Raw genomic sequence first — 115,343 nt, forward strand, 5'->3', positions numbered from 1 at the left:
CATCACGGTGCCGCTCGGGATTACCAATGTCGTCCTGTTTCCGATCGTCTGGGCACTTCTCATCGGGGCGGTGATCAGCATCATCCACCGCAACATGCCCGGCCAGCGCGCCTCCTCCGTGCAGGCGCAGTTTACCGCCTCGGCCCTCATCCAGGTGGCAATTGCCTTCTTCGTGGTAAAGCTCGGCTTCATCATCGGCGAATCTCTGCCCAAGATCGCGGCTGCAGGCTGGGCACTCGCCTTTCAGGAGCTTGGCCATTTCGTCGGCACCATGGTGTTTGCCCTGCCGCTGGCGCTGCTGCTCGGCATCAAGCGCGAGGCGGTGGGTGCAACCTTCTCCATCGGGCGAGAATTCTCCGTCGCCATCATCTCCGAACGTTATGGCATGAACTCGGCGGAAGGGCGGGGCGTGCTTGCCGAATATGTCATCGGCACCGTCCTCGGCGCCCTTTTCATCGCCTTCCTGGCGGGAACCATGGCGGGCCTCGGCATCTTCCATCCCTGGTCCCTCGCCATGGGCGCGGGCGTCGGCTCCGGCAGCATGATGTCAGCAGCCGTTGCGGCCATCACGGCGCAGCATCCGGAGGATGCCAAGGAAATCGCGGCCTTCGCGGCTGCGGCAAACCTGCTGACCACGACGGTCGGCACCTATTTCACGCTGTTCCTGTCGCTGCCGCTCGCCAACTGGCTCTATTACCGGCTCGAACCGATCCTGGCGCCCAAGCGTTCCCTTTACGGCAACACTCAAGGGACGACGACGGAGATGAACGAGGCATTGTCCTCGGTCGCCAAGGCTGAAGACACGCCGATCTGGCTGATGATCCTCACACTGGTCGTTTCGGGCGGTGTTGCCCTGATCGGCAACTGGATCGCAACCGGCACCTCACCGGCCATCGCGCTGCCGGCCATGCTCATCATGGGCGCCATCGCCGTCGGCGGCTATCTGGTCCACCACGTGCTTGCATTCCTGAAGATTCCGCTGGTCTGCTGGGTATCGCTGCTCGCCGTCTTTGCGACAGCGCCGTTCTCGCCGCTTGCGGTCTATGTCAGCCCACTGGCCGCCAAGATGGCCCTGCTGCCGCTGGTGACGCCGGTTCTTGCCTTCGCGGGCCTGTCGCTGGCAAAGGATCTGCCGATCCTGAAGCAACTGGGCTGGCGCATCATCGTCGTTTCGCTGGTGGCGAATGCGGGAACATTCATCTTCGGCACCATTATCGCCGAATTCTTCCATTGATGGCATGGGCGAGGGGCCTGCATGTCAGACGCGCTGCAACCCGGCAGCTTCGATGACCGTCCGACCACGGGCTTCCGCTGACGGCACGACCAGACAGATGCAGACTCACCCCGAGGCCATCAGTCAAGGTCGCGTTCCCTCCACATGTTTGCGGCTCTCAAACCCTCAGTGCCGCCAGCGCAATGCCCCGGACGCTTGCGCTGGCCGCAAATCTGACTGCAACACAGGATCAACGGCCAGACGTTTGCCCGATAATGGTCAGATTTCACCCGCCCTGGGCGAGGCGGGGGCGAGATCAAGCAGCAGTTGAGCCGGCACAGGTCGGCGTTCCAGGCCTGTCATCATGGCGCCACAGGCATCGCACCGCTCCGGGAAGTGTGACATTCCAACTTTGCAGCAACAGGACATTCAACCTTGAACCCACCGTACCACTCGCAAGTCGCACTTCATCCTTGAACCCACCCCGCTACACAGGCATCCAAATGCAGCATAACCCAGCTTATGGAACACCGCCCTTAGCGCGGCGGCCCCGCATGCCGCATGGTCGTCAACTCCGAACCACGCCCTTCTTCAGGACGATATTGCCGTAAAGACGTGTCTCGCCGGTCTGGACGATTGCGAAGCAGTCGCGGGCGCGGGCGTAAAAGGCGTGGCGCTCCAGCGTGCCGCAGGCACCGCGTTCGCCAACCAGTGCCCGCAGTTCGGCGACGGCCGGCGGAACTTCGTCAGGGTTGCCGACCACTTCCATCGTCAGCACCGGAACATCGACGAAATCGTCGAGCGGCAAAACGGAGAGGACGGCCCGTGTCGCATCCGTCACACTGATGCCGTCGAGGCGCACCAGCCGGCGGGCATTGGTCGTGCCCGGAAAATTGGCGTCCACGATGGCGATCTCGTCGCCGTGCCCCATGGCGCGCAGCACATGCAAGAGGTCCGGGGACAGAAGCGGATCGATATTGATGAGCATGACAGATAATCCTCCCTGATGGCCATTCGGCCAAAGCGCGCGCACCCTACAGCATCGCGGCGAAAACCGGAACGGGCCGCCGATAAAAGACGACGCGCTTCTTCAAGAGGTTATGCCGGCTTTGCAGGGCTGCCGCGGCCTCGGAGCCGCCCACCGAAGGACATGGCGGCCATGCGGTGCGGGATGCCTCAAGCCGTTCCGAGCGAACGGATCTTGCCGATGAGGTCGAGAGCCAGGCGCAGCGAGGCGCCTGACGCCAGCGCCATCGAGGGTAGCAGCAGCCATTCCAGCGTCCAGGCGGCACCGGAACGCTCCTGCTCGTGCACCAGCGCGTGATGCAGCCCGGAGACCTGCACGGCGTTGAAACGCGCCAGCGCAACAAGCGCTTCGGCAGCCACCGGGTTCTGCTTGTGGGCCATAGCGGAGGAACCGCCGCCGCCCGACAGGCCGATCTCGCCGCCCATCTGCGCCAGAAGCGCCACATCCTGGCCGAACTTGCCGAGACTGCCGCAAATGCGCGAGAAGAGGCCGGCAATCTCCACCAGCCTGTCACGCTGGCTGTGCCACTGGGCGACATCGGCAAGACCAAGTTCGGCGGCGAGCAGCCCCCTCACCTCCGCCGCCTTGTCCTGCAGCCTGTCCAGCGTTCCGGCCGCGCCACCGAACTGCAGCGGCAGGCCCGCATTGGCGAGCGACCGCACCTGCGCCGCATGATGTTCCAGCGGCTCGACCCAGGCACGGATACGATCCGATACCGTAATCGGGATTGCCGCCTGCATGCGGGTATGCCCCATCAGCCTGCGGCCGCCATGGGCGTCGTCCAGTGCCCGAAAGCCTGCGACCAACGCGTCGAGCCTTGCCATGTGCAGGGAGAGAGCGGAGGAGAGCCGCAGCATCAGGCTCGTGTCGATCACGTCCTGGCTGGTGGCGCCCACATGCACATGGGCGGCATCCTCGCCGCCCACGGCATTGCGCAATTGTCTGACCAGTTCCGCCACGACCACCCCGTCGCGGGAAACCCCTTCGCGCAAGCCGTCCATGTCCGGCCAGAAGCGGGCGATATGGTCCGCGATGCGCCGGCCCGCATCCAGCGGAATGAGACCCGCCTGCCCTTCAGCCAGCGCCAGCGCGCGTTCGAAGGCCAGCATGGCCTTGATGTCGGCCGCGGCGCTGAAGAAGGCACCGGTTTCCTCGTCACCGAGCAGACCGGACAGGAAGGGATGATCGAATGCGGAAATGGCCAAGACTGCCTCAGATATCGAAGAAGACGGTTTCGTTTTCGCCCTGAAGATAGATGTCGAAGGTTACCGTATCGCCTTCGCGCTTGCCGATCAGGGTCGGCACGCGCACGCGGTGTTCGATGCGATTCAGCACCGGATCTTCCGCATTGGCGGCTTCCTCGTCGGAGAAATACATGCGCGTCTGCAGACCAATATTGATGCCGCGCGCCACGATCCACAGCGTCACATGCGGCGCCATCAGCCGGCCCGCATGCGGCACGCGGCCCGGCTTGATCGTTTCGAACACGAATTCGCCGGTCGCCATGTCGGCCGGGCAGCGGCCCCAGCCGAAGAAGTTCGGATCGGCCTTGCCGCGCGTTTCCGACGGGCTGTTGTAGAAGCCGTCGGCATCCGCCTGCCAGATCTCGATCAGCGCATCCCGGAGCGGGGTTCCTGAACCGTCGATCACCCGGCCGCGGATGGTGATGCGCTCGCCGCGCGTCTTGTCATTGTAGAGAGGTCCGGAGCCGAGATCGGTCTCGTAGACGCCGTGAATGCCGGTGAAGTTCGGCGTGCAGCCGATATGGACATAGGGACCGGCCGTCTGCGACGGCGATTCCTTGAGATAGTTGAGCGGCTGAACCATGGTCAGTTGCCCTCCTTGCGGTTCTCGAAGAAGGTGGAGCGACGGCCGCGCAGAACGATGTCGAACTTGTAGGCGCGCAGGTCCATCGGAATGGTGTTGCTCATGTCGAGCGGCGCGACGAGTCGCTTGATCGCCTCTTCATCCGGGATCGTCTTGACGATGGGACAAATCCAGATCAGCGGGTCGCCCTCGAAATACATCTGGGTGATCAGGCGCTGGGCAAAGCCGTGGCCGAAGATCGAGAAGTGGATATGCGCCGGGCGCCAGTCATTGACACCGTTGGGCCAGGGATAGGGACCGGGCTTGATGGTGCGGAACCAGTAATAGCCGTTCTCGTCCGTTATGCAGCGGCCGAAGCCGCCGAAATTCGGATCGAGCGGCGCAAGATAGGTTTCCTTCTTGTGGCGATAACGTCCGCCGGCATTGGCCTGCCAGAACTCGACGAGCGCGCCATCGACGCCAACGCCGCGCTCATCCAGAACACGGCCGTGCACGAGAATGCGCTGGCCGATCGCCATCTCGCCCGGCTTGGCGTAATTGACGATCAGGTCGTTGTCGAACTCGTTGATCATGTTGTGGCCGAAAACCGGGCCGGTGATTTCGCTCTTGGTTCCTTCCAGCGAGATCAGCGCGCGCTGGGGCGAGCGCAGCACCGACGTCTTGTAACCGGGCGTATAGGCTGGCGGATGCATGGCCCGGTCGCGGGCAAAGAAACCGCCTGTTTCAGGCAAGGCATTCTTCATTTCGTGTCCTCCTCAGTGTCCTGAGATGCTTCCATCTCGGCATAGACTGATTTTGCGATCTTGAACGCATGGTTGGCTGCCGGAACGCCGGCATAGATGGCGACGTGAAGAAGCGCTTCGCAGATGTCTTCTTTCGTCGCGCCCGTATTCGCCGTGGCACGAATATGCATCGCCACCTCCTCGTCCTGGCCGAGGGCGGCAAGAAGCGCGATGGTCACGATCGACCGCTCGCGTTTCGAAAAATGGGGGCGGGACCATACGGTGCCCCAGGCCCCTTCGGTGATCATCTCCTGGAACGGGCGATCGAAGGGCGTCTCGTTGGCGACCGCGCGGTTCACATGGGCATCGCCCAGCACCGAGCGGCGGGTCGTCATGCCCTGACGGTAGCGTTCCGAGGCAACGGACTGGTCGGCCATGTTAGTCTCCAGGCAGGTCTGCAATAAAGGTGCGAAGATGCGTCAGGAATTGGGCGGGCGTCTCCACGCAGGGGATATGCGCCGCCCCTTCGATCACTGCGAAACGGGCACCCGGCACGAGGTCGGCAAGCGACCTGACGAGATCCGGCGGTGTCGAACCGTCCTGATCGCCCACCAGGCACAGCGCCGGAACGGCGAGGCTTCCGGCAACATCGGTGAAATCCGCATCGCGGATAGCCGCACAGGTGCCGGCATAGCCAAGCATCGGCTGGCGCACCAGCATGGTGCAATAGCCCTGGTAATCGGCATTGTCGGCGGACCGATAGGCAGGGGTGAACCAGCGCGACATGATTGGCTCGAGAACACTCTCGATGCCGCCCTCCATCACCGCATCGATCCGGGCCTTCCAGAATTCGGGCGTGCCGATCTTGTGGGCGGTATCGGCAAACAGGATGGCGCGGACGAGGTCCGGCCGGCTGCGGTAGAGGTCGAGCGCAACCAGGCCGCCGACGGAAAGTCCGCAGACGATCACATTGGTCAGTCCGTAATGATCGAGAAGACCTGCGAGATCCTGCGAAAAATCCTGGATGCGGTAAGGCGGCGTGCCGAGATCGGAAAGCCCGTGGCCGCGCTTGTCGAAGGTGAGAATGGTGAAGTCATCGCTGAGCGCCGCCACCGCGGCATCCCAGATGCGCCGGTCTGTACCGAGCGAATTGATGAAGCAAAGCGCCGGCTTGCCGCTGCCATGACCATGAACGTCATGGCTCAGCACCACCTGGCCGATCCGTAGAAATCGCATGATGTTATCCTCCGCCACGTTTATTGCATCTTCAAAATGGTTAGGTAAAATGACATTTAAGCGCTGTATTATTAACTGAAGAGTTATGAGTTGATTGGATCCCGCGTCAAATACCGCCACCTGCACACCTTCGTGGAGGTGGCACGCCAGAAGAGCGTGGTGAAGGCGGCAGACGTTCTGCACATCAGCCAGCCGGCCGTGACGAAGACCATCCGTGAGCTGGAGGAGGCGCTTGGCGTCGCCCTTTTCGAGCGCGACGGGCGCGGCATCCGCCTGACGCGACCGGGAGAGGTCTTTCTGCGCCATGCCGGCGCATCCCTGACCGCCTTGCGGCAGGGCATCGATTCGGTGTCGCAGGAACTTCTCGACAATGTGCCGCCGGTCCGGGTCGGTGCACTTCCCACGGTCTCCACCCGCATCATGCCGCGGGCAATGTCGCTGTTTCTCGATGAGCAGACGCGCAGCCGCATCAAGATCGTCACCGGCGAGAATGCGGTCCTGCTGGAACAGTTGCGGCTTGGCGAACTCGATCTCGTGGTCGGGCGACTGGCCGCGCCGGAGAAGATGACCGGCTTTTCCTTCGAGCATCTTTATTCGGAGCAGGTGCTGTTCATCGTGCGCGCCGGCCATCCCCTCCTGTCGGGCGGATCGGTCTACGACGGGCTTGGGCGCTATCCGGTGCTGATGCCGACGCGCGGCTCGATCATCCGGCCGGTGGTGGAGCAGTTCCTGATCGCCAACGGCGTCGCCAGCCTGCCGACGCAGGTGGAAACCGTATCGGATGCCTTCGGCCGCGCCTTCGTGCGCATGAGCGATGCAATCTGGATCATTTCCAGCGGGGTCGTCGCCGGCGACATCGTCGACGGCATGCTTGCCGCGCTGCCAATCGATACCAGCGAAACGAAGGGGCCGGTTGGCCTGACGCTGCGCACGGACGTCCCCCCTTCCCTGCCGCTTTCGATCCTGATGCAGACCATAAGGCAGGCGGCAGCCGAGGTCATCTCCGTCGGCTGACCGGTCAGCGGCGGCGGCGGCGCCCGATCTGCTCCAGCACAAACAGCGCGAGGCCGAGCAGACCGAGACCGACGCCGACGCTGGCAGTTCCCGTCCAGCCGCCCCAGTGATAGGTCATCGTGCCGAGCGTCGAGCCGAGCGCGCCGCCGATGAAGGCGGACGTCATGTAGATTGCGTTGAGACGGCCGCGCTTTTCGGGCGCAATGGCGAAGATGATGCGCTGGCTGACGATCTGGTTCGCCTGGACCGCAGCATCGATCAACACGGCGGACACCGCCAGCAGCACCAGTGCGCCGGCCATCACCGCATAGCCGCTGACCGCGAAGAAGACGGCAAGCCCCACCATGGCGATGGCCGAGAGCAGCAGGCCGAGGCCGCGATCGGCAAGGCGGCCGACAATCGGGGCGGCAAGCGCGCCGCCGGCTCCGGCAAGCGCAAACAGGCCGATCTGATGCTGGCTGAGGCCGAAACGCTCCGACAGTGCGAAGGGAATGGCGGTCCAGAACAGGTTGAAGGCACAGAAAATGATCGCCTGATAGGCGGAGCGCCAGCGCAGCACCGGCGTTTCGCGCAGCAGCGTGCCCATGGAGGCGATCACCTGATGGTAGCGCATGCGGCTTTCCGGCGCCTGCTTCGGCATCATCCGGAAAAGAGAAAGGCCGATCACAGCCATCAACGCGGCGGAGAAGAAGAAGATCGCCCGCCAGCCGAAGCTGCCTGCCACGAACAGGGATACGGGCCGCGCCAGCATGATGCCGGTCAGCACTGCCGCCATGACATTGCCGACGACGCGGCCGCGCCTTTCCACCGGCACCCGATGCGCGATGAAGGGGATCAGCACCTGCGCGCCGGTGGAACAGACGCCGATCAGGAAGGAGAACAGGAAGAAGAGGACGACGGAGGTGGAAAGCCCCATGCCGATCAGTCCGATCAGGGTCATGGCCAGCGTCACCAGCACCAGGCGGCGGTTTTCCACCAGATCCGCCAGAGAGACGAGGAAGAACAGGCCGATGCCATAGCCGATCTGGGTGGTGGAAGTCAGCGCCCCTGCGAGATCCGGATCGATGCCGAGTTCGGCGGCAATTTCGTTTACCAGCGGCTGCGCGTAATAGATGTTGGCGACCAGCGAGCCCGACGCCAGTCCGATCGTGGCGATAAGGGCGGTGGAGGGTCCGTCGGTGGGACCGGCAGCCCCTGCGCGATGCGGATCGGTCATGATGTCTCCTGAGCGGATACGAAGGGCGAGCGGCGAGCGGTTGCCGGCGGGAAGGCGCCACCTGCTATGCCCCGCGATGCCGTGCCTGTCGACGCATTTTCGATGGTGCGACAGCGCCAACATGCCGCCGTCCGGTTGCCGGACATGCTATCGGGGCGAGACTTTCCTCCCGCCCCGGCTGTTTCATCGCAGTGGATCAGGCGGCGGGAAGCGTCGCCATGTCGATCACGAAGCGATAGCGCACGTCGCTCCTGATCACGCGCTCATAGGCCTCGTTGATATCCTTGATGTCGATCAGTTCGATGTCCGCGGTGATGTTGTGCCTGCCGCAGAAATCCAGCATTTCCTGGGTTTCCTTGATCGAGCCGATCATCGAGCCGGACAGGCTGCGACGGCCGGGGATCAACGAGAAGGCATGCACCGGAACCGGATTTTCCGGAGCGCCGACCAACACCATGGAGCCATCGACCTTCAGCAGGTTCAGATAGGCGTTCCAGTCGATCCCCGCGCTGACCGTGCAGATGATCAGGTCGAACGTACCGGCCAGAGCCTTGAAGGTTTCGGCATCAGAGGTCGCGTAATAGTCCTTGGCGCCGAACTTCAGGCCGTCATCCTTCTTGGAGAGCGACTGGCTGAGCACGGTGATGTCGGCACCCATCGCCGCACCGATCTTGACGCCCATATGACCGAGGCCGCCCATGCCGACGATCGCCACCTTCTTGCCGGGACCGGCCTTCCAGTGGGCGAGCGGCGAATAGAGCGTGATGCCGGCACAAAGCAGCGGGGCGGCCTTGTCGAGCGGCAGGTTGTCCGGAATGGACAGCACATAGCCTTCCTTGACGACGATCGAATCCGAATAGCCGCCATAGGTCGGCGTCTCGCCATCGGCTTCCACGTCGTTATAGGTCTGGACGAGACCCGGCATGTACTGTTCGTTATCGAGATCGCGCGTCTGGCAGTGGATGCAGGAATCAACGAAGCAGCCGACACCGACATGGTCACCGACCTTGAACTTCGTCACCTTGGCGCCGACTGCGGTGACCACGCCCGCAATCTCGTGGCCGGGAACCATCGGAAATCGGGAATTGCCCCATTCGTTGCGGGCCTGGTGGATGTCCGAATGGCAGACGCCGGAATATTTGATGGCGATGACAACATCGTCCTCGCGCGGCTCCCGACGTTCGAACGTGAACGGTTCGAGGGGCTTGGACGCATCCGTTGCCGCATAGCCTCGTGCAATAGCCATGGTCATGACCTTCTGATCTGAGTGAAAATGGGGTGCTGCTTCGCGAACGGAAGCAGCACGAACCATAACGCAGGACAGGCCAAGACGGTTTGTTTGATCCGCCGGATTTCTTGCACGATTCTCCGGCGGAGCGGTCACACAGCCGTCAAAAGGGCAGACCCACGTAGTTTTCAGCCATCGCGGTCGAGGCCGCCGCGGAATGGGTGAGGTAATCGAGTTCCGCCTCCTGGATCTTCTGGCCGAAATCGCCGGTATCGGGGAAGCGGTGCATCAGCGTGGTCATCGACCAGGAGAAACGCACCGACTTCCACACCCGCTTCAGCGCCCGTTCCGAATAGGCATCGACGCCCGCCCTGGAGTTCTCGCCGTAATATTCGCGCAGGCCCTCGAACAGGTAATGCACATCGCTGGCCGCGAGATTGAGACCCTTGGCGCCGGTCGGCGGCACGATGTGGGCGGCATCGCCGACGAGGAACATCCGTCCGAAGCGCATGGGCTCGGCGACGAAGGAGCGCAGCGGCGCAATCGATTTCTCGAAGGAAGGACCGACCACCATCGCCTCCGCGTGATGCGCCGGCAGGCGGCGGCGCAATTCGTCGAAGAAGCGCTCGTCCGACCAGTCCTCCACCTTGTCATCGAGCGGGCACTGCACATAGTAGCGGCTGCGCGTCTCGGACCGCATGGAGCAAAGCGCAAAGCCGCGCGGGTGGTTGGCGTAGATCAGTTCGTGGCTGACCGGCGGAATGTCTGCCAGCACGCCGAGCCAGCCGAAGGGATAGATCTTCTCGAAGGTCTTGATGGCGCCTTCCGGCACGGACTTGCGGCTGACACCATGGAAGCCGTCGCAACCGGCGATGAAATCGCAATCGATGCGATGGGTTACGCCGTCCTTCTCATAGGTCACATGGGGCGTTTCCCCGTCGAAGCCGTGCGGCTGCACATTGGCCGCATCATAGATCGTCACCGCACCGGAAGCCTCGCGCGCGTCCATCAGGTCGCGGGTGACTTCCGTCTGGCCGTAGACCATGACCCGCTTCCCCGTCAGACCGAACAGATCGATGCGGTGGTCGCGCCCATCGAAGGCCAGCGAATAGCCATCGTGCGGCAGGCCCTCGGCATGCATGCGCGTGCCCGCGCCGGCCTCGTCCAGCAGGCCGACGGAACCCCATTCCAAAACGCCGGCGCGAACGCGGCCAAGAATGTAATCCTTCGACACACGGTCGAGAATGATGTTGTCGATACCGGCCCGCGTCAGAAGCTGGCCGAGCAGAAGCCCGGCGGGACCGGAGCCGATGATGGTGACCTGGGTGCGCATGTTCGTCCTCCCGAATTCGCATTTGTCAGGCGGACACTGCGTCAGAGCCCCCTCGGGAACAATGGACATTTCCGCCAGCTTCTGGAACATTCCGACCATGGATATTGGGAGATGACATGGCGGCAGGCATACCGACCTACAGTCTTTACGGCGAGGAAGGCAGCGCGCAGCGGGAATTCTGGGTGCATTGCGAAACAATTGCGGCCCGCAGCAGCGGTTATCGCTGGGAAATCGGCCTGCACCGGCACGATACCTTTCTGCAGTTTTTGTACATTCGAACCGGCTCCGGCGATGCACTGCTGCCGGCGGGAACCGTCGTGCTGCAGCCGCCCTGTGTCATTGCCGTGCCGCCCGGCCCCGTGCACGGCTTCCGCTTCTCGCCGGATATCGACGGGCTGGTGGTGACGCTGGTACCGGATCGGCTGGGGCCGGCGGCAGATCCGGCCGGTCCGCTTGCCGTGCTCGCCGAACCGGTTGTGCTGGCGCTGGAGGCCGGCACGGCAGATACGCACTATCTTGAAACCACCTTCTTCCGCATTGCTGCCGAATATGGCGACGAACGGCCGGCACGCGAGGAAATGCTGGAGGCGCATGTGGCGACCGTCATCCTGATGCTCGGCCGCCTGCTGGCGCCCGCCATTCCCGACACCTTGCCGGATGTGAATGCCGCCCGCGTACGCGCACTGCACGACCTGATCCTCAAGCATCACCGTGCGCAACTGACGGTCGAAGGCTATGCCCGCCTGATGGGACTTTCCCCCACGCATCTCAGCCGCACGGTGCGTCAGGTGACCGGCCGCACCGTCCACGACCTGATCATGGAGCGCTCCATGGAGGAGGCGCGCCGTGCCCTGCTGTTCACCGGCTACAGCGTGCAGGACATTGCCGAGAACCTCGGCTATTCAGATCCCGCCTATTTTTCCCGCTGCTTTCGTCGTCAGGTCGGCATGACACCGCGCGCCTGGCGCGAGGAAGAACGAGCCCGCATGCGGAACAAACTGCCGGATGCCTCTGTTTGACGAGGGACCGATACAGGCGATCGCCTGTCTCGGAACTGGGACTTGGAAACAGAAAACGGAAGCAGCCCCTCCCCTCGGACGGGCCTGCTTCCGGCATCCCGAACAGCGGAGAGGGCAATGAGCGAACATCTGCAGGAAGCGGCGAGCCACGGCAAGCTGGAAGTCGGCAACGGCCATTCGGACGTGGGCTACAAGCTGGTCGCCATCCGCGAACATGATGATGCTGTACGCGTCCGCATCAGCGTCATGGCGCCGCGCGACTGGCTGCTGAAACAGGGATTTCATCACGAGGGAACGCTTGTCCGCCAGGGCGGCGAACGCCTCCCCGTCACCTTCGACGGGCAACTGGACGTGACCGACAACATATCTGTGACGCTCGGCGCCAGCGACATCATCTGCCCGTCGATCGAAACCGCACGCGAAAAATTTCCGGAACTGGGAAAGATGGCGGGATAAGTCCGCCGGAATGCAAGACTCCCCCCGGTGAGGATGGCATCGCCGCCTGTACGAACACGCGCAAGGCGCAGGCATCAGCCTGCGCCTTGCGCGTGTTGCTCCGGCAGGTGCCTGGCTCCTGGGCCTGACCTCAGGCGGGATGCGACCCGCCGCCCTTGCGCTCGGGTTCATGCGTGTGGTGGCGGTCGTGCTCTCCGCCGCCGCCGGATACCTTCGAGGTGGTGCGGGTATCCGGATCGCTGCCCGGCTTGCGCGGATCGAGCGGCGCCTTGGCATTCTGCTGCGAAGAACCGGGGCCGCCCTGGCGAATGGTGCCGGGGGATTTGCTGGATGTGCTCATGATCGCCTCCTCAGCGGTCCTGCTGATAGCCCTGGTTGGTGGTGTTGACCTTGATATTGCCCTGGCGGCCCTGCCGGTCGAAATTCCTGTCGGATGCGTCCGGGCCGCGGCCCTCCGGGCTTTTGGCAACCGTATCCGGTTCGCCCGGGCCCTTGTGGCTGAGATTGTCGTCCGGAACGGGGGGAAGTCTGCTGGTCATCGCGTGTCTCCTCGAAATTCTGTTGTCGACATGTTCTTCGAACCGATGCCGGGGGGTGATGTTCCCGCGGGATGCCCTAGATTGACGAGGCAGCCGCAATCTCTCGAGGAGGAACCATGACCGATGCCGCCCGTCCGAACCCCGCGGTGACCGAGGAGCGCCGCTGGTGGCATGCCTCCACCGTCTACCAGATCTATCCCCGCAGTTTTGCCGATTCGAACGGCGATGGCATCGGCGACATTCCCGGCCTGATCGGGCGCCTCGACTATCTGGAAAACCTCGGGATCGATGTGATCTGGCTGTCACCGATCTACACATCGCCGATGGACGACAATGGCTACGACATCGCCGATTATCAGGACATCGCGCCGGAATTCGGCACGCTTGCCGATTTCGACCGGCTGGTGACGGAGGCCAAGGCGCGCGGTATCGGTATCCTGCTGGACCTCGTGGTGAACCACACCTCGGATGAGCATGCCTGGTTCGTCGAAGCCTGCAAGGGGCGCGACAACCCGTTCCGCGATTTCTATGTCTGGCGCGATCCGGCTTCGGATGGCGGCGTTCCAAACGAGCTTGCCTCCCATTTCGGCGGTTCGGCGTGGGAATTCCACGCGCCCACCGGGCAGTATTACCTGCACCTCTTCTCCCGCCGCCAGCCGGATCTCAACTGGGAAAATCCGAAGGTCCGCGCCGAGGTCTATCGGATGATGAACTGGTGGCTGGATCGCGGCATCGCCGGCTTCCGCATGGATGTGATCGACCTGATCGGCAAGCAGGTCGATGCGAAGATCACCAGCGACGGCCCGCACCTGCACGACTATCTTCAGGACATGCATCGCGAGACGCTGGCGCATCGCGACGTGCTGACGGTCGGCGAGACCTGGAGCGTGACGCCGTCTTCGGCCCTGCTCTATTCCGGCCGCGAGCGGGGCGAACTTTCCATGGTCTTCCAGTTCGAGCATGTGACCCAGCGCTGGGACGAGACCTATGGCAAGTGGCGCTCGAAACCCTTCGATCTGGTGGCGCTGAAGGCAGTGTTCTCCAAGTGGCAGCAGGCGCTGTCGGAGGATGGCTGGAACTCGCTGTTCTGGGGCAACCACGATCTGCCGCGCGCCGTTTCGCGCTACGGCGATGACAAGGCCTTTCCGGTGCAATCGGCCAAGACGCTGGCCACCGTTCTGCACCTGATGAAGGGTACGCCCTACGTCTATCAGGGCGAGGAAATCGGCATGACCAACGCACCGTTCCGGTCGATCGACCAGTACCGGGACATCGAGACGCTGAACATGTATCGCCTGCAGCGGAAGGCAGGGCTATCGCCGGAGGCCTTCATCCTCGGTGCCAACGAGAACAGCCGCGACAATGCCCGCACGCCCATGCAGTGGAGCGAGGAGCCCCACGGCGGCTTTAGCGAGGGTACACCGTGGATCGAGATGAACCCGAACTACGTCACGATCAATGCCGAGGCGGCTGTCGCCGATGAAAGCTCGGTGTTCCACCATTACCGCAGGCTCATCACCCTGCGCAAAACACATGACGTGATCGTCTACGGCCACTACCAGTCCTGGCTCGACCAGCATCCGCAGGCCTTCGTCTACACCCGCAGCCTTGGCGACGAGCGCCTGACGGTGATTGCCAATATCGCGTCGGAAGCATTGTCACTCGATCTGCCGGACGAACTGCGCACGACGGGCGAGCCGCTGATCTGGACACATGCACCGGTCGCAACCATCGGCGAGAGCCTGCAACTGGCCGCCTGGGAGTCCCTTGCCTTGCTGAGCCGCGGCTGATCTCCACACCTGGGCGCTGCTGGCGCAAGTTCAGCGACGTGCAGAAAGCCAGGCACGCCAGCCGCCATGGGCGCTGATGTCCTCGGCGCCGTCTGCATCCGCGGCGGCGGCCTCGATCAGGAACCCCTTGGCTTCGGTCCCATCGGCGAGCGAGATCGTGCCGAGCGACAGGGGAGCGGCAAGGCCCGCCGCAAGGGATCCGAAGGCAGACCGCTCCAGCGACCAGACTTCCGCCTCGACGGCCACCCCTTCGCCGCGGCCGACGCGCAACAGGCCGGGGCGCACCGGCAATGGCGAGGACAGCGCAAACAGACGGTAGTCGGGAAGCGTCCTCGTGGCGCGCAGGAAGCTCGCCCCCACCGCCTTCAGTTCGCCATTGGCCGACAGGCCGGAGAGATGCGAGCCGAACACCGCGAGTTCCACCCGGTCGCCGGTGGCGCGAAGCGGCGCCGCCGACCGCATGCCGGCCGTCGCCATCCGCCCCATCGCTGCCAGCAGCCCGTCGCTTCCGGATGGGCCGATCAGGCAGAGACTGGAGGGCAGGCCGTCGTTACGGCGCCCGACCGGCACGCTGACGGCGGCCAGATCCAGCAGGTTGACGAAACTGCTGTAGGTGCCCATGTGCGAATTGTAGCGCACAGGCTCGCGCGCCAGATCCGACATGGTGTAGAAGCGCGGAACGGTCGGCACCGCCAGACAGTCGAGACCCGCCATGAGTTCCTCCACCCGCCGCTTCAGTTCGGCCAGCCGGTAGAAGGAATCGAAGGCCTCCACGGCGCCAAGTTGTCGCGCCTCGCTGATGATGCCGAGCGTGACGGGCAGAATGGCCGAGGGCCGCTCTTCGATCAGCGTGCGAAAGCGCAGGTAGCGTTCCGCAAGCCAAGGTCCCTCGTAGAGAAGGCGTCCCGCCTCGACGAAAGTCATGAAATCCAGTTCGACGATCTCCGCCCCGAGATCCGCCAGCCGCTCCAGGTCCGCCTCGTAGGCCGCCTGGGCCGCATTGTCGCCGAAGAACTGCCGATGGTCGGGATAGGGAACGCCAACCTTCGGACGCGGCGGCACCGCGCCCAGCGAAAGTTCCGGCATGCGCCGCGAATAGGCATCCTCCGGGTCAAAGCCGGCGCAGACCTGCATCACCTTGAAGGCGAGATCCACCTCCCGCGCGAAGACGGCAACCGTTTCCAGCGAGCGGCAGGCGGTGACCACGCCGGTGGTGGGCAGCAGACCGAAGGACGGCTTCAGACCGACAATGCCGTTCATGGCGGCAGGAATGCGACCGGCGCCGGCCGTATCCGTGCCGAGCGCGAAATCGACGAAGCCGCGTGCGACGGCAACCGCCGAGCCGGAACTGGAGCCGCCGGGAATGAGATCGGCCCTCAGCGCATTCTGCGGAATGCCAAAGGGGGATCGCACGCCGACAAGCCCGGTGGCGAACTGGTCCATGTTCGTCTTGCCGACCAGGATTGCGCCCGCCGCCTCCAGCCTCTCGACCACGGTGGCCGAGCGTTCCGGCGTATAGGAGAAGGCAGCACAGCCCGCAGTCGTCGGCATGCCGGCCACGTCGATATTGTCCTTGACGGCAAACAGCATGCCGTAGAGCGGTTTTCCCTCAAGATCGCCGCCTTCCAGGCATTCCGCCTCGGCCAGCGCCGCCTCCCGCTTCTTGAGCGAAATGAAGACGGAACGATCCCGAAGGGTTTCCAGCTCACCGTGAATGCGGCCAACATCTTGGACAAGCGGGAAGAACGAAGACCGTACGGCTGAACGCATGGAAGGTTCCATTGACTGCTGGCGGGCTGATTTGCGTGGAGTCTAGCGGATTCCTAAAACAGTTGCAGTGATTTTAGCGAGAAGGAATGGATTTTTGCGAAAACGATACTTTCGCCGCCATCCGTACATGTTTCCTGCATCTGATCGTGAGGCCGGAGGCCGCTCGATCTTTGGATTGCGGCCGTCCGGATTACAGATGCTCGGGGAGGAAGGTCAGCCCGCGTGCTGCCCCAGTGCCTCGCAAAACAGCGCCGCATCCACATTGCCGCCGGTGCAGACGGCAATCACTGCATCGCCTTCAATGTCCGGCGCGCGGAACAGCGCCGCCGCAAGCGCCACGGCGCCGCCCGGCTCCACCACGATCTTCAGGCAGCTGAAGGCAAGTGCCACGGCGCGCATTGCCTCCTCGTCGCTCACCACCAGGCCCGGACCGCACAGCCGGCTGTTGATCGGAAAGGTGATCCGTCCGGGCTCGGGCGTGATGATGGCATCGCAGAGACTGCCGCCAAGACGGGCATTGCGCTCGAACCGGCCGCTCTTCAGCGATCGTGCCGTGTCATCGAAGCCCTCGGGTTCGGCGGGCCGCACCCGCAGGTTCGGTGCCCGCGCTTCCAGCGCCAGCGCAACGCCGGCCGTCAAGCCGCCGCCCCCGCAGCAGACCAGCACGTCGGCCTTCCCGACGCCCTCCTCCTGCGCCTGCTCGGCGATTTCGAGCCCGACGGTGCCCTGCCCGGCAATGACCTGTGGATCATCGAAGGGCCGGATCAGGGTCAGCCCGCGTTCGGCGGCTATGCTCGCACCGAGTGCATCACGGTCCTCCGTCTCGCGGTCGTAGAGCACGACCTCCGCGCCATAGGCGCGGGTATTGTCGATCTTCACCTGCGGCGCGTCCGACGGCATGACGATGACCGCGGAAATGCCGTGCAACCGCGCGGCAAGCGCCACACCCTGCGCATGGTTGCCGGAGGAAAAGGCAATGACGCCGTTCTGGCGCAACTGCGGCTCCAGCGCCGAGATGGCCGACCAGGCCCCGCGAAACTTGAAGGAGCCGGTGCGCTGCAGGCATTCCGGCTTCACATAGACGCGCCGTCCGGCGATCTCGTCAAGGAAGGGGGAGTTGAGAAGCGGCGTGCGCAGCGCGCGGTTGCCGATGCGCTGTTGCGCGGCCTCGATCATCTGAATGCTGGTCATGCTCGTGTGTCTGCCCTTGCCGATAGTCAACCGGGCGGGACGATACGTCGAGGCAAAGGCATCGGCAAACGAATTCGCTGCGATTATCGAGGCGCAGGGGCGGCCAGAACAACGGGAGCCGGGCGTTGGGGCGGCCGCGCCGGCCGCCCTCTGTCTTCAGCGGACCATGCGGGCGGCAGGCTGCTGCAGGGGCGCATCGCCCCAGGTGCGAAGCAGTTCCTCCAGCGCGCGCCTGTCCGCCGCCTCAAGCCGCGGCAAGCCCGGCTCCCGGACAGGCCCGACGGCAAGCCCGGCCAGCGCCACGGCTTCCTTGACCACCGTCACATTGGCCCCGTTGCGATAGCGGGTCCGCAGGCGCTCGAACGGCTCGATCCTTGCAACGACTGCGCGTGCCGTCTCGAAATCTCCCTGCTGCAGGGCGGCCAGAACCGCGAGCGAGAAGTGCGGCGCCACATTCACAAGCCCCGAGGTGAAACCGGTTGCCCCGACCGCGGCGAAGGCTGGCGCCCAGCTTTCCGCCAGACCGCAGACGAAGACGGCCCCGCCGGTATCGGCCGCACCGATCGCGCGCGACAAGAGCATCAGGTCCGTCGTCGCGAACTTGATCCCGGCGATGTTGGCATGCGCGGCCAGCCGCACCAGGTCATCGACCGAAAAGCCATCGGCCCGCACATAGGCGACGAGCGGCAGTGGCGAAAGATCTGCCAGGTGGCGGAAATAGTCGATCTGCGCCTGCGGTGCGGCAAAGGGATCGACCGGCTGATGCGACATCACCGCCGATGCGCCGAGCACCTGCGCCTGCCTGGCCATTCCGGCGGCCTCTCGCAGCGAGCGACCGATTGCGGCCGTCACCGGAGCCCTGCCATCAACGCCGCGGATCGCCGCCTCGTGAACACGGGTGATTTCGGCAGGCGTGAGCGCATAGAATTCGCCGGTATTGCCGGCGGCCACGATGTTGTGGATGCCGGCTTGCGCCACGCGGGCATAGACGGCAGCCGTCACCTGCGGCTCCACCTCCCCCTCTGCATCATAGGCGGTAACGGGAACGCCCGAGATGCCCCGGATTGCCGATTTCAGTGCGGTCATGCTCATTGAAATTCCTTTCGCGGCTCTGCGGCGTCAAACGGGAAAGCGGGGGACCGGCACGCCCGGCACCTCGACCTCGAAGGCGATGACCGTCCCTTCCTCATCGACCGTACCCTCCTTGCGTCGCAGGCTGGTGATGAAGAGGGTCTTCAGATCATCGCCGCCGAAGCAGGGCATTGTGGGGCCGTTGACCGGCAACTGATAGACCTCGACGATCTCGCCGTCGGGCGAGATCCGGTTCAGCTTGCCGTCCAGCACGCCGGCGCTCCAGTAGAAGCCCGCCATGTCGGTTGCCGCACCATCCGGCCGTCCCTCGGCGTTGGTGAAATCCTTGAGGCGGCGGGCCGGGCCGAGGGCGCCGGTCTGCGGATCGAAATCGAAGCTCTGCAGGAATTGCTGGCTGCTGTCCGAGTGAAACAGGGTCCGGCCATCGGCGCTCCAGGCAAGCCCGTTGGAGGTCTTCAGGCCATCCAGCACCTGGGAAAACGTACCGTCGGGAGCGACCCGGTACAGGCGGCCGTTTCGCGTCTGCGGAATGGCTTCGTCCCGCGTTCCTACCCAGAAGTGGCCGTCCGGACCCACCTTGCCATCATTCAGCCGGCTGTCGGCCCTGCCGCTGTCCGGATCGCAAAACAGTTCCAGATGGCCGGTCTGCGGGTCCATCAGGTGCACGCCCGTCTGCAGGGCGACGGCGATCCGGCCGCTTTCGCACAAGGCAAGGCAACCGGTCAGTGCCGGCATAGGGAAACGGGAGACCTCGCCGTCGGCATGCAGGCGCAGCACCGCAGGCGCCAGAATGTCGACGAGCCAGAGATCGCCGGTCCGGTCATCCCAGGTCGGGGATTCTCCCACATGCAGCGGCTGGTCGAGAACGCGGCGCGCCGCAGGATGAATGATGTCTGCTTGTGGCATGGTTTCCTCCCATTCGCGGCGCGCCCCGTGCGCCGTCGCCCCGGCAGGCGCCCTCCCCGGCCGCCACCCGTTCGTCTGCACCCGGTCAGACACCCTGAAACATGCGCGCCCGGGCGTTGAGAATATGCGTCTTCATTGCCGCGTGCGCGTCGCTCTCGCGCCGGTCGAAGATGGCCTCGACAATGGCGGCATGTTCGTCCTGCACGGCGCGCACATGCGCGGGGGTGCGCTTCAGGCTGAGGCTGCGCGTCACCGACATGCCGATGGCGATATGCGGCTTGAACCATTCGCGCACCAGCGTATGAAACTGGTTGCCGGTGGCAAGCGCAACGGCATCATGAAAGGCCTGATCCTCGTCGGCGCCCAGATCGTTGCGCTGCAGACATCGCTCCAGGGCCTCGAAGGTGTCCTCGATGCGGATCTTGTCCTGCGGCTGCCAGTTCCGCGCCGCAAGGGCGGCGGCTTCGGCTTCCAGCCCGGCGCGAAACTCGAAAAATCGCTGGACATCGGCCAGGGAACCGACCGGAACCTGGGTCAGAACGGAAGAATCCGGGCGCTGGCGCACATAGGAACCGGAACCCTTGCGGGACACGATCAGTTCGTCATTGCGCAGCCGCTCCAGCGCCTCGCGCACGACGGGGCGGGATGCGCCCAGCATCGCGGCGAGACTGGTTTCCGAAGGCAACCGTTCATTGACGGGAAACCGCCCGTCCGCGATCATCGCCACGATCTTCTCGTAGAGAATGTCGCTGTAGCGCGTCTGGTTGCGCGCCGGGGCGATCACGTCCGCCTTGTTCATTACCGACCCTTTTCCTTGCGCCAGGCCGCGTATTCGGCTTCCGCCTCCGCATTCGGCGGATAGATCCCGAAGATGCTGCGACCGGCCCTGACCTGCTCTTCGACGAAGTCCTCGAAGACGGTCTGTTCGAATGCTTCCTGCGCGACTTCCTGCGCAATGGCGGAGGGAATGACAACCACTCCCTCGTCATCGCCGACGATCACATCGCCGGGATAGACGGCCACGTCACCGCAGCCGATCGGCTGGTTGATGTCGAGCGCATGGTGGCGGATCAGGTTGGTGGGCGCCGATGGAGCCGCGTGATAGGCGGGAAACGGCAGCTTCGCAATATCCGGCGTGTCGCGGAAGCCGCCATCCGTCACGACGCCCGCCACGCCCCGCTTCCACAGCCGCGTTACCAGAATGCCGCCGGCGGAGGCTGCGGATGCGTCCTTGCGGCTGTCCATCACCAGAACGGCCCCTTCCGGGCATTCCTCGATGGCCCGGCGCTGCGGGTGGGAACGGTCGTTGAAAGCACCCACATGGTCGAGATCCTCGCGCGCCGGGATGTAGCGCAGCGTGAACGCCTCGCCCACCATGCGCGGCGCCTCCGGGTTGATCTTGTGAATGCCGCGGATGAACACGTTGCGCAGGCCGCGCTTCAACAGGACGGTGGTCAATGTCGCCGTCGAAACAGCCTTCAGCTGGTCCCGGGCGCTGGCAGATAGTGGCATGTTTTCCTCCCGACAGCCCCTCACGGCGAGGCCTCTACGGGCAAAAGGCATATTCAAGCTGTAAAAATCTGTCAATACTTGTCACGATCTGAAAAGCTGTCTATGGTCCTCGCGCCGGCCTTGGAGGGGCCGCGCCGGATGATGGCTTGGGAGAGCCACAAAAAAGATCCGGCATGTCGAGGGATCGCGGGAGGAGAAGGCGATGCACGAAAAGGGTTCCCATTCATCTGGCGTCACACGCCGCACCGTTCTTGCCGGCATGGGGGCTGCGGCAGCCCTTTCGATTGCCCCACGGGCCGGCCGCGCCGCGGCCGGCAAGGAGGCCCCGCAACTGGCAGCGCTGGTAAAAGACGGCAAGCTGCCGCCGCTGGCCGAGCGCCTGCCGCCCAATCCGATGGTCGTCAAGCCGTTCGAGAAGGTGGGCGCCTATGGCGGCAGCCTCAGACGCGGCCTGCGCGGCTCGTCCGACCACAACGGCATCCTGCGCATGGTCGGCAACCAGGGACTGGTGCGCTGGAACATGGAATTTACCGAGGTTCTGCCGAATCTCGCGGAAAGGTGGGAGGTCAACGACAATGCAACGGTCTTCACCTTCCATCTGCTGAAGGGGGTGAAGTGGTCGGATGGCCATCCCTTCACGGCCGATGACGTGGTCTTTGCCATCGAGGACTGCGTGAAGAACAAGGAACTCTACAGCGCGACGCCGGCCCAGCTGTCGGTCGCCGGCAAGGCAGTCGTGGTGGAAAAGGTCGATGATCATACCGTCACCTTCACCTTCGCCGCGCCGAATGCGCTTTATCTGGAAAATCTGGCAACTCCGCTCGGCCAGCATCCGACGCTGTTTGCCAAGCATTACTGCAGCAGGTTCCTGCCGAAATACAATGCCGGCCTCGATGCGGAGGTGAAGGCCGCCGGCGTGTCCAGCTGGACGGAGCTTTTCCGTGCCAAATGCGGGGATATCGAAATTCCGTCGCGCTGGTCGAACCCGGACAAGCCGGTGCTCGACCCCTGGGTGGTCAAGGAACCCTATTCCGGCGGCGCAACGCGAGTGGTGATGGAGCGCAATCCCTATTTCTGGCAGGTCGACACCGAGGGCAACCAGCTGCCTTACATCGACGAACTGAATTTCGGCATCTCGCAGGATGTCGAATCGCTGATGCTCAACGTCATCTCCGGCAAGATCGATATCCAGGAACGTCATATCAGCGTTTTGGCCAACAAGCCGACCCTGTCGCAGAACATGCAGAAAGGCGATTACCGGCTGCTGTCGCTGGTGCCGTCCGCCGCACAGCAGTGCCAGATCTACCTGAACATCACGCACAAGGACCCGGCGATGCGCAAAATGTTCGCCGACAAGTCCTTCCGCGAGGCCCTGTCGCTCGGCATCAACCGCCAGGAAATCATCGACATCGTCTATTTCGGCCAGAGCGAACCCTATCAGGCCGGACCGCGGCCGAGCCATCCCTGGTATCATGAAAAGCTGGCCCGGCAGTTCACCACGTTCGATCCAGACAAGGCGAATGCCCTGCTGGACAAGGCGGGCTACGACAAGAAGGGGGCGAACGGCATGCGCCAGCGCCCGGACGGCCAGCCCGTCTTCTTCGCCATCGACGTCATCCCGACGCTCTACCCCGATCTTGTCGACACGCTGGAACTGGTCAAATCGCACTGGGCAGGCATCGGCATCGACGTGAAGGTCAATACGATCGAACGCGCCCTCTATTATACGCGCGGCGATGACAATGCCCATGATGCAGCCGTCTGGCCGGGTCCGGGCGGGCTCGACCCCATGCTCGACCCGCGCGACTTCTTCGCCTTCCATCCGCAGGGCACCCGCTACGCCATTCCCTGGACGCTCTGGTACACCTCGAACGGCACCAAGGGCGAAGAGCCGCCGGAAAGCCAGAAGAAGCGCTTCAAGCTGTTCGACGAGGCGCGCTCCACAGCCGATCTCGATAAGCGCGGCGCCATTATGAAGCAACTTTTCGACATCACGGCGGAAGAATTCGAAACCATCGGCGTCTGCCTTGCGGTCGGCGGCTTCGGCATCATTCGCAACAATCTGCGCAACGTACCGGAAAAGCAGCCGGACAGCTGGTCCTGGCCGAATCCGGGTCCTGCGCTTCCGCAGCAGTTCACCTTCACGAGCTGAGCCCGACACGCCGGCGCCGTCCGCAGGCGGGCGGCGCCTCCATTCAACACCGCATCACCGGCAGCCGGGCCAGCCCGCGCAGCCGGTGTGGCTGGACGGATGTCTGCGAGTGCATGCCATGTTGAAGTTCATCACCAAGCGGCTGTTGTGGATGATCCCATCCCTGTTCGCCGTCAGTTTCCTGGCCTTCGTGCTGATCCAGTTGCCGCCGGGCGATTACGTCACCACCTATATCGCAACGCTGGCCGCCTCCAACGAGATCATCGACCAGAACACCGCCGCCAGCCTGCGCGAGCGCTTCGGCCTCGGTGACCCGATGCTCGTGCAATATGCCAAGTGGATGTGGGGCATCATTACCCGCGGCGATTTCGGCATTTCCTTCGAATGGCAGCAACCGGTTTCCGGCCTGATCTGGGAGCGCATGGCGCTGACGCTGGTGCTGGCGATTGCAAGCCTTCTCGCCACCTGGGCAATCGCACTGCCGATCGGCGTCTATTCGGCGGTGCGCAAATATTCAATCGGCGACTATGCCTTTACCGCCTTCAGCTTTTTCGGGCTGTCCGTCCCGTCCTTCCTGCTGGCGCTGGTGCTGATGTACATCGCCGCGGTGGAATTCGGGCAGGATGTCGGCGGGCTGTTTTCGCATGAGTTCGAGAATGCGCCCTGGAGCCTCGCCAAGATGGTGGACCTGCTGGCGCATCTGTGGCTGCCGGTGATCATCCTTGCCGTCTCCTCCACCGCCAGCCTGATCCGCGTCATGCGCGCCAACATGCTGGACGAACTGCCGAAACCCTATGTGACGACGGCGCGCGCCAAGGGCCTCTCGGAGTTCCGGCTTCTGACCAAATACCCGATGCGCATCGCGCTCAACCCGTTCATCTCCACCATCGCCTGGCTGTTGCCGAACCTGATCTCCGGCTCGGTGGTGGTCGCCATCGTGCTCAACCTGCCCACTGCAGCGCCGCTGCTGCTCCAGTCGCTGATGGCACAGGACATGTATCTCGCCGGCGCCTTCGTGCTGCTAATCTGCGCCCTCACCCTGATCGGCTCGCTGATCAGCGACATCCTGCTTGCGCTGGTCGATCCGCGCATCCGGCTCGAATAGGAGACGCGCCCATGGCCGATATTGCCATCACCAACATCCAGCCGGATCGCGCCGCCGTTGCCTCACAGTGGCAGCTGATCTGGTGGGCCTTCAAGCGACACCGGCTCGCCATGGTGGCGCTGTGGGTGACCGTCGCCATGTATCTCGTGGCACTCGTGCCCGGTTTCTTCGCCATCAACGATCCGAACCAGCAAAACGCCCGGGCGACCTTCCATCCGCCGCAGCCGATCCACCTCATCGATACCAGCAACGGTCTTTCGATCGGCCCCTATTTCCATCCGCTGAAGCTGACGCGGGATCCGCAGACGCTCGCCGCCATCTTCACCGAGGACAAGAGCCGCAAGATCGACATCGCCCTCTTCGGCCGCGGTTATGAATATTCGGTCCTGGGCCTGTTCAACTCCAGCGTCCACCTCTTTGCCTCGTCGGACCCGCGCCAGCCGATCTTCCTGTTTGGTGCCGACCGGTTGGGACGCGATGTCTACAGCCGGGTCATCCAGGGCGCGCAGATCTCGCTGTCGATCGGCCTTGTCGGCGTGTTCATCTCGCTGATGCTCGGCATCATTCTCGGCGGAATTTCCGGCTATTATGGCGGGCGCCTGGATTTCATCATGCAGCGCATCATCGACTTCGTCCTGTCGCTGCCGACGATCCCGATCTGGCTTGCCATGGCGGCGGCGCTTCCGCAGGGCTGGCCGGCGACGCTGCAATACATGATGATCACCATCATTCTGTCGCTTACGGGCTGGGCGCAGCTGGCCCGCGTCGTACGCGGCCGCTTCCTGTCACTCAGGACCGAGGAGTTCGTCGCGGCCGCCCGCCTCGACGGCGTCTCGGAAGGACGCATCATCTTCCGCCACATGCTGCCGAGCTTTTCGAGCCACATCATCGCCTCGGTGACGCTTGCGGTTCCGGCGATGATCCTGGCGGAAACCTCGCTCTCCTTCCTCGGTCTTGGCCTTCAGCCACCGACGATTTCCTGGGGCGTACTGCTGCGCGAGGCGCAAAACATCCGCTCGATTGCCACGGCCCCCTGGCTGTTCATGCCTGGGCTTGCGGTCGTCGTCGCCGTCATGGCGCTCAATCTGCTCGGCGACGGTCTGCGCGATGCAGCCGATCCCTACAACAAGTGAGGGCCGGATGATGTCCGATATACTCCCGATGCCGGCCCGCAAGCCCCTGCTCGAAGTGCGCAATCTCGTCACTGAATTTCCGCTCAGAACCGGTGTCTTCCGCGCCGTCAACGACCTTTCCTTCTCGATTGAAACCGGCAAGACCCTTTGCGTGGTGGGTGAAAGCGGCTCGGGCAAGTCGGTCACCGCGCGCTCGATCCTGCAGATCGTCGATGCGCCCGGCCGTATCGCATCCGGATCGATCATGCTCAACACGGCGGATGGCCTGTCCGTCGACCTTGCAAAGCTCCATCCCCGCAGCAGGGCGATCCGCGCCGTGCGCGGACGCGATATCGCCATGATCTTCCAGGAGCCGATGTCGTCGCTGTCTCCCGTGCACACGGTCGGTGACCAGATTACCGAGGCCCTTCGCCTGCACATGAGGATGACCAAGGCCGAGGCACGCGCCGAGGCGATCAGTCTGCTGCGGCAGGTGGAGATCCCGGATCCCGAACGGGCAATCGACCGCTACGCCTTCCAGTATTCCGGCGGGATGCGCCAGCGCGCCATGATCGCCATGGCGCTCGCCTGCAAGCCGAAGCTTCTCATCGCCGACGAACCGACGACGGCGCTCGACGTCACCACCCAGGCGGAAATCCTCGACCTCATCGCAAGACTGCAGAAGCAGACCGGCATGGCCGTGCTGTTCATCACCCATGACATGGGAGTGGTCGCGCAGATCGCCGACGATGTGCTGGTAATGCATCATGGCGTGGCCAGGGAATACGGCCCGGTCGAGCAGATTTTCCACGCCCCGCAGGACGACTACACGAAGATGCTGATCGGCTCCGTGCTGAAGCTGGAGCAGAAGGCGGAGATCCGGCTTGCGCGTGCGCCGCTGGACCGAACGGCGCAGCCGATCCTTGAGGTACGCAACCTCTCGCAGCATTTCGGCAGCCTGAAGGCGCTGGACGATGTCTCGATCTCGCTCCTGCCCGGCGAGACACTGGGCATTGTCGGCGAAAGCGGCTCCGGCAAGACCACCATGGGCCGCGCCATCATGCGGCTCTATGATCCAACGGCCGGCGAGATGCTGTATCGCAAGGCGGATGGCGGCATAGTCGATCTGGCAAAAATCGAGGGTGCGGCCCTGAAGGAAGCACGCCGGGAACTGCGCATGGTGTTCCAGGATCCGTTCGGCTCGCTCAACCCGCGCATGACGGTTGCCCAGGTCATCGGCGAACCGCTGCTGGTGAACGGCATTGCCAGGGGCAAGGAACTGGACGAGCGGGTCAGCCATCTGATGGAACAGGTGGGGCTCGATCCGGGCGGGCGCGAACGGTATCCGCACGCCTTTTCGGGCGGTCAGCGCCAGCGCATCGGCATTGCCCGCGCCATCACGCTGAACCCGCGCATCATCGTTGCCGATGAGGCGACCTCGGCGCTCGACGTATCGGTGCGCTTTCAGGTGCTCGACCTCCTGATGAAGCTGCAGGACGAGCTGGGCCTCGCCTACATCTTCATCAGCCACGATATCGGCGTCATCCGCTACATGTGCGACCGCGTCGGCGTCATGTATCGCGGCAAGATCGTTGAGGTGGGCGATGCGGACAAGGTCTGCAATGCGCCCGACCATCCCTACACCCAGGCGCTGCTCTCCGCCATTCCGAGGCCTGATCCACGTGATCGGGATCGCTCCCGCCGTTTCCGCTACACCGAACCCACCCCCGTCAGAAATGGAAGTTCTGCCCGATGAAGATTACCGCGATCCGCACCTTCCTCATGCATGCCGGCCAGCCCGATCCGTCCAAATGGGCATCCGATGGCCATACCGCCCACATCACCCAGCACAAGCTGGAGGGCACGCGCAACTGGCTGTTCCTCAAGATCGAGACGGATGAGGGCATTACGGGCATCGGCGAATGCTCCGGCTGGCCGCGCGTCATCGAAACCGCCATCAAGGACCTGGCGCCGCTGCTGATCGGCGAGGATCCGGCCCATATCGAGAAGCTCTGGCAGAAGATGGCGATCGCCATGATGGGCCATGGCATGCTCGGCACGGTCGGTGCCGGCGCCATGACCGGTATCGACATGGCGCTGTGGGACATCAAGGGCAAGGCGCTCGGCGTGCCGGTCTGGATGCTGCTCGGCGGCAAGGTGCGCGACCGCATTCCGATCTACTCCCATGCCAACACACCGGAGCGGGCGCTGGCCGTCAAGGCGCGCGGGATCAAGGCCATCAAATGCGGCGGCGTATCCAATCCGGTCAAGAAGGTCGCTGCGCTACGCGAGGCGGTGGGTGACGAGATCGATATAGCGATCGACCTGCACGGCCCGCCGTGGATGACACCCGCCGACGCCTGCCGTCTGGTGCGAGCGCTTGAACCTTACGAACTGCTGTGGGTGGAAGACCCGATCGCACCGGACAATGTGGAGGGCTACCGCCGCATCCGCGATGCAGCCCACATTCCGCTGGCTTCCGGCGAACGCACCGCGACGATCTTTGGCGAGCGCCAACTCATCGAACAGGAACTGGTGGATGTCATCCAGCCGGATACGGGGCGCGCCGGCGGCATTACGCAGATGAAGAAGATCGCCGCCATGGCAGAGGCGCATCACATCCAGATGGCCCCGCATTCCGGTTCGCTCGGTCCCGTCGCGGAATATGCCGCCCTGCACGTGCTGGCCTCCATCCCCAACGCGCTCATCCTGGAACGGATCGACGACGACTGGGAGGGGCGCCCGCATACCATCGTGCCGCACCCCATGCAGAAGGACGGCTTCCTGACCGTTCCGGATGCACCGGGTCTCGGCTGCGACATCGATGAGGATTTCGTCGCCCGTTTCCCGAGCGAGGGCAATCTCTCGGTGCCCGTGCAGGAAAACGCCAACTCCTACAATCCCGGCACCTATGGGGAGCGTCTCTACGTGCAGACTCGCCTCCAGCGCCGCACCTATTTCAGTGCATGAGGCTGAGAGATGAAGATTGACCGCATGCGGGTCTACGTCACGCGCGACAAGGATCGTCCGCGCGTGATCGTCGCCCTCGACACCGATGACGGCCTGACCGGCTGGGGCGAATGTTACAATCACGGCCCCGACCTGTCGCTGCCGCCACTTCTCGACTACCTCTATGGCTTCGTTGCCGGTCAGGACCCGACCCGGGTGGAGTATCTGGTCAACCTGCTTGTCCAGCAATGCCGCTTTCCGCCGGGTGCGCTGGGACTTGCGGCGATCTCGGCCATCGATCATTGCCTCTGGGATCTGGCGGCGAAGGCGGTCAACGTTCCGGTCTACAAGTTGCTCGGCGGCGCGGTGCGAGACAGGGTTCGCGTCTATGCCGGCGTCTACACGGCACCGGATGCGCCGGCCGCGAGGGACGAGTTCGACCGTCTGAACGAAACCTGGGGCTTTACCGCCTTCAAGCTCAGCCCCTGGCGCATCGATATCCACGCCAACCGCTGGGGCGAGGTCATCCGGTCATCGGCCGACTATTTCCGCTCGCTGCGCGAAACCGTTCGTCCGGATTATGAGATCGCCTTCGATGCGCATGCCAAGATCTTCGAGCCCGCTGCCGCGCGCCAGCTCGGCAATGCGCTGGCGCCCTATGACCCGCTGTTCTTCGAGGAGCCGCTACGGCCGGAAAACATCGAGGCCTGGGGCGAACTGAAGCAGGGGCTGAACTGCACGCTGGCCACCGGCGAATCCCTCTACAGCCGTTTCGAATTCCTTCGCCTGCTGCAGGTGAAGGGAGCGGACTGGATACAGCCGGATATCTGCGTCGTGGGTGGCATCACCGAAATGCGCAGGATCGCGGTGCTGGCGGAAGCGCATTTCGTCAGCATGGCACCTCACAATCCGATGGGACCACTTGCAACGGCGGTCAATGTTCACTTCGCCGCGGCAACGCAGAACTTCCGCATTCTGGAATATCGCCTGCCGAAGGGGCAGTGCTATGTCTATGGCGGGACGGATATCGAGACGCGCGAGGACGAGACGCGATATGTCGTCGATCCCTATCTGCCCAGGGAGGGCTATCTGGAACTGAGGCCGGACCGCGCCGGATGGGGCGTGGAAATGGACGAGGCAGCGATGCGGGAGGATGGCTACATCCACTGGCAGCGGCGCGTTCCCAAACGACCCGACGGCTCCTATGCCTTTGCCTGAGACGGGGCTGAAAGGCGATATCCGGATCGGCAAGGGGGCGCTTTGCGCCGTCTTTCGGCCCGAAGCAGGCGGCCGGATGAGCCGTCTGCTGCATGTCGACTGCGGCGATCTTCTCATACCGATGGATGAGGCGGATTTTCGGCCACTCGACTGGCCAAAGGCTGGCGCCTATCCGCTGTTTCCCTTCCACAATCGGGTCATCGGCGGCATCCTGCACCATGCCGGCCGCCGGCATCGGCTGGCACCGCATCCGCGGTTTGCACCCGATACCATCCACGGACCGGCGCATCGACGACCCTGGCAGCTGATGCAGGCGGATTCAGACACCCTCTCCCTCGGCCTCGACTATCACGCCGACGAGGACTGGCCCTTCACCTTCAGGGCGGAACAGGATTTCGCAATCGAGACGGATTGCCTGTCGATCACCCTGCGCCTGATCAACAAGGATGAACGCCCCATGCCGGGCGGGCTTGGCTGGCACCCCTTCTTCCGGGCCGATCTTTCGAGGCAGGTCACCACCGATGCCCGCATGGAGTTCCCGCTCAACGCCATCGACCTCCCGACCGGCGAGCCCGCAACGGAGCGTTGCGCAGGCGCGCTGCCGGCACGCGCCGGCTATACGCAGCACCTCGCCTGCTGGCGGAAGGCCGACATCATGACCGATGGAGGCGCGTGGATCAGGCTTGCGCCAACGGCAGGCCTCGCGCATCTGGCCGTGCATCGGACGGCAAGCTACGTCTGTCTCGAGCCTGTCTCGCACCGGGCCGGTGCGCTGCACCAGCCGGGGGCCCTGCCCGCGCAGGGAGGTCTTGTGGATCTTCCGCCGGGAGCCACCCTGGAAGGGCGCTTCGACCTGCGGATCACCGGCCGATCCTGACATGGCAGCCGCCTCGCACGGCAAGCCGCCGCATCCGCCGTCGTCACTGCCTTGCCCGCAGCATCTCGATGACTGCGGAGAAGTCGCGCCCGCCCTGCCCCAGCTTCTCGAACAGGCCGTAGATCTGCGCGGCTTCGGCGCCGAGCGGGGTGGAGGCACCGGCGGCAAGGGCTGCCTCCTGCGCCAGCTTCAGGTCCTTCAGCATCAGGCTTGCGGCAAAACCCGGCACGTAATCGCGGTTGGAGGGCGAGGTCGGCACCGGGCCCGGTACCGGGCAGTAGGTGGTGAGCGACCAGCACTGGCCGGACGAGGTGGAGGCGACATCGAACAGCGCCTGATGCGAAAGGCCGAGCTTTTCACCCAGCGCAAAGGCCTCGCAGACACCGATCATCGAGATGCCGAGGATCATGTTGTTGCAGATCTTCGCCGCCTGGCCGGCGCCGGCGGTACCGCAATGGACGATCTTTTTACCCATGGCCTCAAGAAGCGGTTGGCCGCGACCAAAAGCCTCGTCGCTGCCACCGACCATGAAGGTGAGCGTGCCGGCACTTGCTCCGCCCGTTCCGCCGGACACCGGTGCATCGAGAGCGGCAAGCCCCACGCCCGCCGCGATCTCGTGCGCCTTGCGGGCGCTGGCCACGTCGATGGTCGAGCAATCAATCAGCAGGCAGCCGGGTTTTGCCTGAGGCGCAATCTCGGACCAGACGGAGATGACATGCGCGCCCGCCGGCAGCATGGTGATGATGACGTCTGCCGTCGCAATCGCCGCCTTGAGGCTGCCGGCAAAGGATAGTCCAGCCGCCTCGGCGGCCTGCTTTGCGGCAGGAGACAGATCGAAACCGGTAACGGCGTGACCCGCCTTGGCGAGGTTGCCGGCCATCGGCAGGCCCATGTTGCCGAGACCGATGAATGCGACGGTTGCCATGGACTGTTCCTCCCTTTCTTGTTTTATCGGTTGTCCGCCAGGATCATCTGGGCTGCTTTTTCGGCAATCATGATCGTCGGCGAATTGGTGTTACCGGATGTGATGGTCGGCATGATCGAGGCGTCGGCAATCCGCAGCCGGTTGAGGCCCCGCATCTTCAGCCGCGGATCGACCACACTGTCGGGATCGGCCCCCATGCGGCAGGTGCCGACCGGGTGGAAGATCGTCGTGCCGATATTGCCGGCGGCCTCCATCAATTGCTCCTCGCTCTCGTAAGCGGGGCCAGGCTTGTATTCCTCCGGTCGGAACTTCGCGAAAGAGGGCTGCTGCGCGATGGTGCGGGCGAGCCGGATCGCTTTGACCGCCACCTGCCGGTCGCTTTCGGCGGAGAGATAATGCGGGGCGATCGCCGGCTGGTGGGCGAAATCCGGCGAGCGGGCATGCACCGAACCGCGGCTCTCCGGCCTCAGATTACACACACTGGCGGTGACCGCCGGGAAGCGGTGCACGGGATCGCCGAACTTGTCGAGCGAGACGGGCTGGACGTGGAATTGCAGGTCCGGCGTTTCCTTTTCCGGTCCGGAGCGGGTGAAGATGCCGAGCTGGCTCGGCGCCATCGACATCGGCCCCGAACGGCGCAGCAGATATTCGAGCCCGATCGCCGCCTTGCCGAAGAGGGCGGAGGCCTTCTCGTTCAGCGTCGGGACACCGGTCACCTTGAAGACGACACGAAGCTGCAGATGGTCCTGCAGATTGTTGCCGACGGCAGGCACCTCCCGGACGACGTCAATGCCGGCCTTCCTCAATGTCACCGGATCGCCGACGCCGGAAAGCTCAAGGATATGAGGCGAACCGATGGCACCGGCCGAGAGCACCGTTTCCCGGCGCGCCAAAAACCGCTTGGTCACGCCATCATGGCGGACCTCGACGCCGGTGACGGCATCGCCCTCAATGATCAACCGCTCGGCATGGGCCTTGGTGAGGACGGTCAGATTACCCTGCGCCAGCACCGGCTTCAGGAAGGCCTTCGAGGTGTTCCAGCGGATGCCGGAGCGCTGGTTGACATCGAAATACCCACTGCCTTCATTCGTGCCGCGGTTGAAATCCGCCGTTTCCGGAATACCGGCTTCCTTGGCTGCCTGTTGGAAAGCTTCCAGCACCGCCCAGCGCACGCGGGCGCGCTCCACGCGCCATTCGCCGCCTGCGCCATGCATCTCGTCGGCGCCCTTGTAGAAATCCTCCGAGCGGCGGAAGATCGGCAGGACGTCGTCCCAGCCCCAGCCCTCGCAGCCCATCTGGCGCCACTGGTCGTAATCGCGCGCCTGGCCGCGCATGTAGATCATGCCGTTGATCGACGAGCAGCCGCCCAAAACCTTGCCGCGCGGATAGTTGAGCGAGCGGCCGTTCAGCCCCTCTTCCTTCTCCGTGGTGAAACACCAGTCCGTGCGCGGATTGTTGATGCAGTAGAGATAACCGACGGGGATGTGAATCCAGTGGTAATTGTCGTTGCCGCCGGCTTCCAGAAGCAGGACGCGGGTGTTGCGGTCTGCCGCCAGCCGGTTGGCGAGCACGCAGCCCGCCGAGCCGGCGCCGATGACGATGTAGTCGTAAGTCTGCATGGCCCCCACTCCACAGGGAACCGTTTCGACGGGCGCTTTTTGCCCGCAAAGCGGCAGTCATTTCCAAGGTTTTCAAAGGTCCGGGACAGGCGGCCCCGAACAAGAGGGATTCCGGTCAGTGACGGTGATCGAGCCCGAGCCGTCGGCCAAGCCGCGAGGCATAAAATTCACCAACGATGCCACGGCGGAACACGAGCACGCAGACCATGAACACGACGCCGGTGATGATGGTGACCGGGAAACCGGTCGTGGCGAGATAGTTGCCAAGCGCGACGATGAAACCTGCCCCGACAATCGGCCCGAACATGGTGCCGATACCGCCAAGAAGCGTCATCAGGATCACCTCGCCGGACATCTGCCAGGCGACATCCGTCAGTGTCGCGAACTGGAAGACCAGCGCCTTCATGGCGCCTGCAAGCCCGGCGATCGCGGCGGAGAAGACGAAGGCACCCAGCTTGTAGCGCTGCACGGAATATCCGAGCGAGATGGCACGTGCCTCGTTTTCACGGATCGATTTCAGGATCATGCCGAAGGGCGAATTGACGAAGCGCCAGATCAGGAACAGGCCGAGCAAAAACGTGCCGGCCACCGTGTAATACATGGCGAGCGGCTGGTTGAGATCGATCAGCCCGAGAAGATGGCCACGCGGCACGGACTGGATTCCGTCCTCGCCCTTGGTGAATTCCGCCTGCAGACAGAAAAAGAAGAACATCTGCGACAGCGCCAGCGTGATCATGGCGAAATAGATGCCCTGCCGGCGGATGGCGAGCGCGCCCATGACGAAACCGAGGGCGGCGGCACCGGCGACACCCGTCAGGATGCCGAGTTCCGGCGGAAAACCCCATTCCTTCACCACATGGGCGGTGAAATAGGCGGCTCCACCGAAGAAGGCGGCGTGCCCGAAGGAGAGAAGCCCCGTATAGCCCAGCAGCACGTTGAAGGCACAGGCAAACAGCGCAAAACACAGGACCTTCATCAGGAAGATCGGGTAGACGAAGAAAGGGACCGCGAGCAGCACGCCGAGCGCGACAACGCCGAGGACGAGCTTGAAGCCGGAGGCGGAGGCCGGATCGGCCTTGTCGGTTCCGGCAAGCACTGCGGGTGCGGTGGAAGAACTGCGGGCCATGGTCAAGCCTCCCGTCCGAAGAGGCCAGCCGGCCGGATGAGCAGAACGATCGCCATGATGACAAAGATCACGATATTGGATGCCTCCGGGTAAAAGACCTTGGTGAGCCCTTCGGCGATGCCGAGCATATAGCCCGTGACAATCGAGCCCATGATGGAGCCCATGCCGCCGACGACGACCACGGCAAAAACGACGATGATGATGTTGGAGCCCATCAGCGGCGAGACCTGATAGACGGGTGCGGCGAGCACCCCGGCAAAGGCAGCAAGCGCGACGCCGAGGCCATAAGTGAAGGTGAGCAGCACCGGCACGTTGACGCCGAAAGCCTGGACGAGCGTCGCATTCTCCGTCGCTGCCCGAAGGTAAGCGCCGAGTTTGGTCTTTTCGATCAGGAACCAGGTGGCGATGCAGACGACGAGCGACACGATCACGACCCAGCCACGATAGATCGGCAGGAACATGAAACCGAGGTTCGTCCCACCGGCAAGCGCCGAGGGCGTCGCATAGGGCTGGCCGGAAGCGCCGTAGACATAACGGAAGGCGCCTTCGAGCGTCAACGCCAGGCCGAAGGTGAAGAGCAGGCCGTAAAGCGGATCAAGATCATAAAGCCTGCGCAAAAACAGGCGCTCGACCACGGCCCCCAGCAAACCAACAATAACCGGTGCGAGGATCAACGCTACCCAGTAACCGATGCCGGCGAAGGTGAGCAGAAGATAAGCGGTGAAGGCCCCCAGCATATATTGCGCTCCATGCGCAAAATTGATCATGCGCAGGAGGCCGAAGATGATCGCAAGGCCGAGCGACAAAAGCGCGTAGAAGGAGCCGTTGATCAGGCCGATCAGCAACTGGCCGAGCAATGCCTGCAGGGGAATGCCGAAAATCATCGTCATGGCATCACACTCCCAGAACCTTGTGCAACATGTCCATGCGCTCCGGCAGTTCCCCGACCGGGAATTCGGAAACCATCTGGCCATGATCCATCAGATAAAACCGGTCGGCGACACGGGCGGCAAAGCGGAAATTCTGTTCGACCAGCACCACGGTCATGCCGCGCTCCTTGAGTTTCTTCAGCACCTCGCCAATGCGCTGCACGATGACCGGGGCGAGCCCTTCTGTCGGTTCGTCGAGCAAGAGAACCTTGACGCCGGTGCGCAGGATGCGGGCGATCGCCAGCATCTGCTGTTCGCCGCCCGAAAGCCTCGTACCGGGGCTGTTGCGCCGTTCGTAGAGGTTCGGGAAGAGTTCGAAGATTTCTTCAACTTTCATGCCTTCGCCGACCGAGGGTGGCAGCATGAGGTTTTCGAGGACGTTGAGCGAGGCGAAGATGCCACGTTCTTCCGGTACATAACCAAGCCCATGATGCGCCGTGCGGTGCAGCGGCACCTGCATCAGGTCGCGGCCGGCGAGCCGGATCTCGCCCTGGCGTTTGCGCAGGATGCCGACAATGCTGCGCAGCGTCGTCGTCTTGCCCATGCCGTTGCGGCCGAGAATGGTGACCATCTCGCCCTCGCCCACCTGCATGTCGACACCGTGCAGGATGTGGCTTTCGCCATACCAGGCGTTCAGGCCGCGAATTTCGAGAAGTGCGGTCATCTCACGCCTCCTCCGTGCCCATGTAGGCGGTGCGCACGCGTGGATCGCGGCTCACCGTCTCGTAATTTCCTTCGGCGAGAATCTCGCCCCGCTGCAGCACCGTCACATGATGGCAGAGATCGGCCACCACGGAGAGATTGTGCTCCACCATCAGCACCGCACGGGTTTTTGCGACCTCCCGGATGAGGTTGGCGATCGTGCCGATATCCTCCTGGCCCATGCCGGCCATCGGTTCATCGAGCAGAAGCACCTTCGGATCGAGCGCGAGCGTCGTGGCGATTTCCAGCACGCGCTTCCTGCCATAAGAAAGATCGGCGGCCAGTTGATCGCGTTCGCGCGTCAGGCCGACAGAGCAGAGGAGATCCTCCGCCTTGCCATTCAGACTGTCGAGCGCCGAGAGCGGCCGCCAGAACTGATGCGCCAGATTGTGGTTGCGCTGCAGCGCGACGCGCACATTGTCCAGCACCGATAGATGTGGGAAGACGGCGGAGATCTGGAAGGACCGCACCAGCCCCATCCGTGCCACCTTATCGGGGGCAGTCCGGGTTATGTCCTGGCCCATCAGGGTGATCTTGCCGGCGGTCGGCTGCAGGAACTTGGTCAAGAGATTGAAGACCGTCGTCTTGCCTGCCCCGTTCGGACCGATCAGCGCATGCACTTCGGCATGGCGGACGTCGAGATCGACATCCCTGACCGCGGTGAAAGCTCCGAAATCCCGGCGCAGACCGCGGGCGGACAAGACCACCCGCGGCTCCGGCCGCTGTTCAGCGAATGCGTTCGTCATCAGCGCTTTCCGGCTTACTTCACGAGATCGCAGCCGCTCTTGGCCGGATCGATATAGGCTTCCTTGCCGGGGATGGTGGCGAGCACGTTGTAATAATCCCACGGCGCCTTGCTGTCGGCGGGCTTCTTGACTTCCAGCAGGTACATGTCGTGAATCATGCGGCCGTTCTTGCCCACCGTTCCGCCGCGACCGAAAACGTCATCGACCGGCAGTTCATGCAGCACCTTGGCGACCGCTTCCGTCTCGTCGGTGCCTGCCTTTTCCACCGCCTTCAAATACTGCAGGACGGCGGAATAAGTGCCGGCATGGATCATGTTCGGCATCTTGCCGGTGCGTTTCATGAAGCGCTCGCCGAACTTGCGGCTTTCCTCATCGCGGTTCCAGTAGAAACCTTCCGTCAGCGTCAGGCCCTGTGCCGCCTGCAGGCCGAGACCATGGACCTCGGCGAGCGTGAAGAGAAGCGCCGCGAGGCGCTGGCCGCCCTGGGTGATGCCGAATTCGGCAGCCTGCTTGATGGCGTTCTGCGTATCGGCGCCGGCATTCGCAAGACCAACGACCTTGGCGCCGGACGACTGCGCCTGCAGCAGGAAGGACGAATAATCGGTGCTGGCAAGCGGGTGGCGGACGGAGCCGACGACCTTGCCGCCGTTCGCCTTGACGAAATCGCTCGTCTGCTGCTCCAGCGAATAGCCGAAGGCATAGTCGGCCGTCAGGAAGAACCAGCTGTCGCCGCCCTGCTTGACGAGCGCGCCGCCGGTGCCGACGGCCAGCGCATGCGTGTCATAGGCCCAGTGGAAACCATAGGGGCTGCACTGCTTGCCGGTGAGTTCCGTCGTTGCGGCCCCGGTGACGATGTCGATCTTCTTCTTTTCCTTGGCAATCGCCTGTACGGCGAGCGCCACCGACGAGGTGGTCAGCTCCATGATCGCATCGACCTGGTTGGTATCGAACCACTGGCGCGCGATGTTGGAGGCAATGTCGGGCTTGTTCTGGTGGTCGGCATCGACGATCTCGACCGGCACGCCCAGCACCTTGCCACCGAAATCCTCGACCGCCATCTTGGCGGCCTCAACGGACGATTTACCACCGAAATCCGCATAGACGCCCGACTGGTCGTTCAGGATGCCGATCTTGACCTTTCCATCGGATGGGGCGGCCACGGCAGAGGCCGCGCCGGCCACGACAAACGCGGCGGACGCCAGAAGCATTTTGCGCATAATCGATCTCCTCCCAGAGATGCTCAAACAGACAATGACTGTTCAGAATTGACGAGTGTTCTCCTCAAAACACCGCCGACAACTGATCATCCGGCATCCATGGAATTGACGCAACCCAGATCCCGGACTAATTGCAAACAGGTTCTGTTCATTTTTGAACAGATGGAGGAGGTCAATGCGAACGCCGTTCACCTGGGACGACCTGCAGTTCTTCCTGGCGGTTGCCCGCTCCGGCCAGTTGTCCACGGCAGCCCGCCAGTTGCGCACCAGCCATGCCACCGTTTCCCGGCGCATCGACCGGCTGGAGTTTTCGCTGAAGGTAAAACTCTTCGAGCGCAATCCGCGTGGTTACGTGCTGACCCCTGTCGGGCACCGGTTTGTCGAGACGGCGGAAAAGGTGGAGCAGGAAGCGGAACGGCTGCAGGAGGAAATTTCCGGCAGCGCGACGCTGCAGCGCGGCGTGGTGCGCCTTTCGGCACCTGAAGGCTTTTCCAACTTCTTTCTGGCGCCGCGACTGCAGGACCTGACGACACGTTACCCGAACATCTCGCTCGAACTCGTCACCATCCAGCAGATCATGTCGCTGTCGCGCAAGGAGGCGGATCTGGCTGTCGTGCTCGATCCGCCCAAAGCCGGTCCCTATTACTTCGAGCCGTTGACCGGATACCAGCTGCGGATTTTCGGCAGCGAGGACTATCTGGCAAAGCATGGCGAGCCGGCGGCGCCGGAGGACCTGCTGTCGCATGCCTTCATCGGCTACATTCAGGACATGATCTTTGCGCCGGGACTCGATTATCTCGGCGACATACACCCCCGCATCCGGCCGGGTTTCCAGAGTTCCAGCATCTTTTCGCAGCTGACCGCCACCCGCAACGGGCTGGGCCTGTGCGTGCTGCCGATGTTCATCACGCAGCAATATCCGGAGCTGCGCCCGGTGCTGCGGGAGGTGGTGCTGCAGCGCCAGTACTGGCTGGTCTGCCACCATGATCTCCTGCAGGTGGCACGGGTGCGTTCGGTGATGGAATTTCTGCGCAAGAGCATCGCCAGCAATGCCGAGGCCTTCTCCCCGTCCCTGCCGGTTCGTCCCGGGCACGCGGCGACGGGTTCCGCAATCGCCGCGGCGGCGCCATTCTTGTGAGCCGAACGCCACGATGATAGGGCTGAAAGACATGCCGCCGGCCGCAACAGGCGTGCGCATCACAGGAGGTCCTTGTTGAAAGCCAGCGCCCCCATTGGCTTGGGTTCCATTGAGACGGTGCCCCTGCATGAAATTGTCTATCAACGGCTGAACCGTGCGCTGATGTCCGGCCAGATCAAGCCCGGACAGAAGCTGACTTCGCGCAAGCTCGCCGTCGAGCTTGGAACGAGCGACATGCCGGTTCGGGCTGCCCTTGCCAAGCTTCAGGCGCTGAAGGCCCTCGAACAGCTGCAGAACGGCTCGCACGTGCTGCCGCCGATGACGCGCACCCGTTTCGGCGACCTGACGAAAAGCCGGCTGATCTGCGAGCCGGCTGCCACCCGGCAGGCGGCCGGGCTGATGTCGAAGACGCAGCTGAATGCCACGCGCAAGGCATGCCACGCGCTGACGCAGGCCGCGCGCGACCAGGATATCGACGCCTACCTGCTGCACAATTACGAATTCAAGTTCAGCATCTACCGCGCCAGCGGCATCGAATCCCTGCTGTTCCTCATCGAAACGCTATGGCTGCAGATCGGCCCCTTCCTGAGGCAGTTCTCGGGACAGTTCGGCGGAGATCTCGCAGGCATTCTGGATATCGACTATCACGAGGAAGTCGTGGCCGCACTGGAGCGGCAGGAGGGCGATGCCGCCGCCGCACTCATCGGTCGCGACATCGCGGAAGGTGCCGATTATCTTCTGGCACATGCCCGCTTCGCCTGAGGGCGCCGCTTCGCAAGCGAATTCGCGGGCCAGCATCCGGCGTCAGCTGAAATGCGGCGAGACGGACGGGACAGGGCAAGGCATCAGGCGGAGGAACGCAGCCGGCTTTCCACCAGAAGGCCGCCTTCATCGAGAATCGGATGCGCAACGGAAACGACGTGTGCATTGATCCGCTTCAGATCCCGCAGCAGGTCGAGATGCAGGGAACTCGTCTGCAGGCTTTCGAGAAGCCCCTCCTGCAAGCGACGCAGATGCCGTTCGGCGGAGTCCTTTTCCATCCGCCGCACCTCGACCTTGACCTCCATCATCTGCCGGGCAAGACCGCTGTCGCGCGTCACGAAAATGGTCTGGGCAACGCGCAGATTGTCCAGGGTGAGATCCATGAGGCGCCTCAGTTCCGCATGGCCTTCCTCCGAAAAGGTCAGGCCGAGCGATATCTTCTTGATCAGCTGAGGCACCAACCCCTTCTCGATGATGTCGCCGATATGCTCGAGATTGATGGCGTAATCGATGATGTGGATCGAGCGGCGGCTTTCTTCTTCAGCAAGACCGATGCGGGCGAGCTGCGACAGATAGACCTTCACCTCCTGCTGCAGCATATCCACCCGCCGTTCAAGCTGGCCGATTTCGGCAAGCGGCCCCATGTCGTTGCTGCGCAGCGCGTGCGAGGTCCTTGCCAGCATCCGCTCGATCAGGTCTCCCACGCCAAGCACCTCGCGGGTGGCATTGGTCAGCGCCATCACGGGCGTCGACAGTTCTTCCCGATCGAGATATTTCGGCGCGAAATCCGGCTTCACCTCCTGCGGGATCAGTTGCGCCATCCACGACGACAGGAGCGAGGACAGCGGCCAGGCCACGGCCGCCAGCGCAAGATTGAAGGCCAGATGCGCATCGACCGCAAACATGCTGGCGGGCGTCGGGATCCGCTCCAGCCACGCCCCGGCATAGCCTGCAAAAGGCAGCACGGCGAGGCAGCCAAGGCCCCGGACGATGAGGTTGCCGAGCGTCACGCGCCGCGCCGAGGCATCGCCGCCAAGCGAGGCGATGAAGGGCGGAACGGCGCCGCCCAGATTGGCGCCGAGCACCAGAACCAGCATCAGATCGGCTGGAATGGCACCCGTCGCGCCAATCGACAGGATCAGCACAACGGCCGCCAGACTGGAGGAGGATATAAAGGCAATCGCGGCCGTCAGCACCAGCGCCACCGGCCAGGCATTGTCCAGCAGGCCGATGAAGGCCAGCAAAGCGGTCGACTGGCGCAGCGGTTCCGTGGCGGCGCTCATCAGGTGCAGGGACAGAAGCATGATGCCGATGCCCAGCAAGGCGGCTCCGAGCCCCTGCCGACTGGTAGAACTGGACCGGTAAAAGCCGATGCCGGCCAGGATCAGCACCGGCGACAGCCAGCTGATGCCGAAGCCGACGATCCAGGCCGTGACGGCCGTTCCCACATTGGCGCCGAGCAGCACGACCTGCGCCATGCGCGGCTTGATGAAGTCGCGCTCGACGAAGGAGGCGGCCATCAGGGCGGTGGCCGTCGAACTCTGCAGCGCAAGGGTTGCCAGAAAACCGGACAGGAACGAACGCGGGCCGGTGCGCGTCCCGGTGGAGAGACCGCTGCGCAGCCGTGCCCCGAAGGCGCGCGAGACGCCGTCCTTGACCTGGGACAGACCAAAGATGAGCAAGGCCACGGCGCCGAACAGGTTTATCATCACCACGGTGGAATTCATCAGCCCGGCCATCTCCATCATGCGCGGTTCTGGCGTGTTGAATTGCCTGCAGTTCCGCCGGTTCCAGCCTCCGGCGGGACGTCTGGTTCCACGCCTGCCGCAGCAGACCCGCAGGAGCCGACGGACGTCTTCAGCGCATCATCACGTCACTCGAAAGTTCAGCTTATACCAGGCGCGCCAGATTGCACAGCTGTTCAACGACCTGCAGTCACTGACGCACGGCACCTGCTGGCCGGCAACTCTCATCGCCAACCGTACCGGCAGGCACCATGTCCGCGCCACGGCGCCTGCCGGCAACCGTTCAACGCTGCGGCAGGCGAAGCGTTGCCTGAAAGCTGGACTTATCGTCAGCGGGAAGGCAGGCCAGATCGAGGCGCCCGCCCATCTGGCTCATCAGGCGATCGACGATCGCCAGCCCCAGACCGGAGCCGGGCGTGGCGGGCGAGCCACGGCGAAAGCGCTGGCGAAACACATTCACGTCCGCCTCCGGCAGCGCGGCACTGGCATTTTCGACAATCACCAGCCCGTCCGCCAGCAGCGAGGCCCGGATCGGATGCCCCGGCAGGCCATGCCGTGCGGCGTTCTCCAACAGGTTTTTCAGCGCGATGGCGAAGGCATCGGGATCGACCCGGCGCAGAAGAGCCTGTCCTGGCGGTTCCCTGCGCACCTCCACCGCAGCCGACGGGTGAGCGCGCTGGAAGTCCCCGAGGACAAGATCGAAGATCGGCACCAGATCCACCGCCTCGCTCGACAGGCCGATGCCGGCCTCGGCACGGGCCAATTGCAGCAGCTTTTCCAGCATGGTGGAAAGCCGGCGCAGCCCCTTCAGCACCTGTTCCGCGCGTGGCCGGGCGGCACTTGCCTGCAGTTCGCGCACAAGAAGCTCCGCCTGCGCCAGCGCGCCCGCCACCGGCGTTCGCAATTCATGGGCACTGTTGGCAGCCAGATCCCGCTCCGCCTGCAGGGCCGTTTCCAGGCGCTCCATCAGCTTGTTGATGGAGCGCGATATGGGAGCCAGCTCCTTCGGCAGATCGGGCAGTTCGATCGGCGCCAGATTCGCACCGTCCCGTGCGGAGACCGCGTCGAGCAGGCGCTCGACCGGGGCCACGGCGCGGCGGATGATCCACCAGATCGCCAGCATGCCAAGCGGCAGGATCACCATGATCGGAACGACGAGGGCAAAGGCCCCCTCCCGCGACGCCTCCCGGCGATGATCGAGCGAATCCGTCACCTGCACAAAGAGGTTGCCGCTGACGGTCTCGGCCGTGAAGACCCTGTGCCTTGCATCGCTCCAGAAACCGGGCCGCAGCGGTGCGGCATAGGGGGCGGAGGGCGCATTGGCCGAGTGCAGCAGTACCCGGCCGGATGCATCCCGCAACTGGTAGGTCAGATAGTCATCGCGGACATCGTGCCGGGTATCGTTGACGCGATACGGCTCCTGCCGCGCCTCGCGCCGGTAAAGATCGTCGACGAGCAGCGGAACCAGACGCTCGGTGGTTTCCTGCAGGGCGCTGTCGAAGACCTCATCGAATTCCTCGCGCATCACATGCGCGCCGAGCAGCACCGCCAGCACCCAGAACAGGCACAGCAGACCGGACAGGGACAGGATCAGGCGCCGGGCAAGACTGTAGGGGCGGTCAGACATGCGGCGAGATCCGGTAGCCGAGGCCGCGAACGGTCTCGATGACATCCCTGCCGAGCTTGCGCCGCAGACGGCTGACATAGACCTCGACCGTGTTGCTCTCCACCTCCGCGCCGAATTCGTACAGCGCATCCTCGAACTGCGCCTTGGAGACGATGGCCTGGCGACGGCTCAGAAGCCGGTCGAGCAGCGCCCATTCACGCGCCGACAGGCCGATATCCCGGCCGTCCTCCCCGACGATCCGCCGTTCCGACGGATAGACGCGAATGCCGCCGAGGCTGACCTCCGGCAGGACACTGGCGCCATATCGCCTGGTAACGGCATGGATGCGTGCCTGCAACTCTCCCAGATCGACGGGTTTCACCAGATAATCATCCGCACCGGCATTCAGGCCGGCGATACGCTCGGAAACCTGATCATGCGCCGTCATGATGATGACGGGCGTAGCGTCACGCCGCGCGCGCAGCCCCTTCAGGATGTCGAGACCGTGGCCGTCGGGCAGTCGCAGATCGAGAAGCACCAGATCGAATCGCGCCGCGGCGAGACTGTTCTCAGCGTCCTCTGAGGTCCGGGCCCAGTCCACGGCATTGCCCAGGCGCGCCACATGCGTGCGAACGGCATCGCCCAGAAGCTCGTCATCCTCGACCAGAAGCACACGCACGCTCTTTCTCCCCACTCTTCGCCGGCGCTCCCCTCATGCAGGCCGAAAGCTGACATCCTGCTGAACGACGCCGCCAAGGGTCTCATTTCATGCGTTCAGGCAGCTGTCAGCTTCGACTTTCATGGTTTCACCGTCAACAACCCACCCGAGGAAGATCGCCATGCGTATTCTGATCGCCGCTCTTTGCACCGTCATCTCCGTCTATGGCACGGCATTTGCGGCAGACAAATGCTCCGTCCCGACATCGGACTGGCAACCGCGTGAAGCCCTGAAGACGAAGCTGGAAGGCGAAGGCTGGAAGGTGCGTTCCATCAAGGCGGAGGACGGCTGCTACGAGGCCTATGCCTTCGATGCCGGGGGAAGGAAAGTGGAAGCCTATTTCAACCCGAGGACCTTCGAGCGGATCGATGCCAGAAGCGGAGAATGACGGTGCAGAAAACTGTCAAGGTCTGGAGCCCGGCCATCCGGGTCTTTCACTGGAGCCTCGCGACCTGCATCGCTGTCGCGTGGCTCACCTCTGAAGGCTTGCGCAACCTGCATGAATTCTTCGGTTATGCGGCGGCCTGCCTGATTGCGTTTCGCCTCGCGCTCGGCCTTGCCGGCGGTCGTTACGCCCGCTTTGCCCAGTTCGTCCGCTCGCCCGGCCATGTGCTGGCCTATCTGCGCGACGTGCGACAACACCGCGAGGCGCGTTATCTGGGCCACAACCCGCTCGGCGCCGTGATGGTGATGTTCCTGCTGGCGCTGATAGGCGCTATCGCCCTGACCGGCTGGATGCAGACGACTGATGCCTTCTGGGGCGTGGAATGGGTGGAGGAAACCCATGAGGCGGCGGTGAACATGCTGCTAGTCGCCGTGGTCCTGCACCTGCTGGGCGTCATCCACGCCGGCCACCGGCATGGCGAAAATCTGGTGCGGGCCATGATCACCGGGCGCAAGCGCGCGCCGGCCGGCTCCGACAAGGCATGACTGCGCAGACCGAAGGCGCGATGCCGTTCCCCCATCCGGCGTCGCGCCGGCCTTGTCTCCCACCGCCACAGCCCCCTTTCAGGCTCCTGTCAGGAAAGACGGCAAGATGGGAGAAGATGATCCTTCCGAAGCCAATGGCGTGCGATGACCTCCAGTACCCTGCCCCTTCCGGCACCTCCAGCACAGTTCTGCTTCTCGCCACGTCGGCTTCTGGCCCGTGTCCTGCTGGCGCTGCTGATTGCCGCTGCACTTCTCGGTGCCTATTTCGGCTTTCTCCAGATCACCGGCAATTTTGCGCCGGTGATCGCCGGCGAAGTCTATCGCTCGGCCCAGCCGACGCCTGCCGATATCCGCCGTTACGCAGAACGGTACGCGATCCGCTCGATCATCAATCTGCGCGGCAAGAATGATGGCAAGGCCTGGTATGACGGGGAGGTGGAAATGGCGCGTGCGCTCGGCATCCAGCATTTCGATCTGGGCATGAGCGCTCGCAGGCCCGTCAGCTGGGCGCAGATGGAGCAGCTGATCCAGCTGATGCGCGACGCGCCGAAGCCGCTGCTGATCCACTGCAATGCCGGCGCGGATCGATCAGGCCTCGCCTCTGCACTCTATCTTGCCGCGATTGCCGGGGAGCCACCGGAGAGTGCGGCCCGGCAACTGTCCTTCTACTTCGGTCATATCCCGGTACCCGTACGCCCTGAATATGCGATGGACCGCAGCCTTGCCGCGGCAAGGGACTGGCTGCCGCAGACCGCAACCACCATCGCCCGCTAACCCCGCCCGGCGCAGCGGAGAGGCCGGCAGCTCGGCGGCAACCTCCGCCTGCTCGTCACCCGGCCTTCGCCACCACCACGCGAAACCCGTTGCCGCGCCAGAAACCATCGGGCTCCAGGCTGCCGCGATAGGTGGTGCAGGCCTTCTGCCAGCCGCTGCTGAAGCAGCCGCCGCGCAGCACCCGGCGGATCGCGGGGCCGGCATCTTCCGCCTCGCGGCCATCCTCGGCGTAAGGGTAGCGGAAATGCGGGGTCGCCATGTCGTCACCCCACAGTGTCGTGCACCATTCCCACACCTGCCCCGCCATGTCGAAACAGCCATAGGGGGAGCGCCCCCTGGCAAACAGGCCCACGGTACAGGTGGTGTTGAAGCCCGCCTCCTCGGAATTGGCTGAATCCTCCTGCCAGTGCTGGCCCCAGGGATAGGTGATGGCCTCGCCCCGATCCGGCTGGTCGCCGCGCGCGGCGCGCTCCCATTCCGGCTCGGTCGGCAGGCGCACGATCTCGTTCGCGCCGATGCGGCCCTCGGCTTGCCAGCGTGCCGTCAGCCAGTCGCAATAGGCCATGGCATCGCGCCAGGTCAGATCGGTCGCCGGCGCGCTCAGCCGTTCGGCATCAAACCCGTCGGGGCTGCGCCAGAGCCTGCCCGTCTCGCGGACGAAGGCGCCATAGCTGCGATTGGTCACCGGATAAAGGCCGATGCGGAAGGCCGGCAAGGTCAGCGCATGCGGCGGGGCGGAATTGGGATGGGTGTTCGCACCGAAGGTGAAGGTGCCGGCCGGCACCTCCGCCAGCGCCTCCAGATCGCGCGGATCGCCCCAGGCAGACAGCCTGCGCCCGGCCCGTTCGCGCTCCACGGCGGTCAGCGCGCCTGTCGTGACGATCATCAGCAGCCGGTCCTTGACGGCGTCCCTCAGCACGGGCGCCATCTCGAATTCGGAGGCGAGCAGCGCGCCGCGCAGCGCCGCCTCTCCTTCGCCCGTGATCAGCTGTTCAACCAGCGATGCCGCCTTTCCGGACCCGGCAAGACGCGCGGCGATGCTGCGCAGCACGGGTGCATAGAGCGACGGCTGGCGGCGGAAGGGTTCGACGGCCGCGTCTGCCGGCTCGCCGGAAAGGTGACGCGCGGCGAGCAACTGGCGCACGCGCTGTACCGGCAGAAGATCGGCTTCCTGCAGCTTGCCGCTCAGGGCATCCGCCGCCAGTCCGCAGATGAGACGCGCCGTCTGCGGCTCGCCGGCAATGCGGTCGAGCCAGGCATCGGTGATGTCCTCGGCCGTTTCGGAGGCCGTGGCGGCCGAAAGCGCCATGGCAAACTGGGCTGGATTGGCCGCAGCCGCGCCAAGGCCGATGCGGCTTTCCCGCACGTCGAGGCCGGCAAGCCTCTTCGCCGCCGCGATGCGTTGTGTGGCCAGAAGCGGAAGCAGCGCATGACGGACGAAGGGCGCGGGCGGCACGAGCGCGGCGGTGGCCGCCGTCTCGGCAAGCGCCAGGAGACGCACGCCACGGAACTGCGCCTTAAAGCGGGCGGCATCCTCCAGCAGCTGGCGGGCGCCGGCGCCGACGATCTCCAGCCCGTCGAGCACGATCAGCAGGCTGTCCTCGCCGCTCACCCAGTCCTCGGCAGACAGCAGCGCCTCGATGCCCGGCATGCGCGCTTCCAGCAGGGCGTAGAAGCGCCTGGAGGGCTTCAGCGTCACGCAGAGCGGCAGCACACGGGCCCTGCCGGCAGGCTCTCCCGCCGGCAACCAGGCTTCGTCCCGGACAAGCCCGAATTCGTTGCGCACCACCGGCTTCGGCGCAAGCCCGCCCTCGGCAAGGCCGAGCGCCAGATGCCGGGCAAAGGTGGTTTTCCCGCTGCCGATCTCGCCCACCAGCAGCAGGGCGTCATGATCGCGCGCCATCTCCAGCGCCGAGAAATAGACCGGCGGCTCGGGCTCGGCCTGCTCCTTCAGCTTGCGCAGGCCCTTGGCGGCCTTGTCCTCCTCGGTGAAATTCACCAGCAGCGGAATATAGCCTTCGGCAAGCGTTGCCACGCTGCCATCCGGCCGCGCCATCAGGGGGGACGGACCAAGGGTCAGGGCATGGTCGAGAAGCACCTGCCGCAGACGGTCGACGCGCGCGATCATCGTGTGTCTCTCCCTCAGAACAGTTTTGCAACGTCCGGATTGTGGAAACGCTGGATCTCGATCGCATAGCCGGCCGGGTCCTCGAAGAAGAAATGCTCGCAGAAGCGGCCGCGCAGCATGTCCGAGAGGCCGGGAACGCCCGCCGCCTTCAGCTTGGCATGCCAGCCCTCGACATCCTGCGCGACGATGGTCAGCAGAACGGCACTCTTCTCCTGATGCTTCAGGTGGCCGCGATTGCCATCGACGATGCCGAAATAGCATTGGCCGGCAATACGATAGATGCGCGCCATGCCCTGATCCAGGACCTGTTCGAAGCCGAGCACATCCTCATAGAAGGGCGCGACGGCCAGGATGTCGTCATAGTAGAAGAAGGTGATCGAATAGTCTTTCTGCATGGTGCGGTCCTTATCAGGCAATGGTCAGCGTGCCCTTGGCGTCGATTGCAAGCCCCCCGATGCCGGGGCGTGCGGCAAACACGTCGACGGGGTGGACGAGATAGAGCCAGGGCGGGTTGTCGTGCAGGCGCGTGAGGCAGCGCGCATAGGCGGCCTCGCGCGCCTCGTCCTCCACCGCCGCATTGGCGGCGGCAATCAGCGCTTCGGTTTCGGCATCGTCATAGCCCTGCCACCACACGGCGCGCGTGCGGCTGGAGATCTTGTCGTCAAGAATGCGGAAGGTGCTGTGCGGCGAGGAATCGAAGATCGCCATGTCGCCCATCTCCTTGCGGCCGATCTGGCGGGCATATTCGGGGCGGTCGTGCTCCGTCTCGATCTCGACCGTCAGACCGACGGCGGTCAGCGCATCCGCCACGTAACGGCTCACCTCCGGCGCGCGTTCCGGCATGAAGGTCGGCGTGCGCAGACGGATCGGGCCGGCGCTCGCAACGCCATCGATGAGGCGGCGCGCCTTGTCCGGATCATAGGGGATCGGCGCAAGGCCGGCCCGCCGGGCGCCCAGATGATGCGGGCTGACGATGGTGGAGGACGCAACGGCAAGCCCGTGAAAGATCTCGTCCGCCAGCCGCACCGTATCGACGGCATGGTTGACGGCAAGCCGTGCCGCCGGATCGCGGAACAGACCTTCGCTGCAGTTCAGGTAATACATCACCGACAGCGTGTTGACCGCCCTGCCCCACTGGAAGCGTTCGGAAAAATCGAGCCGCTGCTCGACGCGCTCGAGGTTCAGCGCGGCATCGACCTCCCCCGTCTTGAGCAGCGCAAGCCGTGCCTCGGCGCTCCTGCAGGCCCTGGCCACGATGCGGGCCGGGCCGGAACCGGCCGCAACCTTCTCCAGCACGGCGCTTTCGCCGGCGGAAAATTCCGCGACCCGGTAGCGCCCGGTGCCCAGGATCGCCCGGCCCGCGCCATCGAGGCGGCAGATGTAGAATTCGGAAAAGATGTCGAGAATATCGGCGAAGGGGCGCGGATTGCGGACCTCGACCACGCCGGGCGAGACGGCGCGGATCGTCGCCTCGGCCAGATAGCGCGCATAGGACCATTTCATGCCGAACGTATCGACCGCCTGCAGGATGCCGTCGATGAAGGCGAGCACGTCGTCGGCCGTGCAGGGCTTGCCGTCATGGAAGGTCGCGCCCTCGCGCAGCGTGAACTGCCACAGGCGCCCCCCCTCGGCATGCGACCAGCCGGAGAACAGCCCCGGGCGGGCAAAGCCATCCTGCCATTTCAGCAGCGGTTCGAAGACGAGGTTCTTCAGCGTCAGCACGCTGGTATCGTCGGTCACCCGCGTCGGCGGCAGGAAATCGACTTTCTCGAGCGCAAGGGTGAGGTCCGTCACGGGGGAAAAGTCCTAGTCGATGGCGTTGCGGCGGCGCGGGTTCATCCAGTCCGCCAGCGAATCGCCGATCAGGTTGAAGGCAAGCACGGCGAGCAGGATCGCCATGCCGGGGGCGAGCGCCACCCAGGCGGCGCTGCGCACATATTGCAGGTTGGCCGAGACATCCGCCCCCCATTCGGCCATGGGCGGCTGGGCGCCGAGACCGAGAAAGCCGAGGCTTGCCGTCTGCAGGATGGCGCTGCCGAGCGCAAGGGTGGATTGCACCAGAAGCGGCCCGAGGCCGTTGACGAGAATGTAGCGAAGCAGGATGCGCCGGCGCGACAGGCCGAGCGAGATCGCCGCCTCGACATAGGGCTTCACCGAAATGGTCAGCGCCTGGCTGCGCGCCACCCGGGCAAATTGCGGGGCAAGCGTGATGGCGACGGCCAGCATGGCGTTCTGCAGGCTGGGGCCGAAGGCGGCCGACAGCGCAATCGCCAGCACCAGCGCCGGGAAGGCCAGGATGGCATCCACCACGCGCATGATCACGCTGTCGAGCCAGCCGCCGGCAAAGCCCGCCAGCACGCCGAAGAACACGCCGACGGCAAAGGCGATCGCCACCACGCCGACGCCGATCGAAAGCGTCGCCTGCCCGCCATACATGATGCGGGTCAGCACATCGCGGCCAAAGGCATCGGTGCCCAGCCAGTGGCTTGTGCTCGGCGCTGCCAGCTTGTGCAGGATGTCGAGCCTGGTCGGCGAGTAGCTCGTCAGCCAAGGACCGACGGTGATGAGGCCGACCAGGAACAGCAGGATCACGAGGCCGACGACGGCGAGCGTATTGCGCTTGAGGAAGATCAGGAGTTCGTGCATGGCCTCACCCCATCTTCCGGCGCACGCGCGGATCCAGCACGCCATAGAGCAGGTCGACGACGATCGAGGTCAGCACGAAGAGAAGGGCAAAGACCAGCGTCGTGCCCTGGATGACCGGATAGTCACGGTTCTTGATCGCCTCGAACATGTAGCGGCCGATGCCCGGCCAGGCGAAGATGGTTTCGGTCAGGATCGCACCACCCAGCATTTCCGCGAATTTCAACCCGATGATGGTGACCGCCGGCAGCAGCGAATTGCGCAGGCCATGCTCCAGCACGACCTGTCGGTTGTGGAGGCCCTTGGCGCGGGCGGTGCGGATGAAATCCTCGCCCATCACGTCGAGCATGGTGTTGCGCACGAAGCGGCCAAGCGTCGCGGCGAGAAAGGCCGCCAGCACGGCGGTCGGCAGCACGAGATGGGCAAGGGCGCTCGCTACGCCCGCGAAATTGCCGGTGATCAGTGCATCGAGGACGGCAAAGCCGGTCACGGTCTCCACCGGCACATAGGGGCTGAGGCGGCCGGAGACCGGCAGCCAGCCGAGCCAGGTGCCGAAGGTGAGCTGCAGGATCAGTGCCAGCAGGAAGGCCGGCATCGAAACGCCGATCAGCGAGACGATGCGGGTGACATGGTCGAACAGGGAATTGGCGCGGGTGGCAGACAGCACGCCGAGCGGGATGCCGAACACCACCGCCACGATAACGGCGAGCACCGAAAGCTCGATAGTGGCCGGCAGCCGGGTGAGGATCTCATGCGCCACCGGCTGGCCCGTCTTCAGCGACACGCCGAAATCGCCGGTGAAGAGGCCGGCGACATATTGCCAGAACTGCAGGACGACCGGCTGGTCGAGGTTCATCTGGGCGCGCAGCGCCGCGATCTGCTCCGCCGTGGCGCCGGGTCCGAGCAGCGTGGTGGCGGGATCACCGGGAATGATCCTGACCAGCGAAAAGACGATGACCAGCACGATGCACATGACGGGGATCAGCGCGATCAGACGGCGTATGATGAAACTCGCCATGGCTCCTGTTCACTCCCTGGGGCCAGCCCGAACGACCACCCCTGCCGCCGGAGATGCGGGGGCGCGTCACCCTCGCCTGTCCGCCCGGCCCCTTCAGAACCGGCGGCCGCAGTCGGCCGCCGATCGCTCCGATCCGTTACTTCTTGTAGACCGACCAGTATTCGTTAAGCGGCGGCGCGCTGTTGATGACCAGGCCCTCCACATTGGCGCGGGCATAGACGATCAGCTTCGGGCTGAACAGATAGGCCCCGGGCACGCGCCTGGCGATCTCCTCCTGGATCTGGAAATAGAGCGCCTTGCGGGCTTCCATGTCCGGCGTCTGCTGCGCCTTGAGGATCAGGGCATCCAGATCCTTATCGGCCGGCATGCGGAAGGTCATCGCCGTGTTGGCGAGCGAGGAGAGATAGCCGATGGTGATGTGCGCGTCGGGATCGTTGTACCAGGGCTGACGGCCATCCAGCGCCACATCGAACTGGCCGGAAGTCTGCAGCGTGCGCAGCGCCGGAAATTCCGTCTGCTCGATGGTGGCGTTGATGCCGATATCAGCCAGGTTCGCCTGCACGAAGGTGGCGACAGCACCCCACAGCGGGCCCTGGAAGCTGTAGAGCTTGAGGTTGATGCTGGCGGGGTCGACACCGGCTTCGGCAAGCAGCTTCTTCGCCAGTGCCGGATCATATTTCGGCGCCAGTTCCTTCATCTTCGGGTTGAAAGCCCAGCTGTTGGAGGTGAGCGGACCATAGACGCGCTCGGCCGTGCCGCCGAACACGCCCTGCAGCAGGCCGTCATAATCGATGGCATGGGCAATCGCCTCGCGGGCCTTCACATTGGCGAAGGGGCCATCGGTCTTGCTGTTGTTGAATTCCAGCTGGCGGATGATCTGACTGGAAGTCTCGATGACCTTCACGTCCCTGTTGGCCTTCAGCGCACCGATATCCTCTGCGGCAATAGCCGACAGCTGGCCCTGCTGCTGCACGATGTCGACGCCGCCGTTTTCCAGTTCCAGCCGGCGGGTGGAGGCGTCCGGTATGACGCGGTAGATGATCTGCTTCAGCTTCGGCGCGCCGCGGAAGTAATCCGGATTGGCCTCCAGCACCACATTGGTATCGGCCTGGGCGCTCTTGAAGGCGAAGGGGCCGGTGCCCACCGGATGCGAGGCGAACTTGTCGCCGTACTTCGCGACCGCCGCCGGGCTGACGACAGCCGATTGCGGCTGGGCGAGGATCGACAGGAAGGCCGGATAGGCGGCCGAGAGCGTGATCTTCAGCTCGGTCGGCGAAACGACGGTGATCTCCTTGATGAGATCGAAGGTGGCCTTCACGTAAGGATTGGCGGCCTTGGTGCGCTCCAGCGAGAATTTCACGGCAGCCGCATCAAACGGCGTGCCATCCTGGAACTTGACGCCCTCGCGCAGCTTGAAGTCAAAGACCTTGCCGTCCTCGGACACGGTCCAGCTCTTGGCGAGGCGTCCTTCGAGTTGGCTGAAGTCAGGCGCCGTCCAGGCGACCAGCGTGTCGAACACGTTGAGGATGATTTCGCTGCCGATCGGCTCAGCCTTGTTGGTGCCGGGCTCAAGGGCCACCGGGTCGGACGGAACCGCCACAACCAGCGTCTTCAGTTTGTCGACTTCCTGCGCATGCGCTGCCGTCCACATCAGCGGCATGGCCACCGTGGCCGCCGCAACTGCCTTCCAGATCGTCATGATTGACCCCTTCACCTTGTCTTTCAGCCGCATCCACCATGGGATCGCGGCCACTCCCTCTGTGATATACTACGAAATATATCATTCCGGCGGCCACTGTAAAGCCCGATGGCGCGCCTTTGATCACGCCGGTGACATGCCTAGAATTTATGCCTTTCTTCCATAGGGATGCGCACCGACAGCCACCGGTCGGGATGGATCATGCACCCATTGCGACCAGGAACCGGGATACATCGCCGCCTCTATGCCGATGGAGGCGAGCGCCAGCACCGAATGGGCGGCAGACATGCCGGCGCCGCAATAGACGCCGACCGGCCGTGACCCGTCCGCGCCGAGCGCCGCATAAAGTTCGACAAGCGTCGCGGCATCGGTGAAATTGCCGTAATCGGTCACATTGTCGGGTGCGGGCGCACTCAGCGCGCCCGGAATATGGCCGCGCGGCGCAGCGCCCGGCGCAACCGGCCCACCGATGTAATTCGGGCGGATGCGCGCATCGAGCAGCACACCCTCCCTGACCATCGCCAAGGCACCCTCGGCATCGAGTTCCGGCATGTGGCCAGGCGAGAGCCTGATCGCGCTCGGCACCGGCGGCGTGAGGACCGCATGCTGGTCGCGCACAACCGGAAGGCCGGCGGCGAGCCAGGCGGGAAGCCCGCCATCCAGCACCCGCACATCCGGCAGGCCCGCCCATTTCAGCACCCACCAGGCGCGCGCCGCCGTCATGCTGCGATCACCGTCATAGATCACGATGGTGCTTTCAGGCCGCAGCCCCCAGGCGCGCGCCTTCTCCTGCAACACGGCAATATCCGGCAACGGCCGCTGCCCGCCCTCCGGCGAGGCCGGCGCCTGAAAGTCGGCATAGGCCTCAGTCCGGATAGCGCCCTCGATCCGCTCGCCGGAAAAGGCCGGGCGGCCGGTATAGGGATTGATGGAATCGACCGCGAGCAGCGTCACATCCGCCCCCACCTGCCGCAAGGCCTGCAACTGCTGCGGCGTCAACAGCACGCGCGCCCGCACCGCCTCCGCCGTCTCATCCGCCCGCACCGCATCGCTGACCACACCCGTCATCACACACACCCTGTCTGCCATGGAAGAGACTAGCGTCTATGAGGCATGGGCGCTTGGCAAGCAGAAATATATTACGTGGTATCTCAGGAAAATTCTGCCTTGACGGGTGGGGATGGGAGGATGGTTTGGCGCAGGACGTGGCGTCAGGACCGCATCAGGCGGGCATGCGGTGACTGGGGCGCCGGCATAGAGCCAAGCGCGATCCGGGACGCTGCGATGTGGGACACGAAGCACGGGCCGACCCGTCATCCATGTTAAGTCGAGGGGGTCATAGGGAACGATAACCGTTTATAAGCACCCCTCACAACGTCAACCCCGGCCGAGCATTGCTGATCAGCGCGGCCAGCAGGCCGGTGCGGGTGTTCTCGTTGTGCTCCACCATGGCTTGGCGCGCCTTTTCGCTGTCGCGGGCGCGCAGGTGGGCGAGGATACGGTGGTGGTCGTCGGTGGTTTCAGGATTGATGTCGCGCATGCGGGTGCCCATGTAGAAAAGTCGTGCGCACTCCTCCAGATGGCTCATCACCAGCGCGTGCAGGCGCGGATTGCGGGAGCCCTGGGCGATCATTGAGTGGAACTGTTCGTTGCGGGCCACGAAGGTGCGGGTGCTCACCTCCTCGCCCATCACGTAGCTGGAATCAGCCAGCTCATCCAGCTGGTCGAGCTCGGCCACCGTGAGGTTTTCCGCCGCGAGCGCCGCCGCCGTGCCTTCCAGAACGCCGCGCACGGCAAACAGGTCGTTCATGTCCTTGATGGTGACTGGGGTGACCCGGTAGCCGCGGCGCGGATAGGCTTCCATGAAGCCTTCGACGCAGAGCCGGCCCAGCGCCTCGCGCACCGGCGTCTTGCTCATCTGCAGCCGCTCGGCCAGTTCCGGCTCCGACACCTCGGCGCCGGGCGCCAGATCGCCGGTGATGATTCGCTCGCGCAGGATGGCATAAGCCTGCTCCGTCAGCGATCTGCCGCGCTTCTCGGTCACTGCCTCTGCTCGATCCATGTCCGTCACATGCGTCTCCTGCGCCTGGCTGAAGCCTTTGGCCCGGCGCTTCTTGTTGCGGTTCGTCGCCTGAATTGTCAAAGGCTTTCCATGCCGGCGCGGCAGCCTGCGCTTGCGGGAGGGACTTTGACACGGCTCCACCGTCTGATATACCACGTGGTATATCTAATCCAGTCCAGGAAGGCGGCAGGGCCGCCGAGGTGCCGATTGTCGCAGATCCTTGTCATCAACCCCAACAGTTCCGTTTCCGTCACCCGCTCGATGGAAGCCTGCCTCCAGCCGGTCATCGCCGCAACCCGGCATGAAATCTTCTGCACGGAACTGAAGAAATCGCCACCCGGCATCGAGACCGATGAACATGTGGCGGAGGTCATCCCGCATGTGCTGGATGCGGTACGGACCTCCGATGCGGACGCCTTCGTGCTGGCCTGCTTTTCCGATCCCGGCATTGCCGAGGTGCGGGCGGCCACCCGCCGGCCTGTCGCCGGCATTGCCGAATCGGCCTACCTGGCGGCCCTCGGGCTCGGCCGCCGCTTCGGCATCATCTCGCTCGGCCCCTCCTCCATCGCCCGCCATCTGCGCTATCTGAAAGCGCTCGATCTCGATCACCGCCTCGCCGGCGACCGTTCCATCGACATGACCGTTGTGCAGCTGATGACAACCGACGTGGTGGAAACGGTGGCCCGCACCGGTCGCCTGCTGCGCGACGAGGACAAGGCGGATGTCGTCATCCTCGGCTGCGCCGGCCTCGGTTCCTATCGCGCTGCCCTGCAGGAGGCGCTCGGCCTGCCGGTGGTCGATCCGGTCCAGGCGGGCGTTGCGCTCGCCGCCACCCATCTCGATCTGTCCTACGGGAGATGACAGCATGACCTTCGATCTGATTGTTCGCGGCACCGCCGTCCTGCCGGACGGACCGCTGGAAAAGGCCTGGATCGCCGTGTCGGACGGTCGCATTGCCGCGATCGGCACGGGCGAGGCGCCTCCGGCGCATACGCTGCACGATGCGGGCGACGGCCTGATCCTGCCCGGCATCATCGACGGCCAGACGCATGCCTGCAGCTATGGCGGCCTGCCCGGCATCCGTTCCACCACCCGTTCGGCGGTGGCGGGCGGTATCACCACCATCGTCGACATGCCCTATGACAATCCCGCCCCTCTCAACACGGCGGAACGGCTCGCCGAGAAGGTGGAGGCGATCCACGGCCATGCGCATGCGCATGTGGCGCTCTACGGCACCATTCTGCCCGGCCAGGCGCCGGACGATGTGCAGCCGCTGATCGATGGCGGCGTGGTGGCCTTCAAGATCTCCACCTTCGAAAGCAGCCCGACGCGCTTTCCGCGCATCGCCTCCGACCAGATCCTCGGCCTCTTCTCGGCGCTGGCCGACAGCGTGCTGCCGCTTGGCGTGCACAACGAGGACCAGGAGATCGTGCGTGCCTATATCGCCGCCGCCAGGGCGACCGGCCAGAACGGCATCGAGGCGCATTCGGCAAGCCGTCCGCCGGCGGCGGAACTGGCCGCCACCGCCCAGTTCCTGGAGCTTGGCGCCAGCGCCGGCGCGCATGCGCATATCGTGCATCTGACGACAGCGCGCGGCTTCCAGCTGGTCGACAACTATCTGGCCGATGGCTTCCGCGCCACCGGCGAGCTTTGCGTCCACTATCTCTGGTTCGACCCGGAGCAGGACGGAAAGGCGCTTGGCGCGCGCATGAAGGTCAACCCGCCGATCCGGCCGGGACAGATCGATGCGCTGTGGGAGGAAATCCTCGCCGGCCGCGTCGCCTTCGTCAGCTCGGACCATTCCAGCTGGCCGATCGACAACAAGCTGACCGATTCCATCTTCGATGCGGGCGCGGGCGTGCCGGGGCTGGAAACGCTGCTGCCGGCCTTCTTCACCGCCGCCGAGGCGCGCGGCCTCGATGCCCCGGCGCTCACCGTCGAACAGCTGTGCGAGCGCCCGGCAAAATTCTTCGGCCTGTGGCCGCAGAAGGGCGCAATCCGCGTCGGCGCCGATGCGGATCTCACCGTCATTGCCCGCACGCCGAAGGTCTGGGATTCGGCGCGCGCCCATGACGAGCTGCGCTGGAGCCCGTTCGACGGGCGCACCTTCTCGATCACCGTTGCCCGCACCTATCTCGAAGGACGGCTTGCCTTCGACGGGCAGGATGTCGTCAATAACCCCGGCGACGGCCGCTATGTGCGCCGCGGGCAATCCCACTGGTTCGAATAGGAGAAGGTCATGGTGCAGATCACCGCAGAGACCAAGGGCGTCTTCGTCATCGCCGTCACGCCGTTCACGGAAACGGGCGCACTCGATCACGACAGCATCGACCGCATGGTCGATTTCTACATGGACAAGGGCGCCGATGGCCTGACCATTCTCGGCATGATGGGCGAGGCACCGAAGCTGACCCAGGCCGAATCGATCGAGGTGACGCGCCGCACGCTCGCGCGCGCCGGGGCCAAACCGGTCGTCGTCGGCGTCTCCGCCCCGGGCCTTGCCGCGATCGGCGAACTGACGAAGGCAGTGATGGATCTCGGCGCCGCGGGCGTCATGGTGGCGCCCCCCTCGTCGCTGCGCACCGACGATCAGATCATCGGCTATTATCGCAACGTTGTGGAGACGGTCGGCACGGATGTGCCGGTGGTGCTGCAGGATTTTCCGCTCGTCACCAATGTGCAGATTTCGACGAAAGCGCTCGGCGCCATCTTCGAGGAGCATGCCTCCATCGTCATGCTGAAGCATGAGGACTGGCCGGGCCTGCAGAAGATCAGCGAGCTGCGGCAGGCGGAAGCCAAGGGACGCCGCCGCGTCTCCATCCTCTGCGGCAATGCCGGCGCCTTCCTGACGGAAGAAATGCAGCGCGGCGCCGATGGCGCGATGACCGGTTTTGCCTATCCGGAAATGATGACAGATGTCGTGCGCCTCAGCGTCGCCGGCGAGATCGACCGGGCGCAGGATGTGTTCGATGCCTATCTGCCGCTGGTGCGCTACGAGCAGCAGCCGGGCGTTGGCCTTGCGGTGCGCAAATACGTGCTTGCCAGGCGCGGCGCGATTGCGAACGCAGCCCAGCGCCGTCCGGGCGCGGCGCTCAATGCGGCCGCCATTGCCGAAGTAGAGCGCCTGATCGCCCGCCAGACCCGCCGCCTGGAGGCGCTCGCCTGATGGATCTCGGCATTTCCGGAAAGACCGCGCTGGTTCTCGGCGCAAGCCGCGGCCTGGGTGCTGCCATTGCCGCAGCGCTCGCCGCCGAAGGCGTCATCGTCTATGCCGCGGCCCGCACGGTATCCTCCATCCCCGCCTCGGAGAACATCCGGCCGGTCGCGGTGGATCTCGCCGATCCCGCCTCGGTGGACGCCCTGATCGAGACGGTCCGGGCGATGGGCGGCGTCGATATCCTCGTCAACAACAGCGGCGGCCCGAAGGCGGGTCCGGCGCTCGGCCAGAGCAGGGCGGCCTGGAGCGGCGCCTTCGAGATGATGGCAAGCGCGCTGTTTGCCATCACCGATGCGCTGCTGCCGGCCATGATCGAGCGGCAATGGGGCCGCATCATCACCATCGGCTCCTCCGGCATCGAACAGCCGATCGCCAATCTGGCGCTGTCGAACGGCGTGCGCGCGGCCATCGCCGGCTGGTCGAAGACGCTGGCCGGCGAGGTGGCCCGCCACGGCATCACCGTCAACATGATCCTGCCCGGCCGCATCGATACCGACCGGGTGCGTGAACTCGACACCATCAAGGCCGGCAATACGGGTGCCAGCGTGGACGCCGTGCAGGCTGCCTCGCGCGCCGAAATCCCCGCCGGCCGCTATGGCCGCCCGGAGGAATTTGCCGCGGCAGCGGCATTCCTTGCCAGCGCCCAGGCAAGCTATATCACCGGCTCCAGCCTTCGTGTGGACGGCGGAATGATCAGGGGGCTTTGAACCATGACCGATTTCGATGCGGTGATCGATCGCCGGGGCACCGGCAGTTCCAAGTGGAGCCGCTATGGCGACGACGTGCTGCCCATGTGGGTGGCCGATATGGATTTTCCGGCAGCCCCGGAAATCGTCGCGGCGCTGCAGGCCCGGCTCGCCCATCCCGTTCTGGGCTACGGCGTGGCGCGCGATGAACTGCGCGCCGTCATCGTCGCCGACATGGCGGAAAAATACGGCTGGTCGATCACGCCGGAGGATATCGTCTTCCTGCCGGGCGTCGAGCCGGGCTTCAACATGGCGCTGAAGGCGATGACGGAGCCGGGCGACGCCGTTCTGGTGCAGACGCCGATCTACCGGCCGATCCTGAATGCCCCCGGCCACTGGGGGCTGATCCGGCGCGAGGCGGAACTGACACCGTCGGTCAGCGGCTGGGCCATGGACGAAGCGGGTTTTGCCGCGGACATGGCGACCTCGAAGGCGCTGCTGTTCTGCAATCCGCACAACCCGACCGGCAAGGTGTTTGCCCGCGCCGAACTGGAAACCATCGCGGCGCTGGCCGCCTGGCACGACACGATCATCATCTCCGACGAGATCCACTGCGATCTCCTGTTCGACGGGCGCCGTCACGTGCCGATTGCCACCGTTTCTCAAGAGGCGCGGCAGCGCACCATCACCTTGATGGCGGCCAGCAAGACCTACAATGTCGCCGGTCTTAAGACCGCCTTCGCGATCATCGAGAACCGGGCGATCCGCGAAACGTTCTCCGCCTCGCGCCTCGGCATGGTCGACAGCGTCAACATTCTGGGGCTTGAGGCAAGCCTTGCCGCCTTCTCGAAGGCCGGCGCCTGGAAGGCACAGCTTCTTTCCTATCTCGAAGCCAACCGCGACTTTCTGATGGCGGAACTGGCCCGCCGCTTTCCGCAGATCCGTTGCCTGGCCCCGGAAGGCACCTTCCTCGCCTGGCTGGATTGCAGTGCGCTGAACCTTGAGGGCGATGCGCAGAGCTTCTTCCTGGAGCGCGGCAAGGTGGCCTTCAGCGCCGGTCACGAATTCGGTGCGGCCTACGGCTCCTTCATCCGGCTGAACTTCGGTTGCCCGCGTGCGCTCCTCGAAGAGGGACTGGCGCGGATGGAACGGGCGCTCGCAACCCGGTGACCCCTGTTTCGCGCGGTGGGAGGTCTCACCGCGCGAAACAGCATTTTCCGGCAAGACCCGGCACATTATATTGGCTAGTCGCAGTGCTTTGCGACGGGAAGTGCCATGGGAAGCAATGAAAGCTCGGATTTCATCCGCGAGGCGGACAACCGGCAGGTCTTTGCCGCGCAGTTGCAGCGTGGCCGTTTTTCAGCAGCCCGTATCTCCGTTGGCGTGCCGGCCGAGGAGAGGCTGACCGATCCGCATGCGCTGGAAGATGCCTTTCCTGATTGCCTACCAGAACCGCGACTATGATGGCGATCTGTGGGTGGATGGCACGCATGTGCCGACGCAGACGATGCCGGGCGGCAGTTTCACCTTCTATGACTACCGGCGTCAGTGGCAGGCCAATCTCCGGTCGGAGTTCGACTGCCTGAACTTCCATATACCAAGGTCGCTGATCAACGGGCTGCTGGAAGAGGATGACGGAACCGCGGTGGAGACTTTGGTGCTGGCTCCCGGGCAGAACGTCTTTGACCTGACGCTGACCTCCCTCAGCCAGGCCATGCTCGCTGCTGTCGGTCAGGGGCAGGGCGTCAGCCCCTTGCTGCTCGACCAGATCGCGCTTGCCTTCTGCACGCATCTCGCCTCGACCTATGGAAACCGCGTGCAACGCGCTTTCGCCGCAAGCCGCCTTGCCCCATGGCAGGAGCGACTGGCGCTGGAGTTCCTCGCCGCCAGCGACGATGACGGCCTGTCCATCAAGGCGGCGGCGGAACAGTGCCGCCTGTCGCAGACCTATTTCGTGCGGGCCTTCCGCCGCTCCTTCGACATGACGCCACATCAGTGGCTGATGCGGCGACGGCTGGAAGCTGCACAGGATCTCCTGAAGACCACGATGCTGCCGGTCTCCGAGATTGCCAGGCTGAGCGGCTTCTCGGATGCGGCCTATTTCTCCCGCCTGTTCCAGGCGCGCGTCGGGTTCTCGCCGCGGGAGTTCCGGCGCCGTCTTCGCGAATGAACCGTCGAGGGGGCTGCGTTGCAGCGCTTCCGTCAGAGGGCGCCCGTCCGGGCGTGACGGCGGCGCCAGTGGCTCGGGGTTTCTCCGGTCAGGCGGCGGAACAGCCGGGAAAAATGCGCCTGATCCGCCATGCCGCAGCAAAGCGCGATCTGCGCCAGCGGCTCGTCGCTCTCGCGCATCATCTGCTTGGCCCGTGCAATACGCCGGTAAAGCACATAGGCGTAAGGTGCCTGCCCGAAACTGTCGCGAAAGGCGCGACTGAAATGGCTGACGCTGAGGCGGGCAATCCCTGCCAGTTCCTCCGTGCGGATCATCTGGTGCAGGTTCTCCTCCACGAAACGGGCGATGCGCCGCACCTGCCAGGGCGCGAGCCCCTGCCCGCCCTGCCCCTGCGGGGCGCGGTCTTCCGTGGCGCCCTGCTTGTGGCTCGACAGAAGGCGCTGGGCCTGGTCGAGGCATTCCCGCGTGCGGTCGATGTCATCGTTGATGGACAGACCGGCTTCATCGAGCAGCGTCAGAAGCTCCGTGGCAAACTCGCGAGCCTCCAGGCCTCGTCCGGGAAGGGCGTAATGGGCAGGACCGGGTATCTCTGACACAGGCAATCCCTCGGTTTGACGGAAAGGAATTGCCAGATGTTAAGAAGCGCGACCGGGCGCGGCCAGTTAAGGCCCGTAAAGTTTCGTAAAGCCTGGTGAATGCCGGAAGCCATTGAGGCGCCGAAGCGACCGGATCGACTATCGGGCCCGGGTGGACAGTGGAAGCAAGCAGTTGGGCCGCGCAACGTCGAAATCCGCATGCCTGTTTCCCATGCGTCCCTTACGCGCCAGCATGATCCCTGTCATCAGCCGGCGCTGACGCCCTTGCCGTCAGTTGCGACCGGTTCGGCGCAGGCGCCCGGGCGGCTGGCCGAGCACCTGCACGAAATGCCGGCTGAGGTGTGACTGGTCTGAAAATCCGCAGGCGGCGGCGATTTCCGCCAGCGGCAGATCTGTTTCCTCGACAAGCTGGCGCGCACGCTCCACGCGCCGCGCAAGAAGCCAGCGGTAGGGCGTCACCCCGGTCGTCTCACGGAAGGCACGGATGAAGTAGCCACGCGACATCGAGCAGCTTTCGGCCACCTCGGTGACGGATACGTCGCGTGCGAGATTGGCGTCGAGAAACTCCTTCGCCCGCATCTCGAGGCGATGCGACAACGGCGGCAAACCGGCGCAAAGCGCTTCGCCGCCGCCGCCGCCATAGCGATGCAGTAGATGCGTCGCGATTGCCAGCGACACCTGATCGAGAAAGAGCCCGTGCGTCTCCAGCGGCCGTTCCAGCGCGGGAATCAGCGCCCGCACGAGATTGGACAGCACCGGATCGTCACAGGCGGCATGTTCCGGCATCCCCTCGACGGGACGCATGCGAACCTCTTCCGCCACCTGGCGCAGGTGGGAAGCACTCAGTTCGAACAGCATGAAATCGAAGGAGCCGACGATCTCCGCCCGATAATCCTCCGCAAAATTGCGCAGATAGATCGAGCCCGGAGCGAATTCGTAGTCATTGCGGGCGCGGCCGCGATAAATGCTGCGCTGATGACCCGGTGCCATGGAGACGCCGATCAGAAAACCGCGATCACTGGCGGGCAGGATGACCTCCGAAACGCTTTCGGAGACCACAGCCTTGCGGTAAAGGCGCACATCGTGACGGCACAATTCCTGATCCGTTGCGAGGGCCTTGGGCGAACAGCCGAGAGAGTCCCGATTGGCAACCTGATTGACCATACCGCTCTCCAGCTCCTCGCCCGGCGTCCTGCCGATCGCCTCTCGCGGATCGGCTGCAGACCATCCTGCCGCCCGATCTTTCGTCGCAAGCGATCGAAGCGCAGTCTTGCACATATCTGCCGTTGTGCAAAGCGCGGAGCTACGCCTTTCGCAGGCAGACCTGCTGCAGTGCCGTCACCATACCTCTATCCGAGAGACCACTATCCAAGATCGGCCAGAATCAGGCGCGGCTCGAACAGCGCACCGGCATCGGTGCGCGCGCGACGGCCGCGCGCGGTGTGATCCAGCAGGCGACGCGCATCCTCGCATTTCCCCTGCCTGACCAGAAGACGCGCCGATCCCGCCGCGGAAACTCCGTGCCGGGAATCCCGCAGGTCGAGACAGGCCATGGGTATGGGAACATCGCGCAAGAGCCGCGACGAACCGGCGATGAGGGCTGCCGCCAGATCGGCATCCCCGTCCGGGCCTGCCGCCCATATGAGCGCGGCGCGGATCTCCTCCACCAGCGCGGTAATGTCTGCAACGCAGTCTGCGCAGGCGCTCGTCGTGCCGGTGCGGGCAAGCGCAAGGATGTAGCGCGCATGGGCGCGATGCGCATTGTGCCAGGATGCCCCCTGTCGCAACCGGTCCAGCCCGTGCCGGCGTATGGTCCGGTAGAACCTGTATCGCGTCACTCCGTCCTTCTGCTGTACCGTCAGCAGCGAACTTGCCACGAGCGCCGCCACAGCGTCGATGACCGCGCAGGCCTGGATGCCGGCATCGCGCAGCACGACAATCGCATCATCCATCGAGAAACTGCCGCGGAAACTGCAAAGCCGCTCGAAGATGTCCTGATCCGGCTCGCAGAGGAGATTGACACTCCAGTCGATGGCAGCCTGGAGGGTGCGATGGCGCTCCAGCGCCGTCCGCCGTCCATTCGTCAGCACAGACAGACCCTCCTGCAACAAACCGCCAAGCTCTTGCAGGTTATGGGTGGCAAGGCGGGACGCAGCCATCTCGATGGCCAGGGGAATACCGTCCAGCTCCTCACAGATGTGGATGATCTGCGCCAGGTCCGTTCGGTTTGGATGGAAATCCGGTCGCAAGGCCTGTGCGCGCTCGATGAACAGGCGCACGGCGGGCGACTGGAGGATCTGGCATGCGGTGCCATGCAATCCTTCCTGCGGCGGGGCGAGCGGCGGCACCTGCAATACCCACTCGCCAGCCGCGCGCAGCGCTTCCCGGCTGGTGGCCAGCACGACGAGATTGGGCAAAAGGGCGAGCAGACCTTCGGCAAACACAGCCGCGGCGTCGGCAATGGGCTCGCAGGTATCGAGCACCAGCAGCACCGGCAAGGCGCCCACCGCCTGCAGGATCGCATCGTCCGGCACACGCTGACCTACCTCAAGGCCGAGCTGTCGGGCAAACGCTTCATGCAGTCCTTCTGCATCGGCAATGTGCGCAAGATCGAGAAGCAGCGCCGGGCTCTTGCGCTCGGCACTGAAGGCGGCGGCAACGGCAAGCGCCAGCGTCGTTTTGCCGATGCCGCCCGGTCCACAGAGCGTCAGCAGGCGGCGGCTTGCCAGCAGCTCGAGGCAGCGCGCCACCATTGCGTCGCGCCCCAGCATGCTGGCGACGGCTATCGGCACCGTGCTGCGAATGGCAGCGCCAGCCGGACCGGTCGGCGATGCGCCGACCGTCGGCAGGAGAAGGCGATAACCGCGACCATTCTCGTTGACGATCAACTTGCGATCGTCCCCATCTGAGGCCAGCAGCCGGCGCAGCATCGACAGATGCACGCGCAGCGCTGTCTCGTCGACGAACTGCTGCGGCCAGACACGGGTGAGAAGTTCGTTCTTGGAAACGAGATGCCCCGGCCGCTCCGCCAGTACAATGAGGATTTCCAGGGCGCGCGCACCAATGCGCACGGGTTCGCCGTCGCGATACAGCGTCCGCTCGGTCACGGAGAGCGACAGGCGGTCAGACAGTGTCACCTGGGTGAGCGGGGCGTGTTTCATGGAGAGCCTTCCTCAGGCGCGACATCACGGCAGCGGCTTCGAGGTTGCAATGTAAGGCACGACACACTGTCAGCTATAGGAGAAAAGTACCCGGAATTGGACGATGTGAACTACATCTTTGCAATGAGGTTATCGGCAATGGCAGATACTGCCGCAGGATCGCCCCTGGCGTAACGAACGGGCATCCCGTTCAGTGAAGCGTTCGCTGATCGGCAACCAATTGGATGCAGAGGGCGGCAATGATGTGCTGGAGGGCAGGTGAATTCCTGTCGTCCTCTCCGGAAAAGAACGGCACAAGAGCCAGTCCAAGCTTGTGAACGACCGGGTCCGGCGCGTTGCGGCGAAGACGGGGCCTGACACGCAGTTCCGGAAAGCGCAGAGCGACCTCATCCACAAGCGAAAACGGCACGACCACGCCGACCGCGTCCAGAGTGGTCGAGAGGCGGATCTCCGCACCGTCTGCCAGATCCACCAGACAAATGCTGCCCCGGTCATAGGTGCGCGGCGACAAGGCCTCGCCATTGCGCAACAGGTCGCAATGCGTGACGGAACCGAGATAGATCATCGCGAAATAGGCCGGCTGCGCCTCAAGGTGGAACACCAGTTCGGTGGTCTCGACGAGTGCCTGATGCAGCCGCCACGCCGACATCGTCTCCCGGCTGAAGGGCGCCACGCAAAGCGAGGGAAAGTGGGACAGGAGAAGAAGCTTTCCCGCGCCGTGATCTGATGATGCCGCCATGGCCTTCTCCGTGGGGATATTCTTCCGAGCCAGAGGAGACTTAGGCCCCAGGCCGAAAATTGGCAACACGCAAGCGAAAACCGTCATCCGGACACCGGCGCTCCGCCGCCGTTTCATCCCAAAATGATCGAAACCGGCAAAACGCGCGCCATTTTGCAAGCCGCGGCGTGTCACGGCGCCCGCCGGCGGCCGAACTCAGACCACCCGGATGCCCGCCATGAGAAGCGTCTGCCTCAGGGTCGCGATGAACACCCGCACCTTGGGCAGCACGAGCTGGCTGGTCGGGTAGACTGCCCAGATGGCGATCTCTTCCGGTGCGGCATCGGCAAGCCCGATCTTCACCAGGCGGCCCGCCGCCACGTCGTCATCGACATACCAGTCTGACAGCAGCGCCACCCCGCCGCCGGAAAGGCTTGCCGCATGACATCCGGCAATGCTGCTGCAGGAAAGCCGCGCATTCAGACGGACATGCCGCTCGCCGGCGCCGGAGACGAAGGTCCAGTGCGTCGCATTGCCGAGCGCAAGGCAGTCATGCCCGGCCAGATCCTCCACCCTCTCCGGCAGGCCACGCCGGGCGATGTAATCTGGACTTGCCACCAGCGTGCGCGGATTGTTTGCCAGCTTGCGGGCAATCAGGCTGCTGTCGCGCAGCCGCGCGATGCGGATCGCAAGATCCGTGCCGGTCGCAACCAGATCCGGCAGGCTGTCGCTGAGATCCACGGCGATCCTGAGATCCGGATTGTCATCCAGCAGCTTCGGCACGAAGGGCATGATGAATTTCAGGCCGAAGGAAATCGGCACGGATACCCGCAGAAGCCCGGCGACACCCAGCGTATCCGCCCTCAGGCGCGCCATGGCCTCCGCCTCGTTTTCCACCAGCGCCCGCGCAAAGGGCAGGAAGGTCTCGCCTTCCGGTGTCAGCGACAGCGAGCGGGTGGTGCGATGCAGAAGCCGGACCCCAAGCGCGGCCTCCAGCGCGGCCAGGCGGCGGCTGGCGATCATCGGCGTCAGGCCCAGCTGGCGCGCCGCCGCCGCAAGGCTGCCGGCGGTGACGGCAGCGGTGAAGACCTGCACATCGGCGGTATCCATTATATCATTTTCCGTTACACTGATCGGTCAATATTCATAACTAAATCGGAAATCGCAAAAAGGCTAGAGAAGGGACAGTTCATTCAAGCCCGAAAGGCGATGATCATGGAGACCACCACAGTCCATCCGGCGGCCACGCAGCAAGGCCTCGGCACAGTTTCCCTTCTGGCCATGGCAACCGCGACCGGCATCGCCGTTGCCAATGTCTATTACAACCAGCCGATGCTCGGGCTGATAGAGGCGGACTTCCCCGGGGAGCCGGCGACCGGCCTGATACCGACCGCAACGCAGCTTGGCTATGCCCTCGGCCTGTTCTTCCTGCTGCCGCTGGGCGACCTCGTCCATCGCCGCAGGCTGATCATCGGGCAATTCCTGCTGCTGGCTGTCGCCCTGGCACTGGCTGCGCTGGCGCCCAGCGGATTGACGCTGGCGATCGCCTCGTTCGTCGTGGGCGCAGGGGCAACGGTCGCTCAGCAGATCGTACCCTTCGCCGCCACGCTTGCCAGCCCCGAGCGGCGCGGATCGACCATCGGCACGGTGATGGCCGGCGTGCTGTCCGGCATCCTGTTCAGCCGCACGCTGTCCGGCTTCGTCGGCGCACATGCCGGCTGGCGGGACATGTTCTGGATCGGGGTACCGCTGGCGCTTGCGGCCGCTGTCCTGATGGCCATGACCCTGCCACATCACCGCCCGGCCTCCCGCATGCGGTATGACACGGCACTGAGGTCGCTCGCCCATCTCTGGAAGCGCGAACCGGCACTGCGCACCGCCGCCCTGATGCAGGCCGCGCTGTTTGCCTCCTTCAGCGCTTTCTGGACGGTGCTGGCACTCTATCTCGCCACGCCCCGTTTCCATCTCGGGCCCGACGTCGCCGGCCTGTTCGGCATCGTGGGCGCCGCCGGTATCTTCGCCGCACCGCTTGCCGGCCGCATTGCCGACCGCCGCGGCCCGCATCTGGTGGTCTGGCTGGGTGCGCTTCTTGCGCTGGCCGCCTGGATGATCTTTGGCCTGTGGGCATCGCTGGGGGCGCTGGTGATCGGGGTGATCATTCTCGACCTCGGCATTCAGAGCGCCCTGATCTCCAACCAGCACATCGTCTACGCACTCGATCCCGATGCCCGCAGCCGGCTGAATACGATCTTCATGACTGCGATGTTCCTTGGCGGCGCTGCCGGCGCGGCGCTTGCAACCTTCGTCTGGAGTCAGGCCGGCTGGACGGGCGTCAGCCTGCTCGGTGCCCTGCTTGCCCTTCTCGCCCTCGGCATTCGTGCCGCAAGCCGCGCCTGGCATCCGCGGACCGGCCGGCATGCCTGATGCCCCTTCGTTCCGGGAGAGCCACGGCCCCTCCCGGAACCTTGGCGCTTTCGCCTTCCCGCCATGGCGCAAACGTCCAAATCCCACCTGCAACATGCAAGAGGTGCCCGCGCTGCGGGCCTAAAACAACCCGGCACCCGTTCCGGGGCACATCCGTTTCCAAGAGGCACACATGTCCATCACCGCGACCCCGACGCCCGGCGCAAAGCTTCTGACGCCGCATGACCACACGCTGATCCTCATCGACTTCCAGTCGCAGATGTCGTTTGCGACAAAGAGCATCGACGCCGTGAACCTGCGCAACAATGCTGCGCTGATTTCCAACGGCGCCAGGGGCTTTGGCGTTTCCACGATCCTGACGACGGTGGCCGAAAAGAGCTTTTCCGGCCCGATGTTTTCCGAAATCACCGATGCCTTTCCAGGCCAGACGCTGTTTGACCGCACCTCGATGAACACCTGGGAAGATTCGGCCGTCATCGAAGAGGTCAACCGTATCGGCAAGACGCGCATCGTGCTGGCCGGTTTGTGGACCGGTGTCTGCATCGTCGGCCCGGCTCTCTCGGCCATTGATCAGGGTTTCGAGGTCTTCGTCATCGCCGATGCCTGCGGCGACGTTTCCGACGAGGCCCACAACCGCGCCATGGACCGCATGGTGCAGGCCGGGGCGCAGCCGATGACCTCGCTTCAGTATCTGCTCGAATTGCAGCGCGACTGGGCCCGCACGCAGACCTACGACATGACGACCGGCATCGCGAAGAAGTTCGGCGGCGCCTACGGCCTTGGCATCATCTACGCCAAGAGCATGTTCGGTGCCTCCGAAGGCCATTGAACCCGCCGCCGGTGCCCCTTTGACGAGGGGCACCTTGCTTGCGCCTTGCAGCCCCATTCTGAGGAGTGCCGCATGACTGGTTCCAATCCTTGCACGCCGTCCGTCGTCCTGGTGCATGGTGCCTGGGGTGACGGGTCCAGCTGGAGAAAGGTTGTGCCGCTGCTGATGGCCAAGGGCATCACCGTGCATGCGGTGCAGAACCCCACCACTTCGCTGGCCGACGATGTGAAGGCCACGCGGCGCATTCTGGACATTCTGGACGGTCCCGTGGTTCTGGTTGGCCACAGCTGGGGCGGCACGGTCATCACCGAGGCGGGCAATGACCCGAAGGTGGCAGCGCTCGTCTATGTCGCGGCCTTCGCGCCGCGCGCCGGCCAGTCCACCGGCGATCAGGTGGCTGCGTTTGCCGCCCCGCCGGGGCTTGGGGAAATCTCCACTGACGCGCTGGGCGGCTACTGGATGAGCCGCAGGGGCTGGACCACCTGCATTGCGCAGGATCTTCACGAGGAGGAGGCCGCAACGCTGTTTGCACTGCAGCCGCCGCTTGCCGCTGCGACCTTTTCCGACACGGTGGCGAAAGCCGCCTGGACGGACCTGCCCAATTGGTACGTCATCTCCACCGGCGACCGCGCTGTCAGCGTGGAGCTACAGCATCATCTGGCGAGGGTTCTCGATGCACGCACGACTGCGCTCGCTGCCAGCCACATGTCCCCCCTGTCGCAGCCGCAGGCCGTGGCGCAGGTCATCCTCGACGCCGTCGCGGAGATCGGTGCCACTGCCGGAGCGGCGGGCGACGCGACCAATGGTTCCCCGTCATGAAGATCTACCTGATGTCCCTCGGTGCCGGCATCCTCGTCGGCGTCGTCTACAGCCTGCTGAACGTGCGCTCACCGGCACCGCCCATCGTCGCGCTCGTCGGCCTCCTCGGCATTCTTATCGGTGAGCAGGTGCTTCCGCTGGCTCGAACCCTCTGGCGCAAGGAGCCGGCGGCGCTTTCCTGGCTGCACGAGGTCAAGCCGCACATGTTCGGCCATCTGCCGAAGGGCGTAAAGCCGCCCGTCGAGGTGCGTGCGACCGCTCCAGGAACGAGCGAGGACGCTTGATGCCGACGCGTCGTGCCTTCATCGGCGGGGCTTCCAGCCTCGCATCCCTGCAATTGCTGGCTGCCCGTTCCGCCGCCAGCGCCGCATCCACCGGAGATGTTTCCATGTCAGCCGATCTCCTCCTTCATCACGGCCTCATCACCACGCTCGACCGGACAAAGCCTGCGGCCTCCGCCGTCGCGATCAAGGACGGCGTGTTCATTGCCGTCGGCACGGACCAGGAGGTCATGGCGCATGCCGGGCCGGAGACGAAGATCATCGACCTGAAGGGCAAGCGTGTGCTGCCGGGGCTTATCGATAACCACACCCACGTCGTGCGCGGCGGGCTGAACTTCAACATGGAACTGCGCTGGGACGGCGTGCGCAGCCTGGCGGACGCTATGGACATGCTGAAGCGGCAGGTGGCAATCACGCCTGCCCCGCAGTGGGTGCGCGTGGTCGGCGGCTTTACCGAACACCAGTTTGCCGAAAAGCGCCTGCCCACCATCGAGGAAATCAATGCGGTGGCTCCGGACACGCCGGTCTTCCTGCTGCATCTCTACGACCGGGCACTTCTGAACGGAGCGGCTCTGCGCGCCGTCGGCTACACGAAGGACACGCCGAACCCGCCCGGCGGCGAGATTACCCGCGATACCAACGGCAATCCGACCGGTCTGCTGCTGGCAAAGCCCAATGCCGGCATTCTCTATTCGACGCTCGCCAAGGGGCCGAAGCTGCCCTTCGACTACCAGGTCAATTCCACCCGCCATTTCATGCGCGAGCTGAACCGGCTGGGCATCACCGGCGTGATCGATGCCGGCGGTGGCTTTCAGAACTATCCCGATGATTATGCGGTCATCCAGAAGCTCTCCGACGAGGGCCAGATGACCGTGCGGCTTGCCTACAACCTGTTCACCCAGAAACCGAAACAGGAAAAGGACGATTTCCTGAAATGGACGTCTTCGGTGAAATACAAGCAGGGCGACGACTATTTCCGCCACAATGGCGCCGGTGAGATGCTGGTCTTTTCCGCCGCCGACTTTGAGGACTTCCGTGAGCCAAGGCCCGACATGCCGCCGGAAATGGAAGGCGAGCTGGAGGAGGTGGTGCGGATTCTGGCGCAGAACCGCTGGCCCTGGCGCCTGCACGCGACCTATGACGAGACGATCTCACGTGCGCTCGACGTGTTCGAAAAGGTCAACCAGGACACTCCGCTCGAGGGGCTGAACTGGTTCTTCGACCACGCGGAAACAATTTCCGACCAGTCGATAGAGCGGATCGCGGCGCTTGGCGGAGGCATCGCCGTGCAGCACCGGATGGCCTATCAGGGCGAATATTTCGTCGAGCGCTACGGCCACGGCGCGGCGGAGGCCACGCCGCCCATCGCCCGCATGCTGGAAAAGGGCGTGAAGGTATCTGCCGGTACGGATGCCACGCGGGTTGCCTCCTACAATCCGTGGGTATCGCTTGCCTGGATGATTACCGGCAAGACCGTCGGCGGCATGCAGCTCTATCCGCGCGCCAACTGCCTGGACCGCGAGACGGCGCTGCGGATGTGGACGGAAAATGTCACCTGGTTCTCCAACGAAGAGGGCAGGAAGGGCCGCATCGAAAAGGGCCAGTTTGCCGATCTCGTCGTGCCGGACAAGGACTTCTTTGCCTGCGCCGAAGACGAGATCTCCTTCCTGACCTCGGAGCTGACGATGGTGGGTGGCCGCATCGTCTATGGCGCCGGGGACTTCAAGGCGCTCGACGAGAACGACGTACCACCGGCCATGCCGGACTGGTCGCCGGTGCGCGCTTTCGGCGGCTATGCGGCCTGGGGTGAACCGCAGGGCGCGGGACGCCATTCGCTTCGCCGCACGGCGATTGCGACATGCGGATGCGCCAATGATTGCAGTGTGCACGGACACGACCATGCCCGCGCCTGGACATCGAAACTGCCGATCAGCGATCTCAAGGGTTTCTTTGGCGCTCTCGGCTGCGCCTGCTGGGCAGTGTGAGGCCATCATGACGACGATTTCGCATCACGCATCGAAGCCACACCAGCCGCACTGGTTTGCATCCGCTCCCCTGCGTTTCCTGGCGCTGCTGGCCCTCTGCTCGGCCTATATCCAGGGGCCTCTGGTGAAGATCTTCGACTTTCAGGGCGCGCAGGCGGAAATGGCACATTTCGGCCTGTTGCCGGCACCGCTGTTTGCCGTTGGCGTCATCCTGTTTGAACTCACGATGTCGGCACTCGTGCTGTCCGGCTTCTATCGCCGGATGGCGGCGCTGGCACTTGCGGCCTTTACACTGGCGGCCACCGGTCTGGCGCTGCGCTTCTGGGAAATGCCGGCTGGCATGGAGCGCACCATGGCGACGAATGCCTTCTTCGAGCATCTCGGTCTGGCCGGTGCCTTTGTTTACGTGGCGGCGATGGAGACCGCAGTGCTGCGCGCGAAGGCCCGCTGATGCCAGCAGCGCGGCTTTATCCAAATCCGCGGCGGATGAGACAATCTCTTTGCTGCCCCTTTCGCTATCAGGATCTCGCGTCTTCCCTCACCCAAGCCACCGACACCGGAACAAGGGCCAAGCCTCATGACCCCGCACCTGCATTTTCTTCTGTCCCGCCGGCAGGCCCTGATGGCCAGCGCGAGCCTTTCCGCCGCGATGGCCTTGCCCGGCCTCGCTTTTTCGAAATCTGCAACAACCGCCACAAATGGAGCCACTCCCATGACTGCGAACTTCATCGAAACCAAAGATGGAACCAAGATCTTCTACAAGGACTGGGGCACGGGACAGCCGATCCTGTTCTCGCATGGCTGGCCGCTTTCGGGCGATGCCTGGGATGCGCAGATGTTGTTCTTTGCCCAGAACGGTTTCCGCGTGATCGCCCATGATCGTCGTGGTCATGGGCGCTCGGACCAGCCCTGGCAGGGCAACACCATGGACCAGTATGCGGACGACCTGGCGGAACTGATCGAAAAGCTTGATCTCAGGAACCTTATCATGATCGGCCACTCCACCGGTGGTGGCGAAGTGGTCCACTATATCGGCCGCCACGGCAATGCCCGCGTTGCCAAGGTGGTTCTGGTGGGCGCCGTTCCGCCGCTGATGCTGAAGACGGCCAGCAACCCGCAAGGCACGCCGCTTGAGGTGTTCGATGGGATTCGAAAGGGCACCGCTCTCGACCGCTCGCAGTTCTTCAAGGATCTCACCACACCCTTCTACGGCTTCAACCGCGACGGCGCGAAGGACAATCAGGGCTTACGCGATACCTTCTGGTTGCAGGGGGTGATGGGCTCGATCAAGGGTCACTACGACTGCATCCACGAATTCTCCGAGGTCGACTACACCGAGGACTTGAAGAAGATCGAATGCCCGACGCTCATCATCCATGGCGATGACGATCAGATCGTGCCGATCGCCGCTTCGGCGGAAAAGGCGGTGAAAATTGTCAAGAACGCTACGTTGAAGGTCTACAAGGGCGGCCAGCATGGCCTTGCCCAGCTTGAGGCCGAAAAGTTCAACGCCGACGTTCTTTCCTTCATTTCCTGACGACACATGCGGCTGCGGCCCGGCTGATGCCGGGCCGCAGCCTTTCCAGTTCAGACACGGAGGCCGCCAATGGCATCGGCATCGAGTGAAGAGAATGCGGGCGGCGCATTCGCAGCCCTTGGCGAAAGTGCGTTCGCCATTCTCTGGATCGCGACGATCCTCGGCAATACCGGCACGTTCATTCGCGATGTGGCCAGTTCCTGGCTCGTCACGGAACTGTCTGCGGCACCTGCGGCGGTCGCCACCATCCAGGCCGCCGGCACGCTACCCTTTTTCCTGCTCGCCATCCCGGCGGGCGTTCTGTCGGATATCTTCGATCGTCGTCGGCTGCTCATCGGCGTTCAGCTTCTGCTCGCCGCCGTCAGCCTGACGTTGATGGCGCTGGCCACGCTGAACCTGCTGACGGTCGAGGCGCTGATCGGTCTCACTTTCCTCGGCGGTATCGGCGCTGCGCTTGCCGCGCCAGCCTGGCAGGCGGTGGTGCCGGAGCTTGTGCCGCGTGAGCGCCTGAAAAGCGCGGTGGCGCTGAACTCGCTTGGCATCAATGTTGCCCGCGCGGTCGGTCCGGCGCTCGGCGGCGCGCTGCTCGCCGGTTTGGGTGCCTCGGTAACCTACGGTGCCGATGTGGCAAGCTATGTCTTCGTCATCGCGGCGCTCCTGTGGTGGAAGCGGCCGCGCGGTGAGGCGGACGTTCTGAAGGAGAATTTCACCGGTGCCTTCCGCGCCGGCCTGCGCTATGCGCGCGCCAGCCGCGACCTGCATATCGTGTTGCTGAGGGCCATCGTCTTCTTCGCCTTTGCCAGTGCCGTCTGGGCACTGCTGCCGCTTGTGGCGCGCAATCTGCTGAATGGAAGCGCTGGCTATTATGGCCTGTTGCTCGGGGCAATCGGCCTTGGTGCCATCTGCGGCGCGCTGGTTCTGCCAGCCCTGCGCCGACGCCTGGACGCCGATGGGCTTCTGCTGTTCTCTGCGGCGGTGACAGCCGCCGTCATGGTCATTCTGGCCTTCAGGCCGCCGCAGGCTGTGGCCCCCGCCGCCCTGCTGTTCCTCGGCATGGGCTGGATCGTGGCGCTGACGACGCTGAACGGCGTCGCTCAGGGCATTCTTCCGAACTGGGTGCGTGGCCGCGCTCTGGCCATCTATCTCATGGTGTTCAACGGTGCCATGGCTGGCGGCAGCCTCGGCTGGGGCGTGGTGGCGGAGGCGACCGGCATTGCGCCGGCGCTGCTGATCTCCGCCTTCGGGCTGCTGGTCGCGGGACTTGCCATGCACCGGGTCAAACTGCCGCGCGGAGAAGCGGATCTCGTTGCCTCCAACCATTGGCCGGAGCCTTTGCTCGCCGCCCCCGTCGCGCATGATCGCGGGCCGGTTCTGATCACGGTGGAGTATCGCATCGATCCCGCGCAACGGTCGGGCTTCCTGCATGCACTGTCCCGGCTTTCGCATGAGCGACAGCGCGACGGTGCCTATAGCTGGGGCGTGACCGAGGATTCCGGCGATCCCACTATCGTGCTCGAATGGTTCTTCGTGGAATCCTGGGCGGAACATCTGCGCCAGCACCGGCGGGTGTCGAAGGCCGATGCCGATCTGCAAGCCTCCGCGCTCGCCTTCCATCAGGGACAGGCCAAGCCGCTGGTTCGCCACTTCATTGCGATGGAGCGGCCAAAGCCGCATCGCTGACCGGGCCTTGCTTTCGGAAGATCAGGCTTGCCGTCGTGGACGCCGCCCGGTTCCCGTGAACCGGGCGGCGCGGTCTGCGGGCGAAGGTCAACGCCGCATGTCGAACAGCAGGGCCTTGCCATCGGTGATCCAGTCGAGGTCCGGAAGGGCGTCCGCGCCGAGCTGGACACCGTCGCCGCCGACGAGACGCTCGCCATCCATCATTGCAAGCCCCTCGATGATGTGGAGGAAGGTCAGCCGGCCCGGCTGATGCGGAACGCGCATCCGGTCGCCCGCATGGGGTTGGGCCAGAGACAGGCGCGCGTCGGAACAAAGTTCCAGCGATGCGCCGCCGCCGGCGGGCCCGGCCACCTCGACCCAGTCCCGACTTGCCATGGCATCCGGCAACCTGGCCTGCTGGTAACGAGGCGCCAGTCCGCGCGTGTCCGGAATGAGCCAGATTTGCAGGAAATGCGCCGGTTCCTTCGAGGAGGCGTTCATCTCCGAATGCCTGACACCGGAGCCTGCATGCATCAGCTGCGCTTCACCCGGGGCAATCGTGACCGTATTGCCCAGCGTATCCTTGTGACGCAGCTTGCCTGCAAGCACCAGCGTCAGGATATCCATGTCCGCATGGCCATGTTCGGAGAAACCAGAACCCGGCGCGATGCGATCCTCGTTGATCACCCTGAGCGCGCCGAATCCCATGCGGGTCGGATCCTGAAACCCGCCGAAGGAAAAGGTGTGGTAACTGTTCAGCCAGCCGGTATCGGTGTGGCCGCGCGACATGTTTTCGTGAATGAGGGTCATTTCGCCGCTCCCTGATCTCCTGGCGGTGCCGATGCGGCATCGCGATGGAGCGAAGATAGTCTCTTCGGAGGCGATTGAAATGCAGACGACGGTCGCCGCATCGTTCGATAATATTGAACGATGCGGCAAATCCTCCGAAGGCACAAAAGGAAAAGTCCTGCCATTCACTTCCGCATCGCTCGGCCCTCGGCATCGAAGCGGTGCAACTGACCCTCTGCCGGCTCCAGCCAGACGACATCACCCGGACGCGGCGCAAAGCCGCCTTCGGTGCGCACCTGCAGGCGTCCGGCCGCTTCAGTCGCCACATCGAGATAGGTGTCGCTGCCGAGATATTCTGCCGAAAGGATCTGCCCCTTCCAGCCCTCGCCCGCCTCGGCGGCGATCAGATGCTCCGGCCGGATGCCGATCGTGGCAGCACCGTAGCGGGCTGCGGCCTCGCCGGTGATCAGGTTCATCTGCGGCGAGCCGATGAAGGTGGCGACGAAGAGATTGGCCGGGCGATGGTAGAGATCGAGCGGCGCGCCGATCTGCTCCACCCGCCCCTGCTGCAAAACGACGATCTTGTCGGCCATGGTCATGGCTTCCACCTGGTCGTGGGTGACGTAGATGGTGGTGGTGCCAAGCCGCTTCTGCAACTCGCGGATTTCCGAGCGCATCTGCACGCGAAGCTTGGCGTCGAGGTTGGAGAGCGGTTCGTCGAACAGAAACACCTTCGGCGCCCGCACGATGGCACGCCCCATGGCGACGCGCTGCCGCTGGCCGCCGGAAAGTGCGGCGGGCTTGCGGCCGAGATAGGCATCGAGATCGAGAATGCCGGCGGCGGCTTTTACCCGCCGGTCGATCTCGCCGGCGGACAGGCCCTGCAGCTTCAGCGCAAAGCCCATGTTCTTCGCCACCGTCATGTGCGGATAGAGCGCGTAGTTCTGGAACACCATGGCGATGTCGCGGTCACGCGGGGCGAGATCGTTGATCAGCTTGCCATCGACGCTGATGTCGCCGGAGGTGATCTCCTCCAGGCCCGCCACCATCCTGAGAAGGGTGGACTTGCCGCAGCCAGAGGGACCGACCAGTGCCACGAACTCTCCGTCGGCAATCGAGACGTCCACCCCGTGAATGACCTCCAGCGCGCCGTAGCTCTTGCGCAAGGCAGCGATTTCGACCTGTGCCATGTTTTCCTCCCCGGCTGGTCCTTGACACGAAACAAAAGTGATTTAATCTATTTTCTGTGGCCTGCAAAGCGTGTTGTTGAGGAGACGCGCCGGGCCGCTGGTGCCGGGAGGGGTGGTGTGGCGACCGGGGGTCGCAGCCTGCCGTCGCGCGCCACAAGGCCGACAACCGGCAGTATTCAAGGGAGGAGAACCCATGATGACGAGATCCGCATGCCGACTGAGCCTCGCCGCCGTACTGGCTGCGAGCGTCGCCCTTCCGGCGATGGCGCAGAACACGATTACCGGCGACACCGTCGGCCCGGCCAATGCGCCGAAGACGCTGACCTTCCGCATGACGACGGATGGCCCGCGCAACAACGATCCCGACGTGGCCGAGGGCTACGGAAAGCTGTTTCGCGAGTATGTGGCACGCCATCCCGGCTGGAAGGTCGAGCTGCAGATGATGTCCGGCGACATTGGGCAGGAACAGGCCCGCATGCTCGAACAGGCCAAATCCGGCAACGCACCGGACTGCGCAGCCGTCGATTCCTTCGTCCTGCCGCTGTTCAAAAAGGCCGGGGTGCTGCAGTCGTTCTCCCCGTACTTCAAGAAAGAGGAGATCGAGCAGCTTTTCCCCTTCATCCGCGAAGGCATCACCGGAACGGACGGCCAGATCTATGCATGGTGGTGGTCGACGGACCTGCGGGTTCTCTACCGCAACAAGAAGGTGATCGCCGAGGCGCCGCAGACCTGGGATGACACCAGGAAGGCCGCGCTTGCCTCCGTGAAGGAAGGCATGGAAGGCATCCTCTTCAACGGCGGCCGCTTCGAGGGCACCACATTCGACTGGCTGGCCAACTTCTGGGCCCAGGGCGGCAAGCTGGTCGACGATGCAGGCAAGCCGATCTTCGGCGAAGGCGAGAACCGCGCGAAGTTCATCAAGGCGGTCAACTATTATCGCGATCTGGTGGAAAGCGGCGCCGCGCCGAAGCGCGTGGCCACCATCGGCAATTATGACGATTTCAACGCCGCGGCGGCGGCCGGCACCACCGCGCTCTTCGTCGGCGGCAACTGGCAGCTTGCCCAGCTGAAGAGCACGCTGGAGGCGGAAGACTTCGCCAACTGGACCTTCTCCATGCTGCCCGGCCCGACCGGCGCCGAACGCTCCACCGGCACCGGCGGCTGGACGGTCGCCTCCCTCTCCAAGGACCCGGCCAAGGTGGAAATGTGCGCCAATCTCGCCCGCGAGATCTACATGGGACCGGCCAATGCCCTGCAGGAGCAGCTGCCGACCCGAGCAGATCTCTATGACAAGTATCCGGTCTTCGCGACCGAGGCGAACAAGGCCTTTGCCGCGGCGCTGAAGGTGGGGCAGGCGCGGCCCGGCGCCCCGGTCTATCCGGAAATCTCCAATCAGATCCAGATCATGATGGGCAAGGTTCTGACCGGCTCGCAGCCGACCGAAGCCGCAGTGGACGACGCCTTCAAGGCGTCGATGGATGCCTTCAAGCGTCTGTAATGCCGATGCCGCAGGAACGCGGGTGCATTCTGCCCGCGTTCCTCTTCCCATGCCATGCGTGACCGGATGACCTCCATGCCTCCAGCGATTGCCTCAAGCGCCGTGCCGCGCGCGGCTGCCCTGCCCAACAGGCGGCAACGGCCCAGGGTCGCCCCCTGGCTGATGCCGCTGATCCTCGTGCTCGGTCTGTTTTACCTCTATCCGGTGCTTGACGTCTTCCGTCTGGCGCTGACGCGCGCCACGCTTCTGGGCGGCGATGAAGGCTACACTGTCTCGACGCTGACGCAGACCCTGGCCCGGCCGGAACTGCCCGGCATCCTCGGCGTCACCGCGCTTTTCACGCTCGCCAGCGTGTTTTCCCAGCAATTGCTGGGCCTTGCCATTGCGCTGGTAGTGGTGCGCGGCGAAAAGCGGCGCCTGTTCGGCACCACCATCGTGCGCACCACGGCCCTGATCGCCTGGGTCGTGCCCGGCATTGCCGGCGGCATCATCTGGAAGATGCTGTTCAACGAGGCACCCTTCGGCGGGCTCAACAGCATCCTGCGCCTGATGGGTGCAGCACCGGTGCAGTGGCTGTCCGATCCGGACCTGGTGATGTGGTCGGTGGTGATCTCCAATGTCTGGCGCGGCACGGCCTTTTCCATGGTGGTGATGTATGCGGCGCTGAAGGCGATCGACCCGGTGCTCTATGAAGCCGCGGCTGTCGACGGCGCCAGCGCGCCGCAGCGACTGATGCATGTGACGCTGCCGCAGCTGCGCTCGGCAATCCTCGTCAACATGATCCTCATCACCATCCAGACGCTGAACACCTTCGACGCGATCATCTCGCTGACCGGCGGCGGTCCCGGCCGCTCCACGGAGGTCCTGTCGCTCTACACCTTCAACGTCGTCTTCCGCAATTACGACCTCGCCGGCGGCGCGGTGCTGTCAATCCTGATGCTTGTCATCAGCCTCGGCCTCGCACTCGTCTACGCGGCCTTCCTGCCGAAGGGAGAGGACCGATGAGCGCCAAGACAAGGGAACGCATCGGCGACCTGTTCAGCTATCTGTTCATGCTGGCCACCTTCGTCTTTTTCGCCTGGCCGCTGCTGTGGCTTCTGTCGCTGGCACTGCGCACCCGCAAGGAGGTCTTCCTCGGCGTCAGCCGCTTCATTCCCAAGGCACCGACGCTCGAAAACTTCGCGATGATCCTGTCATCGGACAAGTTTGCCGGCTACCTGTGGAATGCCCTGAAACTGTCATGCCTGTCGGCACTCGGCTGCCTGATCGTGGCATTGCCGGCGGCTTACGCCTTTTCCCGCTTCCGGTTCCGCGGCAAGGGGGCCTGGATGATGGCGCTCTTATCGGTGCAGATGATCTCGCCGCTCGTCATCATGGTGCCGCTCTACCGCTACATGGCCTCGATCGGCCTGACCGACAGCCATTTCGGCGCCACCATGGTTTACATCGCGCTCGCGGTGCCGATGGTGACCTGGATCCTGAAGGGCACGATCGACGGCATTCCGGCCGCGCTCGACGAAGCGGCGATGATCGACGGCTGCAACCGCTTGGGCGTTTTCCTGCGCGTGGTCCTGCCGCTTTCCACGCCCGGCATCGCGTCGGCCTTCATCATTTCGGTGATCGGCGGCTGGTCGCAGTTCCTCGTTCCCTTCCTGCTGATCACAAAGGAATCGCTCACACCCATCGGCGTCGGCATCTTCCAGTATGCCGGCACGCAGAACGACTCTTCCATCCAGCTTCTGGCGGCGGCCTGCCTTGTTTCGGTGGTTCCCGCCATCGTCGCATTCCTCGCGCTCCAGCGGCTCATCCTCGGCGCCTTGACGGCCGGAGCCGTCAAGGGCTGACCCATCCAAACGACATGACGAGAACCACGATGACACTGACCCATGCCCAGCGCCTTGAACGGCTTCAGGTTCGCACCGCAGAACTGCAGTTCTGGCGCGCCCGCGCGACGCGGCCCCTGCAAGGCTGGACCTTCGACGGCCATCCGATCGCCATCGGCGACGCCTGGCCGCATCGCAACGGTACCGTGCACTTCACCGTCTCCGGAGAGGTGCCTGCCGACTGGCCTTTGGAAGACGCGCGGCTTTATCTCGATGTCGGCGGCGAAAGCCTGATCACCGTCACCGGTGCCGATGGCAGCGCCAGGAGCTACGGGCTCGACCCCTATCATCGCGAGTTCCGCCTCCCCTCGCGTCGCTTCTCAATCGTGACCGAAACCGTGGCGCGCCTGCCCTTCGGTCAGCCGGTGCGCAAACCCTGCCTGGAGCGCGCCGAACTGTTCTGGATCGACGAGGATGTCGACAGGCTCTGGCTGCTGCTGCGCCAGATTGCAGAAGCCGTCAGCGTGCTCGAAGGCCATGACGCCGTGCCCTACCTGCTGGAGGCTGCGGAAACCTGCTTCTACAGCCTCGACTGGCCCTCGGCCACGGCGGACTATGTGGCGCGCATCGCACCGGATGTGATGCAGCAGAAGATCTGGCAGCTGCCGCAGCACAAGGAAAATCCGGAGGGACTCAGCGAGGCGCAGCGCGCCTGCGTTGCCGCCGCCTATGACGCGCTGATGGCGCGGCTTGCCGAGCTTCAGCAGCGCTTTCCGCCGCAGGGCCGGATCGCGCTGACCGGCCATGCCCATATCGACCTTGCCTGGCTCTGGCCCTATGGCGAGACCCGCCGCAAGATGCGCCGCACCTTCCACACCGCGCTCTCGCTGATGGAAGGCTCCGCCGATTTCCGCTTCAATCAGTCGACGGCGCACTACTACGCGCAGCTCGAGGAGGACGATCCGGCCCTTCTGCAGCAGATCGTCGAGCGGGTGAAGGCCGGCCAGTGGGAAGTGCTGGGCGGCTGCTGGGTGGAGCCCGACACCAACATGCCGACCGGCGAAAGCCTTGCCCGCCAGATCCTCTACGGCCAGCGCTATTTCGAGAAGACCTTCGGCGCCCGCCACACCATCTGCTGGCTGCCGGATTGTTTCGGCTTCTCCGGCGCCCTGCCGCAGCTTCTGGTACAGGGCGGCATGAAGAGCTTCTTCACCATCAAGGTCAACTGGTCGGAATCGAACCGCATCCCGGCAGACCTCTTCTGGTGGGAGGGTCTCGACGGCAGCCGCGTGCTGGCACACACCTTCAACAACCCGATGGAGGGCTATAACGGCTTTGTGCGGCCGGATTGCTTCGTGCCGACCTGGAAGAATTTCCGTCAGAAGGATCGCCACGATACCACGCTGCTCTGCGTCGGCTATGGCGATGGCGGCGGCGGCGTCACTCCGGAAATGCTGCTGCGCGAGGAACAGCTGCGCGTCTTCCCGGCCATTCCGCAGGCACGCTGGAGCCGTGTGGAGGACTTCTTCGAGGCTGCCCATGCGACCGCTGACGCACGCAAGATGCATGTCTGGCAGGGCGAGATCTATCTGGAACTTCACCGTGCGACGCTGACCAGCCAGAGTGACGTCAAGCGCCTGCACCGGCAGGCCGAGCGCGGTCTGATCACCGCCGAAACCCTCGCAAGCCTTGCCCACCTGCTCGGCGGCACACACCCGCAATCGCTGGAGCCTGCCTGGCGCGTGGTGATGAAGAACGAGTTCCACGACATCCTGCCGGGCTCCTCCATCGCCGAGGTCTATGTCGATGCACGCGCCGAACTCGGGCATGTCATTAAGGAGGCGAAGGCCGCGCAGCAGGCAGGGCTTGCCGCAATCCGCGACCTGCTGCCGGCCGGCGAGGACGGGCATATCCTCGTGGTCAACCCTTCGCTTGCCCCGCGACCGCTGCGTCTCGACCTGGCGACAGGACCGGTTCACGCGGAAGCCGGCGTGCCGCCGCTTTCCGTCACCGTGTTGCCGGCGGCGGCCCTTCAGCCGCAGCCGGGCCTCGTTGCCACCGGGCACAGCCTGGAAAACGACGTGCTGAAGGTGACGCTTGCCGAAGATGGCTCGATTGCCAGCATGCTGCACAAGCCGAGCGGCCGCGAGGCGATCGATGGCGGCGGCAACCGTCTCTTTGCCTATCCCGCCGACAAGCCGCGCAGCTGGGATGCCTGGGACGTGGAAGGCGATTATGCGGAAAAGGCGGAGGAAATCACCGGCATCGAGAGCATCGAGCTGGTTGAAAGCGGGCCGCACCGCGCCGCCATCCGCATCCGCCGGCGCTGGCGCCATTCCACCATTACCCAGACGCTGTCGCTCGGGGCCAATGCGCGCCGCCTCGACATTCACACCGAACTCGACTGGCACGATCGCCGCGTGCTGCTGCGCACGCTGACCGGCGTCGCCGTACGCAGCCCGCGGGCCGTCTGCGAATGCGCCTACGGCGTCGTGGAGCGGCCGACACATACCAATACGTCCTGGGACGATGCGATGTTCGAGGCGCCGGCGCACCGCTTCGTCGATCTGTCGGAGCCGGGCTTCGGCCTGGCGCTCATCAACGATGCCAAGTACGGGCACTCGATGCGCGGCAATCAGCTGGGGCTATCGCTGCTGCGCGCCCCGGTCTATCCCGACCCCCTGGCGGACGAAGGCTTCCAGTCCTTCACCTATGCGCTGATGCCGCATGAAGGCAGCTGGCATGAGGCGGGCGTGCGCGAGGAGGCAGAGGATCTTAACCAGCCGCTCCTCGCCATCGATGCTACGGGCCTTGCCTGCGGAGAGTGGCAGCCGGTGACCGTCGAGGGCGTTCCGGCGGCACTCTCCGCGCTGAAGGCCAGCGAGGACGGCGACGGGCTGATCCTGCGCCTCTACGAACCGGCCGGGCGGCGCGGCGCGCTGCACATCACACCGCGGGACGGCTGGCGGACCGAGGGACCGCTCACCATCCTGGAAGAGCCGATGGCTGATGCGCCCGCCGATGCGCTGCGCCCGTTCGAGGTCAAGAGCTGGCGCCTTCGCAAGGGCTGAGACGCCTCTTCCTTCGGACGCAGATTTGTCGCATGATCCCGGGACGGTTGCAGATCGTCCCGGGGGGCGAGCAAGGGACAAGGCATTGAACTATCAGGGTGCGAATGGCGAACAGGCGGCGGCGCAAAACCGCGCGACCATCCTGAACGCCATTCATCGCGGTGCGCCCATCTCGCGCACCGAGCTGGCGCGCCAGTCGCGCCTGACCAAGCAGGCGGTGACGCGCATCGTTGACCGCCTGCTGGACGAGGGACTGGTGATGGAGGCGCGCCGCCGGCAGGGCTTGCGCGGCCAGCCGGCCATCGAACTGGAAATCGATCCGGAAGGCGTCTTCGCCATCGGTGCCAATATCGACCGCGATCACCTGACCATCGTCGCCGTCGATGCGGCGGGCAATGTCCGCGGCCGCATCCACCACGAGCAGCGCTTTTTCCTGCCGAAGGACTTTACCCGGCTGATGGAGGAGGCCATCTCCTCCTTCCTGCGCCGCAAGATCATCCCCGAACCGCGTCTGGCCGGCATCGGCCTTGCCATTCCGGATTGGCTGGGCGAGGTCGATTTCCTCGAACGCCCGCCGCATTACAGCGAATGGAGCGGCTTTGACGTGCGCGCCGCATTGTCGCGCATCACGCAGCATCCGGTGTTCATCGACAATGACGCCAATGCGGCAGCCCTTGGCGAAATCGAATACGGGCTCGGCACGCAGATCGACAGCTTCTTCTACATTCTCGTCAACGCCTGCCTGGGCGGCAGCCTCGTCATCAACGGCATGTGCCACAAGGGCGCGGGCGGTCTTGGCGGCGAAGTCAGCTGGCTGCCGGTGGTCGCCACCGAGGAGGGACTTGCCGGGGAGACGCGACCGATCGGCGACATGTATTCGCTGTTTCACCTGCTGCACCACCTGAAGGAAAACGGCATTGCGGTTGCCCGCCCGTCGGATCTGCTGAACCTCGACCCGGCAGGTCGCGCACTGGTCAGCGCCTGGCTGAAGGGCTTTGCCGTGACGCTGGCGGAAGCCATCATCGACATCGGCATGGTGGTAGATCCGGAGGCGGTGCTGATCGGCGGACGCCTGCCGGCGCTGCTGGTCGATGAACTGCTGAACAATGTCCGCGACGAGATCGGGCGGCGCGGCATGGAGGCGCCGTCTCTGCATCGCACCGCGATCTCGGAGGACGCCGCAGCACTGGGCGCGGCGACCATGCCGCTCGCCCATCGTCTCTGCCTGCCATCGGCGGACGCAACGCAGCAGACCCGCGTGCCGATGTCGAGCGTGATGCTGCCGGCAAGCCTCGGCTTCAGCGCGGCTTCGGCAGGCTGAGTTCCGCGAAGGGCAGCAGCGCGGCGCCATGGGCCACGCCGCAGCCGGGAAGCGAGAGCTTGCGGATCGGCGGAATCCACGAGGCGGGAACGAAGTAGCTGCCTTTCCTGGCCCGCTCGGCAATCATCATCGCAATCACCATGTCCAGCACGTCGTCCGGCAGGCTTCCGCCGATCAGCACCGCACCGGGCGACACGAAGCCGCCAAGCGCGAGCACGGCATCGAGCAGCCGCGAGGCGGCGCGGCGCGTCCAGTCGGTGGTTCCTGCTTCGCCAGAGGCCTCGATATGCCTGCGGTAGGAGGCGGCGCTCGCCACCTCGTCCAGTGTCAGTTCCTCGCGGCCCGGGCGCATGCTGCCGATGCAACCGGCGCGGCCATGCACGCCGCGAAAGAAGCGCCCCCCGGTCATCAGGCCGGCGCGCACGACCTCATCTACAAGAATGACCGCAAAGCCGCCCTCCGGCTCGCCGATGCCGAGGATCCGCTCGGCGGTCACGGCGGCCTCGACATCCTTCACCGTGAAGGTCGGCAGGTCTGCCAGCGCCTGCATCGGTCCAAGGCCGGCTGCCTCACCTGCCGGATGGCAGGCAATGCCGATGCCGGCAAGGCTTGCCGCGAACCGGTCGCGGATCGTCCTGACGGCCGCATCCAGCCCGTGCGGCGGAACCTCCTGCTGCAGGACGACTGCGCCCTTCAGATCCACCACCGCCACGTCGATCCGCTCCGGCCTCAGCCAGAGGCCGCAACCATGCGCACTTGCGGCCAGCAGCGAAAACTCTGCCGCCTTGTAGCGGTCGGTGGTTTCGCGTCGGCCCTGACCGACGAAACCTGCCGCCGCCAGCCGCTTGAGGATGCCCGTGACGGCGGGTTCGGTGAGGCTCAGATGCGCCGACAACTCCTGGCGCGTCAGGGCGCCATGCCTGCGCAACAGGGCCAGAACGACGCGGGAATTGTGATCGGCAATGTCTTCCGGGCTGATGCCTGCCCCTGCCCTTCCCCCTTCGCTTTCGCGTTTCTGTGCTCGCGCCAATCGTCGGCCCGCTTTCAAACCTGCCTCACCTCCATGCTGAATGCCGGACGCGACAGCTGCCCGGCCGGGGAATCCATGCAGTCTGTATAGCATTTTTCACGGTTGGCGCCCGTTTCGCCGCGACACCGACCCGATTTTGTTGCAGGCCTGCGAGCGATTGCCCGTGCTTGCACGCATCGTGCAAATTCGCCACGGTCTCCCCTCGCCCGCAACGCGCCTCTTGAACCACGAGCAGCGGCGGACCACCTATCTCGCGCGTGGCGATGTCGAGGCGGCGAGGTTCGCCTGCAGGACGCATTCAGCCGACATGCCGGAATGGAGATATCATGAGCCAGGCGGAAGAATTGAGCGACAACGACTGCCGGCCCGTCCATCGCGACATCCTGCACTGGCTTTTGCGGGAGACCCACGGTCAGCGCTACATCGACAATCTTCTGGTGGAATTGTGCGAGCGACTTCGGCTGACCGGCGTGCCGGTGGCGCGCTCGACCCTGCATTTCCGCATCAATCACCCGCAATGGATGGGCGCGCGCATCCTGTGGCGGACAGGACTGGCGGATGCGGACATCGACACGGTGGATTACGGTGTCGAGAATTCGCCGGAATTCCTGCTGAGCCCCATTCACGAACTTTACGACGGGGCAGACGAGGTTCGCCAGAACCTGCTGCGCGAGGACCCGGCCCGCCCCTACTCCATCTTTGCCGACCTGAAGGCGGCGGGCTTCACGGATTACGTCGCCTGGCCGCTGCAGCACACGCTGGGAAAGCAGCATGCCGTGTCCTTCGCCACCGACGCCCCGGAAGGCTTTGCGCCGGAGCATGTCGACCTCCTGCGCACGCTTGTGCCCATTCTCGCGCTCGTCAGCGAAGTGCGCGTCAAGAATGCACTGGCGCGAACCTTGCTGCAGACCTATGTGGGACCGCACGCCGCCGAAAAGATCCTGGCGGGTGCTACGCGGCGCGGCAGCGGTGTCACCCTCTCGGCCGTCGTGATGATCTTCGACGTGCGTAACTTCACCGAGATTTCCGACCTGTGGCCGCGTGACGACGTGATCTTCATGCTGAACCAGTGCTTCGACGCCCTTTCGGAACCGATCGAACGGCATGGCGGCGAAATCCTGAAATTCATGGGCGATGGCCTGCTGGCCGTGTTTCCGCTGGTGGGCGAGGAGGTGCAGAAAGCCGCCTTCACGGCCGTCGAGGAGGTGCAGGCGGCCATGCAGGCGCTGAACCTTGCGCGCGAGGCGGCCGAACAGCCGGCCCTGCGCTACGGAATCGGGGTGCATTGCGGCGACGTGATGTACGGCAATATCGGCTCGTCCAGCCGACTGGATTTCACCGTGATCGGCCCGACCGTCAATATCGCCTCACGCCTGGAGACGCTGACCAAGACGGTCAGGCGGCCGGTTCTTCTGTCGGAAGCCTTCATCCGCTCCGGCGGACTGGAAGAGCGCGTCGAACATGTCGGAAGCTTTCCGCTGCGGGGCCTGTCGCAGCCGATCGGCGTCTTTGCACCGAAGGAGACACCGTAGGCACCGGCTTCGCGCCGTCTCGCGCAGGAGAACGGGGATGAGAAAGGGCACGCACCGTGAGGATGCGTGCCCGTCGGTATCGGGTTCATTGCGGGCGGACGGAGCCGCCCTCGCTGAAGTTCGCCTCTGCCGGCCTTACTTGGTCGCGAGAACGGCCTTCTGCCGACGCGAGCGGCGCGACAGATAGAAGGGCAGGATGGCAACGGCCGCAGCCATGACCCACAGCACGTTGCAGATGGTGCTGCTGAACAGGATCGACGGATCGCCGCCGCTGATGGCCAGCGCATTGCGCAGGTTTACTTCCATGACGCGCCCCAGAACGAAGCCGAGAATGATCGGCGCCATTTCAAAGCCCGCCTTGCGCAGCAGCCAGCCCACCATGCCGATGCCCAGCATCAGGAAGATGGAGAAGACCGAGGAGTGGGTGGAGTAGACGCCGACGATCGACAGAACCAGGATGCCGGGAACCAGCAGCCAGTTCGGCACGGTCAGCACGCGGGCGAAGATCTGCACCAGCGGCAGGTTGAGCGCCAGCAGGATGAGGTTGCCGACGAACAGGGAAGCGACGAGACCGCCGACGATTTCCGGCCGCTCGACAAGCAGCATCGGTCCTGGCTGGATGTTGTAGAGCATCAGCGCGCCGAGCATGACGGCGGTGGTGCCGGACCCCGGAACGCCGAGCGTCAGCATGGGCACGAAGGCGCCGCAGGCGGTGGCATTGTTGGCGGCTTCCGGCGCGGCCAGGCCGCGCACGTCACCCTTGCCGAAGGTGCCCTGGCTGTCGGAAATGCGCTTGGCGGTCGTGTAGGAGATGGCGCTCGACACGGAGGCGCCGGTGCCGGGCAGAACGCCGACCACGAAGCCGATCAGCGAGCTGCGGAGCGCCGTACCGGTGCACAGCACGATGTCGGAGAGGCGCGCCGTCATGCGGCCGAGCTCCCGGATGACGGTCATGCCGCGGCCCTGGTTTTCCAGGATGATCAGCGCTTCCGAAATCGAGAACAGCCCGATGACAAGCACGACGAATTCGATGCCGTCGCCCAGTTCCGGTTCGTTGAAGGTGAAGCGGTAGGCACCGGAGGTGGCATCAAGACCGACGGTCGCCAGCATCAGGCCGAGCGTGCAGCCGATCAGCGTCTTGGCCGGATAGCTGCCGACCATCGAGCCGAGCGTTGCGAAGGCGAACATCATCAGCACGAAATATTCGGCGGGGCCGAAGCCGATCGCCAGTCCGGCCAGCAGCGGCGCAAACAGCGCAAGGCCGATGGCGCCCAGCATGCCGCCGACGAAGGAGGCAAGGCCCGACAGCGCAAGCGCCTCGCCCGCACGCCCCTGGCGCGCCAGCGGGTAGCCGTCCATCGCCGTCATCACCGCACCGGCATCACCCGGCACGTTGAGCAGGATCGAGGAGATGCGACCGCCATATTCGGCCCCGCAATAGATGGCTGCCAGCAGGATCATGGTGCTTTCCGCCGGCAGACCCATCGTGTAGGCGATGGGAAGCAGCAACGCGATGCCGTTGATCGGACCGATGGCCGGCAGCGCGCCGACGAGTGTGCCGATGAAGCAGCCGATAAGGCCGATCAGCAGGTTCTGCCCGGTCAGTGCGACCGCGAAACCGTGCCAGAGATATTCGAGGTTCATGGAGTAGACCTTTCCGGTTCCAGTCCTGCCTCAGCCGCCAAACAGCGTGCCGACGGGCAGGTAGACTCCCAGCAGATAGAAGAAGACGAACCACCAGAGGGCGGCATGACCGATGGCGCCGATCAGCGCCTTCATCGGCGGTGCGCCGAAGATGAGCGCCGAACCAAGCGTCAGCACGAAGATCGACGCCGCAAAGCCGGCCGGCTCGAACAGCGCCACCGACACCACCAGCAGCACCGGCACCGCCAGAACGCGCACCAGGAGGCCGCCGGTGGGAAAGCCCTCCGCTGGACCCGGCGCGAAGAAATACCAGACCGCCAGCAGGGCAAGCACGCCGGCAAGAGCAACAGGAAAGGCCCGCGGGCCGAGCGGATCGGAGGAGAAGGCGTATTCGATGACGCTTCCGCCGATGCCATAAGCAATGGCAAGCGCCAGCAGGCAGAGCGCCGCAGCGCGGCCAACCTTCAGCGTCGAGCCTGAATGGGCATGCGATTCGTCAGACATGGGTGTTTCCCTTGATTTCTGAAACTGCAGCCGGGCGTGGCCGCCATTCGTCTCTCCCCCCGTTCCCGCCATCGGTCAGACCGATGGCGGGAGGCGGACCGGCTCGGGGTCCTGGGAGGAGCAGAGGAACGCGGAGACTTACATGCCGGCTTCCTTGGCGAGGATCTTGAAGCGTGCGACATCCGTCTTGACACGCTCCTCGAAATCCTTGCCGAGCAGGGTGAACTCGAACAGGCCGCGCGCTTCGCGTTCCTTGGCGAATTCCGGCGTCTGGGATGCCTTCTTGAAGGCCTCGATCCACCAGTTGTAGTCGGCATCGGACACGTCCTTGCCGACATAATAGCCGCGCCAGACGGGCCAATCGATATCGAAGCCCTGTTCCTTGGCGGTCGGAACGCCGGCGAGATCGCCGGGCAGCCGCTCCGGCGCCATGACGGCGAGGATGCGGACCTTGCCGGCCACGTGATGCTTGACCATCTCGGCCGCATCGCCCGAACCGACCTTTACGTGGCCGCCTTCAAGCGCCGTCAGCACGGCGCCGCCGCCTTCAAGCGCGACATAGCGCATCTTCTTGGGCTCCTGGCCGGCAGCCTTGGCCAGCAGCGAACCCTTCATCCAGTCCTGCGAGCCGACGGCGCCACCGCCGGCGATGGCAAAGCTGGCAGGATCGGCCTTGTAGGCATCGACCAGTTCGCCGAGCGTCTTGTAGGGCGAATTGGCGGCCACGACGAGCACGCCGTAATCGGCGCCGAGCGCGCCGAGCCAGCGGACGGCAGTTTCGTCATACTGGCCGAACTTGCCCTGCGCGATCAGCAGGGCCGAACCGGACGAGGCCGCGGTGATCAGATTGCCGTCCTTGCCGCGCTTGGCAATGACGTGGTTGTAGGCAACGGCACCGACGCCACCTTCCATGTAGGTGACGGCCATCGGCTGCGAAATCTGCTTGGTTTCCAGCAGCGCGTTTGCCGCAAGGCGGCAGGTCAGGTCGAAGCCGCCGCCGGGCTTTGCGCCGGCAAGGCATTCGGGCTTGGCAGGCTCTGCCTGTACCGAGGCAGCGAAGGAAAATGCTGCGATTGCAGCACCGAACATGGCGGTCTTGAAGTGATGCTTCATCAGGGTTCCTCCCACAGAAACTTGAGCCATCGGGGGAACGGGCCTCACGCTCACGCTCCGGCCCGGATCAGGGGCCTGATGCTTGACGTGGCGTGGCAGATGTCCTCCCGGACCGACCCTTCGCTCTCCACCGGGTCGGTCGCGAGACCTTAGTCCCGGTTCCTGTCACCACCCTGTCACGCTTTCGCCGCAAGTGTGAACAGAGGCTTTCATCGGCTTGCCCGCCGGTCGGCCCCATGCGATCATGACGGCTGTGCGTATTCTCTTGGTCGAAGACACTCAGGACGTGGGTGAGGCGATTTGCCGGCGCTTCCAGCAGACGGGCCACACCGTCGACTGGGAGACGGATGGTGCTGCCGCGCTTGAAATCCTAGGCTTCACCGAATTCGATCTCGTCATCCTCGATGTCATGCTGCCGGGCCTCGACGGTTTTTCGGTTCTGCGCAAGCTGAGGCAGGCCAGAAGCGGCGTGCCGGTGCTGGTGCTGACCGCCCGCTCCGAGGTGGACGACCGCGTCAGCGCGCTCGATCTCGGCGCCGACGACTATCTGGTCAAGCCCTTCGACTTTCGCGAACTGGAGGCTCGCGCCCGCGTTCTCATGCGCCGGCGCAGCGGCGGCGAGCCGACCAACATCATCGTGTGCGGCGACATCAGCCTCGATCGCGCCAACCGCAACGTCATGGTCGGCAAGCGGGAGATCCAGCTGAAGCGGCGCGAGATCGCCCTTCTCGAGATCCTCGCCTCGCGCCCCGGCAAGGTCTTCAGCAAGGACGAGCTTCTGGACCAGTTGTTCGGCTTCGAGGAGGCGGCCAGCGCCAACGCCATCGAGCTTTACGTCGGGCGCCTGCGCAAGAAGCTGGAGGGTGCCCGGGCGAAAATCGTCACGTTGCGCGGCAGCGGCTACCAGCTGGTTTCCGACGATGGTGCATAGAAGCTCGCTGTTTTCCCGCCTGATGCGGCGTGTCGGCCTGGTGCTGGCGGTCGGCGCGGCGATGATGATCACCGCGGCCTGGTTCTATGCGCGGGCCGCGGCCGATGTGGCCTATGATCGGCTTCTGCTCGGCGCAGCCTTCCAGATGAGCGAAAGCCTGGCGGTTGCCGATGGCAGCCTGCGCTTCATTCTTCCCCCCTCCGCCTTCGAACTGCTGGGCCTTGCGGAGCGCGACCGCATCTTCTACCGCGTCATCGATCCTGCCGGCGTCACCCTGACCGGCTACAAGGCACTGGCGGCCGATACCGATGTTTCTCTGAGCCGCTCCGGCCCGGTCTTCGGCAGCGATACCTTCATGGGCGAACAGGTGCGCACCGTCACGGTGGCGCATGCCATGACCATGCCGGCAGGCCCCGGCTGGGCCTATGTGGTGGTGGCGCAGACCGTCGAGGCGCGCGAGGCCCTGGCATCGGAACTGACGACGCGCGCCACCCTGCTCGTGGCGCTGATGAGCCTGCTTGCGCTGGTCGGCACGGCACTTGCCGTGCGCTATTCGCTGCGACCGGTCGATGAGCTTGCCGCGGCACTTCGCCAGCGCGAGCCGCAGGACCTGACGCCGCTTGCGATTTCGGTGCCGCAGGAAATCTCGCCGTTCGTCACCGCCATCAACTACTTCATCACCCGCCTCGACGAGCGGGTGAAGCTTCTGCAGCGCTATATTGCCGACAGCGCCCACCAGATCCGCACGCCGCTGACGGCACTTTCGGCGCAGGTCAGCCTGATCGACGAGCAGAAGCTCGCACCGCAGGACCGCCGCCATCTGCAGCGCGTGCAGGATCGCACGGCCGAACTTGCCGCGCTGACCAACCAGCTTCTCAACCACGCGATGGTGATCCACCGCTTCGATTCGATCCAGCTGGCCCCGATCTCGCTGAACGACGTGGCCCGCATGGCCTTTCGAAATGCCGTGCCGATCACCATCGATCCGGACATGGTGGTCTCCTTCGAGGCCGCCGACGAGGATCTGATGGCGATGGGCGACGTGCTGAGCCTGCGCGAAGCGATCGTCAACGTCATCGACAACGCGCTACGCCACGGGGCGGTGGCCCGGCTGGAGGTGCGGGTTCGGCGGGCGGGCAGTTTCGGACGGATCGAGGTGATCGATGACGGGCCGGGCATCCGCGCCGCCGACTGGCCGAACGTCATCAGCCGCTTCTACTCGCGCAGCAGCGATGCGCGCGGCCCCTCCGGTCTTGGCTTTGCCATCGCTTCCGAGGTGGCAACCGTGCTGCACGGGCGACTCGGCTTTCGCGAGCGAAGCCAGACCGAGTTCTTCTGCGTGTTTCTGGAACTGCCGCTTGTGGGAGAACAGCCATGATCCGTCATTTCGGAACACTGGCACTCGCGGGCCTTGTTTTCCTCCTTCCGGGTCTTGCCGTCGCGCTGGAAGGCCAGGGGGAGACTTTTCCCGCGCCCGGACGGGAAACCGGCCGTCTCACCATTCATGCGGCAACCGATCTCGATGCCATGCGCCCCCTGCTGCGCGATTTCCAGGCCGTCTATCCGGACATCACCATCGAATTCGTGGACTACGTGACGAACGATCTATTCCGCGAGGCGCAGGCGGCCTGCGAGACGGGATCGAGCCGCGCGGACATCCTTCTGTCATCCTCCGTCGACCAGCTTGTCCGGCTGGCCAATGACGGATGCGCGCGGCCGCATGCCTCGCCGGAAACCGCAGCCGTGCCGGACTGGGCGAACTGGCGCGACGAGGTGTTCGGTTTCACCTTTGAACCGATCGTCTTCGTCTACGATCGCCGCACGGTGCCGCCGCAGGACGTGCCGCGAAGCCACGAGGCGCTTCTGGATCTGCTGCGCAGCAAGCCGGACGACTATCGCGGCCGCATCGGCACCTATGACATCCAGGCCTCCGGCATCGGCTATCTGCTCGCCTTTTACGATTCCCGCCAGGCCCCGACCGCAAACGGTCGCCTGCTGGAGACCCTGAGCCGGGCGCAGACGGTGATCCGCTGCTGCAATAACGAGGTGCTGGGCGAACTGGCGGCAGGCCGGATCAGCATCGCCTACAACGTGCTCGGTTCCTATGCCTATGCGGCAGCGCTTGCCAATCCGGACCTTCGCATCGTGCTGCCGCGCGACTATGCGCTGATCCTGTCGCGCGGCGCCCTCATCCCGGCCAGCGCGCCGAATGCCGGCCTCGGCAAGCGCTTCCTCAACTATCTCCTCTCCTCGCGCGGCCGGCAGGTGGCGCGGGAGGCCTCCTTCTTTTTTGCCGAGGACGCGCCGCTGCCGCCCGGCGTCGACGGACCCGAGCGGCTGATGGATTCCGGCATCGGGCGCCCGATCCGCATCGGCCCTTCCCTGCTGGCCGCCCAGGACGAGGTTCAGCGCAGAACCTTCATCGCCGACTGGCGCAAGCACATCGGAACCCGCTGAACCGTCCCTTCGCCGCAGGCCGGCGGGATGACACCCGGCGCCGTCAGGCGACCGGATGCACCTCGCCGATCGCCGCAGCCGGCGCGCCATGCTGGCGAAGCGGGCGGTTGCGCGTCAGCAGGCGGGCCAGGATGTAGAAGACGGGCGTCATGAAGATGCCGAAGAAGGTGACGCCGATCATGCCGGAAAACACCGCGACACCCATGGCCGCGCGCATTTCCGCCCCCGCGCCGGTGGAGACGACGAGCGGGATGACGCCCATGATGAAGGCCATGGATGTCATCAGGATCGGGCGCAGGCGCAGCCTGCTTGCTTCCACCGCCGCCTGCACCGGTGTTCGCCCTTCGAATTCCAGTTCGCGGGCAAATTCAACGATCAGGATCGCGTTCTTGGCCGAAAGCCCCACCAGCACCACCAGCCCGATCTGGGTGAAGATGTTGTTGTCGCCACCGGTGTACCAGACGCCGGCAAGCGCCGCGAGGACACCCATCGGCACGATCATGATGATCGAGAGCGGCAGCGTCAGGCTCTCATATTGCGCGGCGAGAACCAGATAGACGAGCAGCAGCGCCAGCGGAAAGACGATGATGCTGGAATTGCCGGCAAGGATCTGCTGGTAGGTCAGGTCCGTCCATTCGAAATCGATGCCCGCCGGCATGGTTTCCCGCAGGATCTTCTCGATGGCCGCCTCCGCCTGCCCCGAGGAGAAGCCGGGCGCCGGCCCGCCATTGATGTCGGCGGCCAGGAAGCCGTTATAGCGGGTGGTGCGTTCCGGGCCGGTGGAGGCCTCGACCTTCAGCAGTGCCGCAAGGGGGATCATCTCCCCGGTCTGCGAGCGCACCTTCAGCTGGCCGATATCCTCCGGCTTGGCGCGATACTGTGCATCGGCCTGCACGCGCACGCTGTAGGTTCGCCCGAACGCGTTGAAATCGTTGACATAAAGCGACCCGAGATAGATCTGCAGCGTCTGGAAGACATCGGTCACCGACACGCCGAGCTGCTGCGCCTTCACCCGGTCGAGATCGGCAAACAGCTGCGGCACGTTGACCTGGAAGCTCGAGAAGATCCCGGCGAGTTCCGGCGTCTGATAGGCCTTGGCGATGACCGCCTTGGTCGTTTCGTCGAGCGTCTGGTAGCCGAAGCCGGCGCGGTCCTCGATCTGCAGCTTGAAGCCGCCCGTCGAGCCGAGGCCGTTGACCGGCGGCGGCGGGAACATGGCGATGAAGGCATCGCCGATGCCCGCATATTTCTGGTTGAGCGCCATGGCAATCGCACCGCCGGACAAAGACGGGTCCTTCCGCTCCTCGAAATCATCCAGAACCGCAAAGACGATGCCGGCATTCGAGCCGATGGTGAAACCGTTGATCGACAATCCCGGGAAGGCGAGCGCATTCTTGACACCCGGCTGCGCCAGGGCAATGTCGCTCATCTTGCGGATGACGTCTTCCGTGCGGTCAAGCGTTGCGCCATCCGGCAGCTGGGCGAAACCGATCAGGTACTGCTTGTCCTGTGCCGGCACAAAGCCGCCGGGCACCGCGTTGAACATGCTGTAGGTGGCAACCACCAGGGCCATGTAGATCACCATGACCATGCTCTTGCGGCCAAGCAACCCGCCGACGGTGCGCCCATAGCCGCGCGATGCGGCGCCGAAGGCCCGGTTGAAGCCGCGGAAGAACCAGCCGAGCAGCCGGTCCATGCCTCGCGTGACGAAATCCTTCGGCGCATGGTGATCCTTCAGCAGCAGGGCAGCCAGCGCCGGCGACAGCGTCAGCGAATTGATCGCGGAGATCACCGTCGAGATGGCGATGGTCAGCGCGAACTGCCGGTAGAACTGACCCGACAGGCCGGTGATGAAGGCAAGCGGCACGAAGACGGCAACCAGCACCAGCGCAATGGCAATGATCGGGCCGGACACTTCGCGCATGGCACGGTAGGTCGCCTCGCGCGGCGAAAGGCCGTTCTCGATATTGCGCTCGACGTTCTCCACCACCACGATCGCATCGTCGACCACGATGCCGATGGCAAGCACGAGGCCGAACAGGGTCAGCGCGTTGATCGAGAACCCGAAGGCATACATCACCGCGAACGTGCCGATGATCGACACCGGAACCGCGATCAGCGGGATGATCGAGGCGCGCCAGGTCTGCAGGAAGAGGATCACCACCAGCACCACCAGGGCGATGGCCTCCAGCAGCGTATCGACCACCTTGTCGATGGAGGCCCGGACGAACTTGGTCGTATCGTAGACGATCTCGTAGCGCACGCCGTCCGGCATGGCCTTCTGCAGATCCTGCATCGTCTGCTGCACGGCATCGGAGATGGCAATGGCGTTCGAGCCCGGCGCCTGGAAGACCGGGATGGCGACTGCCGGCTTGCCGTCGAGCAGGGAGCGCAACGAATAGTCGGCGGCCCCCAGTTCGATGCGGGCCAGATCCCGCAACCGCGTCACCTCTCCATTCTCGCCGGTCTTGACGACGATCGCGCCGAATTCCTCCGGCGTCTGCAGCCGGCCGCGCGCGTTGACATTGAGCTGCAGGTCGACACCCGGAAGAGAGGGCGAGGCCCCGATGATGCCGGCCGCCGCCTGAACGTTCTGCTGGCCGATGGCCGTGGTGATGTCGCTGGCGGCCAGCCCGCGCTCGGCCACCTTCTGCGGATCGAGCCAGATGCGCATGGAATAGTCGCCGGCACCGAATACCTGCACCTGGCCTACACCGTCGATGCGGGCCAGCCGGTCCTTGACGTTCAGCGTTGCATAGTTGCGCAGGTAGGTGAGGTCGTAGCGGTCACCGGTGGAGACCAGGTGAACGACCATCATCAGGTCCGGCGAACTCTTGACGGTGGAAACGCCGAGTGCGCGCACCTCGGCCGGCAGACGCAGCTCCGCCTGCGAGACGCGGTTCTGCACGAGCTGCTGCGCCTTGTCCGGATCGGTTCCCAGGCGGAAGGTGACGGTCAGCGTCAAGACGCCGTCCGACGTTGCCTGGCTCGACATGTAGAGCATGTCCTCGACACCGTTGATCTGCTCTTCCAGCGGGGTTGCCACCGTCTGGGCAATCACCGTCGGATTGGCACCCGGATAGGTGGCGCGCACCACCACGGAGGGCGGCACCACCTCGGGATATTCGGAAATCGGCAGGGCGCGCAGGCCGATCAGGCCGGCAACCACGATCAGGATCGAAAGAACCGCGGCAAAGACCGGACGATCGACGAAAAAGCGGGAAATGTTCATGGGGAAAGTCCCTCACGGAGGACAAAGGGAAAGCTGTCCTGCGGCCATCCGGCCGCAGGGCTTGAACTGTCGGAAATGTGGCTGGCGGGTTAGTCGTTCAGCGCCGTCTGCTCCTGCGGCTGGACGACGGCACCCGGCCGGATGCGCTGCAGGCCGCTGACAACGATGCGGTCGCCGGCACTCAGCCCCTTCTCCACGATGCGCTTGCCTTCGACCGCGGCACCGAGCTCTACCTGGCGATAGGCGACGGCATTGCCGGACTCGACCACGAAGACGAACTTCTTGTCCTGGTCCGTTCCAACCGCCCGCTCGCTGATCAGCAGGTGATCTTCCGACCGGGGCTGGCCCATGCGGATGCGGACGAACTGGCCGGGGATGAGGCGACCGTCCGGATTGTCGAACACCGCCCGCACCCGGATCGTACCCGTCGCGGCATCGATCTCGTTGTTGATCAGCTGCAGACGCCCGGTCAGCGGTGCAGCCTTCTCCTCGGTCGTCACCTGCACGGGGATCTGCTCCAGCGCGGCAAGCCCCTCCCTGGCCGGCAGGGTCGAAAGGATCTGCTGCAGATAACCCTCGTCGATGGTGAAGCTCGCATAGATCGGATCAACCGAGACAAGCGTGGTCAGCGCCTGCGAGGACGGTCCTTCGGCCACGAGATTGCCGGGGGTGACCTCCAGCTGGCCGAGACGCCCGGCAATCGGCGCGCGGATTTCGGTATAGCCGAGATTGAGTTCGGCGAGACGGAGCGCCGCCCTGGCGGACTGAAGCGCGGCCAGGGCGGAGGCGTGATTGCTCTGGCGCTGGGCAAGTTCGCTTTCGGAAATCGTGTTGCGGGCAAGCAGCGTCGTGCCGCGGTCGAGTTCGGTGCGGGCAAGGTCGAGCTTCGCCTGAGCGGAGGCCACCTCGCCACGCGCCTGATCGACCGCCGCCTTGTAGGGCTCCGGATCGATCGAGACCAGAAGGTCACCCTTCTTCACCAGCCCCCCTTCCCGGAAGTGGACGGACTGGATGACGCCCGCCACCCGCGGCCGGATCTGTACCCGGTCGACGGCTTCCAGGCGGCCGGAGAATTCCCGCCACACCGAGACGGCCCGCGGCTCGACGGTGGCAACCGTTACCGGAATGGCCGGCGCGGCTGCGGCCGCGGCGGGGGCTGCCCGGGCGTCGCGCGGCCGATCCAGATAAAGCGAGCCACCGGCGATTGCCAATGCAGTGGCCAAAGCGGTTCCCCACAGGGCCGCGCTCCTGATCCTTGCGGTCATGACACTCTCCTTCGGTTCCTGACGAACCGCCATGTGATGAGGGACGGGCCTGCTGCCCGTCGTCTAGATCGACAGTTCCGCGAGGAACTGCGAGAATTCGGCGCGGAACCGCGCGCACCAGGCACCGTCCCTGCCGTGATAGATACCGGTCCAGCCGCAGGTGCCGGGCAGTATCCGGGTTGTGACGCCAACACCGGCCGTCTGCAGCCGCGCGGCGTAATCGAGGCTCTCGTCGCGCAGCGGATCGTCATCCGATGTCACGATCAGGGCAGGCGCAACCCCGGCCAGCCGCGAACACAGACAGGGCACGGCATAGGGATGCTGATAGCCGCAGGCCGATGCCAGGTAGCGGCTCCAGCCATCCGACCAGCGCTCACGCAGGCCGAGACCATCGGCACGGTTGAACGAGGCCGTCACCATGCGCGGATCGATCATCGGCGACAGCAGAACCTGCCCCGCCAGTTCGTCCGGCATGGCATCCCGCGCCTTCAGCGCCAGGCTTGCCGCCAGGTTTCCGCCGGCCTCGTCTCCGGCCAGTACCACCGCAGAGCGGGTGGCGGCAAACCGCCGGCGCTTGGCAACCAGATGTTTCAGCGCCGCGAAAGCGCGTTCCAGCGTCTGCGGGAACACGCTTCCCGAAGGCCCGCCATAATCGGCTTCCACCACCAGCGCCCCGGCTTCGGCCATGGCAAGGGCGACGGGCGCGTCCTCAAGGCCGGCAACCTTTTGGCGGAAGGCATTGCCGCGCAGGTAGAGAACCAGTGGCTGCGCCCGCCGCTGCTCGCTTCCCTCGTAGATGCGGTAGGAAAGCGGAAAGCCTCCAGCACCGTCATCTCCTGCATGCCATTGCCGCGTCATCGGCCTGCTCTTGTGTCGCCAACGAAAGGGATGCCTTCCGTTCGTCTAGTTTTTATATTATTATCCCGTCAGAATGCACAAGCGTCGGAATTTCGATAACTCTATTCCGAAAATCGGAACAATATTGCGGCGCATCAGAACGGATTACGGCCATGGACCAGCTTTCGGCAATGCGCGTTTTCACCCGGGTGGTGGAAACCGGCAATTTTTCCAAGGCAGCGCTGTCGTTGAAGATGCCGAAGACGACGGTGACAAATCTCGTGCAGTCCCTGGAAGCGCATCTCGGCGCAAAGCTTCTGAACAGGACGACGCGCCAGGTGGTGGTGACCACCGATGGCGCGCTCTATTACGAGCGGGCCAGCCGGCTGCTGGCGGAACTGGACGAACTGGACGGCAGCCTGTCCAGTTCGCAGGCGCAACCCTCCGGCAAGGTGCGGGTCGCGCTGTCAGGCGCCTTTGCCGACCAGATCATCATGCCCTCGCTCTGCGATTTTCACAGCCGCTACCCTAAGATCCAGCTGGAATTCGATATCGGCGACCGCATCGTCGATTACATTGCCGAGAACGTCGATTGCGCCCTGCGGGGCGGAACTCCGAGCGACCAGTCGCTGGTGGCGCGCAAGGTGGCCGAACTGACGCTTCGCACCTATGCAGCGCCCCGTTATCTGGAGAAGATGGGCGTGCCGAAGCATCCGCGCGATCTGGAAGGACACTTCACCGGCATCGGCTACATGAAAGCCTATACAGGCCGCAATTTTCCGATGGAATTCCGCCAGGGCGACGAAGTGGTGGCGGTGGAACCGCGCTACGTGATCTCGGTCAACGAGTACCGCAGCTATGTGGCCGCCGCAGTGTCCGGCATCGGCATTGCGCAGGCGGTCTCCTTCATGGTGCGCGATCTCGTCGATCGCGGCGAGCTTGTCGAAATCCTGCCGGACTGGCTGCGCGATCCGATCCCGCTCTACATCGTCTATCCGCAAACCCGCCATCTGAGCAACAAGGTCCGCGTCTTCGTGGACTGGCTGGCCAAGAAACTGCAGGAGGTGGAGCGCTGCGAGCGGGAACTGCAGGCGCGCTGCACCAAGGCCCCTTTGACGGGCGTGCCCGCGATGGACGAGCGGCTGGCGGGCTGAGCCGCGCCGCGTCCACCAATGACGCAAATGCCGGACCGGCAACAGCGCCCGCAGCGGCTTGAAAGAAAGGCAGTGCATGACCGACAGGGACGCAAACGAGGCGACCGAACGCCGGCGCGGCTCCGGCGCCAAGATCGTCTACGACGTGCTTCGCGACGAGATCCTCGACCTGGTCCTGCCGCCCGGCGGGCCGATCGACGAGGTGGAGCTTGCCGAGCGCTTCGGCATGTCGCGGACGCCGATCCGCGAGGCGCTGGTGCGGCTGGCCGGCGAAGGCCTGATCGAAACACTGCCGAACCGCTCGGCCATCGTTTCGAACATCGACTTCCTCAACATGCACGCCTATTTCGACGCGCTGACGCTGATGTACCGTGTGACCGGTCGACTGGCCGCCGAACATCACAAGCCGGCCGATATCGCGCGGATCGCCGCGCTGCAGGCGGAATTCGAACGCGCGGTGGAGGCCCAGGATGCGCTGGCGATGATCGCCACCAATGCCGCCTTCCATCTGGCCATCGCCGAGGCCGGCCGCAACCCCTATTTCACCGCCCTGTTCAAGCGCCTGCTGGACGAGGGACGCCGCATCCTGCGCCTCTACTATCAGTCCTATGACGACCGTCTTCCGCACCGCTTCGTGGTGGAGCATGAGGAGATGATCGCCGCGATCGCCGCACGCGATCTCGTCCTTTCGGAACAGCTTGGCAAGGTGCATGCCGACCAGATCGTCGAGCAGGTGCGCAAGCTTCTGGTGCGCGAGGAGCGGCTTGACCTGATGCTCTGACTGAGGGGTGACCGGCCCCCGCAAGGTCGCTTCCCAGCGCCCGGAAATTTTGTCGACAAATAGAATACAAGATGCTATCACCCTGTCATAACGCGCTGGACGTCCGGCAGTCCGCACAGGACCCCGGCCGGTTCAGGCGCTTTCCAGAGGACGAGACGCATGGCTTCGAACATTTTCTCCGGCGTGGTTCCGGCGCTTATGACCCCCTGCAGGCCGAATCGAACACCGGATTTCGACGCGCTGGTGCGCAAGGCCGGCGAACTGATCGAAGCCGGCATGTCCGCCGTCGTCTATTGCGGCTCGATGGGTGACTGGCCGCTGCTGACCGACGCTCAGCGCATGGAGGGTGTTGCACGGCTGACCGAGGCCGGCATTCCGGTGATCGTCGGCACCGGCGCCGTCAACACCGCCTCCGCAGTTGCCCATGCAGCCCATGCCAGCAAGGTGGGCGCAAGAGGCCTGATGGTCATCCCGCGGGTTCTGTCGCGCGGCTCGGTGATCGCGGCACAGAAGGCGCATTTCAAGGCCATCCTGTCGGCGGCGCCGGATCTGCCGGCTGTCATCTACAACAGCCCCTATTACGGCTTTGCGACGCGCGCCGACCTGTTCTTCGCCCTGCGGGCCGAGCATCCGAACCTTGTCGGCTTCAAGGAATTCGGCGGCCCGAACGACATGCGCTATGCGGCGGAAAACATCACCAGCCGCGATGACGAGGTGACGCTGATGATCGGCGTCGATACCGCCGTGTTTCACGGCTATGTCAATTGCGGCGCCAGGGGTGCCATCACCGGCATCGGCAATGTGCTGCCGAAGGAAGTGCTGCATCTGTGCCGTCTCGCGCAGGCTGCTGCCGCCGGCAATGCCGATGCCCGCCAGCGTGCGCAGGAGCTGGAGCAGGCGCTCGGCGTGCTTTCCTCCTTCGACGAAGGCCCGGATCTCGTGCTGTTCTTCAAGTACATGATGGTACTGAAGGGCGATGAGGAATACACGCTGCATTTCAACGAGACCGACATGCTGAGCGACAGCCAGCGCGGCTATGTGGAAGCGCAGTTCCGTCTGTTCAACACCTGGTATGCCGAGTGGAGCCAGCTTCCAGGCGCCGTAGAGGCCTGCAAGCCCTGAGCCGCGGAGGGGGCGGCTGCAGCGGGAATCCGGCGTGCGGGGCACCTCTTCCTGTCGCGCCAGACCGACGGCGCTCCCTGCCACAGGACAAGAACCGGATCTGAACGTCGTTTGACGAGGTGGGTTGAGGTGAACAAGCCGGACGTGATCGTCATCGGTGCAGGCGTTATCGGCCTTTCGGTGGCGGTAGCGGCGCAGGTGCGCGGCATGCGAGTGAGCGTACTTGACCGGGAGGGGCCGGCAGCCGGCGCCTCGGCGGGAAATGCGGGCGCATTTGCCTTTACCGACATTCTGCCGCTCGCCTCCCCCGGCATCCTGAAGAAGGCGCCCGGATGGCTGCTCGATCCACTCGGGCCGCTGAGCCTTCCGCCGGCCTATGCCATGCGCATGGTGCCATGGATGTTTCGCTTCTGGCGCGCCTGCCATCCCTCGCGGATCGCCCATGCCACGGCCGCCCAGACGGCGCTGATGGACCTGTCGAGAGCGGAGCTCGAACCCTTCCTCGCCGCCACCGAGACGCTTTCCATGCTGCGAAAGCAAGGCAACCTGCAGGTTTACGAGAGCGAGGAGGAGTTTCGGGCTTCCCTGCCAGGCTGGGAAGCGCGTCGAGAGCACGGCATCGCCTTCCAGCACATGGATGCCGAGGAGATGGCCGCGCTGCAGCCCGGCCTCGCGCCGCGTTTCAGGCGGGGAACCTTCACCGCCGGCTGGTATTCCATCGCCGATCCCCGCCTCTACACGCTGGCGCTTGCCGCCCATGTTCGTGCCAGGGGCGGGATGATCGATCGCGCCGAGGTGCGCGCGCTGGCGCCACGGGAAGACGGCGTCGACGTCATCCTTGCTGACGGCAGCGTGCGGCCGGCCGCAAGAGTCGTGCTGGCGGCCGGTGCTTTTTCCCATCGCATCGCCCGCAGCCTGGGCGAACGGATCCCGCTGGAAACCGAGCGTGGCTACAACACCACTCTGCCGGAGGACGCCTTTGACCTGCGCACCCAGATCACCTTCGGCGGCCACGGCTTCGTCGTCACCCGGCTTTCGACCGGCATCCGGGTCGGCGGCGCGGTTGAATTGGGCGGCCTGAGACTGGCACCGAACTTCGCCCGCGCCGAGGCCATGCTGAAAAAGGGGAGTTCCTTCCTGCCCGGCCTGAAGACCGAGGGCGGGACACAGTGGATGGGCTTTCGTCCGTCACTGCCGGACAGCCTGCCGGCGATCGGCCGCGCCCGCCGTACGCCGCACGCCATCTATGCCTTTGGCCACGGTCATCTGGGCCTCACCCAATCGGCCGGCACCGCGCGGCTGGTGGCCGACCTGCTGCTTAATGCGCCTCCCGCCATCGATCTTTCGCCGTTCTCGCCGCAGCGTTTCTGACGACGTCGCGACCGGCAGGCGCGCAGTGCGGCATCAGTCTGACGTCAGATGCGTCCCATGAATTTCGCCAGAAGCTCGGTCAGGCGGCCATAGGGCGGCATGGCAAGCCGCGCCGGATTGAAGATCCTGACGGTTGCGATGCCGCGGGCATGCGAGAACCGCTTGAAGCCGTCAAACCCGTGATAGGCCCCGATGCCGCTCGGCCCCACGCCGCCGAACGGCAGATCGTTCTGCGCCACATGCAAGAGCGTGCCATTGACGGTCACGTTTCCGGAAATCGTGCTTTCCAGCACCTTGCGCCGGGTCTCGTTTCGTCCGGTGAACAGGTAGAGCGTCAGCGGACGTGGGCGGGCGCGAATGAAGGCAATGGCATCGTCGAGGGTGTCGTAGGGGATGATCGGCAGGATCGGGCCGAAGATCTCCTCCTCCATCAGCCGGCAATCGGCGGGCGGGTCGATCACGAGCGTGGGCGCAATGGCAAACCCCGCCTGCGGCAGGGTTATGTCGGCCGTGACCAGCCGCACGCCACGATCGCGGCATTCCTGAAGCCCGTCAACGAGCCGCCGGTGGGCACGCTCGCCGACAATACCGGTATAGTGCATGGCCGAGCTTTGACTGGGATAACAACGAACGATCTCCGCCTGAAGCGCGCTGACGAACTGCTCGAGACGGCCTTTCTCGACCAGAACGTAATCCGGCGCGATGCAGGTCTGCCCGGCATTCATCAACTTGCCGAACACGATGTCGCGGGCAGCGGAGAAGTGACTGTAATCGGGCGCAACGATCGTCGGCGATTTGCCGCCGAGTTCCAGCGTCACCGGCGTCAGGTTGGCCGCGGCGGCCGCCATGACCTTCCTGCCGACGGCGGTGGAACCCGTGAAGACCAGATGATCGAAAGGCTGGGCGCTGAAGGCTGCGGCCACATCCACGCCACCCTCGATGACCGTTACCTCTTCCGGCGCAAAATACGCCCCGATCAGCGTGGACAGCAAGGCGGAGGTCTGCGGTACCAGTTCCGACGGTTTGATGATCGCCCGGTTTCCGGCGGCGAGGATATCGATCAACGGGCCGAGCGCCAGAAAGATTGGATAGTTCCAGGGCACCATCACGCCGATGACGCCCAGCGGCTGGTATTGCACCGTGTTCTTCAGTTGCAGGAATTCGATGGAGCGCCCACGCCGCTCCGGCTTCATCCAGCGCCTGAGGTGGGAGCGTGTGTGCCTGAGCGCGCCCATCAGCGGTACGATCTCGAGCATGGTTGTCTCATGCACGGACCGGTGGCCGAAATCGCGCGAAACCGCCGCGCAGATCTCTGGCCCCCGGTCCTTCAGCAAGCGGCCGATCCGATCCAGCCGGTCTCGGCGTGTGGCGAGTGACGGATGGGGGTCCGCCTCGAATGCGGCGCGCTGCCTCGCAAGAGCGTCGGACAGTAGGAATTCGATGTGGCTGTCTTCGCTCAATGGTTTACTCCGCGATACCGGCTTTTGCCGCGGCCGGAAGGCCGCGATGAAGATGGCCGAAAACTAGCACGGCACAGGTGGCTGCCACCACCAGCGGCATCAGGCACGCCCATGCAAAGGCTGCCGGCCCCGCCGAGGCAAAGACCGGACCGGCAACGGCAGTGCCGAGTGTTGCGCCGACGATCGCGATCACCAGAATACGCGACATCAACGAACCGTCCGGATCGTTTTCCGTCAAGACGCCGGTGACAAAGGGCGTGACGATGTAGAAGCCGATATTGACCAGGATCTGCGTGCTGACGAACACCGCCGCCGAAAACACGTTGAAGAGATAGTAGATCGACACGGCCATGACGACAAAACCCAGCATGACGAGCGGAAGACGTTTCGCCTTGTCATGCGTCATCGACGGCACCACGGCACCGAGGAAGCCGGCCAGCGAGGAGAGTGCGAGATAGAGGCCGACCTCCGCATTGGTCAGACCGACCCGCTCGCCGACATAACCGCAGATGGCCCACTGTCCGGCCTGTACCGCATAGACCATGAACACGATGACCATCGCGAGCAGCATCTTCGGACGGTCGAGCCTTGAATGCACGGTGGCGGTGGCCATTTGTGCCGGGCGTCTGGAAATCAGCAGGAAGAGGGGCGCCATTAAAGCGGCAAACAGGGTCAGCATCAGAAATACCGGCGCCTCGGCTTCCGCATGCGGCATCATCGAAACTGCAAACAGCAATAGTCCCATGGTCGTGCCTCCGATGAGACTGAGCGCGCCCCAGAACCGTTCGGCATTGGCAAGCGAGGCGAGACTCATCGCCACGACGCTGAAGATTGCCCCCTCGCCCAGTCCGGTGACCAGGCGCGCCGCAGCCAACAGAAGCGGGGTCTGCTGCCAAAAGCTCGCCGCTTCGCCGAGGATGACGGCGAGCGCACCCGCCATCGCGACAATACGCCAGGAGCGCACCGCCAGCCTGGAAAGAAAGAGGCCGTATAGGGCAATGCCGGCAAGCTCCGCACTGGCAACCACAGTCGCCAGGCCCTCGTCGTAACCGGCGAGCTTGCTCATCGCCAGCACCACCACCGGCATCACCATCGTACCGTTCAACGCCACTGCATAAGCAGCGCTCAGTCCCAGAATCCACAAGATCACTGCAGTCGCCCCCCAGGGTTGCCGCGCAGCGTTGCCGATTCCGGTCCTTCTGCCGCCGTCGCAATGACAAGAATATGACGCGCCCCCGCAGCCACAAGGGATTTCAGGGCCTGTTTGGGGTCTTTTCCGGCCAATCGAAACGCGATTACACGCCTTTGCCTTGACGGATAGCAAGTGGACGATGTGTCTTGATAAAAAGCGAAGATACGCCGGAGAGCAACCGAAGGAGAGGCATGGACAACCCATGAAGCCGGTCGATTCACGCTACATGGCTGCGAATATTCCGGCCTTCATGCTCAGAAGCCTGGTGATGACGCTACGCGATTCCGGCCTTGACGGGGGCCGGCTGCTGGTCGGGCTGGGCCTGACGCTGGAGGATCTTCAGGACCCCGCCTGCCGCGTGTCGTTCCGCCAGGGTCGGGAGGCGATCCTGCGCGCACTCCAGATGGCGCCGGGGCGGGCGCTTGGTCTCGAAACAGGCTGTCGGCAGAAGATCAATTCGGTGGGGCTGGTCGGTTATGCCATGCTGACAGCCGCAACGATCGGCGAGGCGGTCAAGCTCGGTCTGCAATTCCAGAAGGACACCGGCAGCATGCTGGAGTTCGATACGCGCGTCACCAGCGATGGCATTGCGGTGACCGCCGCCAGCCGCTTTCATGAACCCAGCATCTACACCTTCCTGGTCGAAGAGGCCTTCGCCAACTTCATGAGCATCGGCATCGGCCTTGTCGGGGACGGTTTCAAGCCGTTGCGCATTGAGCTCGCCTATCCCGCACCGGTCCATGCTGGTGCCTATCGCGACGTCTTCGATTGCGAAATCCGTTTCGGTTGCGTCGAAAACGTCTTCCTGTTCGATCCTGCGCTGTACAAACGTGCGCTGGCCACCGCGGACCCCTTCAGCCATCGACAGCTGTGCGAGTTCATCGCCTATCACCGGACCCGTTCCCGGGAGGCGGCGGAGATCACGGAATCGGTCGAGCGGGTGCTGCGCCAGAAGCTGCAGGAGCGCATCAATATCTCGAAGGTCGCCAAGGCTCTCGGCATGAGCGAGCGCACGCTCAGGCGGCGGCTGGCGGAAAGTGCCGTTTCCTTTCAGGGCCTTCTCGACGATCTGCGCAAAAACAGGGCGCTGGAGCTTCTGGCCAATCCACATATGTCGGTCGAGCAGATCGCCTTCGCCGTCGGCTTTACGGACCCGCACAATTTTCGCCGTGCATTTCGTCGATGGACAAGCACGACCCCTGGCGCACTGCGCACCGATCTCTCGGCGATTTGGCCGGAATAGACCCTCAATAGGACAGCTTGACCGCTTCATGACGCACTGCCCCGGGGTCTATCCTTTCCCCAAGCAAAAAGGCCGGAAAAACCATCGGCCATTCTTGGCTGAGGGGCCATGGCACAAAAAGAGCAATATGTACTTTCCATCGATCTGGGAACCAGTGGCTGCAAGGTCGGCCTGGTATCGCTGACCGGCAACGTGGTTGCCTGGGCGTTTCGCCCGGTACAACTGATCGTGGTCGACAGCATCGGGGCGGAACAGCGGCCACAGGATTGGTGGACCGCCTTCATCGAGGCCGCCCGCGAGGTTCTTGGCCTCGGCATCGTGTCGCGTTCGGATATCGTGGCGATATGCTCGTCCACGCAAGGAGAAGGCACGGTTCCTGTCGACCGCAATGGCGAGAGCCTGATGAATGCGATCCTGTGGCTGGACATGCGCGGCGCGCGTCACCTGAAGCAGGAGATGCGGGGCGCGTTGAAGGTTGCCGGTTACGATGCAATCAAGCTGCAGAAATGGCTTCGCCTGTGTGGCGGCGCCCCTGCCCTTTCCGGCAAGGATCCCGCAGGCCACATGCTGCTCATCCGTGACGCGTTTCCGGATATCTACCAGCGCACCTACAAGTTCCTCAACGTCCTCGATTACTTCAATCTTCGTCTTACCGGTCGCTTCTGCGCCACGCAGGATTCCATCCTGACCTCCTGGGTGACGGACAACCGCGATCCGGACGATATTCGTTATGACGAAAGCCTGATCGCCATCAGCGGTATCGACCGCGACAAGTTTCCGGGCCTCGTGCGCTGCACCGATGTGATCGGCACCATCCTGCCGGATGTGTCCGAGGCGTTGGGCCTTTCACCGAAGACCCCTGTGGTGGCGGGTGCGATCGACAATACAGCGGCTGCAATCGGAGCCGGCACGATCGACGACTTCGACTGCCACCTCTATGTCGGGTCCTCATCCTGGATCGCCGCGCATGTCCCGTTCAAACGCACGAGCGTGCTCGACCAGATCGGCTCGATCCCTTGCGCCGTTCCTTCCCGCTACCTGATGGTCGCCCTGCAATCGAGTGGAGCAAACAACATCGCCTTCCTGAAGGACCGCATCGTCTTCCACGACGACGGGCTGGTGCGGGGGGAACCGTCCGTCGATACCTATCGGGTGCTCGACGAGATCGCCGCCCGTCAGCCCATGGGCGCGGACGGCGCGCTCTATCTGCCATGGCTGTTCGGCGAGCGCTGCCCGGTGGATGACCAGTCGCTGCGAGCGGGCATCTTCAACCTCAGCATGGACCATAACCGCGAAACCATCGTTCGCGCCGTCTTCGAAGGCGTTGCGCTGAACACGCGATGGATGATGAAGCCGATCCAGAAGTTCATGCGCCACAGGCCGCAGGCCATCACCATGATTGGCGGCGGCGCATTGTCGAACGCCTGGTGCCGCATTTATGCGGACGTGCTGAACGTGCCCATTCGCCAGCCGCACGAGCCGATGAAGGCAAACGCGCGCGGAGCGGCCTTCATCGGCGCCCACGGGCTTGGCCTGATGCGGCTTGATGAAGCCGTGCGCCATGTGAAGATCGAGCGGACCTACGAGCCTTCGCCAACCGCCACGCGCTTTTATGACGAACGCTTCGGCATCTTCACCGAACTGCACCGCAGGCTGGCTCCGCTCTATCAGAAACTCAACGGCTCGAAGGGCAGGAAGAATGACTAGGTTCACAACCGTCCGCCAGGAGATCGTCGATATGTGCCGATATCTCTCGGACCACGGCTATTTCGCTGGAACCGGCGGCAATATCGGTGTGCGTCTGGATGACAGGCTGATGGCCGTCACACCATCGGCGACGGACTATTACACGATGGGTGCGGCTGATGTGCCGATCCTCGACATCGCGACACAGAAGGTCGTCGATGGCGAAAAGACGCCGACGGTGGAAAAGGCCCTGCATGCTGCCATGCTGCAGGCGCATCCCACCCGTCATGCCAGCATCCACACCCACCAGCCGATTGCGAGCGCCGTTGCGCTGCTGCACGAAGAACTGCCCTGGGCACCCGGCGCCGACCGCACCTCGCTTGGTCCACAGATCGCGCTGGTTCCGTACCGACCCTCCGGCACCGGCATGTTGGCCAAGGCCTTTGCGAAGACCATTCGTCCCGATGTCTACGCTTATCTGATGGCAAGTCACGGTGTGATCTGCGCCGCCGGCAATCTCAAGACAGCCGCCGGAATGCTGCGCCAGATCGAATTATCCGCAGCGCTTTACCTGCGCACCCTCATTCAACAACGCAGCACTCTCGACCGGCAACTCCGCACCTTTCTCCTGAATGTGCTGGACAAGTCAGAGAACAAAGGAGCCTGACATGAACATGGCAACCCGCACCGCCGACCCCGCACCCTACGCCATCAGTGCCTGGCCCGACAATCGCGACCTCATGGACCGGCTCAACTTGCTGCTGAAGCAGCCGCCAAAGGGTATTTCGGCCGCAAACATGCCGAAGGTTCTGGATTATTTCGAGCAGAAATGCCCGACTTCGAAAGCCTGGGCCAAGCGAGCCGCAGAGGTCATCCCGGGCGGCGTGCAGCACAATCTCGCCTTCAACTATCCCTTCGCCATCGCCGCCGCCAAGGTCGATGGCGCCTATATGTGGGATGCCGATGGCAACCGCTATATCGACTTCCTCCAGGCCGGTGGTCCGACGCTTCTCGGGTCCAACTACCTGCCGGTCAGGCAGAAGGCCCACGAACTTCTCGATGAATGCGGCCCGGTGACAGGCCTTCTGCACGAATACGAGTTCAAGCTGGCCGAAATCATCCGCCAGCACATGCCGGGCGTCGAAATGTTCCGCATGCTCGGCTCCGGCACGGAAGCCTGCATGGGCGCGATCCGCTTGGCGCGCGCCTATACCGGCAAGAAGTGGGTCATCAAGGTTGGGGGTGATTATCACGGCTGGAGCGACCAGATGGTCTACGGCATGCGTGTGCCCGGCACCGGACGGCGTGAGGCGACCGGAATTCCGAAGGGTGTGACGGGTTACACCCAGGAAGTCTTCCCCAACGAGCTTGGCACGCTGCGCCGCAAGCTGATGCTGAACCGCATCCGTGGCGGAACCGCGGCGGTCATCGTGGAACCGCTCGGCCCGGAAAGCGGGACCCGTCCCGTGACGCCCGAATACAACCGCGAAGTCCGCAAGCTGTGCGACGAGTTCGGCGCATTGCTGATCTTCGATGAAGTCGTCACCGGCTTCCGGGTCGGCATGGGCGGAGCCCAGGGCTATTTCAACGTCAACCCTGATATCACCGTGTTCGGCAAGTGCCTGACCGGCGGCTATCTGATGGCGGGCGGCATTGGCGGACGCAAGGAGGTGATGATGACGCTGGTGGGCGGTATCGGCACATCCAGCAAACGCGCCTTCGTTGGCGGCACGCTTTCGGCCAATCCGCTCTCCTGCGTTGCCGGTTACTATGCGATCGAGGAAATGGCGCGCACCAATGCGCCCGTCATCGCCGGCCGTGCCGGCGATCGCCTTGCCCGCGGATTGAAGGAGATCATGAACCGCCGCGGGCTGCCCTATGTGGTCTACAACATGGGATCGATCGTCCATCTCCAGACGTCGGCAGTCTTGCTGATGAGCATGCGCAACCCGATCAAGCTGATGCGTGAGGCCAATGCCCGCAAACATCTGATGGAGGAAATGGGCGCCGCCTATCTGGCGCATGGGCTGCTGACGCTGGCCGGAAGCCGCATCTATACCAGCATGGCAGATACCGACGCGGTGATCGACGATGCGCTCGACCGCTTCGACACCGTTTTCGGGCTGGTCTGATATGACGATGTCGATCCTCAAGCCATCGAGGTCCGCAGCCGAGCATCAGTTGGCGCTTGCCGCAGCCCGCCTTGCGGGCAAGGGCCTGCTGAAGCCGGGCGACCAGCTTTCGCAGCGCATCCCCGAACAAGACGCCTTCGTGCGGGTCAGCATCACGGCCGGACGTGATGCGCCCGGGGAGTTCGAGTGGTTCAAGCTCTCCGACCGCATCACCGACCTGCACCACCGGATCTACCATGCCCGTCCGGATGTCGGCGCAATCGCTGCCGGCCGCCCTGCCTGGACCTCATGGCTGTCACGCATCGACCTCAGCATGCCTGGAATCTTCGATGAACAGATTCGCCACCTGGGGCTGGAGGCCAAGCGGGTCGGCATGTCTTCGCACGACGATGCGCCGATCCCTGCGCTCTCGAAAGGGGCCAATGCCTACTGCCTTGATGACGTGGTTCTCTGCTTCGGCATGGGCGTTGAGCGGCTGCTGCTCAACATCGAGATTCTCGAAAAATGCGCCGAATGCTTCGTCCTGGCGCAGAGCACCGGCGCCCGGGTGAGACGCATTCCCTGGCTCATCCGCTATATTGCCAACGGGCGGCTGCGCAAGGACCAGAAGGAGGCCGCCGAACGCCATCTGCGCGGCGAACGGTCAATCCTGAAGGCTGGGTATTGATGGATCCGGGCGGGCGCTTCCTTGTTCCTTCGAGGAGGGGCAAGGTGGTCCGGCCAGACCGGGGCCCGCTCGACCGCCACCGCCTGCCGTCAGGCACCGGCTCCTGAAGACCACACGCGCCGGCGAGCCGATCCCTTCCATCGGGCCGATGCCCTGCCTAACCCGGCTCGCCCGGTTGCCCCCTTGCGTCCCGAGGCTGGCCGCGATGTCCCCTCCCCTCGGACGCGAGCGACGGAACCCTGTTTTCATGCCCGGATGTCTTTGCGCCCGCCGCACCATGCGCCGGCACACCCGGCTTTCTTGCGATCCGGAATGGCCGCAAAAGATCCCTTTTTGTCCCCTTTCCCCATTGCTGGCGCACACCCCCTCCATATTCTGGCCTTGATCCGCGCGGTGGGCGCAGCAATAGACCGGCAAGGGGAAAAGCCGGCATGCCAGCAATGCGTTCCACCTGTGCGGTCATCTCCAGAACAAAATAAGACGGGAACACGGTAGATGAAATCCAGGACGATGTGGCGCCATTGCGCCTTCCTGCTCGCGACCGGCGTGGGAGGCATGGTCTGCCTGCCGGCAATGGCAGGCGGCTTCTCGCGCGGCGAGGCCAATACCGACATTCTTTACAGCGATGCCCAGTTCAGCGCCGAATCCTCGGTGATCTATGTCTCGCCGGACCGCAGCTATTCGAAACTGATGGGGCAGTCGGTCGATGAGGGTGCCTATTCGGATTCTTTCGTGATCCCCAATCTGACGCTTGGCATGCGCTTCAGCGACAGCCTCTCCTGTGCGGTGACCTATACCAAGCCTTTCGGCGGTTCCGGCACCTATGGCGAGGCGGCACAGAATGCCGAATATCTCACGGCGGCCGGCAATGGCGATCCGCTTCCCAACCCCACCACCAGGATGAAGGTCACCTCGGACGAATATGGTGCGACCTGCGACGTGCGGCTGGATGCAGGACCAGGCCGCATGCATGTCATCGGTGGCCTGTTCATCGAGAGCTTCGTCTACCAGGAAGACACCTGGATCGGCGATGTACGCCTGAAGGATGACGGCGAACTCGGCTATCGGCTGGGCGTCGCCTACGACATTGCCGAATACGCACTGCGGGTTCAGCTGATGTACCGCTCTCAGGTCAAGCACAAGGGCGACGGCACCTTCACTGCGTCGGATCTCGGCGCCTCGCTTGGCATACCCGACACCCTGCCGGCCTATGGTTCGGGCACGCTGCCGCAATCCCTGAAGCTCTCCGCCCAGAGCGGCGTGGCGCCCGGCTGGCTCGTCTACGGCTCGGTTGCCTGGACGGACTGGAGCGTCCTTCCGGACTTCAACTATACCGTCACGGACCTCGGCACCGCCCACAAGGTGTTCAACTACTCCGACAGCTACACGGTGCAGCTCGGCATTGGCCACGAATTCAATGACAAGCTTTCCGGCACGGTCAACGTCACCTGGGACCAGGGCGTCGGTACCGGCGCCGATATCAGCACCGACAGCTGGAGCATCGGCGTTGGCGCCCAGTACAAGGCAAGGATCGGTACCATCGGCCTCGGCGCCGCGCTGTCCTATCTGACGGCGGGTTCGCAGCGGGTGGCAAAGGGCGCGACCTATGATGCCGATGCCAACGCGGACTGGGCCGTTGCCGTCGGTGCATCCTATCGCCTGGAGTTCTGAGGCCGACCGTCGTGTGCAGGACCATGCCGCGGCATCCTGCGGCATGGTTGTCGTTTGGCTCTCCCATGGAGAAGCTGGCCAATCGCGCTTGCCTCGCTTCGTACGATAAAACCGGACCTCACCGCCTGGAACCGGACATCTAATCCGGGGCAGCCGGTGCCGCCACCAGCACCGCGAGGTCGTTGAGCGCAAAGATATCGGCCGCCTGCCGGCTCAGACGTTTTGCCGTCAGCGTGCCGCTCAGGCCGCCGACCCGTTGCAGATAGCCCGCATCGTCATAGCGCCGATAGCTGAGCGCCAGGCGGCGAAGCAGCGTGGCGGGATCGTTCTTCCGCACCTGTTCGGCGGCATCGATGTCCGCCCGCATCCGTTCGATGTCTGCACCGGCGATCATCTGCGGCATGCGGCGAAGCGTTTCGACCGCGGCAAGGCTCAGTTCGCCGGCCCGTTCGGGCGCGCAGGAGAAGGAAAGCTCTCCGGTGACCCGATCGGTATCCTGGTCGAGCTTCAGTTCGAAGTTCACGGAATAGACGCCGCCCAGCCGGTGGCGAAGCTCCGCCTTGAGCGCCTGCTGCGTTGGCTGGGTCAGCGCGGAGATGATGAAGGCGGCCTCCGGTGTCCAGGCGAGTTGCGAGGAAAAGGACATGCGGACCAGCGCCCTGTCCTCGCCTTCCGAGGTCACGCTGTGCCAGTGGACGCCGCTGCGCTGCATCAACGGGGTTGCCGTCAGACTGCCTTGCCGAACCACGCCTGCCGCAAGACCGAAGGCGCGCTCCAGAACCTGCGGAGCCGGCCTCGGGCCAACGGCAAACCACGTCACCGGCTGCCGAAGCAGGGCAAGCGCCGCCGCTTCCAGCTCCTCGCGCGTGGCAGCTTGCGCGCCGGGATCGTCCGTTGCGGCCTCGCCATAGACGAGTTCGGCGAAATCCTGCGCCCGCTCCAAGTGCCGCCCTTGCGCCGCCTCATACGTCTCCAGCGCCTCGTCACGCACCAGGCCGTGGTCGACGGTGGCGGCATAGACCTTCATCAGATCGGGAAGCTTTTCCGGAGACACGACCACGCCGGCATCGAGACCACCGTCATGAAGCGCCCAGGACCAGGCCGGCGCCTGCGAACCTCTCCAGCGATCATACTGCGCCTGCGACCAGAACCGAAAGCCGCTCTGCGTCCAGAGCTGCAGGCCCGCCTGCGAGCGAAGGCTGCCGAATTCGCGATTGCGAAAGCCCACGGCCGAACGACCGGAGACGTAGATCTTGCCGTCAGCCGTCTCGCGTTCCAGCCAGACGACCCTGTCGCCATTCGACAGATGCCATTCGGTGATGGCGGATGCTGCGTCCCGCACTGCCTCGATGGCGCCGCCGGACGCAAGTGGCGCGCCATCCTGCGGCCAGACGGGAAGAGGCAATTCCGTTTCGGCGGAAGGCGTTTCAGGCGTGACGAGCGGCGCAAGCTCCGCCACATGGGCGAGACGCTCCCGCTCCGCCTGCAAGGCTGCAAGATCCGGCTGCCGGGCGGGCTGGTCGCCCGCGACCTGATAGACAAGCACCTGATCTG

The 115,343-nt window shown here is 64.4% G+C and carries 103 protein-coding genes (2 of these 103 only partly in view); 51 read left to right on the forward strand and 52 right to left on the reverse strand.

The features are described from left to right. On the forward strand, window positions 1–1,234 hold the 3' portion of the coding sequence (locus KLP42_RS07740; RefSeq protein WP_215565637.1) for a DUF3100 domain-containing protein. 119 nt of this gene lie to the left of the window's left edge; only the last 1,234 of its 1,353 coding nucleotides appear in the window; its start codon lies beyond the left edge, outside the window; it ends in the stop codon at window positions 1,232–1,234. 547 nt (window positions 1,235–1,781) lie between these two features. Here the strand turns inward: KLP42_RS07740 and KLP42_RS07745 are convergent. From KLP42_RS07745 to pcaD, 6 genes are all read right to left on the reverse strand, one after another. Then, window positions 1,782–2,201, reverse strand: coding sequence for an RbsD/FucU family protein (locus KLP42_RS07745; RefSeq protein ID WP_215565638.1), 420 nt, complete (start codon window positions 2,199–2,201; stop codon window positions 1,782–1,784). A 188-nt stretch (window positions 2,202–2,389) separates the two neighbouring features. Further along, on the reverse strand, window positions 2,390–3,445 hold the full coding sequence (locus KLP42_RS07750; RefSeq protein ID WP_215565639.1) for a 3-carboxy-cis,cis-muconate cycloisomerase: 1,056 nt from the start codon (window positions 3,443–3,445) through the stop codon (window positions 2,390–2,392). A 7-nt stretch (window positions 3,446–3,452) separates the two neighbouring features. Then, the gene (gene pcaG / locus KLP42_RS07755) at window positions 3,453–4,067 is read right to left on the reverse strand and encodes a protocatechuate 3,4-dioxygenase subunit alpha (protein WP_215565640.1); all 615 of its coding nucleotides are present in this window, start codon (window positions 4,065–4,067) and stop codon (window positions 3,453–3,455) included. A 2-nt stretch (window positions 4,068–4,069) separates the two neighbouring features. Next, window positions 4,070–4,810, reverse strand: coding sequence for a protocatechuate 3,4-dioxygenase subunit beta (gene pcaH, locus KLP42_RS07760; protein WP_215565641.1), 741 nt, complete (start codon window positions 4,808–4,810; stop codon window positions 4,070–4,072). After that, window positions 4,807–5,226, reverse strand: a complete 420-nt coding sequence (gene pcaC / locus KLP42_RS07765; RefSeq protein WP_215565642.1) for a 4-carboxymuconolactone decarboxylase — start codon at window positions 5,224–5,226, stop codon at window positions 4,807–4,809. Before pcaC ends, pcaH begins: the two co-directional genes overlap by 4 nt. 1 nt (window position 5,227) lies before the next feature. Next, the gene (gene pcaD / locus KLP42_RS07770; protein WP_215565643.1) at window positions 5,228–6,025 is read right to left on the reverse strand and encodes a 3-oxoadipate enol-lactonase; all 798 of its coding nucleotides are present in this window, start codon (window positions 6,023–6,025) and stop codon (window positions 5,228–5,230) included. Window positions 6,026–6,115: 90 nt separating this feature from the next. Here pcaD and pcaQ point away from each other — a divergent pair, with 90 nt between their 5' ends. Further along, window positions 6,116–7,039: a pca operon transcription factor PcaQ gene (pcaQ, locus tag KLP42_RS07775; protein WP_215565644.1), complete on the forward strand. Its 924-nt coding sequence runs from the start codon at window positions 6,116–6,118 to the stop codon at window positions 7,037–7,039. Window positions 7,040–7,043: 4 nt separating this feature from the next. Here pcaQ and KLP42_RS07780 read toward each other — a convergent pair whose 3' ends face one another. The 3 genes from KLP42_RS07780 to pobA all read right to left on the reverse strand — a co-directional run bounded on the left by KLP42_RS07780 (window position 7,044) and on the right by pobA (window position 10,816). Then, complete coding sequence (locus KLP42_RS07780; protein ID WP_215565645.1) at window positions 7,044–8,255, reverse strand: MFS transporter; 1,212 nt, start codon at window positions 8,253–8,255, stop codon at window positions 7,044–7,046. A gap of 196 nt (window positions 8,256–8,451) precedes the next feature. After that, complete coding sequence (locus KLP42_RS07785) at window positions 8,452–9,501, reverse strand: NAD(P)-dependent alcohol dehydrogenase (protein WP_215565646.1); 1,050 nt, start codon at window positions 9,499–9,501, stop codon at window positions 8,452–8,454. A gap of 145 nt (window positions 9,502–9,646) precedes the next feature. After that, window positions 9,647–10,816 carry a 4-hydroxybenzoate 3-monooxygenase gene (pobA, locus tag KLP42_RS07790; RefSeq protein WP_215565647.1) on the reverse strand — a complete coding sequence of 390 codons (1,170 nt, stop codon included), beginning with the start codon at window positions 10,814–10,816 and terminating at the stop codon, window positions 9,647–9,649. Between the two features lie 116 nt (window positions 10,817–10,932). Between pobA and KLP42_RS07795 the strand changes: the two genes are divergently transcribed. Next, on the forward strand, window positions 10,933–11,835 hold the full coding sequence (locus KLP42_RS07795) for a helix-turn-helix domain-containing protein (protein WP_215565648.1): 903 nt from the start codon (window positions 10,933–10,935) through the stop codon (window positions 11,833–11,835). A gap of 117 nt (window positions 11,836–11,952) precedes the next feature. Then, window positions 11,953–12,291, forward strand: coding sequence for a hypothetical protein (locus KLP42_RS07800; protein WP_215565649.1), 339 nt, complete (start codon window positions 11,953–11,955; stop codon window positions 12,289–12,291). A 130-nt stretch (window positions 12,292–12,421) separates the two neighbouring features. Here the strand turns inward: KLP42_RS07800 and KLP42_RS07805 are convergent, their stop codons facing one another. Continuing rightward, on the reverse strand, window positions 12,422–12,631 hold the full coding sequence (locus KLP42_RS07805; protein ID WP_215565650.1) for a hypothetical protein: 210 nt from the start codon (window positions 12,629–12,631) through the stop codon (window positions 12,422–12,424). A gap of 10 nt (window positions 12,632–12,641) precedes the next feature. Further along, window positions 12,642–12,830: a hypothetical protein gene (locus tag KLP42_RS07810; protein WP_215565651.1), complete on the reverse strand. Its 189-nt coding sequence runs from the start codon at window positions 12,828–12,830 to the stop codon at window positions 12,642–12,644. A 116-nt stretch (window positions 12,831–12,946) separates the two neighbouring features. On the opposite strand from KLP42_RS07810, the gene KLP42_RS07815 reads away from it, so the two are divergent. Then, entirely contained in the window at window positions 12,947–14,620 is a 1,674-nt protein-coding gene (locus tag KLP42_RS07815) for a glycoside hydrolase family 13 protein (RefSeq protein WP_215565652.1), read from the forward strand. A 30-nt stretch (window positions 14,621–14,650) separates the two neighbouring features. On the opposite strand, the gene atzF is transcribed toward KLP42_RS07815, so the two are convergent. The 6 genes from atzF to KLP42_RS07845 form a co-directional block, all read right to left on the reverse strand. Then, window positions 14,651–16,390: an allophanate hydrolase gene (gene atzF, locus KLP42_RS07820; RefSeq protein WP_215565653.1), complete on the reverse strand. Its 1,740-nt coding sequence runs from the start codon at window positions 16,388–16,390 to the stop codon at window positions 14,651–14,653. Window positions 16,391–16,603: 213 nt separating this feature from the next. Continuing rightward, entirely contained in the window at window positions 16,604–17,581 is a 978-nt protein-coding gene (locus tag KLP42_RS07825) for a threonine ammonia-lyase (protein WP_215565654.1), read from the reverse strand. Window positions 17,582–17,737: 156 nt separating this feature from the next. Beyond that, on the reverse strand, window positions 17,738–18,673 hold the full coding sequence (locus KLP42_RS07830) for a dihydrodipicolinate synthase family protein (protein WP_215565655.1): 936 nt from the start codon (window positions 18,671–18,673) through the stop codon (window positions 17,738–17,740). Between the two features lie 27 nt (window positions 18,674–18,700). Further along, complete coding sequence (locus KLP42_RS07835) at window positions 18,701–19,579, reverse strand: SMP-30/gluconolactonase/LRE family protein (protein ID WP_215565656.1); 879 nt, start codon at window positions 19,577–19,579, stop codon at window positions 18,701–18,703. 85 nt (window positions 19,580–19,664) lie between these two features. Further along, window positions 19,665–20,378, reverse strand: a complete 714-nt coding sequence (locus KLP42_RS07840) for a FadR/GntR family transcriptional regulator (protein WP_215565657.1) — start codon at window positions 20,376–20,378, stop codon at window positions 19,665–19,667. Then, entirely contained in the window at window positions 20,378–21,091 is a 714-nt protein-coding gene (locus KLP42_RS07845; protein WP_215565658.1) for a ribonuclease activity regulator RraA, read from the reverse strand. The genes KLP42_RS07840 and KLP42_RS07845 overlap by 1 nt, the downstream gene beginning before the upstream one ends. A 202-nt stretch (window positions 21,092–21,293) precedes the next feature. On the opposite strand from KLP42_RS07845, the gene KLP42_RS07850 reads away from it, so the two are divergent. The 7 genes from KLP42_RS07850 (at window position 21,294) to KLP42_RS07880 (ending at window position 30,504) form a co-directional block, all read left to right on the forward strand. Then, entirely contained in the window at window positions 21,294–23,243 is a 1,950-nt protein-coding gene (locus tag KLP42_RS07850; RefSeq protein WP_215565659.1) for an ABC transporter substrate-binding protein, read from the forward strand. 118 nt (window positions 23,244–23,361) lie between these two features. Further along, window positions 23,362–24,348: an ABC transporter permease gene (locus tag KLP42_RS07855; protein ID WP_215565660.1), complete on the forward strand. Its 987-nt coding sequence runs from the start codon at window positions 23,362–23,364 to the stop codon at window positions 24,346–24,348. 11 nt (window positions 24,349–24,359) lie between these two features. After that, the gene (locus KLP42_RS07860; RefSeq protein WP_215565661.1) at window positions 24,360–25,481 is read left to right on the forward strand and encodes an ABC transporter permease; all 1,122 of its coding nucleotides are present in this window, start codon (window positions 24,360–24,362) and stop codon (window positions 25,479–25,481) included. Between the two features lie 10 nt (window positions 25,482–25,491). Then, complete coding sequence (locus KLP42_RS07865; RefSeq protein ID WP_215565876.1) at window positions 25,492–27,216, forward strand: ABC transporter ATP-binding protein; 1,725 nt, start codon at window positions 25,492–25,494, stop codon at window positions 27,214–27,216. After that, entirely contained in the window at window positions 27,213–28,430 is a 1,218-nt protein-coding gene (locus tag KLP42_RS07870; RefSeq protein ID WP_215565662.1) for a mandelate racemase/muconate lactonizing enzyme family protein, read from the forward strand. Before KLP42_RS07865 ends, KLP42_RS07870 begins: the two co-directional genes overlap by 4 nt. Before the next feature lie 9 nt (window positions 28,431–28,439). Then, window positions 28,440–29,627 carry a galactarate dehydratase gene (locus tag KLP42_RS07875; RefSeq protein WP_215565663.1) on the forward strand — a complete coding sequence of 396 codons (1,188 nt, stop codon included), beginning with the start codon at window positions 28,440–28,442 and terminating at the stop codon, window positions 29,625–29,627. Next, window positions 29,614–30,504 (forward strand): aldose epimerase family protein, encoded by an 891-nt coding sequence (locus KLP42_RS07880; RefSeq protein ID WP_215565664.1) that lies wholly within the window; start codon window positions 29,614–29,616, stop codon window positions 30,502–30,504. Before KLP42_RS07875 ends, KLP42_RS07880 begins: the two co-directional genes overlap by 14 nt. 43 nt (window positions 30,505–30,547) lie before the next feature. On the opposite strand, the gene mmsB is transcribed toward KLP42_RS07880, so the two are convergent. From mmsB to KLP42_RS07915, 7 genes are all read right to left on the reverse strand, one after another. Beyond that, the gene (mmsB, locus tag KLP42_RS07885; RefSeq protein ID WP_215565665.1) at window positions 30,548–31,429 is read right to left on the reverse strand and encodes a 3-hydroxyisobutyrate dehydrogenase; all 882 of its coding nucleotides are present in this window, start codon (window positions 31,427–31,429) and stop codon (window positions 30,548–30,550) included. A 23-nt stretch (window positions 31,430–31,452) separates the two neighbouring features. Beyond that, on the reverse strand, window positions 31,453–33,048 hold the full coding sequence (locus KLP42_RS07890) for a GMC family oxidoreductase (RefSeq protein ID WP_215565666.1): 1,596 nt from the start codon (window positions 33,046–33,048) through the stop codon (window positions 31,453–31,455). Window positions 33,049–33,163: 115 nt separating this feature from the next. Beyond that, the gene (locus KLP42_RS07895) at window positions 33,164–34,174 is read right to left on the reverse strand and encodes a branched-chain amino acid ABC transporter permease (protein ID WP_215565667.1); all 1,011 of its coding nucleotides are present in this window, start codon (window positions 34,172–34,174) and stop codon (window positions 33,164–33,166) included. A gap of 2 nt (window positions 34,175–34,176) precedes the next feature. Beyond that, window positions 34,177–35,064 (reverse strand): branched-chain amino acid ABC transporter permease, encoded by an 888-nt coding sequence (locus tag KLP42_RS07900; protein ID WP_215565668.1) that lies wholly within the window; start codon window positions 35,062–35,064, stop codon window positions 34,177–34,179. Window positions 35,065–35,068: 4 nt separating this feature from the next. Next, window positions 35,069–35,767 carry an ABC transporter ATP-binding protein gene (locus KLP42_RS07905; protein WP_215565669.1) on the reverse strand — a complete coding sequence of 233 codons (699 nt, stop codon included), beginning with the start codon at window positions 35,765–35,767 and terminating at the stop codon, window positions 35,069–35,071. 1 nt (window position 35,768) lies between these two features. Further along, window positions 35,769–36,551 (reverse strand): ABC transporter ATP-binding protein, encoded by a 783-nt coding sequence (locus tag KLP42_RS07910; RefSeq protein WP_215565670.1) that lies wholly within the window; start codon window positions 36,549–36,551, stop codon window positions 35,769–35,771. A 14-nt stretch (window positions 36,552–36,565) separates the two neighbouring features. Then, a complete protein-coding gene (locus KLP42_RS07915; RefSeq protein ID WP_215565671.1) occupies window positions 36,566–37,768 on the reverse strand; it encodes an ABC transporter substrate-binding protein in 1,203 nt (400 codons plus the stop codon). Between the two features lie 175 nt (window positions 37,769–37,943). Between KLP42_RS07915 and KLP42_RS07920 the strand changes: the two genes are divergently transcribed. Both KLP42_RS07920 and KLP42_RS07925 read left to right on the forward strand, forming a co-directional pair. Beyond that, window positions 37,944–38,906 carry a LysR family transcriptional regulator gene (locus tag KLP42_RS07920; RefSeq protein WP_215565672.1) on the forward strand — a complete coding sequence of 321 codons (963 nt, stop codon included), beginning with the start codon at window positions 37,944–37,946 and terminating at the stop codon, window positions 38,904–38,906. A 75-nt stretch (window positions 38,907–38,981) separates the two neighbouring features. After that, window positions 38,982–39,668: a GntR family transcriptional regulator gene (locus tag KLP42_RS07925; protein ID WP_252192839.1), complete on the forward strand. Its 687-nt coding sequence runs from the start codon at window positions 38,982–38,984 to the stop codon at window positions 39,666–39,668. 83 nt (window positions 39,669–39,751) lie between these two features. Here the strand turns inward: KLP42_RS07925 and KLP42_RS07930 are convergent, their stop codons facing one another. The 3 genes from KLP42_RS07930 to KLP42_RS07940 all read right to left on the reverse strand — a co-directional run bounded on the left by KLP42_RS07930 (window position 39,752) and on the right by KLP42_RS07940 (window position 43,698). Beyond that, window positions 39,752–41,395, reverse strand: a complete 1,644-nt coding sequence (locus KLP42_RS07930) for a Na/Pi cotransporter family protein (RefSeq protein WP_215565878.1) — start codon at window positions 41,393–41,395, stop codon at window positions 39,752–39,754. A gap of 301 nt (window positions 41,396–41,696) precedes the next feature. Next, window positions 41,697–43,040 (reverse strand): sensor histidine kinase, encoded by a 1,344-nt coding sequence (locus tag KLP42_RS07935; RefSeq protein ID WP_215565673.1) that lies wholly within the window; start codon window positions 43,038–43,040, stop codon window positions 41,697–41,699. Continuing rightward, on the reverse strand, window positions 43,033–43,698 hold the full coding sequence (locus KLP42_RS07940) for a response regulator transcription factor (RefSeq protein ID WP_215565674.1): 666 nt from the start codon (window positions 43,696–43,698) through the stop codon (window positions 43,033–43,035). The genes KLP42_RS07935 and KLP42_RS07940 overlap by 8 nt, the downstream gene beginning before the upstream one ends. A gap of 160 nt (window positions 43,699–43,858) precedes the next feature. Between KLP42_RS07940 and KLP42_RS07945 the strand changes: the two genes are divergently transcribed. The 3 genes from KLP42_RS07945 to KLP42_RS07955 all read left to right on the forward strand — a co-directional run bounded on the left by KLP42_RS07945 (window position 43,859) and on the right by KLP42_RS07955 (window position 45,441). Next, window positions 43,859–44,125 carry a PepSY domain-containing protein gene (locus tag KLP42_RS07945; RefSeq protein WP_215565675.1) on the forward strand — a complete coding sequence of 89 codons (267 nt, stop codon included), beginning with the start codon at window positions 43,859–43,861 and terminating at the stop codon, window positions 44,123–44,125. Next, window positions 44,122–44,667 (forward strand): cytochrome b/b6 domain-containing protein, encoded by a 546-nt coding sequence (locus tag KLP42_RS07950; RefSeq protein ID WP_215565676.1) that lies wholly within the window; start codon window positions 44,122–44,124, stop codon window positions 44,665–44,667. Before KLP42_RS07945 ends, KLP42_RS07950 begins: the two co-directional genes overlap by 4 nt. 144 nt (window positions 44,668–44,811) lie before the next feature. Further along, entirely contained in the window at window positions 44,812–45,441 is a 630-nt protein-coding gene (locus KLP42_RS07955) for a dual specificity protein phosphatase family protein (RefSeq protein ID WP_215565677.1), read from the forward strand. A gap of 55 nt (window positions 45,442–45,496) precedes the next feature. On the opposite strand, the gene KLP42_RS07960 is transcribed toward KLP42_RS07955, so the two are convergent. From KLP42_RS07960 to KLP42_RS07995, 8 genes are all read right to left on the reverse strand, one after another. Next, a complete protein-coding gene (locus KLP42_RS07960) occupies window positions 45,497–47,569 on the reverse strand; it encodes an SUMF1/EgtB/PvdO family nonheme iron enzyme (RefSeq protein WP_215565678.1) in 2,073 nt (690 codons plus the stop codon). 14 nt (window positions 47,570–47,583) lie between these two features. Next, window positions 47,584–47,964: a VOC family protein gene (locus tag KLP42_RS07965; protein ID WP_215565679.1), complete on the reverse strand. Its 381-nt coding sequence runs from the start codon at window positions 47,962–47,964 to the stop codon at window positions 47,584–47,586. A gap of 13 nt (window positions 47,965–47,977) precedes the next feature. Beyond that, complete coding sequence (locus KLP42_RS07970; RefSeq protein WP_215565680.1) at window positions 47,978–49,363, reverse strand: ABC transporter substrate-binding protein; 1,386 nt, start codon at window positions 49,361–49,363, stop codon at window positions 47,978–47,980. A 12-nt stretch (window positions 49,364–49,375) separates the two neighbouring features. Beyond that, complete coding sequence (locus KLP42_RS07975; RefSeq protein ID WP_149747227.1) at window positions 49,376–50,215, reverse strand: ABC transporter permease; 840 nt, start codon at window positions 50,213–50,215, stop codon at window positions 49,376–49,378. Between the two features lie 4 nt (window positions 50,216–50,219). Beyond that, complete coding sequence (locus KLP42_RS07980) at window positions 50,220–51,230, reverse strand: ABC transporter permease (RefSeq protein ID WP_215565681.1); 1,011 nt, start codon at window positions 51,228–51,230, stop codon at window positions 50,220–50,222. 136 nt (window positions 51,231–51,366) lie between these two features. Further along, window positions 51,367–52,929 (reverse strand): ABC transporter substrate-binding protein, encoded by a 1,563-nt coding sequence (locus tag KLP42_RS07985; protein ID WP_215565682.1) that lies wholly within the window; start codon window positions 52,927–52,929, stop codon window positions 51,367–51,369. A gap of 147 nt (window positions 52,930–53,076) precedes the next feature. Continuing rightward, window positions 53,077–53,997 carry a sulfurtransferase gene (locus KLP42_RS07990; RefSeq protein WP_215565683.1) on the reverse strand — a complete coding sequence of 307 codons (921 nt, stop codon included), beginning with the start codon at window positions 53,995–53,997 and terminating at the stop codon, window positions 53,077–53,079. Between the two features lie 301 nt (window positions 53,998–54,298). After that, entirely contained in the window at window positions 54,299–55,072 is a 774-nt protein-coding gene (locus KLP42_RS07995; protein WP_252192840.1) for a GntR family transcriptional regulator, read from the reverse strand. Between the two features lie 126 nt (window positions 55,073–55,198). Between KLP42_RS07995 and KLP42_RS08000 the strand changes: the two genes are divergently transcribed. The 7 genes from KLP42_RS08000 to KLP42_RS08030 all read left to right on the forward strand — a co-directional run bounded on the left by KLP42_RS08000 (window position 55,199) and on the right by KLP42_RS08030 (window position 61,064). After that, entirely contained in the window at window positions 55,199–55,852 is a 654-nt protein-coding gene (locus KLP42_RS08000; RefSeq protein WP_215565684.1) for an aspartate/glutamate racemase family protein, read from the forward strand. A 4-nt stretch (window positions 55,853–55,856) separates the two neighbouring features. Then, complete coding sequence (locus KLP42_RS08005; RefSeq protein WP_215565685.1) at window positions 55,857–57,221, forward strand: dihydroorotase; 1,365 nt, start codon at window positions 55,857–55,859, stop codon at window positions 57,219–57,221. 9 nt (window positions 57,222–57,230) lie between these two features. Further along, window positions 57,231–58,157, forward strand: a complete 927-nt coding sequence (locus KLP42_RS08010) for a dihydrodipicolinate synthase family protein (RefSeq protein ID WP_215565686.1) — start codon at window positions 57,231–57,233, stop codon at window positions 58,155–58,157. Continuing rightward, the gene (locus KLP42_RS08015) at window positions 58,157–58,915 is read left to right on the forward strand and encodes an SDR family oxidoreductase (RefSeq protein WP_215565687.1); all 759 of its coding nucleotides are present in this window, start codon (window positions 58,157–58,159) and stop codon (window positions 58,913–58,915) included. The genes KLP42_RS08010 and KLP42_RS08015 overlap by 1 nt, the downstream gene beginning before the upstream one ends. A gap of 3 nt (window positions 58,916–58,918) precedes the next feature. Next, a complete protein-coding gene (locus KLP42_RS08020) occupies window positions 58,919–60,064 on the forward strand; it encodes a MalY/PatB family protein (RefSeq protein ID WP_215565688.1) in 1,146 nt (381 codons plus the stop codon). Window positions 60,065–60,169: 105 nt separating this feature from the next. Beyond that, window positions 60,170–60,358 (forward strand): hypothetical protein, encoded by a 189-nt coding sequence (locus tag KLP42_RS08025; protein ID WP_215565689.1) that lies wholly within the window; start codon window positions 60,170–60,172, stop codon window positions 60,356–60,358. Then, window positions 60,309–61,064, forward strand: coding sequence for an AraC family transcriptional regulator (locus KLP42_RS08030; protein WP_215565690.1), 756 nt, complete (start codon window positions 60,309–60,311; stop codon window positions 61,062–61,064). Before KLP42_RS08025 ends, KLP42_RS08030 begins: the two co-directional genes overlap by 50 nt. A 32-nt stretch (window positions 61,065–61,096) precedes the next feature. Here the strand turns inward: KLP42_RS08030 and KLP42_RS26855 are convergent, their stop codons facing one another. The 5 genes from KLP42_RS26855 to KLP42_RS08055 all read right to left on the reverse strand — a co-directional run bounded on the left by KLP42_RS26855 (window position 61,097) and on the right by KLP42_RS08055 (window position 66,649). Beyond that, window positions 61,097–61,660, reverse strand: coding sequence for a helix-turn-helix domain-containing protein (locus KLP42_RS26855; RefSeq protein WP_353844836.1), 564 nt, complete (start codon window positions 61,658–61,660; stop codon window positions 61,097–61,099). A 270-nt stretch (window positions 61,661–61,930) separates the two neighbouring features. Further along, window positions 61,931–62,824 (reverse strand): helix-turn-helix domain-containing protein, encoded by an 894-nt coding sequence (locus tag KLP42_RS08040; RefSeq protein ID WP_215565691.1) that lies wholly within the window; start codon window positions 62,822–62,824, stop codon window positions 61,931–61,933. 200 nt (window positions 62,825–63,024) lie between these two features. Continuing rightward, on the reverse strand, window positions 63,025–64,821 hold the full coding sequence (locus KLP42_RS08045) for an ATP-binding protein (RefSeq protein ID WP_215565692.1): 1,797 nt from the start codon (window positions 64,819–64,821) through the stop codon (window positions 63,025–63,027). Window positions 64,822–65,011: 190 nt separating this feature from the next. After that, entirely contained in the window at window positions 65,012–65,734 is a 723-nt protein-coding gene (locus tag KLP42_RS08050; RefSeq protein WP_215565693.1) for a hypothetical protein, read from the reverse strand. A gap of 21 nt (window positions 65,735–65,755) precedes the next feature. Further along, window positions 65,756–66,649 carry a LysR family transcriptional regulator gene (locus KLP42_RS08055; protein ID WP_215565694.1) on the reverse strand — a complete coding sequence of 298 codons (894 nt, stop codon included), beginning with the start codon at window positions 66,647–66,649 and terminating at the stop codon, window positions 65,756–65,758. Between the two features lie 105 nt (window positions 66,650–66,754). On the opposite strand from KLP42_RS08055, the gene KLP42_RS08060 reads away from it, so the two are divergent. From KLP42_RS08060 to KLP42_RS08095, 8 genes are all read left to right on the forward strand, one after another. Further along, a complete protein-coding gene (locus tag KLP42_RS08060) occupies window positions 66,755–67,963 on the forward strand; it encodes an MFS transporter (protein ID WP_215565695.1) in 1,209 nt (402 codons plus the stop codon). A 178-nt stretch (window positions 67,964–68,141) separates the two neighbouring features. Next, window positions 68,142–68,792, forward strand: a complete 651-nt coding sequence (locus KLP42_RS08065) for a hydrolase (protein WP_215565886.1) — start codon at window positions 68,142–68,144, stop codon at window positions 68,790–68,792. Window positions 68,793–68,864: 72 nt separating this feature from the next. Next, window positions 68,865–69,611 carry an alpha/beta fold hydrolase gene (locus tag KLP42_RS08070; RefSeq protein WP_215565696.1) on the forward strand — a complete coding sequence of 249 codons (747 nt, stop codon included), beginning with the start codon at window positions 68,865–68,867 and terminating at the stop codon, window positions 69,609–69,611. Continuing rightward, window positions 69,608–69,895, forward strand: a complete 288-nt coding sequence (locus tag KLP42_RS08075) for a XapX domain-containing protein (RefSeq protein WP_215565697.1) — start codon at window positions 69,608–69,610, stop codon at window positions 69,893–69,895. The genes KLP42_RS08070 and KLP42_RS08075 overlap by 4 nt, the downstream gene beginning before the upstream one ends. Beyond that, the gene (locus KLP42_RS08080) at window positions 69,895–71,877 is read left to right on the forward strand and encodes an amidohydrolase (protein ID WP_215565698.1); all 1,983 of its coding nucleotides are present in this window, start codon (window positions 69,895–69,897) and stop codon (window positions 71,875–71,877) included. Before KLP42_RS08075 ends, KLP42_RS08080 begins: the two co-directional genes overlap by 1 nt. 7 nt (window positions 71,878–71,884) lie before the next feature. After that, complete coding sequence (locus KLP42_RS08085; protein ID WP_215565699.1) at window positions 71,885–72,328, forward strand: DoxX family protein; 444 nt, start codon at window positions 71,885–71,887, stop codon at window positions 72,326–72,328. Window positions 72,329–72,589: 261 nt separating this feature from the next. Continuing rightward, window positions 72,590–73,414: an alpha/beta fold hydrolase gene (locus KLP42_RS08090; protein WP_252192842.1), complete on the forward strand. Its 825-nt coding sequence runs from the start codon at window positions 72,590–72,592 to the stop codon at window positions 73,412–73,414. Window positions 73,415–73,483: 69 nt separating this feature from the next. Beyond that, on the forward strand, window positions 73,484–75,094 hold the full coding sequence (locus tag KLP42_RS08095; RefSeq protein ID WP_215565701.1) for an MFS transporter: 1,611 nt from the start codon (window positions 73,484–73,486) through the stop codon (window positions 75,092–75,094). An 87-nt stretch (window positions 75,095–75,181) separates the two neighbouring features. On the opposite strand, the gene KLP42_RS08100 is transcribed toward KLP42_RS08095, so the two are convergent. Continuing rightward, a complete protein-coding gene (locus tag KLP42_RS08100; RefSeq protein ID WP_215565702.1) occupies window positions 75,182–75,883 on the reverse strand; it encodes a pirin family protein in 702 nt (233 codons plus the stop codon). A 164-nt stretch (window positions 75,884–76,047) separates the two neighbouring features. After that, a complete protein-coding gene (locus KLP42_RS08105) occupies window positions 76,048–77,052 on the reverse strand; it encodes an ABC transporter ATP-binding protein (RefSeq protein WP_215565703.1) in 1,005 nt (334 codons plus the stop codon). A gap of 193 nt (window positions 77,053–77,245) precedes the next feature. Between KLP42_RS08105 and KLP42_RS08110 the strand changes: the two genes are divergently transcribed. The 5 genes from KLP42_RS08110 to KLP42_RS08130 all read left to right on the forward strand — a co-directional run bounded on the left by KLP42_RS08110 (window position 77,246) and on the right by KLP42_RS08130 (window position 84,765). After that, entirely contained in the window at window positions 77,246–78,550 is a 1,305-nt protein-coding gene (locus tag KLP42_RS08110) for an extracellular solute-binding protein (protein ID WP_502941278.1), read from the forward strand. 66 nt (window positions 78,551–78,616) lie between these two features. After that, window positions 78,617–79,555, forward strand: a complete 939-nt coding sequence (locus KLP42_RS08115; RefSeq protein WP_215565704.1) for a carbohydrate ABC transporter permease — start codon at window positions 78,617–78,619, stop codon at window positions 79,553–79,555. Then, the gene (locus KLP42_RS08120; RefSeq protein WP_215565705.1) at window positions 79,552–80,394 is read left to right on the forward strand and encodes a carbohydrate ABC transporter permease; all 843 of its coding nucleotides are present in this window, start codon (window positions 79,552–79,554) and stop codon (window positions 80,392–80,394) included. The genes KLP42_RS08115 and KLP42_RS08120 overlap by 4 nt, the downstream gene beginning before the upstream one ends. A gap of 29 nt (window positions 80,395–80,423) precedes the next feature. Then, window positions 80,424–83,444 carry an alpha-mannosidase gene (locus KLP42_RS08125; RefSeq protein WP_215565706.1) on the forward strand — a complete coding sequence of 1,007 codons (3,021 nt, stop codon included), beginning with the start codon at window positions 80,424–80,426 and terminating at the stop codon, window positions 83,442–83,444. 85 nt (window positions 83,445–83,529) lie between these two features. Beyond that, the gene (locus tag KLP42_RS08130; RefSeq protein WP_252192843.1) at window positions 83,530–84,765 is read left to right on the forward strand and encodes an ROK family transcriptional regulator; all 1,236 of its coding nucleotides are present in this window, start codon (window positions 83,530–83,532) and stop codon (window positions 84,763–84,765) included. Here KLP42_RS08130 and KLP42_RS08135 read toward each other — a convergent pair. Next, window positions 84,743–85,795, reverse strand: a complete 1,053-nt coding sequence (locus KLP42_RS08135; RefSeq protein WP_252192844.1) for a MarR family transcriptional regulator — start codon at window positions 85,793–85,795, stop codon at window positions 84,743–84,745. The genes KLP42_RS08130 and KLP42_RS08135 overlap by 23 nt on opposite strands. Before the next feature lie 326 nt (window positions 85,796–86,121). On the opposite strand from KLP42_RS08135, the gene KLP42_RS08140 reads away from it, so the two are divergent. After that, window positions 86,122–87,327 (forward strand): adenylate/guanylate cyclase domain-containing protein, encoded by a 1,206-nt coding sequence (locus KLP42_RS08140; protein WP_215565708.1) that lies wholly within the window; start codon window positions 86,122–86,124, stop codon window positions 87,325–87,327. Window positions 87,328–87,462: 135 nt separating this feature from the next. On the opposite strand, the gene KLP42_RS08145 is transcribed toward KLP42_RS08140, so the two are convergent. The 3 genes from KLP42_RS08145 to KLP42_RS08155 all read right to left on the reverse strand — a co-directional run bounded on the left by KLP42_RS08145 (window position 87,463) and on the right by KLP42_RS08155 (window position 90,588). Continuing rightward, a complete protein-coding gene (locus KLP42_RS08145) occupies window positions 87,463–88,971 on the reverse strand; it encodes a tripartite tricarboxylate transporter permease (protein ID WP_215565709.1) in 1,509 nt (502 codons plus the stop codon). Between the two features lie 30 nt (window positions 88,972–89,001). Beyond that, window positions 89,002–89,475 carry a tripartite tricarboxylate transporter TctB family protein gene (locus tag KLP42_RS08150; protein ID WP_215565710.1) on the reverse strand — a complete coding sequence of 158 codons (474 nt, stop codon included), beginning with the start codon at window positions 89,473–89,475 and terminating at the stop codon, window positions 89,002–89,004. A gap of 138 nt (window positions 89,476–89,613) precedes the next feature. Continuing rightward, window positions 89,614–90,588: a Bug family tripartite tricarboxylate transporter substrate binding protein gene (locus KLP42_RS08155; protein ID WP_252192845.1), complete on the reverse strand. Its 975-nt coding sequence runs from the start codon at window positions 90,586–90,588 to the stop codon at window positions 89,614–89,616. A gap of 253 nt (window positions 90,589–90,841) precedes the next feature. Between KLP42_RS08155 and KLP42_RS08160 the strand changes: the two genes are divergently transcribed. From KLP42_RS08160 to KLP42_RS08170, 3 genes are read left to right on the forward strand one after another with little or no spacing between them, the layout of a single operon-like run. Beyond that, window positions 90,842–91,519: a response regulator transcription factor gene (locus KLP42_RS08160; RefSeq protein WP_215565904.1), complete on the forward strand. Its 678-nt coding sequence runs from the start codon at window positions 90,842–90,844 to the stop codon at window positions 91,517–91,519. Further along, window positions 91,509–92,897, forward strand: coding sequence for a sensor histidine kinase (locus tag KLP42_RS08165; protein WP_215565711.1), 1,389 nt, complete (start codon window positions 91,509–91,511; stop codon window positions 92,895–92,897). Before KLP42_RS08160 ends, KLP42_RS08165 begins: the two co-directional genes overlap by 11 nt. Then, on the forward strand, window positions 92,894–93,976 hold the full coding sequence (locus tag KLP42_RS08170; RefSeq protein ID WP_215565712.1) for an ABC transporter substrate-binding protein: 1,083 nt from the start codon (window positions 92,894–92,896) through the stop codon (window positions 93,974–93,976). The genes KLP42_RS08165 and KLP42_RS08170 overlap by 4 nt, the downstream gene beginning before the upstream one ends. Window positions 93,977–94,019: 43 nt before the next feature. Here KLP42_RS08170 and KLP42_RS08175 read toward each other — a convergent pair whose 3' ends face one another. The 3 genes from KLP42_RS08175 to KLP42_RS08185 all read right to left on the reverse strand — a co-directional run bounded on the left by KLP42_RS08175 (window position 94,020) and on the right by KLP42_RS08185 (window position 99,331). Then, the gene (locus KLP42_RS08175) at window positions 94,020–97,208 is read right to left on the reverse strand and encodes an efflux RND transporter permease subunit (RefSeq protein WP_215565713.1); all 3,189 of its coding nucleotides are present in this window, start codon (window positions 97,206–97,208) and stop codon (window positions 94,020–94,022) included. Window positions 97,209–97,297: 89 nt separating this feature from the next. Beyond that, window positions 97,298–98,473: an efflux RND transporter periplasmic adaptor subunit gene (locus tag KLP42_RS08180; protein ID WP_215565714.1), complete on the reverse strand. Its 1,176-nt coding sequence runs from the start codon at window positions 98,471–98,473 to the stop codon at window positions 97,298–97,300. A 63-nt stretch (window positions 98,474–98,536) separates the two neighbouring features. Continuing rightward, window positions 98,537–99,331 carry an alpha/beta hydrolase fold domain-containing protein gene (locus tag KLP42_RS08185; protein WP_215565715.1) on the reverse strand — a complete coding sequence of 265 codons (795 nt, stop codon included), beginning with the start codon at window positions 99,329–99,331 and terminating at the stop codon, window positions 98,537–98,539. A 152-nt stretch (window positions 99,332–99,483) separates the two neighbouring features. Here KLP42_RS08185 and KLP42_RS08190 point away from each other — a divergent pair, with 152 nt between their 5' ends. The 4 genes from KLP42_RS08190 to KLP42_RS08205 all read left to right on the forward strand — a co-directional run bounded on the left by KLP42_RS08190 (window position 99,484) and on the right by KLP42_RS08205 (window position 103,738). Beyond that, on the forward strand, window positions 99,484–100,464 hold the full coding sequence (locus KLP42_RS08190) for a LysR family transcriptional regulator (RefSeq protein ID WP_215565716.1): 981 nt from the start codon (window positions 99,484–99,486) through the stop codon (window positions 100,462–100,464). A 76-nt stretch (window positions 100,465–100,540) separates the two neighbouring features. Next, window positions 100,541–101,245 (forward strand): GntR family transcriptional regulator, encoded by a 705-nt coding sequence (locus KLP42_RS08195; RefSeq protein WP_215565717.1) that lies wholly within the window; start codon window positions 100,541–100,543, stop codon window positions 101,243–101,245. 159 nt (window positions 101,246–101,404) lie between these two features. After that, window positions 101,405–102,367 (forward strand): dihydrodipicolinate synthase family protein, encoded by a 963-nt coding sequence (locus KLP42_RS08200; protein WP_215565718.1) that lies wholly within the window; start codon window positions 101,405–101,407, stop codon window positions 102,365–102,367. Between the two features lie 129 nt (window positions 102,368–102,496). Further along, complete coding sequence (locus tag KLP42_RS08205) at window positions 102,497–103,738, forward strand: NAD(P)/FAD-dependent oxidoreductase (RefSeq protein ID WP_215565719.1); 1,242 nt, start codon at window positions 102,497–102,499, stop codon at window positions 103,736–103,738. A 44-nt stretch (window positions 103,739–103,782) separates the two neighbouring features. Here KLP42_RS08205 and KLP42_RS08210 read toward each other — a convergent pair whose 3' ends face one another. After that, a complete protein-coding gene (locus tag KLP42_RS08210) occupies window positions 103,783–105,198 on the reverse strand; it encodes a coniferyl aldehyde dehydrogenase (protein ID WP_252192848.1) in 1,416 nt (471 codons plus the stop codon). 4 nt (window positions 105,199–105,202) lie between these two features. Further along, entirely contained in the window at window positions 105,203–106,348 is a 1,146-nt protein-coding gene (locus KLP42_RS08215; protein ID WP_215565720.1) for an MFS transporter, read from the reverse strand. 244 nt (window positions 106,349–106,592) lie between these two features. Between KLP42_RS08215 and KLP42_RS08220 the strand changes: the two genes are divergently transcribed. The 6 genes from KLP42_RS08220 (at window position 106,593) to KLP42_RS08245 (ending at window position 113,789) form a co-directional block, all read left to right on the forward strand. Beyond that, window positions 106,593–107,633 (forward strand): AraC family transcriptional regulator, encoded by a 1,041-nt coding sequence (locus KLP42_RS08220; RefSeq protein WP_215565721.1) that lies wholly within the window; start codon window positions 106,593–106,595, stop codon window positions 107,631–107,633. Window positions 107,634–107,741: 108 nt separating this feature from the next. Further along, window positions 107,742–109,340, forward strand: a complete 1,599-nt coding sequence (locus KLP42_RS08225; RefSeq protein WP_215565722.1) for a xylulokinase — start codon at window positions 107,742–107,744, stop codon at window positions 109,338–109,340. Then, window positions 109,333–109,986, forward strand: a complete 654-nt coding sequence (locus KLP42_RS08230; protein ID WP_215565723.1) for a class II aldolase/adducin family protein — start codon at window positions 109,333–109,335, stop codon at window positions 109,984–109,986. Before KLP42_RS08225 ends, KLP42_RS08230 begins: the two co-directional genes overlap by 8 nt. Window position 109,987: 1 nt before the next feature. After that, window positions 109,988–111,451, forward strand: coding sequence for an aspartate aminotransferase family protein (locus KLP42_RS08235; RefSeq protein ID WP_215565724.1), 1,464 nt, complete (start codon window positions 109,988–109,990; stop codon window positions 111,449–111,451). 1 nt (window position 111,452) lies between these two features. Next, on the forward strand, window positions 111,453–112,118 hold the full coding sequence (locus tag KLP42_RS08240) for a hypothetical protein (RefSeq protein WP_252192849.1): 666 nt from the start codon (window positions 111,453–111,455) through the stop codon (window positions 112,116–112,118). A 495-nt stretch (window positions 112,119–112,613) separates the two neighbouring features. Next, window positions 112,614–113,789 (forward strand): OmpP1/FadL family transporter, encoded by a 1,176-nt coding sequence (locus tag KLP42_RS08245; RefSeq protein WP_215565725.1) that lies wholly within the window; start codon window positions 112,614–112,616, stop codon window positions 113,787–113,789. Window positions 113,790–113,928: 139 nt separating this feature from the next. On the opposite strand, the gene KLP42_RS08250 is transcribed toward KLP42_RS08245, so the two are convergent. Beyond that, a protein-coding gene (locus KLP42_RS08250; RefSeq protein ID WP_215565726.1) for an insulinase family protein crosses the window boundary here: on the reverse strand, window positions 113,929–115,343 show its 3' portion. 1,402 nt of this gene lie beyond the right edge of the window; only the last 1,415 of its 2,817 coding nucleotides appear in the window; its start codon lies off the right edge, out of view; the stop codon is at window positions 113,929–113,931.

Origin of the sequence: Rhizobium sp. CSW-27, from assembly GCF_018760785.1 — a bacterium.
GTDB lineage: Bacteria > Pseudomonadota > Alphaproteobacteria > Rhizobiales > Rhizobiaceae > Neorhizobium.

Coding starts and splice junctions, on each gene's coding strand:
- KLP42_RS07745 (WP_215565638.1), bottom strand. CDS start 2,201: ATGCTCATCAATATCGATCCGCTTCTGTCCCCGGACCTCTTGCATGTG.
- pcaG (WP_215565640.1), bottom strand. CDS start 4,067: ATGGTTCAGCCGCTCAACTATCTCAAGGAATCGCCGTCGCAGACGGCC.
- pcaH (WP_215565641.1), bottom strand. CDS start 4,810: ATGAAGAATGCCTTGCCTGAAACAGGCGGTTTCTTTGCCCGCGACCGG.
- pcaC (WP_215565642.1), bottom strand. CDS start 5,226: ATGGCCGACCAGTCCGTTGCCTCGGAACGCTACCGTCAGGGCATGACG.
- pcaD (WP_215565643.1), bottom strand. CDS start 6,025: ATGCGATTTCTACGGATCGGCCAGGTGGTGCTGAGCCATGACGTTCAT.
- KLP42_RS07780 (WP_215565645.1), bottom strand. CDS start 8,255: ATGACCGATCCGCATCGCGCAGGGGCTGCCGGTCCCACCGACGGACCC.
- KLP42_RS07785 (WP_215565646.1), bottom strand. CDS start 9,501: ATGGCTATTGCACGAGGCTATGCGGCAACGGATGCGTCCAAGCCCCTC.
- pobA (WP_215565647.1), bottom strand. CDS start 10,816: ATGCGCACCCAGGTCACCATCATCGGCTCCGGTCCCGCCGGGCTTCTG.
- KLP42_RS07795 (WP_215565648.1), top strand. CDS start 10,933: ATGGCGGCAGGCATACCGACCTACAGTCTTTACGGCGAGGAAGGCAGC.
- KLP42_RS07800 (WP_215565649.1), top strand. CDS start 11,953: ATGAGCGAACATCTGCAGGAAGCGGCGAGCCACGGCAAGCTGGAAGTC.
- KLP42_RS07805 (WP_215565650.1), bottom strand. CDS start 12,631: ATGAGCACATCCAGCAAATCCCCCGGCACCATTCGCCAGGGCGGCCCC.
- KLP42_RS07810 (WP_215565651.1), bottom strand. CDS start 12,830: ATGACCAGCAGACTTCCCCCCGTTCCGGACGACAATCTCAGCCACAAG.
- KLP42_RS07815 (WP_215565652.1), top strand. CDS start 12,947: ATGACCGATGCCGCCCGTCCGAACCCCGCGGTGACCGAGGAGCGCCGC.
- atzF (WP_215565653.1), bottom strand. CDS start 16,390: ATGCGTTCAGCCGTACGGTCTTCGTTCTTCCCGCTTGTCCAAGATGTT.
- KLP42_RS07825 (WP_215565654.1), bottom strand. CDS start 17,581: ATGACCAGCATTCAGATGATCGAGGCCGCGCAACAGCGCATCGGCAAC.
- KLP42_RS07830 (WP_215565655.1), bottom strand. CDS start 18,673: ATGAGCATGACCGCACTGAAATCGGCAATCCGGGGCATCTCGGGCGTT.
- KLP42_RS07835 (WP_215565656.1), bottom strand. CDS start 19,579: ATGCCACAAGCAGACATCATTCATCCTGCGGCGCGCCGCGTTCTCGAC.
- KLP42_RS07840 (WP_215565657.1), bottom strand. CDS start 20,378: ATGAACAAGGCGGACGTGATCGCCCCGGCGCGCAACCAGACGCGCTAC.
- KLP42_RS07845 (WP_215565658.1), bottom strand. CDS start 21,091: ATGCCACTATCTGCCAGCGCCCGGGACCAGCTGAAGGCTGTTTCGACG.
- KLP42_RS07850 (WP_215565659.1), top strand. CDS start 21,294: ATGCACGAAAAGGGTTCCCATTCATCTGGCGTCACACGCCGCACCGTT.
- KLP42_RS07855 (WP_215565660.1), top strand. CDS start 23,362: ATGTTGAAGTTCATCACCAAGCGGCTGTTGTGGATGATCCCATCCCTG.
- KLP42_RS07860 (WP_215565661.1), top strand. CDS start 24,360: ATGGCCGATATTGCCATCACCAACATCCAGCCGGATCGCGCCGCCGTT.
- KLP42_RS07865 (WP_215565876.1), top strand. CDS start 25,492: ATGTCCGATATACTCCCGATGCCGGCCCGCAAGCCCCTGCTCGAAGTG.
- KLP42_RS07870 (WP_215565662.1), top strand. CDS start 27,213: ATGAAGATTACCGCGATCCGCACCTTCCTCATGCATGCCGGCCAGCCC.
- KLP42_RS07875 (WP_215565663.1), top strand. CDS start 28,440: ATGAAGATTGACCGCATGCGGGTCTACGTCACGCGCGACAAGGATCGT.
- KLP42_RS07880 (WP_215565664.1), top strand. CDS start 29,614: ATGCCTTTGCCTGAGACGGGGCTGAAAGGCGATATCCGGATCGGCAAG.
- mmsB (WP_215565665.1), bottom strand. CDS start 31,429: ATGGCAACCGTCGCATTCATCGGTCTCGGCAACATGGGCCTGCCGATG.
- KLP42_RS07890 (WP_215565666.1), bottom strand. CDS start 33,048: ATGCAGACTTACGACTACATCGTCATCGGCGCCGGCTCGGCGGGCTGC.
- KLP42_RS07895 (WP_215565667.1), bottom strand. CDS start 34,174: ATGGCCCGCAGTTCTTCCACCGCACCCGCAGTGCTTGCCGGAACCGAC.
- KLP42_RS07900 (WP_215565668.1), bottom strand. CDS start 35,064: ATGACGATGATTTTCGGCATTCCCCTGCAGGCATTGCTCGGCCAGTTG.
- KLP42_RS07905 (WP_215565669.1), bottom strand. CDS start 35,767: ATGACCGCACTTCTCGAAATTCGCGGCCTGAACGCCTGGTATGGCGAA.
- KLP42_RS07910 (WP_215565670.1), bottom strand. CDS start 36,551: ATGACGAACGCATTCGCTGAACAGCGGCCGGAGCCGCGGGTGGTCTTG.
- KLP42_RS07915 (WP_215565671.1), bottom strand. CDS start 37,768: ATGCGCAAAATGCTTCTGGCGTCCGCCGCGTTTGTCGTGGCCGGCGCG.
- KLP42_RS07920 (WP_215565672.1), top strand. CDS start 37,944: ATGCGAACGCCGTTCACCTGGGACGACCTGCAGTTCTTCCTGGCGGTT.
- KLP42_RS07930 (WP_215565878.1), bottom strand. CDS start 41,395: ATGAATTCCACCGTGGTGATGATAAACCTGTTCGGCGCCGTGGCCTTG.
- KLP42_RS07935 (WP_215565673.1), bottom strand. CDS start 43,040: ATGTCTGACCGCCCCTACAGTCTTGCCCGGCGCCTGATCCTGTCCCTG.
- KLP42_RS07945 (WP_215565675.1), top strand. CDS start 43,859: ATGCGTATTCTGATCGCCGCTCTTTGCACCGTCATCTCCGTCTATGGC.
- KLP42_RS07950 (WP_215565676.1), top strand. CDS start 44,122: ATGACGGTGCAGAAAACTGTCAAGGTCTGGAGCCCGGCCATCCGGGTC.
- KLP42_RS07955 (WP_215565677.1), top strand. CDS start 44,812: ATGACCTCCAGTACCCTGCCCCTTCCGGCACCTCCAGCACAGTTCTGC.
- KLP42_RS07960 (WP_215565678.1), bottom strand. CDS start 47,569: ATGATCGCGCGCGTCGACCGTCTGCGGCAGGTGCTTCTCGACCATGCC.
- KLP42_RS07965 (WP_215565679.1), bottom strand. CDS start 47,964: ATGCAGAAAGACTATTCGATCACCTTCTTCTACTATGACGACATCCTG.
- KLP42_RS07975 (WP_149747227.1), bottom strand. CDS start 50,215: ATGCACGAACTCCTGATCTTCCTCAAGCGCAATACGCTCGCCGTCGTC.
- KLP42_RS07980 (WP_215565681.1), bottom strand. CDS start 51,230: ATGGCGAGTTTCATCATACGCCGTCTGATCGCGCTGATCCCCGTCATG.
- KLP42_RS07985 (WP_215565682.1), bottom strand. CDS start 52,929: ATGACGATCTGGAAGGCAGTTGCGGCGGCCACGGTGGCCATGCCGCTG.
- KLP42_RS07990 (WP_215565683.1), bottom strand. CDS start 53,997: ATGACGGGTGTGGTCAGCGATGCGGTGCGGGCGGATGAGACGGCGGAG.
- KLP42_RS08005 (WP_215565685.1), top strand. CDS start 55,857: ATGACCTTCGATCTGATTGTTCGCGGCACCGCCGTCCTGCCGGACGGA.
- KLP42_RS08010 (WP_215565686.1), top strand. CDS start 57,231: ATGGTGCAGATCACCGCAGAGACCAAGGGCGTCTTCGTCATCGCCGTC.
- KLP42_RS08015 (WP_215565687.1), top strand. CDS start 58,157: ATGGATCTCGGCATTTCCGGAAAGACCGCGCTGGTTCTCGGCGCAAGC.
- KLP42_RS08020 (WP_215565688.1), top strand. CDS start 58,919: ATGACCGATTTCGATGCGGTGATCGATCGCCGGGGCACCGGCAGTTCC.
- KLP42_RS08025 (WP_215565689.1), top strand. CDS start 60,170: ATGGGAAGCAATGAAAGCTCGGATTTCATCCGCGAGGCGGACAACCGG.
- KLP42_RS08030 (WP_215565690.1), top strand. CDS start 60,309: ATGCGCTGGAAGATGCCTTTCCTGATTGCCTACCAGAACCGCGACTAT.
- KLP42_RS08040 (WP_215565691.1), bottom strand. CDS start 62,824: ATGGTCAATCAGGTTGCCAATCGGGACTCTCTCGGCTGTTCGCCCAAG.
- KLP42_RS08045 (WP_215565692.1), bottom strand. CDS start 64,821: ATGAAACACGCCCCGCTCACCCAGGTGACACTGTCTGACCGCCTGTCG.
- KLP42_RS08055 (WP_215565694.1), bottom strand. CDS start 66,649: ATGGATACCGCCGATGTGCAGGTCTTCACCGCTGCCGTCACCGCCGGC.
- KLP42_RS08060 (WP_215565695.1), top strand. CDS start 66,755: ATGGAGACCACCACAGTCCATCCGGCGGCCACGCAGCAAGGCCTCGGC.
- KLP42_RS08070 (WP_215565696.1), top strand. CDS start 68,865: ATGACTGGTTCCAATCCTTGCACGCCGTCCGTCGTCCTGGTGCATGGT.
- KLP42_RS08075 (WP_215565697.1), top strand. CDS start 69,608: ATGAAGATCTACCTGATGTCCCTCGGTGCCGGCATCCTCGTCGGCGTC.
- KLP42_RS08080 (WP_215565698.1), top strand. CDS start 69,895: ATGCCGACGCGTCGTGCCTTCATCGGCGGGGCTTCCAGCCTCGCATCC.
- KLP42_RS08085 (WP_215565699.1), top strand. CDS start 71,885: ATGACGACGATTTCGCATCACGCATCGAAGCCACACCAGCCGCACTGG.
- KLP42_RS08090 (WP_252192842.1), top strand. CDS start 72,590: ATGACTGCGAACTTCATCGAAACCAAAGATGGAACCAAGATCTTCTAC.
- KLP42_RS08095 (WP_215565701.1), top strand. CDS start 73,484: ATGGCATCGGCATCGAGTGAAGAGAATGCGGGCGGCGCATTCGCAGCC.
- KLP42_RS08100 (WP_215565702.1), bottom strand. CDS start 75,883: ATGACCCTCATTCACGAAAACATGTCGCGCGGCCACACCGATACCGGC.
- KLP42_RS08105 (WP_215565703.1), bottom strand. CDS start 77,052: ATGGCACAGGTCGAAATCGCTGCCTTGCGCAAGAGCTACGGCGCGCTG.
- KLP42_RS08110 (WP_502941278.1), top strand. CDS start 77,246: ATGATGACGAGATCCGCATGCCGACTGAGCCTCGCCGCCGTACTGGCT.
- KLP42_RS08115 (WP_215565704.1), top strand. CDS start 78,617: ATGACCTCCATGCCTCCAGCGATTGCCTCAAGCGCCGTGCCGCGCGCG.
- KLP42_RS08120 (WP_215565705.1), top strand. CDS start 79,552: ATGAGCGCCAAGACAAGGGAACGCATCGGCGACCTGTTCAGCTATCTG.
- KLP42_RS08125 (WP_215565706.1), top strand. CDS start 80,424: ATGACACTGACCCATGCCCAGCGCCTTGAACGGCTTCAGGTTCGCACC.
- KLP42_RS08140 (WP_215565708.1), top strand. CDS start 86,122: ATGAGCCAGGCGGAAGAATTGAGCGACAACGACTGCCGGCCCGTCCAT.
- KLP42_RS08145 (WP_215565709.1), bottom strand. CDS start 88,971: ATGAACCTCGAATATCTCTGGCACGGTTTCGCGGTCGCACTGACCGGG.
- KLP42_RS08150 (WP_215565710.1), bottom strand. CDS start 89,475: ATGTCTGACGAATCGCATGCCCATTCAGGCTCGACGCTGAAGGTTGGC.
- KLP42_RS08155 (WP_252192845.1), bottom strand. CDS start 90,588: ATGAAGCATCACTTCAAGACCGCCATGTTCGGTGCTGCAATCGCAGCA.
- KLP42_RS08165 (WP_215565711.1), top strand. CDS start 91,509: ATGGTGCATAGAAGCTCGCTGTTTTCCCGCCTGATGCGGCGTGTCGGC.
- KLP42_RS08170 (WP_215565712.1), top strand. CDS start 92,894: ATGATCCGTCATTTCGGAACACTGGCACTCGCGGGCCTTGTTTTCCTC.
- KLP42_RS08175 (WP_215565713.1), bottom strand. CDS start 97,208: ATGAACATTTCCCGCTTTTTCGTCGATCGTCCGGTCTTTGCCGCGGTT.
- KLP42_RS08180 (WP_215565714.1), bottom strand. CDS start 98,473: ATGACCGCAAGGATCAGGAGCGCGGCCCTGTGGGGAACCGCTTTGGCC.
- KLP42_RS08185 (WP_215565715.1), bottom strand. CDS start 99,331: ATGACGCGGCAATGGCATGCAGGAGATGACGGTGCTGGAGGCTTTCCG.
- KLP42_RS08190 (WP_215565716.1), top strand. CDS start 99,484: ATGGACCAGCTTTCGGCAATGCGCGTTTTCACCCGGGTGGTGGAAACC.
- KLP42_RS08195 (WP_215565717.1), top strand. CDS start 100,541: ATGACCGACAGGGACGCAAACGAGGCGACCGAACGCCGGCGCGGCTCC.
- KLP42_RS08200 (WP_215565718.1), top strand. CDS start 101,405: ATGGCTTCGAACATTTTCTCCGGCGTGGTTCCGGCGCTTATGACCCCC.
- KLP42_RS08220 (WP_215565721.1), top strand. CDS start 106,593: ATGAAGCCGGTCGATTCACGCTACATGGCTGCGAATATTCCGGCCTTC.
- KLP42_RS08225 (WP_215565722.1), top strand. CDS start 107,742: ATGGCACAAAAAGAGCAATATGTACTTTCCATCGATCTGGGAACCAGT.
- KLP42_RS08230 (WP_215565723.1), top strand. CDS start 109,333: ATGACTAGGTTCACAACCGTCCGCCAGGAGATCGTCGATATGTGCCGA.
- KLP42_RS08235 (WP_215565724.1), top strand. CDS start 109,988: ATGAACATGGCAACCCGCACCGCCGACCCCGCACCCTACGCCATCAGT.
- KLP42_RS08240 (WP_252192849.1), top strand. CDS start 111,453: ATGACGATGTCGATCCTCAAGCCATCGAGGTCCGCAGCCGAGCATCAG.
- KLP42_RS08245 (WP_215565725.1), top strand. CDS start 112,614: ATGAAATCCAGGACGATGTGGCGCCATTGCGCCTTCCTGCTCGCGACC.